The sequence below is a fragment of the Pseudomonas sp. M5A4_2d genome (genome assembly GCF_053345295.1).
In genome coordinates, this window is the sequence record NZ_JBKEZW010000010.1 from 1 (window position 1) to 111,435 (window position 111,435).

Here is a 111,435-nt window from a genome sequence, read left to right on the forward strand (position 1 = left end):
GCACGCGGTTTGTGCCCATCGGCAACACACCGGTGGTGCTGCAACGCGTCGATCCCAACGGCGGCCCACTGGGCGAGCCGATCCACAAGACCATCGGCCCCAGCGGCATTCTCGAAATCACCGAGTGTGATCGCAACCAGCCGTACCGAATCAGCTTCTATCCCAACGTTTCCACGGATCACGTCAAGGCGCTGTACGCGTCTTATCAGTCGGTGATCGGGGAGTTGGAAGCGCGCCTGCGCGGCGAGTGGAACAGCACGTTCCAAGCGCAATGGAAAGACTATACGGACGCTACTGCGCTGGACCAACGCCGGATGGTGGAAGCGGCGTTTCTCAGTGGCATGGGCAAAGCGCTTTACGGGCTGTGGGACAACATCACGCAGCTGATGGGGAAATTCGGCCCACGAAAAGGAGAACCGATCGGCATGCAAACAGTCGATGGCAAAACTGGCTATCGCGTTGAACATGACGAAAGAAATGGTGCTCACATAAACGTGTGGTCTGGTAAACAAAAAGGGCCGCATTATCTTTTCGATGGCAGCCCGAAACTCGTATTCAAACTAACCAGAAGATTTGGAAAGAAATGAACTACTTTGACGAAGAGCTAATTAAAAACCTCAAAAAATCAAATATAAACTTCAGCATTCTTTCTGAGGCCGAGCATAATACAATAGTCAACAGCATCAATGAGACGATGCCATTCTCCGGAAACCAAATTGCATGGAGCAAACTAAAAAACAGCATAAACTTTGGGCTTGAAACATCAAACCTAGCCATATCGTTACTAACCGAAGAAATCAACAAAAAACCAAGAATAAGCTTTACTTTGTAGGTGACGCATGCTCCAAGGGCTATTCAATAGATCATGAAAAACTGAGCGAGGCGATCAAGATTCTCTCCGAATTACCTCAGCACACTTACATTGTTCCGGAACCCATGACTTGGATCGCCTGCCTTTCATTTGAGGGTCACATTGACTTCGTAAATATTTGCGCATAGAAACTACTTTGTATATAAATTTACTTCACTTCGACCTTTACATACTGAGTTCCACATACTGAAGTCTCCCTTTGGCGACACCCCTTTCAAACCTACCATCTCGTATATTTCAACGGCACTTTCAATATTCGACCTTGAAGAAACTAAAGGTGAAGCGTTGTGGAACTACGACCCTAACAATGAAAAATACAGAGAACAAATCATCGTTCTTTTCGTTTTTAAAGACCTTATGTATCTTTCTTATCGGTATCGATTTGTGCTGATGTCTGTACTCAAGGGTGCGCTCGATTCGCCCGATTTTGATTTCGACAAAGAATTTGAAAGTGATTACCACGCGCACATAAGGATGGCATGGGACGAAACAGAAATAGTTGACCCTCAAAGCTTTTTTGCCGACATCTACCGATTAGCCAACGAGGTTTGGAAAGACGACCTCCAAAGAGCCAGTCTTGAAGACCCATCCACATGGTAAGAACACCACTTGCCTCACTGACAACCCCAACCCTGTGGCGAGCGAGCTTGCTCGCGTTGGGTTGCGCAGCGGTCACAATAAGCCAGCTGGCCAGAGAATCGGGCTCACCGGAATGAGTGAGCCCTGCAATCAAATCAGCGCTTGGAAAGCTCCATAATCATCCGACTAAGCAGATAAATCCGCGGCGCCACACTCTCCACTTCGGCATATTCCTCCGGCGTATGAATATTCCCGCCCACGATCCCAAACCCATCCAACGTCGGCGTCCCAACCCCGGCGGACAAGCTCGCATCCGCCGCCCCGCCGCTGCCTTCAACCGTCAACTTACGCCCCAGTTCCCCATAAATCCCCTGGGCAATGGCGACCAATTTGTCCGATTCCGGCGTTTGCGGCATGGGTGGCAGGCCTCGCAGCAAGCTGGTCTTCACTTCGGTTTCGGGGATCAACTTATTCGCTGAAACACGCGCCAGGTCTTTCTCGATTCGATCAAACTCCTCCGGCAACGCTGCGCGTACATCCGCTTTGGCGGTGGCTTGGTCGGGGATGACGTTGGTGCGGTCACCGGCCTTGATGACCGTGAAGTTGATGGTGGTTTTCTTTTCTTCATCGCCCAGTTTGCCCAGTTGCAGGATCTGGTGCGCCGCTTCCATGGCGGCGTTGCGGCCCAGTTCCGGGGCGACGCCGGCGTGGGCGGCTTTGCCTTTGACTTCGACCACGGCGGTGGCGCTGCCTTTGCGCCATACCACCAGGCCGTCGGCTGGGCGGCCGGGTTCGAGGTTCAGGGTAACGTCGTGGCCTTTGGCGGTGTTGCGGATCAGCTCGGAGGCGGCCTCGGAGCCGGTTTCTTCGCTGGCGTCGAGCAAGAAGGTGATTTGTGCGTAGTCCTTGAAGCCCTGGTTTTTCAGGACTTTCAGCGCGTAGATGCCGGCGACGATGCCGCCCTTGTCGTCCATCACGCCGGGGCCATAAGCGCGGCCGTCCTTGATGTGGAACGGGCGTTCGGCGGCCGAGCCTTCCTTGAACACGGTGTCCATGTGGGCCATCAGCAGGATCCTGGCTTTACCGGTGCCCTTGAGGGTGGCGATCACATGGCTGTTGTTGGCGGCCTTGTCCGGCACCCGTTCGATGCTGAAACCGAGCTGTTTCAATTCATCGACGGCGATGTCGCGCACTTGGGTCAGGCCGGGCTCGTAGCCGGAGCCCGAATCAATATTCACCAGGCGCTCCAACAGTTTCAGGGCCTCGGCCTTGTACTGCTCGGAATCCGCCTGGATCTGTTTGTGGGGTTCGGCGCTGTAGGCCGGCATTGCGAAGGACAAGGCCAGGGTCGCGGCCAGGAGGGTACGGGAGAAGGAAAAGAGCATGGACCGATCCTTGTTTTTTGTTGGGAGGGGCTGCGACACCCTACCCCACTAAACCGACCGCAACCAACTCCCCTGCGCTGAGCTGACCCGGTTACGCCCGCTGCTCTTGGCTTCATACAAGGCCTGGTCGGCGTCGTTGAGCCAACTGGTGGAATCGGCGTGGGCCGCTTGATACGGTGCCAGGCCGATGCTCAAGCTGGCGCGCAGGGTTGGGTCCTGCGCATACGCCAACGCACTGAAGCGATCGCGCAAGGCATCCATCACTTCCGTGGCGCGATTGAGTGGCATATCCGGCAGAATCACACAAAACTCATCGCCGCCATAACGCCCGGCCAGGTCGGAGGTCCGCAGGTTCTGGCGCAGGACTTTACTCAATTGGCGCAGCACGATGTCGCCAGTGACATGGCCGTAGGTATCGTTGATGGTCTTGAAATGGTCAATGTCGATCAGCGCAATGGCCGCGCCTACCTGCTCGCGGCGGCAGCGCTGAAACTCGATTTCCAGTTGGTCTTTCCAGGCACCGTGGTTGAGCAGGCCGGACAGGCTGTCCGTGCGGCTCAACGCCAGCAACTCGCGTTTGTGTCGGGCCAGGGTCACGGCCTGGCGATAGCAGATCCAACCCAGCGCCAGGGGATACAGCATGAGGATCGGCAGGCACGCATACAGCTGGATCTCGGTCGTTACGGCGATAAACGCCGGACCAAACATCAGCAACGACAGGCCAATACCCAACCCCTGCGCGACCCAACCGGCCAACATAAAGCGAAACCCGCCGATGGCGACGTTGTTCATGGTCATCATCGACACGGTGGTGACGCTGGGCAGCGGGTTGAAGTGCATGGCGCCTACCCAGAACCCGCCGCAAAAGGAGTCGAACAGCAGGTTGCGGCGTTCGCTGCGCAGTGAATTGCTCACGCGGCGCGACCATTGATAGGCGAGGTGCGGCCAGACAAAGGCGTTGATCACCATCCACACCCACACCCACGCCGGTGGGTGTAGGGGATACATACCAAACACCACGCACACGAAGCCGAGCGTCAGCCCCAGTGCACGTGATTTATACAACCGTGAAGCGAGCGGAAGTCCTTTTCCTCCGGCAGCTGACATGGTCGGGTGTAATCCTGGATGAATGCCTGGAGTCTATCAGGGCAACGGCAAATCGCCACTACCGCTCATAAGGCTATAGATCAGGCCATTCAGTGCGAAAAACCGCGCGCCAGCATCAACGCCACACCCAGTAGCAACACCGCCGTGACTCGCTGCAACAACACCCGGCGCTTGGGGTTTTCCAGTACGTGCTTGATGCGTTGGCCGAAATAGCAGTACAGGCAACCGCTGGCAAATTGCAGCGTCAGAAAGGTTAACCCCAGGATCGCGATATCCGCCGATGAGCTGTGCTCACCTGACCCGGCAAACTGCGGGAACACCGCGCTGAACATGATGATGGTCTTGGGGTTGGAAAACCCGGTCAGCAAGCCTTTGCCGAACAGGCTGCGCGAGCCCTCCACGGCACCGTCCTTGTTGATCGCGACGCCGCTGCTGGTCCACTGCTTGTAGGCCAGGTAGAGAATGTAGGCCACGCCGACAAACTGGATGGTCTGGGTAATGGCGAGGTTGCCCTTGATCAACTCCGAAAAGCCTACGGCAAAGATCAGGATCGAAATCAGGTAGGACACCGTGGCGCCGATCTGCGCCGGGATCGAGCTGCGCAGGCCGTCTTTCAAGCCCAGGCTCAAGAGCAGCAAAGTCATGGGGCCGGGGCTGAAGGTCATGGTGGCGCAAAACAGCAGAAAGTAGAGAAACGAAGACAGTGTTAACGCAGTTGTCATGGTCCGGGACCTTGGATTGAAAAAAACAACGGGGCGGGCCACGCAAGCGCCCGCCCCTGGGCCCATCAGGCGACCGCGATTTCGGTCGTCAGGGATTCGCGGTACATCAGCGCCAGGTCAGCCAGGGCAGCTTTGGCGGTCTGGTTGCGGGTTTCAAAGGCCACCAGGCCTTTCCAATTGGTTTCGACGATGGCTTGCATCACGTCGGCGTAGTCACAGTTGCCGTCATGAATGCCGAAGTGCTGGTCTTGCATGCCGTTGTTGTTGCTGAAGGAAATGCCCTTGATGAGGTGGTGATACTTGCGCACCACTTCCGCCGGCAGGCCGTTTTCGATGTTGGCGTGGCCGGCATCCAGGAAGAAGTACACGTTGCTGTGCGCTTGCAGGCGCTCGAATACAAAGGCGTATTCGGCTTCATGGGTAAAGATGTAGTGGAACGGCCGGTAATTGACGTAGTTGGACAGGTTCTCCAGGTAGATATCCGTGCCCTTGGCCTCGGCGTAACTTGCCAGTTCCTGTACCGACTTGAGGTAGTGCTCCAGGGCAACCTTCTTGGCCATCAGCACCATTTTCGGCTCGACGATGCAGCCACCGTGAATGATCAACGGCGCGCCCAAACGGCTGGCGATGTCGATCTCTTTTTTCACGTACTCCACGGCCGCCACACGGAACGCCTCGACGTCACTGCCCAGTGGCGCCTTGAAGTTGCCGTGGAATATTGGCTTAACACCGGTCGCCTCGATATGCGCCTGCAGGCTGACGATGCGTGCCTCGGTCCAGTCGTCGACCATTTCACCAAACAGGCTGCCGTCGATGTACCAGTGGGTGCAGTCGCCTTCGACAGCGGTTTGCAGGCCTTTTTCGGCGCCGAGGTATTTCTGGTGAGCCACACCGGTACAGAACGGCACGGTGGGGTTGATCAGTTTGCTGTCCATGGAGCGATTCCTTTCGTTGATGGAGGGTTAAAGTTCGATGGCCATGAAGTCGGCCTTGGTCACGCCGCAATCGGGGCATGTCCAGTCTTCAGGCACCTCTTCCCAAGGGGTGCCTGCCGGGATTCCGTCCTCCGGAATGCCCAATTCTTCTACGTACATAAAGCCGCAGGGTGCGCACATATAAGTCTTCATAAGGATGCGAAATCCATTGCTCGCCTGTAGGGAATGTCGCCAACTCCTGGCGAGATGGCGCGCAGTCTAGGGGAGCGGCATTGCACAAGGCAGGTAAAGTGATGCCTAATCCGGCCTAACTTCACCGGTAAAAGCACCGGCAAAGACAAGGAAGGTTTATGTTTGTATCCGCCATCGCCTTTGTGGAAGGCACACCCAAGGTCCAGCAGATCGTCGCGGCGTTCAGCCAGCCCATCGAGAGCGGTGAATGGGCGCCCGGCAGCAAGTTGCCATCGGTGCGTGAGTTGACCCAGACCCTGGGTGTGAGCAAGTTCACCCTCAATGAGGCGCTGGACCGTCTGCGCGGGCGCAACCTGCTGACCTCAAGCCAGGGGCGCGGCTACTTTGTGGCGATGGAGACGGCCCATCCGACTTCGGCGACCTGGGTCGACCTGCTGCCCCAGGACCTGCTCAGCGTGTTGCGGCGCCCGCTGGTCACCGTCAGCGGCGAACTGCGCCCCGGTGGCGGCCACTTGCCGGAGGAATGGCTGAACGGCGAAGCCATCCGCCAAACCCTGCGCAGCGTGGTGCGCGCGCCGTCGTTGCGCATCGCCGGGCTGGGCACGCCGGCCGGGCTGTTACCGTTGCGCCAGGCCCTGCAACAGAAACTGCACGCCGAAGGCCTGTCGGTGCCGGTCGAGCAAATCATCACCACCCCCAACACCGTGCAGGGCCTGGACATGCTGATGCGCCTGCTCGCACGCCCCGGCGACACCGTGCTGCTGGACGCGCCGTGTTACTTCAACTTCCACGCCAACCTGGCCCTGCACGGCGTCAAAGTGGTGACTATCCAGCGCCGCCCCGACGGTTTTGACTTCACTGCCCTCGAACAGCTGCTGGCCGAGCACCGCCCCAGCCTGTATCTCACCACCAGCGTGCTGCATAACCCCACTGGCCACTCGTTCAGCCCCAGCCAGGCGTTTCGCCTGCTGCAACTGACCCAGCAGTACCACTGCCATATTGTCGAAGATGACCTCTACGGCGACTTGCACCCCAACCCGCCGCCCCGACTGGCCACCCTGGCGGGTCTGAACCAGGTCACCTACCTGTCGGGGTTCTCCAAGATCCTCAGCGCCAACACGCGCGTCAGCTATGTGGTGGCCGCGCCGCAACTGGCCGCCAACCTGACCAACATGAAGTTGATGAGCGGCGGCGTGACCTCGGAGCTGTTCGAACAGATCGTCTATCGCATGCTCAGCGAAGGCAGCTACGCCAAACACCGCAAGCGCATGGTGCAACGGTTGATGGAATCGGGTGGGCGCGTCGAGCAATGGCTCAAGCGCTGCGGCTGCGAATTGCCGATGGCCTATGAAGGCGGCATGTTTATCTGGGCGCGCCTGCCAGCGGGCGTAAACGGCGAGTTGCTGGCCCAGGAGGCATTGAAACGCAGCATGGTTTTGGCGCCGGGTGCGCTGTTCGGCTATGACCCCGCTCACCTCAACTCGATGCGTTTCAATGTGGCCCACAGTGATGAGCCACGCGCGCAGCGGGTGTTCGAGGCGCTGCTGCTCAAGGCCGTGCGCGCCCCTTGACCCGCTGCAAACCGATCACGTTTAGCGACGATGCGCCAACGACCTTACACAACGATCCCCCAGGCTTTGCACGCCCTGCACCAGCACCACCAACACGATGACCGTCACCACCATGATCTGATTGTTGAAACGCTGGTAGCCATACCGTATCGCCAAGTCGCCGAGGCCACCGCCGCCGATCACGCCGGCCATGGAGGAAAAGCCGATCAGCATCACCAACGTCAACGTCACCCCGGCCACCAGCGCCGGCAAGGCTTCGGGCAGCAGGACTTTTAGAATCACGTGGCGGATATCACCGCCCATGGCCACGATGGCCTCGATGCGGCCCTTGTCCACTTCATCCAGGGCATTCTCGACGATGCGCGCAAAAAATGGAAAGGCGCCGATGGTAATCGGCACTACCGCCGCCGTGCTGCCCAGCGTCGTGCCGACGATCAAGCGTGTCAGCGGAATCAACGCAATCAACATCACCACAAAGGGCAATGAACGCCCCAGGTTAATCACCCCGCCCAACACACGGTTGAGCCGTGGCAGGGGGAACAGGCCACCGCGTCGGCTGATAAACAGCACCACGCCCAGCGGCAGGCCGATCAACAGTGTGAACCACCCCGCCAGCAGCACCATGTAGAGGGTTTCGCCTGTTGCATTGAGCAGCAATTGAAGCACGTCGTTCCAGTCGGTTTTCATACGGCCCGCACCACTTGCAGGCTGGGCGCCAGCGAGCGGCCCAGTCGCGATGCCGGGTCAGCCTGCAATTGCAGCAAGGTGCCGCTCTCTACTACGCGGCCCTGCGCCAGGGACACCGCGCTGTCGCAGATGGCCTTGACCACCTCCAGTTCGTGGGTGATCAACACGATGGTCACCCCCAGCTGTCGGTTGATGTCGCGCAACAGCTCAAGGATCGACGCGGTGGTTTCCGGGTCAAGGGCGCTGGTGGCCTCATCCGACAGCAAATACGCCGGGCGCGCCGCCAACGCGCGGGCAATACCCACCCGTTGTTTTTGCCCGCCCGACAATTGCGAAGGAAATGCCTGGGCCTTGTCGCCGAGCCCTACCAGCGCCAGCAACTCGGCCACCCGCGCCGCTCGCTCAGCCTTGGGCAACTTGGCGATTTCCAGCGGCACGGCCACGTTATCCGCCACGTTGCGCGAATGCAGCAGGTTGAAGCCCTGGAAGATCATGCCGATGCGCTGGCGTTGCTCGCGCAGTTGCTTGTCGCTCAGTTGGGTCAGGTCCTGACCATCCAGCAGGATGCGCCCGCTGGTTGGCAGCTCCAGCAAATTGAGGCAGCGCAGCAAGGTGCTTTTGCCCGCCCCGCTGCGGCCGACGATGCCGAAGATCGACCCGTCGGCAATCTGCAAAGACACGTTGTCCAGCGCCGCCGGTTGGCCATCGGCGTAGGTTTTGCTGACCCCTTCGACGACAATCATTCGGCCGCCACCGGGATCACCGAGCCGGCATATTTTTCGCTGATGAACTGGGCGACTTGCGGCGAACGCAGGTCCTTGGCGAGCTGCTTGATACGCGGGTCGTCCGCCAACCTGGGCGTGGTCACGAGGATATTCGCGTAGGGGTTGCCCTCGGCTTTTTCCAACCCCAAGGCATCTTTGGCCGGCACCAACCCGGCCTCCAGCGCGAAGTTGCCATTGATCACCGCCAGGTCCACATCATCCAATGCACGAGGGATTTGCGGCGATTCGATTTCCAGGATCTTCAGATGCCTGGGGTTCTCGGCAATATCCTTGGGCGTGGCCTGGTCCTTGGACGCATCATTGAAACCCGGCTTGAGTGTTATCAGGCCATTGGCTTGCAGCAGGTAGAGCGCGCGGCTGAGGTTGGTGACGTTGTTCGGCACGGCCACGGTGCCTTTATCCGGCACCTGGGCGAGGCTGGCATGGCGATGGGAGTAGATGCCCAACGGTTCGATATGCACGGTGGCCGCCACGGCGAATTTCTGCCCGAGGGCCTGCTCCTGTGAGTTGAGATACGGCAGGTGCTGGAAGTAATTGGCGTCCACATCACCGTGGGCCAGCAACTCGTTGGAGTTCACGCCGCTGGGGATCTCGATGATTTTCAGGTTCAGGCTCGGGTCAAGCTTCTGCACGTATTCGAGGATCTGTGCATGGGGAATCGGGTCGGCGGCGACGCGCAACGCATCGGCGGCCGACACACTGAATGAGGCCAGCAACGCCGCCAGGGTAAGTGCGGTGGTTTTCAATATCGTGATCTCCTGATCAGGCGGACAGTGCTTGGGGAAGTGTGGCGTCGACGTAAAAGCGTTGAGCGACATCAGGGTGCGAACGCAGGCGGCCCTTGAGGTAATTCCAGCCGACATCGCGCAGCAGCGGGTTACGCGGGTCGCTGGCCGGGCCATGTGCATCACGCAGCAGTTCCGGCGCCAGTGGGTACACCGGCACCACCGCGTCCAGCTGTGCGCCGAGGAAAAACGCCAGGGACAAGCGCTCGCTGCCCACCGGCGGCGAGACCACTCGGTGCACGGTGGCGCGCAGGTAGCCGTTGCTGGCCAACTCAAGCAATTCGCCGATATTGACCACCAGCGTGCCGGGGCGCGGCGCGGCGTCGATCCAACGGCCCTCCTCCACTTCCACCTGCAAACCGGCTTGCTGGTCTTGCAGCAGGAAGCTCAGGAAGCCGGAGTCCTTGTGCGCACCTACGCCCTGGCGACTTTGTTGTGCATGGCGACCGGGGTAGCGGATCAGCTTGATGTGTTCGTTGGGTGTGCTGCCGTACAGCGCGTCAAACGCATTCTCGGGCAGCGACAGCGCCTGGGCGAAGGCGCGCAGCAGGCGCAACGACATCTGCGTCATCGCTTGCTGCCAGGCCAGCACCCGAGGCTTGAGCTCGGGCAAAGCGGCCGGCCATTGGTTCGGACCTTGCAGGCGCGCCCAGGCGGCCGGGTATTGTTCTGCATCCAGGGGCTCGCGCTCGGCGCCGACGTCGAACTGTTCGCGCAGGTCCGGCTGGCCCCGGGTGATCTCCGAAGCGGCGCGGTTGTAACCGCGAAAGTGCGGGGAGTTGAGCATGCCGACCGCGCGTTTATCGGCGTCGGGCAAGGCGAAAAATGCGCGTGCCTGCTGCTGCACCTGGCTCAACAGCGCCGGATCGATCCCGTGCCCGGTGAGGTAGAAAAACCCGATATGCCGCGCGGCAGATCGCAGCTCATCAAGGAATTTTCCGCGCTGCTGCGGGCTGCCGTCGAGCTGTGACAGGTCCAGCAACGGCAACGTGGTAATTGATTGCAGCATCAAAGGCTCACTCCATGAACGTCTTGGGTTGGAGAGACCAAGCTAAACGATCTTAAAAACGCGTAATAAATACCTTTTTAGAATTAGCTTAGGCGCTGGGGTGAACGATCCCCGCACGCGTGCCTGTCGATTTTTTTGCGTCCCCGTGTATCTCGTTATCGCCAGATACACTGCAATACAAAGGGCACAAGGCAAAGTCGGCGCCGATGGCTAGACTGCGGCTCATGAGCATTTAACGAGGAAGGCAGCATGGATCATGTCGATCACATCCTGATCGTCGATGACGACCGGGAGATCCGCGAACTTTTGGGTAATTACCTGAAGAAAAACGGCATGCGCACCACCGTGGTTGCTGACGGCCGCCAGATGCGCAGCTTCCTCGACACCACCCCGGTAGACCTGATCGTGCTCGACATCATGATGCCCGGCGACGACGGCTTGCAGCTGTGCCGCGAGCTGCGGGTGGGCAAGCACAAGGCAACACCGGTGCTGATGCTCACCGCGCGTAACGATGAAACCGATCGCATCATCGGCCTGGAAATGGGCGCCGATGATTACCTGGTCAAACCCTTCGCCGCCCGTGAATTGCTGGCGCGGATCAACGCAGTGTTACGCCGCACGCGGATGCTGCCGCCCAACCTGGTGGTCAGTGAGAGCGGGCGACTGATTCGTTTTGGGCGCTGGCGCCTGGACACGACCGCCCGCCACCTGCTCGACGAAGACGACACCCTGGTGGCCCTGAGCGGCGCGGAATACCGCCTGTTGCGGGTGTTTCTCGACCATCCGCAGCGCGTGCTCAACCGCGACCAATTGCTCAACCTGACCCAGGGCCGCGACGCCGATTTGTTCGACCGCTCCATTGACCTGTTGGTCAGCCGTCTGCGCCAACGCCTGCTGGATGATGCCCGCGAACCGGCCTATATCAAGACCGTGCGCAGCGAAGGGTATGTGTTCTCCCTGGCCGTGGAAATCCTCGGGGCCACGCAATGAAATGGCGGTTCGGCTGGCCGCGCACCCTGGCATCGCAGTTGTCGCTGATCTTCCTGATCAGCCTGGTGTGTGCCAACGGTTTGTCCTTCAGCGCGCAGTTCTACGAGCGCTATATCAGCGCGCGCACGGCCATGCTGGGCAACCTGGAGAACGATGTCTCCACCTCGGTGGCCATCCTCGACCGACTGCCCGCCAACGAGCGCGCCAGTTGGTTGCCGCGTATCGACCGGCAGAACTACCGCTACCTGCTCAATGCCGGCGAGGCCGGTGAGCCGATGAACAGCGATGACGTGCCGATGGCCGCCACCTCGATTTCAAGGGCGCTGGGTGAGCAGTACGCGTTGACCTTGCGCGACATTCCCGGCATGCAGAAACACTTCCAGGTGCACCTGACCCTGGCCGATGGCAACCCGATTACCCTCGATGTGCGCCCAGCCGCCTTGCCCGTCGCCTATTGGTTGCCCGTGGTGCTGGTGCTGCAACTGGTGCTGTTGCTCGGCTGTACCTGGTTTGCCGTGCGCCTGGCCATCCGCCCGCTGACTCGCCTGGCACGCGCCGTCGAAACCCTTGACCCCAACGCACACCCCACGCCTCTGGACGAGAAAGGCCCGGCCGAGGTTGCCCATGCGGCGATAGCGTTCAATGCCATGCAAAAGCGCATCGCCGAATACCTCAAGGAACGCATGCAGATCCTTGCGGCGATTTCCCACGACCTGCAAACACCGATTACCCGCATGAAACTGCGCGCCGAGTTTATGCAAGACTCCGCCGATCGCGACAAGTTGTGGAGCGACCTGGGCGAAATGGAGCACCTGGTGCGTGAAGGGGTGGCCTACGCCCGCAGCGTCCACGGTGCCACCGAGGCCAGTCACCGCATTGATCTGGACGCCTTTCTCGACAGCCTGGTGTTTGATTACCAGGACATGAACAAGCCTGTCAGCCTCACCGGCAAAAGCGCCCTCGTCCTCGACACCCGCCCCCATGCACTGCGCCGCGTGCTGGTGAACCTGCTGGACAATGCCCTGAAATTCGCCGGCAGCGCGGAATTGGAAGTCGGCTCGACCGCGTCCGGGCAGTTGTCCATCACCGTGTCAGACCGTGGGCCTGGCATTGCCGAAGATGAATTGGTGCAGGTGATGCAGCCCTTTTACCGGGTGGAGAGCTCACGCAATCGCGGCACAGGCGGCACCGGGTTGGGGCTGGCGATCGCGCAGCAGTTGGCGGTGGCGATGGGCGGCTCGCTGACTTTGAGTAACCGAGTAGGCGGCGGGTTGTGTGCTGAGGTTAGGTTGCGCCTTTAGTGCGGCCTTTAATGCACATTACTGATAACTAAAATATAAAATGATTCAGTATTTTAATAATTAGGTTAGAACCAACAGGCATTTTACAGACCCGCCCGCTGCCCTTACTTTTGACCCGAGTGACCGACCCCACGCCCGGAGGAGGTGTCAATCCCGTCATTAGCAAGGACAGACCATGAGCATTGAATTCATCGGCTATATCGGCGGTCACCACGCCTCCGAGATCCACCCGCGCAGCGGCCCTACCCTGCAACCGGACTACGTCGAAAGCGTGGCCCGCGCCCACGAAGCCGCAGGGTTCGACCGCGCCCTGGTGGCCTTCCACTCCAACAGCCCGGACAGCACGCTGATCGCCGCACATGCCGCCAGCGTGACCCAAAAACTGCAATTCCTGATCGCCCATCGCCCAGGCTTTACCCAACCCACGCTGGCTGCACGCCAATTCGCCACGCTGGACGTATTCAACGGTGGGCGAACCGCCGTGCACATCATTACCGGTGGCGACGACCGTGAACTGCGCGCCGATGGCAGCCATATCGGCAAGGACGAACGCTACGCGCGCACCGACGAATACCTCAGTGTGGTGCGCCAGGAATGGACCAGCGAACAGCCCTTCGATTTCGACGGCACCTACTATCAGGTAGAGGGCGCGCACTCGACGGTGAAATCGCCGCAGCAGCCGCATATTCCAGTGTATTTCGGTGGTTCCTCCAAGGCCGCCATTGAGGTCGCGGGCAAGCATGCCGACGTGTATGCGCTGTGGGGTGAAACCTACGAGCAGGTGCGCGAAACCGTGACCCAGGTGCGTGCGGAAGCGGCCAGGCACGGGCGTACGATTCGCTTCAGCTTGTCGTTGCGACCAATCCTCGCCGAAACCGAGGAGCTGGCATGGGCGCGGGCCGAGACGATCTTGCAACAGGCGACCGCACTGGCCGAAAAGAATGGCTTTGTGCGCCGTGAACCGCCGAATGAAGGCTCACGTCGGTTGCTGGCAGCAGCGGCGCAGGGGTCGCGGCTGGATAAGCGTTTGTGGACCGGGATTGCCGGGTTGCTCGGCGCGCAGGGCAATTCCACTTCGCTGGTAGGCACCGCCGAACAAGTCGCTGAAGCGTTGTTGGATTACTACGACTTGGGCATCACCACCTTCCTGATACGTGGATTCGACCCGCTCAATGATGCGATCGACTATGGCAAACAGCTGATCCCGCTGACACGCCAGTGGGTCGCAGAGCGCGAGCAGGCCAAACAGGTCGCTTAAGCCCCGAAAAACCCAGTGTGGGAGCGGGCTTGCTCGCGAAAGCGGTGGATCAGCCGATATTTCCGTTGACTGACACTCCGCATTCGCGAGCAAGCCCGCTCCCACATTTTGCCCTGCGTTTTACCCAAGCAAGCGTGCCAGTTCGTCTGCGCAATAGTCACCAAACAATTGCCCCGCCTTGGTCAACGACGCACTGCCAGGGTGGATGGCGCTGTTGGCAGGCGGTGATGTCATATCGCTGCGCATGCCCGATTCGATTCGCGCCTGAGCCGTGCACAACCCTGATTGGCAACACAGATCTACTGTGGGAGCTGGCTTGCCTGCGATGGCGGTGTATCCGCCAACACTTCTGGCAACGAACACCCCGCCGCCTGAGCCGCCTCTTTGCCAGGCACCCAAAAATGTCATGTGTGCGGGCTTGCTCGCGAGTGCGGCAGGCCAGTCAGCATGTGTATGACTGATCCACCGCCATCGCAGGCAAGCCAGCTCCCACATTTGCCCTGCGTTTTACCCAAGCAAGCGTGCCAGTTCTTCTGCGCAAGTCGCCAAACAATTGCCTGGCCTTGGTCAACGACGCACTGCCAGGGTGAATGGCGCTGCGCATGCCCGATTCGCGCCTGAGCCGAGCACAACTCTCATTGGCAACACAGACCTACTGTGGGAGCGGGCTTGCTCGCGAAAGCGGTGGATCAGTCGATATTTCTGTTGACTGACACTCCGCATTCGCGAGCAAGCCCGCTCCCACATTTTGCCCTGCGTTTTACCCAAGCAAGCGTGCCAGTTCTTCTGCGCAATAGTCACTAAACAATTGCCCCGCCTTGATCAACGGCGCACTGCCAGGGTGGGTGGCGCTGCGCATGCCCGATTCGCGCCTGAACCGCGCACAACTCTGATTGGCAACACAGACCTACTGTGGGAGCGGGCTTGCTCGCGAAAGCGGTGGATCAGTCGATATTTCTGTTGACTGACACTGCGCATTCGCGAGCAAGCCCGCTCCCACATTTTTTACTTGTTCAGTGATTTCAAACTCAGTTTTTGTAATCGGTATCGGTGCGTTCCAATTGCCGAATCAACGCATTCCAATGCCGTGCCACGCCCGGCCCTTCGCCATTGCTGAATACCTTGGCCTGCTCTTCCACCTTGGCCACCACCTCTGCCGGCGGGAAGATCAACTCAGCATTGCCGCCCGCCTGCGCCGCAATCTGGATAGTGCACGCGCGCTCCAACCCTTGCAGCTGCTGGAACGCATGCTCCACGCTGACGCCAGCCGTCAACAGCCCATGGTTGCGCAAGATCATCACACTCTTGTCACCCAAATCCGCCACCAGCCGCTCACGCTCATCCAGGTCCAGGGCCACGCCCTCATAGCCGTGATAGGCCACCCGGCCGGAGAACGCGATGGAATGTTGGGAGATCGGCAACAGGCCGTCTTTTTGCGCCGACACCGCAATACCGTCACGGGTGTGGGTGTGCAGCACTGCTTGCAGGTCGTGGCGGGCACCGTGAATGGCGCTATGGATCACATAACCGGCGTAATTGATGCCCAGGCCGGTCGGGTCATCGACCAGGGTGCCGTCGAGGTCGACCTTGACCAGGTTGGAGGCGCTGATTTCATCGAACAAAAGCCCGAAGGCGTTGATCAGAAAGTGCTCCTGCGGCCCCGGCACACGGGCGGAAAAGTGCGTGTAGATGTGGTCGGTCCACTTGTACAACGCCGCCAGTCGATAGGCCGCGGCCAGTTTGACGCGCACCTCCCACTCTTCTGGCGTGACGCGCTGGCGAACGTTGCTGGAAACGCTGGAGATCGGGGTGACGCTGCTCATGGCAAAACTTCCTGGATAGCCTTAAGGACTTCCAGTCAGCCTATGGGATGGCAAAAAATAATAAAAAGCACATTTTAATCTAAGCTAATTATTATTTTTTTTCATAACCATAATGCTCAGGCCGCGTCCCGCAGCTTGTGCAACGACGCCGCCACCCACTGGCCAAACGCATCCACCGGGCCTTGCAGGTTGCCCAGGAAGTGCGGGTAGATCAGCCACAAATCCAGCACCGGTTTGAAGTCCTTGAGCGGCATCACCGCCAGTTGCTCGCGATGGGCGCTGCGCTCCAACAGCGGGCGTGGCACCAGGCCCAATCCCAGGCCGTCAGCCACAAGCCCCAATTGCAGCTCGGTGCCGAAGGTTTCCAGGTTCACCCGCAATGCCAAACCTTGATCGGACAGCGTGCGCTGCAAACCGGCACGGAAACCGCAGCCATCCGGGTTGAGAATCCAGCCATTCTGGTACACGTCCGCCAACTTGCACGGCTTCTTCGGCAACTGTGCCTTGGCGCACACCACCACCAGCTCCATCTTGCCGATGGACTCACCGACAATGTTGTCCGGGAATATCTTGCCGGCCGGGAATAAGGCCGCCGCCGCATCCAGCTCGCCGCGCTCGATCTTGCCCACCAACTGGCTGCCCCAGCCGGTGGCGACTTGGGCGCGCAGGTCCGGGTAGTCGGTACGCAGCTGCTTGAGCGCATCCAGCAGCACCACATCGCCGATGGTCTGTGGCACGCCCAGGCGCAGCACGCCGGTGGGCGGCGCGTCCGTGGCCACCAGCTCACGCAGTGCGTCCATTTCACGCAGGATCAGGCGGCATTGCTCATAGACCCGGGTGCCAATCAGCGTAGGCTTCAAAGGCTTGGTATTGCGGTCGAACAGCTCCACACCCAGCGCCTGCTCGAAGTTCTGCACGCGGCGGGTGATGGCCGGCTGGGTCAGCTGCAACGACTCGGCTGCGTGGCTGATGGACTGGCAACGAATCACTTCGACAAAGGCATCGATATCGTCAATTTTCATTTGGGCCGCACATAGAGAACAGTCATTAAGATGTGTGCGAAGCATAGTTGCCGCAACGCTGCCTGGATAGTCCATGCTGGGATCGATAACGTCTAACGCTATTCAGACCGGTTCTAAATTACCTAAAGCTATAAGCTAATCATTAAAAAATAGCATATTAAATATAAACATTATGCTTATATAAAACCATCAACAGCACGATGGAATTGCCATGACCCAGGCCCCGCACCCCGAGAGACTCAGAGCCTTTATAGGCGCCCTGGCGGAATTGATCGACGGCAATCCACGCGAAGGCGACCTGCTGCACCGTGGCGGCAAGTTACTGGCGCAACTGGTCAGCCACGATGACTGGCTGCCCGACGAATACGCCCAACCCGATCCGCAGCGCTACCAGCAATTTTTGCTGCATGCCGATTCCCGCCAGCGTTTCAGCATCGTCAGCTTTGTGTGGGGGCCGGGGCAAAGCACACCGATTCATGACCATCGGGTGTGGGGGCTGATTGGCATGTTGCGTGGCGCGGAGTTTTCCCAGGGTTTCGAACGCGCGCCTGACGGCAGCCTGGTGGCCGAAGGCAAGCCTGTTCACTTGGTGCCGGGCCAGGTCGAGGCTGTGTCGCCCAAGGTGGGGGATATTCATCAGGTCAGCAATGCACACAGCGACCAGGTGTCTATCAGCATCCATGTGTACGGCGCCAACATCGGTGCCGTGCGCCGCGCGGTGTACCAGCCCGACGGCAGCGAAAAACTGTTTATCTCCGGTTATTCCAACGCCTACCTCCCGAACATCTGGGATGTGTCCAAAGAAAAGAGTCCTGCCCTATGACCACCGTATCGACCCGCAGCTTTGCCCAGATTCGCCAGGCCTTGTTGGACCGTGAGGAAGTCGCTCTGGTCGACGTGCGCGAAGAAGCGCCGTTTGCCGAGTCTCACCCGCTGTTCGCTGCGAACATCCCGCTGTCCAAGCTGGAACTGGAGGTGTATTCGCGCATTCCACGCCGTGATACGCAGGTCACCGTCTACGACAACGGCGAGGGGCTGGCGCAGCGTGCCGTTGAGCGCCTGGTTGCGCTGGGCTACACCCAGGTCAGCCAGTTGGAAGGTGGGCTAGACGGTTGGCGCCGAGCCGGTGGTGAGCTGTTTATCGACGTCAACGTGCCAAGCAAGGCCTTTGGCGAACTGGTCGAAAGCGAACGGCATACACCGTCCCTGGCCGCTGAACAGGTGCAGGCCTTGCTCGACAGCCAGGCCGACGTGGTGGTGCTCGACGCGCGCCGTTTCGACGAATACCAGACCATGAGCATCCCCACCGGCATCAGCGTGCCGGGTGCTGAACTGGTGTTGCGCGCCCGTGAACTGGCGCCGGACCCGGCCACCCGTATCATCGTCAACTGCGCCGGGCGTACCCGCAGCATTATTGGCACCCAGTCACTGATCAATGCCGGCATCGCCAACCCGGTGTCGGCCTTGCGCAACGGCACCATCGGCTGGACCTTGGCCGGGCAGAAACTCGCCCATGGCCAGTCGCGCCGCTTTGCGCCAACCTCCGAAGAACACCGCCGGATCGCCGCCCAGGACGCGCGTCGCGTTGCCGACAAGGCCCGCGTCGGCCGCGCCACGCTGGCGGATCTGCAACGCTGGCAGCAGGAACCGACCCGCACCACCTACCTGTTCGATGTGCGCACCCCGGAAGAATTCGAAGCCGGCCACTTGCCCGGCGCGCGCTCCACGCCGGGTGGCCAACTGGTCCAGGAAACCGACCACGTCGCCAGCGTACGCGGTGCGCGGCTGGTGCTGGCGGATGACGATGGCGTGCGGGCCAATATGTCGGCGTCCTGGCTGGCCCAGCTTGGCTGGGAAGTGCATGTGCTGGACGCTCTGCAACCAGCGCATTTCAGTGAACACGGCGCCTGGGTTGCCCCGGTTCCCGCGCCGCCACAAGCCGAACTCATCAGCCCACACACCCTCGCAGACTGGCTGGGCCATGGCGACACGGTCGTGTTGGACTTCACCGCCAGCGCCAACTACGTGAAACGCCATATCCCGGGGGCCTGGTGGGCGCTGCGCGCGCAATTGCCCGAGGCCCTGGCCAAAGTGCCGGCTGCCCAGCGTTACGTGCTGACCTGCGGCAGCAGCCAACTGGCGCGCCTGGCGGTGCCCGAGGTCGAAGCCATTACCGGCAAGCAGGTGTTCCTGCTGCAAGACGGCACGGCCGGCTGGATCAAGGCGCAACTGCCACTGCAAGAAGGTGAAACCCACCTGGCCTCGCCGCGCATCGACCGTTACCGCCGCCCCTACGAAGGCACCGACAACCCCAAGGAAGCCATGCAGGCTTACCTGGATTGGGAGTTCGGCCTGGTCGACCAACTGGCCCGCGACGCCACCCACGGTTTCCATGTGATCTGACCCTTCACCTGACCCTACAGCTGCACCGCGAGCGGTGCAGCGCCCCAGGACATCCGACCCCTTCTCCAGGCGGAGGTATCCGTACCCCTTTAACAAACGCCTGGAGTTTGTCCCATGCTGTTCACCACACCGTTCAAGCGCCTTCTGTTGGGCGCCGCCCTCGCCTTGGGCCTGGTCACCACCGCCCACGCCGCTGACCTGCAACCCCTGCGAGTGGCCAATCAGAAATCCACGATCAAGGCGCTGCTGGAAGCTTCCGGCGAAACCAAAAACGTCCCGTATGAAATCAAGTGGTCGGAGTTCCCGTCCGCCTCGCCGTTGGGCGAAGCCTTGAATGCCGGCGCCGTCGATATCGGTGCCTTGGGCGATGCACCGTATGTGTTCGCCCTGGGTGCAGGGGCATCGCTCAAGGTGGTCAGCATCATCCACGCCGAAGGGCGCAACACCACTGCCCTGTTGGTGCCCAAGGATTCACCGATCAAGACCGTGGCCGACCTCAAGGGTAAAAAAATCGTCACCGGGCGCGGCTCCATCGGCCATTACCTGGCGATCAAGGCCCTGGCCAGCGCTGGCCTGACGACCCAGGATGTGCAGTTCATTTTCCTGCTGCCCAGCGAATCGCGCCTGGTGCTGGATAACGGTACGGTCGACGCCTGGGCCACATGGGACCCCTACACCACCGTGGTCACCTCACAGAGCCAGGCCCGCGTGTTGATCAGTGGCAACCAGTTGCTGAGCAATCACCTGTACTTCGCCGCCACCCGCCAGGCCATCGCCGAAAAACGCACGCAACTGGATGACTTTGTCGCCCGCGTCGATCGCGCCTACGCATGGGCCAACGTGCACCCCGATGAGTACGCCGCCGCCCAGGCCAGGATCACCGGCCTGCCGTTAGCCGTGCACGTGGAGGTGGCCAAAGACACCCATCTGTCCCCCGTGCTGATCGACGACGCCGTCATCAGCGGCCTTCAAGCCACAGCCGACACCTATCAAAAAGAAGGCCTGCTGCCCAAGCACATCGACGTGTCGCAGGGCTTCGACAAGAGCTTTAACGCCGAGCGTGTCCCCAATTCCCAAGCATCGCGCTAAAAGGAGCAGCACATGAGCAAGCCAGGTCAATTGAAGCCACGCCATTTGAAACTGGGCGCCATGGTCCACGGTGTCGGTCACGGCTGGGGCGAATGGCGCCATCCGCAGGCGCAAGCCAATGCCAGTACTAACTTTGGCTTCTACAAACAGCAGACTGAATTGGCCGAAAGCGCCAAATTCGACTTCGTGTTTATCGCCGACAGCCTGCACATTCACGCCAAATCCAGCCCGCACTACCTCAACCGTTTCGAGCCGCTGACGATCCTCTCGGCCCTCGCCGCATTGACCACTCATATCGGCCTGGTGGCGACGGTGACGGTGAGCTACACCGAGCCTTACCAGGTGGCGCGCCAGTTTGCCTCCCTGGACCATATCAGCGGTGGCCGCGCCGGGTGGAACGTGGTGACCTCCTGGCTGAGCGGCACCGCCGATAACTTCGGCAAGGCCGAGCACCCGCCACACGCCGTGCGCTACCGTATCGCCAAGGAACACTTGAATGTGGTCCAGGGCCTGTGGGACTCCTGGGAAGACGACGCCTTTGCCTACGACAAACAGAGCGGCGAGTTTTTCACCCCGCACAAGCTGCATGCCCTGAATCACAAAGGCGAGTTTTTTTCGGTGAAAGGCCCGCTGAACATCGGCCGCTCGCGCCAGGGCCAGCCGGTGATTTTCCAGGCGGGCACCTCGGAAGATGGGCGTAACTTTGCCGCCGAAAATTCCGATGCGATTTTCGTGCACGTCGAGAACATTGAAGAGGCCAAGGCCTACAGCGCCGACTTGAAGCGCCGCGCCAAGGGCTTTGGCCGTGACGCCGACAGCCTGTCGATCTTGCCCGGCATCCGCCCGATTGTCGGGCGCGATGCAGCGGAGGTGGAACGCCGCTATCAGCAGGCCGTGGACCTGGTGACCGTAGAGGACGCCATTGTGGCGCTGGGCCGTCCCTTCAACGACCACGACTTCAGCCAATACCCGCTGGATGAACCGTTCCCGGAACTCGGCGACCTGGGCGCCAACAGTCAAAAAGGCGGCTCCGACCGCATCAAGCAATTGGCCAGGGACGAAGGCCTGACATTGCGCGAAGTGGCCCTGCGTTTTTCGCGGCCCAAACGCGATTTTGTCGGCACCCCGGAGCAAGTCGCCGATGCGATCCAGACCTGGTTTGAAGCCGGCGCCAGTGACGGCTTCATCATCAACTCGGTGCTGCCGGATGGCTTGCAGTTCTTCACCGAGCTGGTGGTGCCGGTGCTGCAACAGCGCGGGCTGTTTCGCACCGAGTACACCGGCCATACGTTGCGCGACAACCTCGGGCTGCACGTGCCGGCCAACCGTTACAGCGTGGCTGAAACGCCCCTCAAGGCCCTGGCTTGAACGATGCGGCTGGCGCCCGATCACCGCGTGTCGGGCAGCCCATGCATGGGCTCAACCACCGCCCTCGCGAACCAGCCCGCACCCACATTTGACTGAGTACAGACTCATGACTCAACCGTCTTTACGCTCCGTGGAAGTCGCCAACTTCGAAGCCCTGCTCGAACGCCTCAGCGCTGAATTGGCCAGTAACGCGCATTTGTATGATGAGAGCGGCGCCTTCCCCCATGACAATTTCAAGCGCCTGCATGAGCATGGATTGGTCGCCTTCACCGTGCCCAAAGCCCTGGGTGGAGGCGGCGCCAACCTGCCCCAGGCGCGCAAAGCCATCAGCGCGATTGCCAAGGGCGAACCCTCTACCGCACTGATCCTGGTGATGCAGTACCTGCAACACACACGCCTGCAAGACAGCAAAACCTGGCCCCGGCACCTGCGCGTGCACGTCGCCGAAGACGCGGTGCGCAACGGTGCGCTGATCAACGCCCTGCGCGTCGAACCCGACCTCGGCACCCCGGCCCGTGGCGGCCTGCCGGCGACCACGGCGGTGCGCACCGCCGAGGGTTGGCGCATCAGCGGGCGCAAAATCTACTCCACCGGCAGCCATGGGCTGAGCTGGTTCAGCGTGTGGGCGCGCAGTGACGACGCCGACCCGTTGGTCGGTGCCTGGCTGGTGCCCAAAAACAGCCCGGGTGTGAGCATCATCGACACCTGGGACCACCTGGGCATGCGGGCTACCTGCAGCCATGAAGTGGTGCTCGATAACGTGTTGGTGCCGCTGGACCACGCCGTCAGTGTGAGCCCCTGGAGCGCGCCGCAGCCGGAACTCGATGGCGATGCGTTCCTGTGGATGTCGGTGTTGCTGTCGTCGGTGTATGACGCCGTGGCCCAGGCTGCGCGGGACTGGCTGGTGAATTGGCTGGAGCAACGCAAGCCGTCCAATCTCGGCGCCGCGCTGTCGAGCTTGCCGCGTTTTCAGGAAACTGTCGGCCATATCGACACCCTGCTGTTTGCCAACCGCAGCCTACTCGATGCAGCCGCCGAAGGTCACACGCCTGCCGCCAATGCCGCGCAGCTTAAATACCTGGTGACCGGCAATGCGATTCGCGCCGTGGAGCTGGCCATCGAAGCCTCGGGCAACCCTGGCCTGTCGCGCCACAGTCCGCTGCAACGGCACTACCGCGACGTGCTGTGCAGTCGCGTGCATACGCCACAGAACGACGCCGTGCTGCAAGGCGTCGGCAAAGCTGTCTTCGCCCAACGTGCCCCAATCTGAAGAAGGAACGCTCATGAGTCAGGTGATTATCGCCAGCCAACTGGACGAAGACTATAACGATGTGATTCGCGAACGCCTCGCATCGATCCACCCGCAGGCGCAAGTGATCGGCGTGCCGGCCGGCGTACCGAGTGACCTGCCGCCCCAGGCCAATATCCTGCTGCTGCGCCCGATCAACGTGCGTGGTTACACCGCGCCGGACACCCCGCCGCCCGGCTGGCCCTATGGCGCGCAGTGGGTGCACCTGGTGTCATCGGGCATCGACTTTTACCCGCAATGGCTGTTCAACGGCCCGCCGGTCAGCACCTCCCGGGGCAGCGCCGCCGATAACCTCGCCGAGTTCGCCCTGGCGACGATCTTTGCCGCGTCCAAGCATTTGCCGGACATCTGGGTGAAGGACGCCCAGTGGCATTTCACCGCACTGCGCCCGCTCAAGGGCACCACCCTGGGCCTGCTCGGCTTCGGTGCCATCGGCGAAGCCCTCGCGCACAAGGCCCTGGCGCTTGGGATCAACGTGGTCGCACTGCGCCAACGCGCGGCGCCCATTGCGGTGGAAGGCGTCGAAACCGCACGGGATATCCACGACCTGTTCGCCCGCGCAGACCACCTGGTGCTGGCCGCGCCACTCACCGAGGCCACGCGGCATATCGTTAACCGTGATGTGCTGGGCAGCGCCAAGCCGGGGTTGCACCTGATCAACATTGCGCGTGGTGGTCTGCTGGATCAGGCGGCGTTGCTGGAAGCGTTGGACAACGGCCAGATCGGCTTGGCCTCGCTGGACGTGACCGAACCGGAACCGTTGCCGGACGGGCACCCGCTGTATACCCATCCGCGTGTGCGCTTGTCGCCCCATACCTCAGCCATTTCGACTAACAGCAAGCAGGAAATTGCCGATACGTTCCTGGCCAATCTGGAGCGTTATGTAGGCGGTTCGACGCTGGCCAACCGGGTCAATCGCTAAGCCGAACGCCTACAAAAATGTGGGAGCGGGCTTGCTCGCGAAAGCGGCGTATCAGCCAAACCCTATGTTGACTGAGCCGATGCTTTCGCGGGCAAGCCCGCTCCCACAGTGGTCATGTGTTGTGTCAGTGACTCAGCAGCCGCCAGCCAGGCGTTCGCGTAGAAACTCCACCAGTGCCTGCACCGGCCTTGAGCTTTGCCGGTGCTGCGGGTAAACCGCAGACAAGGTCAGCGCTTCGGGGGCGAAGTCTTCCAAGACCGTGACCAGGCGCCCATCCTGCAAGGCATCGGCGACGATAAACGTCGGCAGGTACGTGACGCCCAACCCGGCAATGGCCGTGTCGCGCAGCAGCTCGCCGTTATTGACGCGCATGCGCCCGCTGACATTCACCGACTGCACTTTGCCCTTGGTCAGGAATCGCCATTGCACCTGGCGGCCATGGCCGTAAGGCAGGCAGTCGTGGTCGCCCAAGTCTTCGGGTTTGAGCGGCGTGCCGCGCTGGGCCAGGTACTCGGGACTGGCGCAATACACCCGTTCGACACTGCCGATGCGCCGCGCGATCAAGGTGGAGTCTTCCAGCGTGCCAATTCGCAGCACCAAGTCATAGCCCTCGCCGATCAGGTCCACAGGGCGGTCGCTCAGGTCGACTTCCACCGACACGTGCGGGTGGCGTTGCAGGAACATCGGTAACAGACAGCCAAGATGAGCCATGGCAAACGACAACGGCGCGCTGAGGCGAAGGGTGCCGCGCGGCTCGCTGTTCTGGCCGGCAATGCCCTGCTCCACCTGCTCGACTTCACCGAGCAGGCGCAAGGCGGATTCGTAATAACTCTGGCCCAGCGGCGTCACGTCCAGACGACGCGTGGAACGGTTGAGCAGCCGCACACCGAGGCGGTCTTCCAGCTGGATCAGACGGCGGCTGACAAACTGCTTGGACAGGCCCAGTTGCTCGGCGGCGGCGGTAAAACTGCCGGACTCCATGACCTGGCAAAACAGGCGCATGTCTTCGAAGGGGTTCATTGTCGCTTCTCGGTGGACATTTTGCGGTTTTATAGCCTGTCAGTAGCCACACCACAAACCCAATGTGGGAACACAATCAAATGTGGGAGGGGGCTTGCTCCCGAAAGCAGTGTGTCAGCCACAGACGAGGTGACTGAAATACCGCTTTCGGGAGCAAGCCCCCTCCCACAGGGTTTCACCTGAATGCCTGAGGGCGGGTTACTTGGCGGTAAACGCCGAGTAGCTGTTCATCAGGTTGCGGTAGTTGGGAATACGCGGCGACAGCAGGTTGGCCAGGCCTTCCATGTCGTTGCGCCAGTCGATCTGCAACTCGCAGGCCACCGAGAACCAGTTCACCAGGTGCGCACCCGCCGCGCTCATGCGTGCCCACGACGCGCGTTGCACGGCTTCGTTGAACGTGCCGGAGGCGTCAGTCACCACGAACACTTCGAAGCCTTCAGCCAGCGCGGCCAGGGTCGGGAACGTCACGCAGACGTCGGTTACCACACCGGCAATGATCAGTTGCTTGCGGCCGGTGGCTTTGACGGCCTTGACGAAGTCTTCGTTGTCCCAGGCGTTGATCTGGCCAGGGCGCGGGATGTACGGGGCGTCCGGGAACAGCTCTTTCAGCTCAGGCACCAGCGGGCCGTTGGGGCCGGTTTCAAAGCTGGTGGTGAGGATGGTCGGCAACTTGAAGAACTTGGCCACATCGGCCAGGGCCAGCACGTTGTTCTTGAATTCATTGGGCGAGAAATCCTGCACCAGCGAGATCAGGCCGGTCTGGTGGTCCACCAACAGCACCACGGCGTCGTCTTTGTTCAAGCGTTTGTAAGTCATGGGGTAGCTCCTTTGGGGGTTGAGAGTCAGAAGGCAAAACACGAGCAGCCAAACGCGCCCCAGAAACCCTGGAAGTCGCTGACCGGCACGCTGGAAAGGCGCGCTTTTTCATGGCCATGGGCATGCACGCCACAAGGGCCGCTGCATTGATGGGCTTGGGCTTGCAGCGGTGAGCCGGGGCGCCAATGCCCCGGCACCTTGACCACCGGCGACCAGTCCGGCAGCACCGGCACCCGCGGCGGTGCGAAATCTTCGAAGTCGCCGGCGCCGTACACCACCTTGCCGCCGACCACGGTCAACACCGACTCGATCCATTTGATGGCTTCTTCATCGACGCTGAAAAAGTCCGCCGACAGCGCGGCGACGTCGGCCAATTGGCCGACCTTTATCTGGCCTTTCTTGCCCTGCTCCGACGAGAACCAGGCACTGCCGTGGGTGAACAGCTCCAACGCGGTGAGGCGCGGCAGGCCTTCGGCATGCAGCTCCAGGCCACCGACGGTGCGACCGCTGACCATCCAGTACAACGAGGTCCAGGGGTTGTAGCTCGACACGCGCGTGGCATCGGTGCCCGCCCCCACCGGCACGCCTTCGGCCAGCATGCGCTTGATCGGAGGTGTGGCCTCGGCGGCCTTGGCGCCGTAACGCTCGACGAAGTATTCGCCCTGGAATGCCATGCGGTCCTGGATCGCAATACCACCGCCCAGGGCGCGCACGCGCTCGATATTCTGCGGGGTGATGGTTTCGGCGTGATCGAAGAACCACGGCAGGCCGTTGAACGGGATGTCGCGGTTGACCTTCTCGAACACGTCAAGCATGCGCGAAATGGACTCGTTGTAAGTGGCGTGCAGACGGAATGGCCAGCGCTGCTCGACCAAGTGGCGCACCACCGGCTCCAGCTCTTGTTCCATGGTCAGCGGCAGATCGGGGCGCGGCTCAAGGAAGTCTTCGAAGTCCGCCGCCGAAAACACCAGCATCTCGCCGGCGCCGTTGTGGCGCAGGTAGTCATCGCCCTGGTGCAGGGTGATGCTGCCGGTCCAGTGTTTGAAGTCGCTGAGTTCTTCCTTGGGTTTCTGGGTGAACAGGTTGTACGCGATACGCACCGTCAACTGCTCATCCTTGGCCAGTTGTTCGATCACCGCATAGTCATCGGGGTAGTTCTGGAAACCGCCGCCAGCATCGATCGCACTGGTGAGCCCCAGCCGGTTGAGTTCACGCATAAACTGGCGGGTGGAATTGACCTGATATTCCAGGGGCAATTTCGGCCCCTTGGCCAGGGTTGCATACAGGATCATCGCGTTAGGCCGCGCCACCAGCATGCCGGTGGGGTTGCCGTTGCTGTCGCGCACGATCTCACCGCCCGGCGGGTTCGGCGTGTCCTTGGTGTAGCCGGCCACGCGCAACGCCGCGCGGTTGAGCAAGGCGCGGTCGTACAAGTGCAACACGAACACCGGCGTATCCGGCGCGGCCTGGTTCAACTCTTCCAGGGTCGGCATGCGCTTTTCGGCGAACTGGAATTCGTTCCAGCCGCCGACCACACGTACCCATTGCGGCGTCGGTGTGCGATCAGCCTGATCCTTGAGCATGCGCAACGCATCGGCCAGGGACGGCACGCCTTCCCAGCGCAGCTCGAGGTTGTAGTTCAGCCCGCCACGGATCAGGTGCAGGTGCGAGTCATTGAGGCCGGGAATCACGGTGCGGCCCTTGAGGTCGATCACCTGCGTACCGCTGCCACGCAAGGCCATGGCCTCGCCGTCGGTGCCGACCGCCACAAAGCGGCCCTGGCGGATGGCGACGGCCGTTGCGCGTGGGTTTTCACGGTCCACGGTGTGGAACTGGCCATTGAACAGAATCAGATCGGCGTTCATAGGGTTTCCTTTACAGAGGCTTCAAGCCAGGGAGCGAACAGACGGGTAGCCGCCGGCATCAGCAGGTAGACCACCAGCAGCACGATGGTCAGGGTGACGAGGAAGGTGGCAACCACGTAGTTGGAGAGGAACGGATGCAGGCGCAACACCGGGCCCCAGATGATCGGCACCAGCAGCGTCAGCGGCAGGATCACAAACAGGGTCACCACTGCTTGCTTCCAGCGCGGCGGTTTGGCGGCGCTGTCGGCAAGCGGTGCGAACCAGAACTCGTTGACGGCACCGATTTCGGTGTTGTCGCCGTCGGCGAGCATGGGCGTGGCCTCGTCGATCAGGGCCTTGCGTTCGGGGGAGTCGAGCCACCGCTCAAGAGCGTCGGTGGAGCGGTAGCGCAGTACGCAGGTGAACAGCGCCAGGCGGTTTTGTTTGCTGCGTACCACGTCGACGCCGAGGTGGTCGGGGCGCTCGCCGGCAATGCGCACGATGCGGCGTAGCCAGGCTTCATAGTCGGCTTCACGGCCGGGTTTGATGAGGTGTTTGACGACCAGGGTGACGACTTCGTCGGGGCTGGTTTTGGGTGTTGGGTCCATGGTGTGGATTCCCCCCTGGAGAGTTGAACGATGGGGGGAGTTTGGGGGGCTTCGGGGGTTTGGAATTGGATGTATGTGCTGTTTGGCGTGGCGGCCTGAAAGCCGACCTGAGTGCTTAGATCAAAAGCAAAAGCGAGGCGGTGTGTCAGTTGATGCACTTGGTGACTGACCCACCGCATTCGCGAGCAAGTCGAATCGTCGCACCGCCGCTCCCACATTTTGAACTTGGTACATCAGCCAGCTCCCACAGAAAAGCAGTTCTGCTTCTGCCGTGCTTTTGCCCTGCTTTTGCTTCAACCACTCAGGTCGGCTACCAGGCCGCCGTGCTCTGCTTTTGATCTGCTGTTGATCTTGATCTGACAGGCCCCGTTAACCACGATGGCCGAACGCAGGCGAGGCACCGAGTGGTGGGGCAAAGCGTTTTTTGGTTACTTTTTTAGGCGCTCTTGTAAAAAAGTGACCCGCCGTAAGGGCGGAACCCTAAGCCGCCGTTACCGCAGCAACGGATATGTACCCAATCAAAAAACCCGAGCCATGTGCTCACTTATGCGCCCCCGCAACCACCGCTCCGCCGGATCATTATCATGCACCCCACTCCAAACCATCGATAACTCCGCCGCCTCGATCTCAAACGGCGGATCCTCCGCCCGCAACACAGTCCCCTCAGTCAACGCACACGCCGCATAATCCGGCACCGTCGCAATAATCTGCGTCCCCGCCAACAGCGCCCGTAACCCACTGAACTGCGGCACCGCGAGCACCACCCTTCGCGCCCGGCCAATCCGTGCCAGGTCCAGGTCGATATTGCCGCTCAAATCCCCCGAAAACGACACCATCGCATGCGGCCGTTCGCAGTACTCATCCAGCGTCAACGGCGCCCCTCCGTCATCCCCACGCAATACCTTGCACGGAATATCCCGCAGCTTCTTGCGCTTGGCATTCGCCGGCAGCTCAGTGGTGTAACTGACCCCCACCGAAATCTCGCCACTGGCCAACAACGCCGACATCAACAGGTAATTGGCCCGGCGCACCACCACGATAATCCCCGGTGCCTCCTCACGCAGTTGACTGAGCAACGGCGGAAACAACCCAAATTCCGCATCATCAGACAGCCCTATACGAAACACCGCACAGCTGGTAGACGGGTCGAAATCCTTGGCGCGGCTGACCGCGCCGGAAATAGTGTCCATGGCCGGTTGCAGCTCCTTGAGTATCGCCAGCGCCCGTGGTGTGGGCTCCATGCCTCGCCCGTTACGCAACAGCAACGGGTCGTCGAACAAATCCCGCAATCGCCCCAATGCGGCGCTCACCGCGGGCTGGCCCATAAAGAGTTTTTCGGCGACCCGGGTCAGGTTCTTCTCGAACATCAGTGCCTCAAAAATCACCAGCAGGTTCATGTCGACGCGGCGCAGGTCGTTGCGATTCATGGCGATATCCAGACGGTTTCCAGGCCGCCAGCTAAGCACGTCAACCACTGCTGCGATTGCACACCTGTGCTGTCCTTTCCACGCCCTCACCTGGCGAAATTAACAACGATTAACTCGTCAGCCGGACGGTCCGGCGCCAAAAATGAAGCGGTCTACACTGGACCCATTCACCGGGAACGCTCCCATCGACTACGGATATTTGTCATGGCCCGACTTGAGTACTGCGCTCCGCGTTTTTCCGTTGCCGGTGGCCTCTGTCCTCGGCGTGAACGTATTGCCAAACAACTCATCCTCGCCAACCTCGGTGACAGCCTGGCGATTGCTGACCTGGCGCAGGCTTGCGCGCTGTCGCGCAGTCACTTTTCCCGTGCATTTAAGTGCACCACCGGGCTGTCTCCGCAAGAGTGGATTCGCCAACAGCGCATCCAGCGAGCCAAGGAACTGATCACCCACTCATCCTTGAGCCTGACGCAAATCAGCCTGGAGTGCGGGTTCTGCGACCAGGCGCACTTCTGTCATATGTTTACGCGCAGTGAAGGGGTCAACCCGATGACCTGGCGAAACCACCAATTGCGTCACAAACCGCAAGTGATTGCGGCCTAGTGGTTGGCACACGCCTGGAATATGCTGGCCAGACCCTTATTCCAGAGCTCCGGCATCCATGAGTGACCTCAGCGACCAGGCCGTGCAGTTCGGCCCCTATCGCGTCCACCCGCACCAGCGGCTGGTGCTGGAGGCAGGTCGGCCGTTGCGTCTGGGGCGGCGTGCGGTGGAGATTCTGCTGATCCTGCTGGAACACGCCGGCAACGTGGTGAGCAAGCAGGAACTGATCACACGGGTCTGGCCGAAAAGTGTGGTGGAAGACACCAACCTGCGGGTGCATATGGCGGCGTTGCGCAAGGCATTGGGCGATGGCCAGGCGGGGCAGCGCTATATCGTCACCGTGGCCCAGCGTGGCTACAGTTTTGTGGCGCCACTGAGCATCGAACCGATGACACTTCCCACCGACGGTATGCCCCACAGCCAGGGCCATAACCTGCCGCTGCGCCGCACGCGGATGATCGGCCGCCAGGCGCTGATCGATGCGCTGGTGCAGCAACTGCCGCAGCAACGCTTTATCACCCTGACCGGCGCAGGTGGCATCGGCAAGACCACCGTGGCGCTGCGCGTGGCGGAATTGCTGATCGGGCATTATCGCGACGGCATTCGCCTGTTGGACCTGGCGCCGCTCAGCGCGCCGTCGATGATCTTGCCCAACCTCGCCGCCCTGCTCGACCTCACGCCTGCCGAAAATGAGCCGCTGCTGACGTTCGCCCGCGACCTGCGGGAGCGCCAGTTGCTGCTGGTCATCGACAATTGCGAACACCTGCTGGACGACATCGCACTGATCAGCGAAACCCTGCTGCGCCACGCGCCCCGCTTGCACATCCTCGCCACCAGCCGCGAAGCGCTGCGGGCCGAGGGGGAATACGTGCAGCGCCTCGAACCGCTGGCCTGCCCGCCCGCCACCGGCAACCGGGCCCAGGCCCTGGGCTACCCGGCGCTGCAACTGCTGATCGAACGCGCCATGTCCCATCAGGACAGTTTTGAACTCAGCGAAGCCGAACTGCCCCTGGCGATTGATATCTGCCAGCGCCTGGACGGTATTCCGCTGGCAATCGAACTGGTGGCCGCACAAATTGAGCGCTTCGGTCTGCCGGGGTTGCTGGTGCAAATGGAGGACAACGTGCGCCTGCTCACCCGTGGCCGGCGCAGCGCCCTGCCCCGCCATCAAACCCTGCGCGCCACGCTGGATTGGAGTTTTGATTTGCTCACGTCGTGCGAGCAGATTTGCTTGCGCCGCCTGGCCGTATTTCGTGGCGGGTTCAGCCTGGCCAGCGCAGCGGCAGTGATCGCCGGCGAGCAGATCGCGCCGAACGAGGTGTTGGGTTCGATCACCCAGTTGGTGGCCAAGTCGCTGCTCAACGTGGAGGCTGGCGATGATGAAATGGTCTACCGCCTGCTGGACATCACCCGCACGTACGCCCTGGAAAAACTCAGCGTGGCCGCTGAACTCGACGCCACCCGTGAACGCCACGCAGCGCGCTGCCTGGCGCTGATGGAGCAGGCACAGGACGACTGGGAGCTGATCAAGACCCAAGCCTGGATCGACCGCTATGCACCGCTGCGCGAAGACATTCGTGCCGCCCTCGATGGCTGCCTGAGCGATTCGGGCACGCACCTGCTGGGTATTCGCCTCACGGTCAGTGCCATGCCGTTGTGGCAGGAATTATCGCTGCTGCGCGAACACGGGCTGTACGTGGGCAAAGCGCTGGCGCGGCTGGTTCAGTCAGACGCGCCGAGCCAACGCCTGCACATGGCGCTGCAACTGGCGCTGGGCAGTTTTTCCTATCACGCCCATGGCGCAACGCCACAGACCCGCGAAGCCTTTGCCTGTGCGCAACGCCTGGCGCAAGCCGGCAAGGATTTGACCGGCCAGCTACGTGCGGTATCCGGGCTGATGGCCGTCAACCTGTGCAGCGGCAACTACCGTGAGGCGTTGCTGCAAAGCCAGCACTTTGATCGACTGGGCCTGCATTCCGAGCCCTTGCTGGACCTCAGCGCCCAGCGCCTGCGGGTGTTGGCGCAGCACTTCGCCGGCAACCAGGCGCTGGCATTGCACAACGCAGAGCAAGTGATCCAGCGCATGGCGCACAGCGGTCACCTCAATCGCTTTACCCACGGTTTTGGCGTGCAATACGACCAGAGCGTGGCCGCCTTGACGATCCTCGCGCGCATCCTGTGGCTGCGCGGTTTTGCAGAGCGTGCCTGGCGTACCGCCAACCAGGCACTGGAGTTGGCATTGCAGATCAACCACGGCACCTCGATCTGCTACACCCTGGCCCTCGCCGGTGTGGTCATCGCCCGCTACAACGGGGACACCGCCGCGGCGCGTTCACGGCTGGAGCTGTTGCTGCAACAGGCACAAAAACACTCGGTGCAGTTGTTCCACACCTGGGCACGCCACTATGAGGGCAGCGCACCGCATGAGGATCTGTCAGGGCTGGGCCTGGTTCAGGACACCCTCGTGACCTTCGGTACCGCCACGGGGGATGACGCTGTATTTGACCGCGCCAGAAGCGGCGCGGCCGGTTGGTGCACCGCCGAGATTCTGCGGGTGCGCGCCGAGGCACAGACCGATACCCGCACACGCGAAACACTGCTGCTCGAAGCCCTCGGCGTGGCGCATCAACAAGGCGCGCTGGCCTGGGAACTGCGCAGCGCAACCTCACTGGCGCGACTGTGGCAAAGCCAAGGGCGCACGCAGGCGGCCCGCGATCTGTTGAACTCGGTCTACGAGCAATTCACCGAAGGCTTTGCGACTCTGGACCTAGTTCGCGTGCGCAGCCTGCTCGACGAGTTGCAGGACAAACGGCCGGCCTGAAAATGGCCCCAGGTAATGCCCATAACCCTGTTGCAAATGCGCCACCTGCACCGGGTCGCGCAGTTGCGCCAGCGCATAGCTGCGCACGCTATTAAGCAGGCGGTAGCGCTCCGGGCCGGGACCGGGCTCCACCGTGAGCAACGAAGTCGACGCCAGGCGCGCCAGCAGATAGGACAGGTCGGCGTGCTCCAGCTCGGTGCCGGCGACCCACCCGGTCAGGGTGGGCAAGGTCACTGCCGTTTTGAACAGCGCCAACTGCAGGAATAGCCAGCGCTCCGGCAGGCTCAGGCGCTGATAGGTCCAATCCAAGGCAGCGGCCAGGGATTGATGGCGCTCCACTGCCGTGCGTCGGCCTCGGGTCAGCACCTGCAAACCCCGTTGCAACTGGGCCTGCACGCCGTGTACGCCCAGGGCCTCGACGTGGGCCGCCGCCAGTTCCAGGGCCAGGGGAATGCCATCCAGACGTCGGCAGATAGCCCGCAGCGGCACCAGGTCCTGGGGCCGCAACACAAAATCCTGCTGAGCGGCGTGCACCCGTGCGACAAACAATTGCACCGCCGGGTACGCCATCGCCTGCTCGACATTACCCCAGGCCGACGGGGTCGGCTGCGCCAGCGTGGGCACGCGTTGTACCCATTCGCCGGGCACCTGCAAGGCTTCGCGGCTGCTTAACAACACGCTCACCTGGGGCGCGTTGTCGCGCAGTGCGCGCACCAGATGGCGACAGGCGCCGAGCAGCAAATCTGCGCCGTCGAGCACCAGCAACAGTTGGCGCGTTGCCAACTGGCGGCTCAGTTCAACGGCGTTTGCACAGGGTGCCAGGTGCAGCGTATTGGCCAGGTGCCGCAGCATTTGGGTCGGCGCCTGCACGGTTGCCAAATCCACCCACCACACGCCGTCGCGATAGCGCGGTAATACCCGTTCGGCGAGGGCCAGGGCCACGCTGCTTTTGCCCACACCGGCGCAGCCCGTGAGCATCATCAGGCGTTGGCCGGACAGGCGCCGCACCAGCGCGCCCAATAACTCATCACGGCCCACCACCGGGCTGAGCCGGGTGGCCAGGTTGTGCCGAGGTGTCGTCGCCGCAGGCAGACTCTGCAGCGGCGCCGCAAAGCAGTAGCCGCGCTGGGGGTCGTTAAGGATGTACGGTTGCCCGACAAGCGCACGGCGCAGTGCGGCGATGTGCACGCGCAAGTTGTTCTCTTCCACCACACTGCACGGCCAGACCCGGGCAATCAGCGCGTCCTTGCTGACAAACTGCCCAGGTACTTCCAGCAAAACCGCCAGAATATCCAGCGCTCGCCCACCCAACGGCACCGGCAGGCCTGCCTTGGTGACCAGGCGTTGTTGCCGATGAAAGGTGTAGGGGCCAAAGCTCACTGGGTGTGGGTTGTTCATGTGGTTAAAAGCGCTGGAACACCCGGCCTTGGGCGTCTGCGCATCCTTTTCCATGGGCCTGTCGTTATCTTGCCAGCTACCCGTGACAGGACAATGCTGGCATGGGGAGCGACACGGACAATCAGGTGCGCGAGACGGACATCCTGGCGTTAACTGAACTGTTGTCGGTATTGGGTAGGGTTAAGCCCGAGCTTTTCACTGAACAAAAAGCGCATATGCCGCACGCTGCCAAAGCCTGCGCGAAACGCCACGGTCTTGAGCGGCAGGTCGGTGGTTTCCAACAAGTGGCGGGCGCGATCGATGCGCGCGCCTTGCAGGAAGGCCATGGGCGTCATGTGCACCTCCTTGGCAAACAGCCGCGCGAAGTGGCGTGCGCTCATGCCTGCCAACGCAGCCATGGAATCGATAGTGAACGGCTGATCCAGTTGCGCCAGCACCTGGTCCTGCACCCGGGTGATCGCGGTTTCCAGCGGCGCGACGGCAGCGGTCATCGGGCTGAACTGGGCCTGGCCGCCCTGGCGCTTCATCACCACCAGCAACACTTTGGCCACGTCCACCGCCACCTGCTTGCCATGGTCCTGGGCCACGATCGACAACGCCAGGTCGATACCGGCGGTCACCCCGCCGGAGGTGATCAAACGGCCATCCTGCAAATAGATGCGATCGGTCTCGACGATCGCCTTGGGAAAGCCTTTGATCAGGCGTTCGGTGTAATGCCAGTGGGTGGTCACGCGGTGGCCATCGAGCAGTCCGGCATGCCCGAGCACAAAGGCGCCGGTGCAGATCGAACCGAAACGCCGCGCACGTGGCGCTGCGGCGTTGAGCCAGGGCAGCAACGCGGGATGGCATTCGTTATAGGCACCGGGGCCGCCAGGTACCAACAGCAGGTCATAGGCGTCGTGGGCCTGGTCCAGCAGCAGGTCGGGTTGTATCAACACGCCATTGGAGGCGCGTAACAGGCCGGGCTCGGTGCCAATCGTGAGGATTTGGTAGTGAGCGGCCGTAGGCAGATAGCGATTGGCAATGGAAAACACTTCGAGTGGCCCGGCCATGTCGAGCAGCAGGAAGTCCGGGAACAGCGCCATGGCCACGGTTTTCATGAAGAGAAAAGTCCATCGAGAAGGAAGTCGAGGCGGCATTATGGCACGCCTTTTACTGTCAACTTGAAGGAGACAGTCATTCAGATTTCAGCTTCTTAATGAATTTATCAGTAACCATTAACCTTCTTCTCAACGCCAGCGCCCTGCATCACGCAGCCCGCGCTCACTTGAGGACAAGACCATGCTGACCCTTCGCAAAGCTTCGGAACGCGGCGCCGCCAATCACGGTTGGTTGAAGTCGTTTCACACCTTCTCGTTCGCCAACTACTGGAACCCCAATGAGCAGGGTTTTTCCGACCTGCTGGTGATCAACGATGACCGCGTTGCGGCCGGCAAAGGCTTCGGCCAGCACCCGCACCGCGACATGGAGATTTTCTCCTATGTGCTCGAAGGCGCCCTGGAACACAAGGACACCCTGGGCACCGGCTCGGTGATTCGCCCTGGCGATGTGCAACTGATGAGCGCCGGCAGCGGCGTGGCCCACAGCGAGTTCAACCACAGCCAGAGCCTGGGCGTGCACTTTCTGCAAATCTGGATCGTGCCGAATGTGGCCGGCGCCGAACCGCGCTATCAACAGGAACACTTCAGCGCGACGCAGAAACGTGGACGCTTGCAGTTGATCATCTCGCCGGATGGCGCCGAGGGCTCGCTCACTGTTCGCCAGGATGCGCGGGTGTATGCCGGGCTGTTCAAGGGCGACGAAGCCGCGACCCTGGACCTGCCGCCGGATCGCCATGTGTACGTGCATGTGGCCCGGGGCAGCGTAGAAATCAACGGCCAGCGCTTGCAGGAAGGCGACGGCGCCCGCGTGCGGGACGAACGCCAGATCCGCCTGAGCCAGGGCGACGATGCCGAGGTGCTGGTGTTTGACCTGCGCCCTCAGGAACTGCCGCAGATGCCATGACCGTGTCCACGATGGCCCGCAAAACGGGCCATCGCTGGCGTCGATAGTCACCATCAGCGCAATGAAGTTCTCTTAAAAAATCCAACGCGTAACATCAAACCCATGCCAAACGGCACCCCACTAAAACACTCGGAGCACACCACCATGAAACGCCAACTCTTGCTTAGCCTCGCTTTCTCGGTACTCGCTGCAAACGCTTTTGCTCACCCGGTTGTCGCTGAAGGCGGCGCGGATCGCCTGCAAGGTAACCACGTAGCAGAAGGCGGTTCTGATCGTCTGCTGGAGCGTCGTGTCGCCGAAGGTGGCGCTGATCGCTTGCAGGAACGCGGTCTGGCCGAGGGTGGTGCTGACCGTCTGCAAGAACGCGGCCTGGCCGAAGGCGGTGCTGATCGTCTGCAGGAACGTGGTCTGGCTGAAGGCGGTGCTGACCGTCTGCAGGAACGCGGCCTGGCCGAAGGCGGCGCGGATCGTCTGCAAGAACGCGGCCTGGCCGAAGGCGGTGCGGATCGTCTGCAAGAACGTGGCCTGGCTGAAGGCGGTGCGGATCGCCTGCGCGGCAACAACGCATAACCCCGCACTGTTTGCGGGGCACCCCAAACCGGCCTGATCAGCCGGTTTTTTTTCGTCCCCGATTAATGCAGGTTGTGGTCCACCCACAATACTGCCTTGCCGATCTGTTGCCGTGCCTCGATGCGTTCATGCACCTGCTGCACCGTCTCCAGGGTGTAATGCCCCTCGATCGCCACTGTCAGCGACCCCTCCAGCATGGCCGCAAATACCGCATTGGCGCGCCGTTGCACGGTCGCCCCATCGGCCATATGGTCGGCCAGCCGCGGTCGCGTCAAAAACAACGAGCCCGCCTCCCCCAGCTCAATCGGGTCAAGGTCCGTCAGCGAGCCCGAGACGTTGCCGTAGTTGACGATCAAACCGCGCGTGCGACAGGCCCGAAAGCTTTCACGCAAGGTGTTTTTGCCCAGCGAATCGAAGACCACGTCCACCCCTCGCCCGCCTGTGGCGTGCAGGACCTGGTCGGCAAATCCATCATACGTCCAGGCCTGATGGGCGCCGCGCTGCCGAGCAATCGCGCATTTCTCCGCGGTGCTGCCGGTGGTGAACACCGTCGCCCCCAACCGACGCGCCATTTGCACCAGCAATTGCCCGATGCTGCCGGACGCCGCGTGAATCAGGCAGGTACTGCCTGCTTGCAAACGCGCCACCTCGTCAATCAGGTAGTGCGCCGTGCAGCCCTGAAACATCGCCGCAGCGGCTTGATCAAAGGGGATTGCGCCGGGAATCTGCGCGACTTTGTCGGCCGGCACATTGGCGTACTCGGCATACGCGCCCCAGGCAATGCACCAGGCCACGCGATCGCCCACAGCCAAGTGACTCACGCCGGGGCCGACTTCCACCACGACACCGGCGCCCTCCATGCCCAAGGTGCACGGCAGGCGCACCGGGTAAGTGGCGGAGCTTGCGTATTTGCCTTGGCGCGTATGAATGTCCATGAAATTGATCCCGGCGCAGGCCACTTTGACCAGCACATGCCCGGCTGTGACCTGGGGTTTTGCAACGTCGTGGCGAAGGTGGGCGACTTCGGGACCGCCGTAAGCTTGCAGGGTGATGGCTTTCATGGGGAACAACTCCGTTTGCACTGGGAAGCGGCCATGGTAAAAGGACATGATCGGCTGGAATATTCCCCAATCTCTCCCAGCCTCTGTGCGGAAATAACCCGATGTTCGATTGGCAAGACCTCTATTACTTCACCGTATTGGCCCGCACCCAGTCGCTGTCGGCAGCCGCCCGCGAGTTGCAGGTGGAACACGCCACCGTCGGGCGCCGCGTCGATGCGCTGGAAAAAGCCCTGGGCGTGAAACTGGTGGACCGCCTGCCCCGCAGTCGCCCACTCACGGCCCAAGGCCTGGCACTGGCCGAATTGGCGGCAGGCATGGGCGACATGGCCACCGAAGTGCTGCGCCTGTCGCGCGTCGCCTCCATCGAACTGGCCGGCACCGTACGGGTGAGTTGCCCGCCGTCCATCGCCAACCATTGCATCGCGCCTCACGTGGCGCGGTTGCGCGCCCAGTACCCGCAGTTGAACCTGGTGCTGATGCCCTCCACGCAACTGGCCGCGCTGGACAAGGGCGAAGCCGATATTGCCTTGCGCACAGTGCGCCCCGACGAAGACGCACTGGTGCGCCGCAAGGTCGGCGTGGTGCGTTTTGGGCTCTATAGCGCGCCTGAATTCAACCAGCTACCTGCCGCGCAGTGGACCTTCATCGCCTACGACAGCAGCCGTGACCACCTGCCCCAACAAGCGTGGCTGCACCAACTGCGCGGCCAACGCCCGATCGTGTTTGCCGCCAGCGACCTGATCACCCAGCAAATGGCCGCCCGCGCACACGTCGGCGCCGTGGTGCTGCCCACCCTGGTGGGCGATCACGACCCGCTGCTGACCCGACTGCCCACGGCCACCGACGGCCCGGTGCGCGATATCTGGCTCACGGTGTACCCCGATATCCGTCGTTCACCGTCGGTGAAAGTGGTGATGGAGTTTCTAGTGCACTGCGTTGAAAGCAAGGCACAGTTGCGTCGCTGAATCAGCCCGAAACCGCCAGGAATTTCTTGCGATACGCCGCCGGCAGCATCCCTACGCGCTGCTGGAACAGGCGGCGAAACGAGTTACTGTCTTCATACCCGACCGCGTAGGTGATGCTGTCGAGGGTCATGCGCGTCGATTCCAGCATCTGCTTGGCGCGCTCCAGACGCAGGGTTTGCACATAGGCGATAGGCGTATAGCCGGTCGCCTCCTTGAAACGCCGCTTGAAATTGCGCACGCCAAAGCCAAAACGCCGGGCCACGTCGTCAATCACCAGCGCCTGGGCAAAGTGCTGTTCCAGCCAGCGCTGCACCCGCAGGATCGCCCCGTCGCCGTGGCTCTTGGGCAACGACCACACCGCATACACCGACTGCTCGGTGCGCACGTTGTCGATCAGCAGGTATTTGCCACAAGTCTGCGCCAGCTCCGGTGAGCCGAAACGGCGGATCAGGTGCAGCATCAAATCCATCGCTGCACTGGCACCACCGCAGGTGATCACGCGATTTTCTTCGCAGAGGATCTGCGCGTCATCCAGGACCACATCCGTGTAACGCCGTCGGAAAAACTCGGCAAACGCCCAGTGGGTAGTGGCGCGCAAACCTTGCAGCAGACCGGTCTCCGCGAGCAAGAAAGCCGCCGTGCACATCGACGCCAACACAGCCCCTTGGGCATGCTGTTCACGCAACCAGGGGCCGTAGGCAGAAAAAGTCGGCAAGGCATCTTTGAGGGTAAAGAGGAAGCCGGGGATCAGAATCAGATCGGTCTGGCGCACCTGCGCAGTCGCGCACGCCACCTGCAAACGCTGCCCGCCCCAGGCGTCCACGGCCTGGCCGTCGAGGGAGGCGACCACAATCTCGAACGGCGGGCTGTCGGCAAACAGGTTGGCGGCACTGAGCATTTCCAGAGCCAGGGTCGCACTGGCGGCGGAGCATTGATCGGCCAGGAGCAAGGTAATGTGCATAAAAGAGTCCGCGTGCGTTTTTCGCATGAAATAAGTCATTTGCGCACCTACCTTAGCCGATCTCGCGCCCGTAAAGTGCCGCCACTGATCAACTGCCTGGCGCTTTTATGAATCTCTGGTTTCGCTTGCTGTTCATGTTGTCCCGCCGCCCCTGGCGCAAGCCCGCCCATGGCTTGGCAACCACCGTGGTGCGCATGCGAGTGTGGCCGCTGGACCTGGATATCAACCGGCATGTCACCAATGGCCGGTACTTCTCCCTGGCGGACGTCGCGCGGATGGATTTTGTACTGCGCACCGGCGCGTTTCGCGTGGCCCTGCGCAACAAGGCGTTGCCGATCGTAGGCGATACCTGGGGCAAGTTTCGCCGCGAGTTGAAGCTGTTCGAAGTGTTCGAGGTGCACACCCGCATGCTCGGCTGGGACCACAAATGGAGCCTGATGGAGCACCGTTTTGTCAGCAAGGGTCGGGTGGTGGGCGTGGTGGTGATGCGCGGGCTGTTTAAATCAGCCAAGGGCACCCTGCCCCCGGCAGATTTTCTGCGGGAGCTGGGCTTGGCCGAGGCGTCGCCGCCTATGCCACAGTGGCTGAGCGACTGGGCGCAGAGTTGTGATGATATGAGTGTGCAGTTGCGCGAAGAGGAGCAGGTTTGAGGTCACGGCGCTGACGCGTACTGCCCTTCACTGACCGGCTCCAACCAGTCCACCACCTTGCCGTCCAGCACCTCGGCAATCGCGATATGGGTCATGGCGGTGCTCGGCGTAGCGCCGTGCCAATGCTTGACGCCGGGGGCAATCCACACCGTGTCGCCGGGGCGGATGGCACGTACCGGCTGGCCCCATTCCTGCACCAGCCCGGCGCCGGCGGTGACGATCAATGTCTGCCCCAAGGGGTGGGTATGCCAGGCGGTGCGTGCGCCCGGTTCGAAGGTGACGGTGGCGCCACTGACGCGTGCGGCATCGGTGCCTTTGAAGGGCGCATCCACGCGCGCGGTGCCGGTGAACCAGTCGGCAGGGCCTTGGGCTGAGGGTTGCGAGCCATTGGGGGTGATGGTGAGCATGGGGGTCTCCTGTGCGCTGGATTCTTGAGCGAGCAATGACAGCGAGAGCGCTGCGGCGGCGAATGTTTTCAACGGTCGTTCTCCGATTGAAGGGCTGGATTCAATCTAACAGCACCCTATTGAGATAATTAGCCGCTAGAATCTGAAAATACTTATGAGAGCTGCTCATCAATGCTCAAAGAAAATGCCAATGACCTGCTCGCCTTCCTGGCCGTTGCGCGCGAGCGCAGCTTTACCAAGGCGGCAGCGAAACTTGGCGTGTCGCAGTCGGCACTGAGCCATACGATCCGCGCGCTGGAAGCGCGTTTGGGGCTGCGCTTGCTCACACGCACCACACGCAGCGTGTCGCCCACCGAGGCCGGGCAACACCTGATCGACACCGTCGGGCCGCACTTCGATGAAATCCAGATTGGCCTGGAAGGCCTGAGCAATTTGCGCGACACGCCCTCGGGCACGATCCGCATCAACGCCATGGACCATGCGCTGGAGCACATCCTCTGGCCGGTGCTCAAACCTTTCCTGGCCCAATACCCTGACATCGCTATCGAAGTCTGCTGCGACTACGGTTTCGTCGATATTGCCGCCCAGGGTTTCGACGCCGGCGTGCGCCTGGGGGAGGACGTGGCCGAAGGCATGATCGCCACTCGTATCGGCCCGGACATGCGCATGCTCGTCGTCGGTTCACCCCGCTATTTTGCCGACCATCCCCTTCCGACGACGCCACGCGACCTCACGGCCCACGCGTGCAACAACCTGCGCCTGCCCACCAACGGTGGCCTGTACGCCTGGGAATTCAAAAAGGCCGGGGAAAGCCTGAACGTGCGGGTGTCAGGCCAAGTGACCTTCAATGGTGTGTACCAACTGCTCAAGGCCGCCGTGGACGGGTTTGGCCTGAGCTACATTCCTCAGGACATCGTGGCGCCGTACTTGGCGGATGGCCGCTTGATCGCCGTGCTGGACGACTGGTGCGCCCCCTTTGCCGGTTTTCACCTGTACTACCCAAGCCGGCGACAGGCTTCGCCGGCGTTTGCGTTGCTGGTGGAAGCGCTGCGTTATCGCGGCTGAAGAAAACGCGCTCATGACTACCAGCTCTCTCCCAAACCCAGCAGGCCCAGTATCTGCCGGCGCAGGCCCACCAGATAAAGGTCATCGCGGTGCCGAGGGTAAGGTCGATCAATGCTCAACTGCGCCTGAACCTGCGCCGGGCGGTCACTGAACACAATCACGCGGTTGGCCAGCAGCAAGGCCTCCTCCACATCGTGGGTCACCAACAACGCGGTATAGCCTTGGCGCTGCCACAGGTCGATGAGTTCCTTTTGCATGGTGATGCGAGTCAATGAATCGAGTTTGCCCAAGGGCTCGTCGAGGATCAGCAATCGCGGCTGATTGACCAACGCCCGCGCCAACGCCACCCGCTGCGCCATGCCGCCAGAAAGCTGCCGAGGGTACGCGCGGGCAAACGCGCTAAGGCCGACCTTTTCCAACGCCTCATCCACCTTGAAAGCATGCGTCTTGAGCAAACCCTGGGCCTCCAGGCCAAGCGCCACGTTGTCCCACACGCGGCGCCACGGGTACAGGGTCGGGTCCTGGAAGACCACCACGCGGCTAGGGTCCGGGCCGAGAATGGGTTCGCCATCGGCCAACAGCCTGCCGGAGTCAGCCGGTTCCAAACCGGCCACCAGGCGCAGCAAGGTGGATTTACCACAGCCCGAAGGCCCGAGCAGCGCCACACACTCGCCGGGGGCGACGTCCAGCGAAACCCGCTCCAGCACCGGTAGAGGGTGCCCGTCCAGGGCAAAGCCGTGACTCAGATTTTCTATCCGCAACGCCAACCCCGTCGATGCCGATGCCGCGTGTGCCAGGGCTACCATTTCATTGCTCCTTTCTGCCAGGCCAGCAAGCGGTCGCGCACCAGGAACAACCCGGTGATCAACCCCGAACACGCCAGCGCCATGATCAACAATGCCGCGTACATATTCGCGTACGCCGCCCACCCCTGTGCCCATTGCAGGTACCAGCCGATGCCGGATTTCACCCCCATCATTTCCGCCACTACCAAGGTCGAGAATGAGGCGCCCAGGCCCATGAACAGGCCGACAAACACATGGGGCAACGCGGCGGGAATCGCCACCTTGAAAACCAGGAAAGCTTGCTTGGCACCCAGGGTACGCGCCACGTCGTAGTAGGTTTTATCCACACTCGCCACGCCGGACCAGGTCAGCACCGTGACCGGAAACCAGGTCGCCAGGGCGATCAGGAATACGCTGGCGCTCCAACTGCTGGGGAACAGGAAAAAACACAGCGGCAACAAAGCCGTCGACGGCACCGGCCCAAGGATGCGCAACACCGGGTGCAGCCAGTAGCCGATCCGTGTGGACCAGCCGATGGCCACGCCCGCGACGAAGCCGGTGGCCGCCCCCAACGCTACGCCCGAGCCCAGCAGCAACGCCGAATGCAACAGACTGTCGGCCAGGCGTGCGTAGTCTTCGATATACACCGCGAGCAACGCCTGCGGCGGCGCGAAAAATGGCACCGGCAGCAATGCCAGTTTGGCGGTGAGCAGTTCCCAGATGCCCAGCAACACCGGCAACGCAATCAGCCAGGGCCCGGCATTGCGCAACCGTCGGCCCAGTTTGGAAAAGTGCCGCCCCAACAGGCTCAACCCAATAAACAGTGCAGCCATACCGATGCACAGGTTGGCCAGCCCCTGAGTCATCGGCCAATGGCGCGTCGCGTTGGGCCAGTAGCTGATCAGCAGCGCCACTGCGCCCCAGGCACCCACCACGCCTGCGCCCTGCCACCAGACTTTGAATGCCAGAGGCGGGTTCAGGGCCGTCGTATCAACTGAAGACATCAGCGGTGATCTCCTTGGCGAACTCCACCGGGTCGGTGCTTTTGCTGATCACTTCCACGGTTTTCAGGTCGGTGACGTAAGTGGTGATTTCCTGGGTCAGCGCCGCGCCAACCGCATGGTGGCCGTGGGTATGGTCATGCAGAATCGCCTGCACTTCTTCGGTGGAGGTGTTCAGCGCATAGGCCTGGAAGCCCTTGGCGACTTCTTCCGGGTGCTGCACGGAATAGTCATGGGCTTCCAGAATGGCCTGGGTCAGCGCCGCGACCACGCGCTTGTCTTCGCGCACCAACTTGCCGGTGACGCCCACCACGCAGCAGCTGAGGTTGGCGTATTCCTCCACCAGGTTGGTGGACAATTCACGCGCCACACCGGACTTGATCAGGCGGTACATGAATGGGTCACTGCCGCTGACCGCCTGCACTTCCCCGCGCTCCAGGGCCGTGCCCAACAGGTCAGCCGGGTACAGGCGCCACTCGACATCGCGCACCGGGTCGACACCGTGTTTTTTCAGCAGGATCGAGAAGAAATTACGATCCGGGCTGGCCATGTCGGTCACGCCGATGGCCTTGCCCTTGAGGTCCTCCAGCTTGGTCACGCCGCCGTTCACCGCACTGAGCAACCGCAGGCAACCGCCGTGGGTGCCGGCGGTGAGTTTCACATCAAAGCCCTGCTCCAGGGCCTTGAGCCAACGCAGTGCCATGCCCACGCCCGCATCGGCCTTGCCGGTGGCGATGGCTTCGAGCAGCACTTCGGTGGAGTTGCCGAAGTTGACGAGTTCAACGTCGAGGTTGTGCTTCTTGAAAAACCCCTGGCCGTGGGCAATCACCACCGGGGCCAGGCATACGGCATTGAGGTTGACCGCCAGCTTGAGTGAGCGCGGCGCATCAAGACGGATAAAGTCGCCAGTACCGGCGGGTTCCTGAGGCGTGTTGTGGCCCGCATGTTCATCGGCTGCCAAGCCCAGGCGTGGCAGCGACAGCAGCAAGGGACTGGCCAGGGTGATGCCGGCCAGGCCCAGGAGCCGGCGGCGGGTTAAGTGATCAAAAGCAGCCATGCGAAATATCCCTTTAAAAATTCAGTTGTTGAGATCGGCCAGCCCCAGATGCTCGCGCAGCGTCGAGCCTTCGTACGCCGTGCGGAACACCCCCTTGCGCTGCAAATGCGGAATCACACTCTCGACAAACTCGCTGAACGAGCCCGGCAAGTAACCCGGTGAAATCACAAACCCGTCGCAGCCTCCCTGCTCGAACAGCTCGGCCAATTGGTCGGCGATCTGCGCCCCGGTGCCCACCAGTTGCGGCACGCGCACACTGCTGGCAAAGATGCGGCCAAGTTGTTCCAGGGTGATTTCGGGCCCCTGCATCAGCAGCTTTTCGGCGGTCGCGGCAGGGATCAATGGCGACCGGGCCACCTCGGCCAGCGTGGCGTTCAGCGGGAATGGCGACAGGTCGACATTCAGCTGCGAAGCCAGTGTCACCAGGCCCAACTCGGGCCGCGCCAGGGCGTTGTGCTTGTCGCGTTTGGCCCGGGCTTCGGCTTCGCTGCCGCCAATAAACGGCATCACCGCCGTCAGCACTTTGCAACTGTCGGCGTCGCGGCCTTGTTGCACCACGTGGGCGCGCACGTCATCGCGGAAGGCGCGCATGGCCGCCAGGTGCGGGTGAATGGTGAAAATCGCCTCGGCCCAGCGCGCGCCAAACCGCCGACCGCGCCCGGAAGAACCCGCCTGGATCAGCACCGGTCGACCCTGGGGCGTGCGTGGAATATTCAGCGGGCCTTCCACCTTGAACCAGTCGCCTTGATGCTGCACCGACTGGATCAGCGCAGGGTCGGCGAGCACGCCACTTTCGCGGTCCAGCTTGAGCGCGCCCTTGCCCCAGCTGTTCCAGAGTTTCAGCGCGACCTCGACAAATTCATCGGCGCGGTCATAGCGCAGGTCGTGTTCCAGGTGCTTGTCCTTGCCGAAGAGGCGCCCTTCACTGTCGTTCATCGAGGTCACGATATTCCACGCCGCGCGCCCCTTGGACAGGTGGTCGAGCGTGGCGAATTCGCGGGCGATATGCGCCGGCTCGTAATAGGTCGTGGAGCGGGTCGCGCCCAGGCCCAGTTTGGTGGTCTGGCCTACCAGGTAGGAGAGGATCGGCAATGGGTCGAGGCGCGTGGCGTCCTGGGCGCCGTAGCGCAAGGCGAATTCGCGCGAGCCGCCCATCTGGTCGCCCACGGCCAGGCGATCAGCGAAAAACAGGAAGTCGAACAGGCCTTCTTCTACCACTTTGGCGATGCGTGAATAGTATTGCGGGTCGAGGTAATTGCCGACGGTTTCGGGGTGGCGCCACACGGCGTGGCTGTGCACCACGGGACCGCTCAACAGGAAGGCCGATAAGTGGATTTGGCGGCGTTTTGTCATGGGGAGCCTTAGCAGCGAGACGTAAAATATTCAGGCCTAAAACTTATATTAATAATCACCTATTATGAAAGAACGATATAATTCTATGGTTATGCCCGATTCATCGAAACCTTGAAAAAGCCCCCTAAGCTCAGATCGAAAGAGTATTTATCGAATGCTTTTTAGAACTTTAAGCTTGAAGATATTTCGCTGAAAATCGAGCGCGCCATGTCTATCCGTCGTCTCCTCGCCATTGTTATCGGGCTGCTGGCCTTTTCCGTCGCCGTGAGCGCCGAGGCTCAGGAAACCGTGCGCATCGGTTACCAGAAGTCTTCGACCCTGATCACCCTGCTGAAAACCCAGGGCACCCTGGAAAAAGCCCTCAAGGCCGACAATATCGACGTGAGCTGGCACGAGTTTCCCAGCGGCCTGCCGTTGCTCGAAGCACTGAATGTGGGCAACGTCGACATCAGCGCTGACGTGGCTGACACCGTGCCGATCTTCGCGCAGGCGGCCCAGGCCAAGCTCACCTACTTCGCCCAGGAAGCGCCCTCGCCGTCAGCCCAGGCCATCGTGGTGCGCAAGGACTCGCCGATCCAGCAGTTGGCGGATCTGAAAGGCAAGAAAATCGCGGTAACCAAAGCGGCCGGCACCCACTACTTATTGATCGCCGCGTTGGCCAAGGCGGGCCTGGCCTTCTCGGATATCGAGCCGGCCTATCTGTCACCGGCCGATGGTCGCGCAGCGTTCGAGAACAACAAGGTCGACGCCTGGGTCACGTGGGAACCCTTCCTCACAAGCGTGCAACGCCAGCTACCGACGCGCACCCTGGCCGATGGCGCCGGGCTGGCCAGTTACAAGCGCTATTACCTGACCGGCACGCCTTACGCCAAGGCGCACCCCGAGGTGTTGAAGTTGGTGTATGAGCAGTTGGAAAACGCGGGTAAATGGGTAAAAACCAACCCGCAGGACGCGGCGAAAGTGCTGGGCCCGCTGTGGGGCAATCTGGATGTGGCCACGGTCGAAGCCGCCAATGCGCACCGCAGCTATGAGGTGCAGCCAGTAACTCTGGACTCGCTGGGTGAACAACAGAAGATTGCCGATGCGTTCTTCAAGGCGGGGTTGTTACCCAAGGCGGTGGATGCGCAGGCTGTGCAGACCTGGAAGCCGTGAGGCCTGTCATCACGCTTCATGCTTCGAGCGCGCCTTGATATAAAACCTATCGCCGTTTGTTCTGAGAACCTGTCAATTATCACAGTAGACGCTCCCTGCGATGCTTTTTAGTCTGACGTGGTCAACCCACCCTGCAAGGAGCGTGACCATGGGATTCGTCGAAGAGTACAAGGGTTATCGAATTGAAATGGGGCCAACGGGCGGTCATTACGACAGCTATAACAACCTGGTCGGTCAGGCCAACGCCTACAGCGTTGTAAAATCGGATGGAAGCGGGAGCAGAAGCTTGGCCAAACCGACGTTAGCCGACGCGAGGCGTCACATTGATACCGAAACCTCGCCTCGTACCGACATGCCTCGCTACTAAGCAAGTGTATTAAACGGGTAGGCTGCCTGTGGGCGTGAACGGCCAAAGAAGGGGAAGGTTTCATTTGGCCAATGCGTTTGCCGGGCCGTTACTGGGCGCCGAGGGCGAACCGGTGGGTTCGCTGATGGTGGTGGACGTTGATGATCAAGCCCACGTGCAGAAGTGGCTCGCGACAGCGCCGTTTACTCGCAACGGCTTGTTCCATCAGGTAGACGTGCAGCTGTTCCAGAACCGTTGGCCGCAGAAATCCGGCTGTTCTGAGGCCTGACGGATGGGCGAGCGGGTAAACAAGCGGCTCGGGAAATGGTACAACGGGTGTCCCCTGCCGCCTCTGGAGACCGCCGCCCATGACGTCCAAACTCGAACAACTCAAGCAATTCACCACCGTGGTCTGTGACACCGGCGACCTGGAAGCCATCAGCCGCCTGCGTCCGGTCGACGCGACCACCAACCCGTCGCTGCTGCTCAAGGCCGCCGCCATCCCGGAATACGCCGAGCTGCTGCGCAACGCGGTGAACCTGTCCAAAGGGGATGTGGGCCTGGCGTGTGACCACTTTGCGGTGTCGGTGGGCGCGGGCATTCTCAAAGTGATCCCGGGACGCATCTCCACCGAAGTCGACGCGCGTTTGTCCTTTGACGAAGACGCGCTATGGGCCAAGGCCAACCAATTGATCGCGCTGTACGACCAGGCCGGCATCGGCCGCGACCGCGTGCTGATCAAACTGGCCTCCACCTGGGAAGGCATCCGCACCGCCGAACGCCTGGAAAAAGCCGGCATCCAGACCAACCTCACGCTGCTGTTCTCGTTCGCCCAGGCCGTGGCCTGCGCCGATGCGGGCGTGTTTCTGATCTCGCCCTTCGTGGGCCGCATCTACGACTGGTACCGCAAAAATACCGGCCTGGACTACACCGGCGCCGAAGACCCGGGCGTGCAGTCCGTGACGCGCATTTATAACTACTACAAGGCCAACCAGATCAACACTGTGGTCATGGGCGCCAGCTTCCGAACCCTCAGCCAGATCGAACAGCTGGCCGGTTGCGATCGTCTGACCATCAGCCCGGACTTGCTGCAAAAACTCGCTGAAGATACCGACCCCCTGGCGCGCAAATTGGTGCCGGGCGCCGAGGGCGAAGCGCGTCAGCAGTTGACCGAAGCGCAGTTCCGCTGGGCGTCGAATGAAGATGCGATGGCGACTGAGAAGCTGGCGGAAGGGATTCGGCAGTTTGCGCGGGATCAGGAAAAACTCGAGGCCGTGCTGGCTGCCTTGTGATAATCCTGCCTATGGATCACAGGCTGTTTATCAAAAGCCGGAAGTAGAATGACGAAAAGGGTCTTAGAACGGTCCTTTCGTCATCACCTGCTCATCAATAAACCGGCGCAACATCCCGATCCGCTGCGTATAGGCATCACTCAAGCAACTCACCTGCGCGCCGCACGCACGACGCTGCTTGAGCCACGCGCCTTGCCCGTCCATTAACGAGCCCCGCGCGCCCATGGCCATGAAGTGTTTGTTCAAGTCGTAGAGCAACGCCATCGTCACGTCCTGGTCATTCAGACCGACGTTCTTGCAGACAGCGATTTCGTCTGGCGCCCTGGCCTTGGCACAGTCGAAACTGGCGGCCGAGGCTACGGGGCTGAGCAGCAGCCCGCAAACACCCGTAAGAACTGCAAAAACAACAGGCTTGATCATCAGACGTTTGCTCCTCAGTGACGCACCACACCCTGCCCGAACCGATGAATCGCCAGGCAATACCCAATTAACGCCAGCGCCGCCAACAACCCGCCTGCCGCGCCGATCCAGGCGAAGCCGAAGTGGCTGCCAACCCAGCTGCCCATCAGCGCGCCGCCGCCGATGCCGATGTTGTAGATGCCGGAAAACATGGCCATGGCCACGTCGGTGGCGTCCGGTGCCAGCACCAGCACCTTGGACTGCATGGCCAGGCCGAAACCCATGATCGCCATGCCCCAGACTATGCTCAGGCCGACGAGGTACGACTCGGCGCCGCTCAATGGCAGCATCAGCGCCAGGCACGCGGCGAGCAGGAACACTGCGCTGACCACGAACAGGTGCGGGTTGAAGCGGTGCACCAGGCTGAACAGCAGCGAGCCGATGATGCCCGCACCGCCGAACACCAGCAGGATCAGGGTCACCGCGTTGCCGCTCATGCCGGCGACGCCTTCGACGAAGGGTTCGATGTAGCTGTAGGCGGTGAATTGCGCGGTGACGGTCATGGCGGTGAGCACATAGAGCGCCACCAGTGCAGGGCGTTTGAACAACAACGGCAGGCTGCGCAGCGAGCCGGAGTTCTGGCTTGGCAGCGGCGGCAAGGTGCGCGCCAGCCAGAACACCAGGGCGGCGGCGAATGCGGCAATCACCAGGAACGTGGTGCGCCAGCCCATGGCTTCGCCGAGCAGGCGGCCCAGCGGAATGCCCAGGACCATCGCCAACGACGTGCCGGTGGCCAGCAGGCCAAGGGCTTGCACCTGTTTGCCTTGTGGCGCCAGCCGCACCGCCAGCGACGCGGTGATCGACCAGAACAACGCATGGGACAGGGCGATGCCGACGCGGCTGACCATCAGTAAGCCAAAACTGGTGGCGACGCTGGAGAGAATGTGGCTGGCGATAAACAGGCCGAACAGCACGATCAGCAGCTTGCGCCGCTCAACGTTGCGCGTCAGCAGCATCACCGGCAGCGAGGTCAGCGACACGATCCAGGCATAGATGGTGAGCATCAGGCCGACGCTGGCGATGGGCATGTCGAAGCTGGCGCCGATGGCGCTGAGCAAGCCAACGGGCACGAATTCGGTGGTATTGAACACAAAGGCGGCCAACGCGAGGGCGATGACCGGTTGCCAATTGGCTTGGGGCGTTGCGGCTGAAAGGCTCATTGACGGGCGAGGTACTCTGGCGGTGATCAAACGGCCACGCAGAACAAGCGCCGCCGCCGAGCATTCTATAGGTTTCTCGGCCCTTTGTTGGCGCGGATCGTCGCCGTGGAGCTTATGGCGACGTCATGGTAATCACGTAGTTGCCCGACTGAATCGGTTTGCCGGCGTCGTCCACCAGTTGATAGCGCTGGTCGTAATAACGCCCGTTGCCGCTGTCCGACACCAGCTTCACATGGGCCGTATTGACGCTGGCCACCGGCGTCACATTGCGCACATCGAGGTGGCTGCCGCGATTGGACTGGGCACAGCCGGTCAGTTCCATCACTGCACCGCTGCGCGCATTTGTCGCACACCCCGGCTCGACGATGGCGCCTCTGAACTGAATGGTGCCTTGCCCCACTGTCTGCGCGGCACCACAGGCACCCGCCCATAGGCAAAACAGGCCGGTAAACACCGAAATACCTTTAACGTTCATGCCGACTCTCCTTATTGGGCTCTCAATAAGTAAGTCGTCTGGCCGGCCTTTAACTTGAGGTGATTCGGTCAAGGGTGTGATCTAGATCACGGATCCACCTGCCCCATCAGCTCAGGAATGCTTTCCGGCCGCCGGGCATAGCGCTGGGCCAGCGCCGCACACACCATCAACTGGATCTGGTGAAATAACATCAGCGGCAGAATCAACACGCCCATGGTTGCCCCGGCAAACAGCACCTGGGCCATCGGCACACCCGTCGCCAGGCTTTTCTTCGAGCCGCAGAACAGGATGGTGATGCGGTCTTCCTGGTTAAAGCCGAAGGCCTTGCCCAGCACGGTGGACGCGACCAGCACCAACGCCAGCAACACACAGCACGCCACCACCAGGCCGCCGAGTTCCCACAGTGGGATCTGGTGCCAAATGCCTTCGTTGACCGCTTCGCTGAACGCTCCGTACACCACCAGCAGGATCGAGCCTTGGTCGACGAACTTCAGCCAGGATTTATTGCGGCCGACCCACTCGCCAATCCAGCGCCGGGCGATCTGCCCGGCGACGAAGGGCAGCAACAGCTGCACGCTGATTTTCAGGATCGCGTCGACGGTGGAGCCCGCGTCACCGTGCACATTGAGCAACAGCGTCACCAACAACGGCGTAAGAAAAATGCCGAACAGGCTGGAGGCTGCCGCACTGCAAATCGCCGCCGGGATATTGCCGCGCGCCAAGGAGGTGAAGGCAATCGCCGATTGCACGGTGGCCGGCAGCGCACACAGGTAAAGCATGCCCATGTACAGGTCTTTGCCGATCAGCGGCGACAGTACCGGCTTGAGCGCCAGACCCAGCAACGGGAACAGCACGAAGGTCAGGCTGAACACCAGCAGGTGCAGGCGCCAGTGGCCGGCACCGGCGACGATGGCCTGGCGCGACAGCTTGGCGCCGTGCAGGAAAAACAGCAGCGCGATGGCCAGGTTGGTCACCCAGCCGAAGGCCACGGCGGTTTGGCCACTGGCGGGCAGCAGTGACGCGAGGATCACCGTGCCGATCAGGGTCAGGGTGAAGTTGTCAGGTAGAAAACGTGGGCGGGTCATAAGCAATTCTTCCAGGGGTTGCCAAGAGCATCGTCGCGACTCTAACGTAACGGCTTGTTACCGACTAACGCCAATGAGCCAGTAAATGCCGCCTAAAGGACATGACAAGACGGTTCGACGCAGTGTGCCCGGCCTTTCCAGCCTGCCACGGCCGGTGTATGGGCGTACTGAATCACTGCCCAACCGGGCCCTGACGCGCCGGCACAGTCACCCGTGGGTGCAATTGTCCTACGCGATTTCCGGGGTGCTGGAGATCCAGACCAGCGTCGGCCGTTTCGTCGCACCGCCCCAGCGCGCGGTGTGGATTCCGGCGGGCATGCCGCACCGGGTGTTCAGTTCGCCGCACACGGAAATGCGCAGCCTGTACCTCGATTGCAGCGTCACCACTTGGGCGGCTGAGCGTTGCCAGGTGCTGGAGGTGAGCAGTTTGTTGCGCGAGTTGATTCGCAGCTTCAGCGAACTGCCGGTGGAATATGCCGAGAATGGGCCGGACGGGCGCCTGGCCCAAGTGGTGTTGGACCAACTTGCCGCCGCGCCGCAGGTGGACTTGATGCTGCCGTTGCCCCATGACTCGCGGCTGCGGCAGATTTATCGCAGCCTGAACCTGCACCCGGAGCAGCAGACGACGCTGGGGGCGTGGAGCCAGAAGCTGGGGGTCAGCGAAAAGACCCTCAGCCGGTTGTTCCTGAGTGACACCGGGTTGACCTTTCGCGCCTGGCGCCAGCGCTTGCGCCTGCTGAGCGCCCTGCCCGCCCTGGAACAAGGCGAGCGGGTCACGGATGTGGCGTTGGCGTGTGGGTATGAGTCGACGTCGGCGTTTATCAATGCGTTTCGCCAGCAGTTTGATGCGACACCGGGTGAGTTCTTTCGCTGACGAACGGGTGGATGAGATCTAAATGTGGGAGCGGGCTTGCTCGCGAAGGCGCTGTGCCTGCCACAGATTCATTAGCGGATCCACTGCATTCGCGAGCAAGCCCGCTCCCACATTTTTTACCGTATTTCAAATAATGAGCGGGGCTTAGCTGCCATTCCCGCCATGGGCCTCTTCAAAGAAGTAATCCTTCCAGCTCGCCGCCTTGTTCTTCAATACGCCCAGCGCCTGCAATTTCTCGGCATAGATATAGGTGCGCTGCGGCACGATGGTGAAGTCGATTTCCGGGTCCTGGACGATTTTCTCCACCAGGTCCAACGGCAACTTGGATTCTTCTACACGGATATACGTTTTGGCGGCGGCAGGCTTGTCGGCCTTGATGATCTGCTCGGCCTCGGCCAGGGCATCGTAGAACGCCTTATAGGTCTTGGGGTTTTCGTCGTGGAATTTCTCGGTGGTGTAGAGCACGTTGAACGACGCCTGCCCGCCCAGAATGTCGTAGGAACTGAGCACTTTGTGCACGTTGGGGTTCAACAATTCCTGGTACTGGAACGGCGGGCTGGAAAAATGCGAATTGATCTCCGAACCACCGGCAATCAACGCGGCCGTGGCGTCCGGGTGAGCCAGGCTGATGGAGATGTCGTCAAACTTCTTGTAGTTGGCATCGCCAAACTGCTTGGCGGTTTCAATCTGCAACGTGCGTGACTGGAAGCCCACGCCCGCCGCCGGCACGGCAATGCGGTCTTTCTCGGTGAAGTCCTGGAGGCTCTTCACGTTCGGGTTGTTGGTCAACAGGTAATTGGGCATCGAGCCCAAGGAGGCGATGGCCTTGACGTTCTGCTTGCCCCTGGTGCGGTCCCACAAGGTGAGCATCGGCGGTACACCGGCCGACACCACGTCCAGAGCGCCGGCCAGCAGCGATTCATTCATCGCGGTGGCGCCGGAAATACTGTTCCACTCCACCTGGATATCCAGGCCCTGCGCCTTGCCGTGTTTTTCGATCAGGTGCTGGTCGCGCACCACATCAAGGATCAGGTAACCGATACCGAATTGTTGGGCGATGCTGATTTTGCCCTCGGCCTGGGCGCCAGGACTGAGCAAGGTACTCGCGGCCGCCAGGGACGCGGCCAGCAGGGTCAAGGAGGAACGCTTGAAGGTCATGGGGAATTTGCCGCGCTTTCGAGAAGGTGATGAAGCCTAGCGGCGTTTTTTAAGACTGGAAAAGAATATCGGGATCTATTCTTATGCAATAAATCCACAGCATCGAGCTGCTATATTGCGCCACTGCTTTCGCCGCCGTGAGTCGCCCCATGCTGCGCACCAACCTCAATGAAATGCTGATCTTCATGGCCGTGGTCGATGGCGCCAGCTTTGTCGCAGGCGGCCAGGCCATGGGGCTCACGCGCTCGGCGGCGGGCAAGGCGGTGATGCGCCTGGAAGACAGCCTGGGGGTGCGTCTGTTGAACCGCACCACCCGCACCTTGAGCCTGACCGATGAGGGCCGCGCGCTTTACGACCAGGGTTTACAGATTCTTGCCGCTGTCGACACCGCGCAAAACAGCATCGGCCAGCCCAGTGGCACGCCACGCGGGTTATTGCGACTGACACTGCCCGACGCCTTTGGGCGGCGCGTCATCCTGCCGCTGCTCACTACCTACTTGAAAGCCTGGCCCGAGGTGCAAGTAGAAGCCAGCTTCACCGACCGCATGGCCGATATCGTCGAGGACGGCTTCGACCTGGCGATCCGCATTGGTGGCGAACATGCCGACCGCCAGTTGATATCTCGCGTAGTCGCACGCTATCGAGCGTTGCTTTGCGCATCGCCCACCTACCTCGCCGAACACGGCACACCCCGCGACACGGACGCCCTCGCCCACCACGACTGTTTATATTTCAGCAGCCGCACACGCAAACAAAGCTGGCGCTTTCGCGACGAACACGGCGAATGGCTCAAGGCCCCCGGCCGCAGCCGCCTGCGCCTGGACAGCGGCGAAGCATTGCGCGACGCCGCCGTGGCAGGCATGGGCATTGCCCTGCTGCCGGACTTCCTGATCGCCGACGACCTGGCCAACGGCCTTCTACTGCCGGTGCTGCCCGACCTCGACGCCGGCAACGTCGAAATCATGGCCATGTACCCGAGCAAGCGTTACCTGGAGCCTCGGGTTCGGCGCTTTATCGACTTACTGGCCGAGCAACTGCCGGGCTGATCAATCGGCGTGGGCCACGGCCTTGATCTCGACGATCTGCGCATCCGACGCCAGGTAGTTCACTCCCACCAGCGTTGCCGCCGGGCGATGCGTGCCGATGTAGTCCTTCCACACGGCCACCACCGCCTCGAAATCGCGCTTGGCGTGCACCAGGAAAATATCCACGGCGGCGATGTTCGAACGACCGACACCGAACCCGGCCAACACGTGATCGAGGTTCTCCAAGGTCTTGCGGGTTTGCGCAGCGGCGTCGCCATCGACGAATTCGCCTTCCAGCGTGTGGGAAAACTGCCCGGCGATAAAAATCGTGCCGTTGACGCTATAGCCCTGGCTGACGCTGTGACCCTCTTCCCACGCAACGCCGTGGTTATAGATCGAAGTCTGAGTGCTCATGTCGGTTTCCTGTGGGGTTGATTGGGGAAACTCTAACAAGGCCATTGGCGAATGGACGTCAACACTGAAGCGAGCACCGTTCGCGCAAAAAATCCCCATGAATGCTGCTCGGCTGGTATTGTGCCGCGCTTTGAAAGACTGCCGAACCTGCGAGGAAATGGACGTTGAACACTGACGATAAAATGACCGGGGACCTGTTCGAGGTGGATAAGCGCCTGTCACTCAAGCCCGTGGTGGACTTCAACACCTACCTGCGCAGCGCCTTCGGCGACGGCCCCTGCACTTGTGTGCGTTGCGCTGCGGCCAACGGCGATGAGACCGGCTATGCGTTCCAGCACACCTTCCACTTTGACGGCAAACCTACCCACCGCCGCTTCGCCTCAACGGCGGGCAGCGATGTGTTGATGGCACTGAAAAAAGCCTGGTTGTCGTACACCAAGACCGAGCTGCCGCTCAGTGGCGTATTGGTGCTGGACACGGTCAAGGAATTCGTCGAGCCGCAGTTGCACAAGCGCCTGGCGCCGCTGTTTCTGGCCAGTGAGCTGGTCAAGGATGTGGACGGGGAATTACGCATCCAACCGCAGGCAAGCGCGTAACTTAACGTTTCCCCGCCCCTGGTAAAGCGGGCACTCGTTGTGGCGAGCGGGCTTGCCCTAATGCTGTTCAGTTAAGCGAACGCAATGCTAAAAGCAGCGAAGATCAAATGTGGGAGCGGCGGTGCGACGATTCGACTTGCCCGCGAAGACGTCGGCCCAGCAAACATTGATGTTGACTGCCCCACCGCTTTCGCGGGCAAGTCGAATCGTCGAACCGCCACTCCCACAGGGGATCTGCGCTTAACTGAACGGAATTGGGGCTTGCCCCGCGTTGGGCAGCGCAGCGGCCCCCAATAATGGGTCAACTGCGCAGTCAACGGGAGCAAGCGCCCTCGCCACAGGACAGCGTTGTCGCCTATCAGTTACTGACGCGCCGCCTCCCACTGTTTGAGCAAGTCGTTGTAACTCACGGTTTCCCCTTTCGGTTTCTCGTTGGCCAGTTTCGGCTTCGGCGCTCCCGGCTGGTCGAACCAGTATTGGGCATCACGCTCGGGGTTCATTTTCGGGCCACACACCGGCTGCACCTTGGAGCGTTCCAGGCGCGTCATGATCGCGTCCTGCTCCTTGGCCAGGTTGTCCAGCGCCTGTTGCGGGGTTTTCTCGCCGCTGGCGGCGGCCGCGATGTTGCTCCACCACAGTTGCGCCAGGCGTGGGTAGTCCGGCACGTTGGTGCCGGTCGGGGTCCACTCCACCCGGGCCGGGCTGCGGTAGAACTCCACCAAACCACCGAGTTTCGGCGCCAGGTCGGTCATCGCCTGGGAGTTGATGTCGGACTCACGAATCGGCGTCAGGCCGACGATGGTTTTCTTCAGCGAGACGGTTTTTGAGGTGACGAACTGCGCGTAGAGCCAGGCCGCGAGTTTTTGTTTCTCAGGTGTCGACTTGAGGAAGGTCCAGGAACCCACGTCCTGATAGCCCTTCTTCATGCCCTTTTCCCAATAAGGCCCGACTGGCGAAGGGGCCATGCGCCATTTCGGCGTACCGTCGGCGTTCACCACCGGCAAGCCCGGCTTGGTCATGTCGGCGGTGAAGGCGGTGTACCAGAAAATTTGCTGGGCGATGTTGCCTTGGGACGGCACCGGGCCGGATTCGGAGAAGGTCATGCCCGCCGCTTCCGGTGGTGCGTAGGCCTTCATCCAGTCCACGTATTTTTGCGTGGCGAACACCGCCGCCGGGCCGTTGGTGTCGCCGCCGCGCGTTACGCTGGAGCCCACCGGGTGGCAGTCCTCCACGCGAATGCCCCACTCGTCCACCGGCAAACCGTTGGGCAGGCCTTTGTCGCCGCCACCGGCCATGGAGAACCAGGCATCGGTGAAGCGCCAGCCCAGGGACGGGTCTTTCTTGCCGTAGTCCATGTGCCCGTAGATACGCTTGCCGTCGATTTCCTTGACGTCCTCGCTGAAGAATTTGGCGATGTCTTCATAGGCCGACCAGTTCACCGGCACGCCGAGGTCGTAACCGTATTTTTCCTTGAACTTGGCTTTCAGCTCCGGGCGCTCGAACCAGTCAGCGCGGAACCAATAGAGGTTGGCAAATTGCTGGTCGGGCAATTGATAGATCTTGCCGTCAGGCGCCGTGGTGAAGGAGAGGCCGATAAAGTCCTTGATATCCAGGGTCGGTGAGGTGAAGTCCTTGCCTTCATTGGCCATCAGGTCGGTGATGGATTCAGTTTTGCCATAGCGAAAGTGCGTACCGATCAAGTCGGAATCGTTGACCCAGCCGTCATAGATATTCTTGTCGGACTGCATCTGGGTTTGCAGCTTCTCCACCACGTCGCCTTCCTGCAGCAGGTCGTGGGTCAGCTTGATGCCGGTGATTTCGCTGAAGGCCTTGGCCAGCACCTTGGATTCGTACTCGTGGGTGGTGAGGGTTTCCGACACCACGTTGATCTTCATCCCACGGAACGGTTCCGACGCCTTGATAAACCACTTCAACTCTTCGAGCTGCTGATCGGCCGTCAGCGTGGACGGTTTGAATTCGCTGCCGATCCATTTTTTCGCGGCATCTTCATACGCATCGGCCCAGGCCGTAGCGCTCAAACCGCTGAGGGCCAGTACGGCGGCCAATGAAATGCTATGTCGCAGCTTATTGTTTTTATTCAACATAGAGACCTCCTGGTTGTTTATTCACGGAGCACTAGCCCCAACGCATCACACACAACAGCCACACCAGGGACAGCGCGGTCGCCACCCAGATGCTCCAGCCGGTTACGCCGATCACCAGCAGATGCAGGTAGGCGCTGCCGAGAAGACCGATAAACAAGCGATCACCACGGGTGGTGCTGATCGGCAACAAACCGCGCCGCGGGATACTCGGCGAGCGCAGTTCCCAGGTGGTCATGCCCACCAGCAATAGGCCAATCGCCGCAAAGAACAACGCGGTGGGGGTGGTCCAGGCCATCCATTCCATCATCGACTCCTTTAGACCCGGCCCAGGGCAAAGCCCTTGGCCACGTGGTTGCGAACAAACCAGATCACCAGCATGCCGGGCAGGATGGTCAACACCCCCGCCGCCGCCAGTACGCCCCAATCGATACCCGATGCCGACACCGTACGGGTCATCACCGCGGCGATAGGCTTGGCGTTGACCGAGGTCAGCGTGCGCGCCAGCAGTAGTTCGACCCAGGAAAACATGAAGCAGAAAAACGCGGTGACGCCGATGCCGGAACCGATCAGCGGGATAAAAATCTTCACGAAAAACTTGGGAAAGCTGTAGCCGTCGATGTAGGCGGTTTCGTCGATTTCCTTAGGCACGCCGGACATAAAGCCTTCAAGAATCCACACCGCCAACGGCACGTTGAACAAGCAATGCGCCAACGCCACCGCGATATGCGTATCGAACAGGCCGATAGACGAATACAGCTGGAAAAACGGCAGCAAGAACACCGCCGGAGGCGCCATACGGTTGGTCAGCAGCCAGAAAAACAAGTGTTTGTCGCCCAGAAAGCGATAGCGCGAAAACGCATAGGCCGCCGGCAGCGCCACACTCAGGGAAATCACCGTGTTCAAGCTCACGTAATACAGTGAGTTGAGGTAGCCGGTGTACCAGCTCGGGTCAGTGAAGATCACCTTGTAGTTGGCCAGGGTGAAGTCCTGCGGAAACAGCGTCAGCCCGCCGAGGATTTCGGTGTTGCTCTTGAAAGACATGTTCAACAGCCAGTAGATCGGCACCAGCAGGAACAGGATGTAGATCAGCAACGGTATGACCTTGCGCTTGCTCATGTTGGCGGCCTCAGCGGTTGGCGTCGGAATGGGTCATGGCGGTGTAGAACAGCCAGGACACCAACAGGATGATCAGGAAGTACACCAGGGAAAACGCCGCCGCCGGGCCCAGGTCGAATTGGCCTACGGCCATCTGGGTGAGGGTCTGACTTAAGAACGTGGTGGCATTACCCGGCCCGCCGCCGGTGAGCACAAAAGGCTCGGTGTAGATCATGAAGCTGTCCATGAAGCGCAACATCACCGCGATCAGCAGCACGCTTTTCATCTTGGGCAACTGAATATGTCGGAACACCGCCCAGGCGGATGCACGATCAATCCGCGCGGCCTGGTAGTACACGTCCGGAATCGCCCGTAGCCCCGAGTAACACAGCAGCGCCACCAGGGAAGTCCAGTGCCACACATCCATCACCAGCACAGTGACCCAGGCGTCCATCGTGTTGGCGGCATAGTTGTAGCTGATGCCCATGGCGTTGAGGGTTGAACCGAGCAAACCGATATCCGCGCGGCCGAAGATCTGCCAGATGGTGCCCACCACGTTCCACGGAATCAGCAGCGGAATTGCCAGAATGATCAGCACCAGCGATGACCAGCGGCCCTTGGTGGGCATGGTCAGGGCGATGGCGATACCCAGCGGAATTTCGATCAGCAGCACGCAGGCCGAATAGATGAACTGGCGCAGCAACGAGTCGTGCAGGCGCGGGTCGAGCAGCACCTGTTTGTACCAGTCGGCACCGACAAAGTAGCGGCTGGACTGGTCAAAAATGTCCTGCACCGAGTAGTTGACCACCGTCATCATCGGGATCACCGCACTGAACGCCACCAGCAGGAACACCGGCAACACCAGCCACCAGGCCTTGTTGTTCTGCACCTTGTTCATGGCAGCACCTCCAGCAGGTAATCGTCGGCATACACCATCAACCACTGCGCGGGGAAGCTGATCGAGGCTTTGCCTTCCGGTACCGGTTTGTCTTCGGCCAGGCGCACTTTCAACGGCGCGCCGTCGAGGTTGAGGGTGATGATTTTGTAGGTGCCCAGGTCTTCCACATGGATGACGTCGGCCTGCAGGGCGTCGGGGTTGTACTCGTCCCACACGTGAATAAATTCCGGGCGGATGCCGACCTGCAGTTTTTTGCAGTCGGTCTCACGGATACGTTGCTGCAATGCCGCGGATAAAGGCAGCAGCGTCCCGGCAAAACGCACCCCACCGGCCTCGGCCTGCACTTCGATCAGATTCATCCCAGGGCTGCCGATGAAATAGCCGACAAAGGTGTGGCTTGGCCGCTCGAACAACTCGCGGGGCGTGCCGAACTGCACGATCTGCCCGCCGTACATCACCGCGATCTTGTCGGCAAAGGTCGAGGCCTCGAGCTGGTCGTGGGTCACGTAGACCATGGTGATATTGAACTGCTCGTGGATCTGCTTGAGCTTGCGCCGCAGCTTCCATTTGAGGTGGGGGTCGATCACCGTCAGCGGTTCATCGAACAGGATCGCCGACACGTCGTCGCGCACCAGGCCACGGCCCATGGAGACTTTTTGTTTTTCATCGGCGGTGAGGTTGCGCGCCTTTTTGCTCAGCAGGTTTTGCAGGTCGAGGACTTCAGCAATTTCCTGCACCTTGCTGTGAACTTTCGCTTCGGCCATGCCTTGGTTACGCAGCGGAAAGGCCAGGTTGTCGAACACGGTCATGGTGTCGTACACCACCGGGAACTGGAACACTTGGGCGATGTTGCGTTTTTCCGGGGTCAGTTCGTTGACTACTTCGTGATCGAACAGCACCTGGCCTTCCGAGGGGCTGAGCAGGCCCGAGATGATATTGAGCAGGGTCGACTTGCCGCAGCCCGACGGCCCAAGCAAGGCGTAGGCACCGCCCTGCTCCCACACGTGGTTCATTTCCCGAATGGCGTAGTCCTCAGGACCGCTGGGTGTAGCGCTGTAGCTGTGGGCGAGGTTCTGCAAATGAATCTCGGCCATCAGGCAACCCTCGCGACACGGCGCCCGGGTGCCTGGACCAAACGGCCCTGACCATCGAACACAAACAGTTTATGGGTGGGGATATACACGCGGATCGGTGCGTCGACGTCGTACTCATGCACCCCCGGCAGGTGCAGCACCAGCAGGAAGTGTTCGCTGCGCACATGCAGGAAGGTTTCCGAGCCGCTGATCTCCGCGACCTCCACGGTCACCGCCAGCTCCAGGTCATCGTCGTTGCTCGGCACCAGGCTGATATGGCTGGGGCGCACGCCAAAGCGGAACTCGCCTTCGCCGATGGGGCGCAGGTCGACGTTCAGCGGGAAGTGCACGACATCGGCGAAGCTCACTTCATTGCCGCTGATACGCCCGCGCATCAGGTTGATCGGCGGTTCGGAAAACAGCTCGGCCGCCAGCACGGTCTGCGGCTGGTGATACACCTCGGCGGCCTTGCCGCTTTGGATCACCCGGCCTTCGTGGAGGATGGTGGTGGTGCCGCCCAGGGCCAGCGCCTCGTTGGGCTCGGTGGTGGCATAGATCGCGATGGTGTGGCGGGCCTTGAACAGTTCGCGCATTTCCTGACGCAGTTCTTCACGCAGCTTGTAGTCCAGGTTCACCAGCGGCTCATCGAACAGGATCAACTCGGCATCTTTCACCAACGCGCGGGCCATGGCCGTGCGCTGCTGCTGGCCACCGGACAGTTCGAGTGGGTGGCGCTGGAGGAATTTCTCGATGCGCAGCATCTTCGCGGTTTCCAGCACTTTGCTCTGGATCAACTCGTTGGACACACCGGCCTGGCGCAACGGCGAGGCGATGTTTTCGAACACAGTCATGGTCGGGTAATTGATGAACTGCTGGTAGACCATCGACACGTTGCGCAGGCGCACCGGCTTTTGCGTGACATCCACGCCATTCATCAGGATGCGCCCGCTGTCGGGCTTGTCCAGGCCAGCCATCAGGCGCATCAGGCTGGTCTTGCCGGACAGGGTACGGCCGAGCAATACGTTGAAGGAACCGGCTTCAAAACGCAGGTTGGCGTCGTCGATCCAGGTTTGGCCTTCGACGACGCGGGAGACATGTTCCAGGGTCAATGACATGACACGCCCTTTTTATTATTGGAATGAATCTGGCAACGATGCAGAGCGAGTTTCGTGCCAGAAGCGGCAGGTGGTTGATCTGTAAGGAAATGGGCTCAATACGCTGTTCAGGCGTGAACACAACTGAACAACCGAGGCTGAACAACTGAACAGGCGCGAGGTTGACAATGAACAGTTCTGAACAACAATTGATCGGCGACACAGATCTAAATTTTTGAACCTGTTCCTCCAGGTAGCGTTTGCAAGACTCCATAACAATAAAAAGAAGGTCGCCCTCATGGCCGAACCCCTGGTTCACGACACCCTTATCCAGGATTCCTGGCGCCGTTGCCGCGCATTTGGCCTGGACCACCAGAGCACACCGAGCTTCGACCAACTGCCTGCCGAAGGCATCAGCCAATTGCTGGAAAGCCAGCATTCCCTGGTGCAAACCACCCATCAGGAAGTGCTGCCCTACTACGAAAACATCCTGAGCAATTCCAACTGCCTGATCATGCTGGCCGACAACCAGGGCCAGGTCCTGACGTCGTGGGGCACCCAGCGGTTTATCGAGCCGAAACTGGCGCGGGGGTTCAATGCCGGCGCCAGTTGGCGGGAGCGCTCCAGCGGCACCAATGCCATCGGCACTGCGCTGGCGTGTGCCCAGGCGGTGCATATCGAGCACGACGAACACTTCCTTAAAGCCAACCGTTTCATGACCGGCTCGGCGGCGCCGATCTTCGATGCCCAGCGCGAAATCATTGCGGTGCTGGATGTGTCCAGCGACAGCTACCTGCCGCCCTCCCACACCCTGGGCATGGTCAAGATGATGAGCCAGACCGTGGAAAACCGGCTGATCCTCAACCTGTTTCGCGGCGAGCATTTTCAACTGACCTTCAACACCGGCCTGAACAACCTCGACAGCCAATGGGCGGGCCTGCTGATCTTTGATGAAAGCGGCCAGGTGCTGTCGGCCAACCGCCGCGCCGATAACTTGCTGGGCATCAGTTTGTCGCGGGTGCTGATCGACAGTTTGTTCAAGGTGTCGTTGCTGGAATTGCTCAATCAGCCGGAGGGGCTGCCCTTCTCCCTGCAGGCGGCCGGGCGCAATCGGTTCCAGTGTTTATTGAAGCGGCCAAGGAAAATGCCGGTGCAGGCGCGCGTCTTCAGTGAACCCAAGCCCAGCGCTCCGCCCCCGGCGACGCCGGCCCCGATCAGTCTCAAGACCCTGCACTTTGGCGACACCCGTGTTGAAAAAGCCGTGCGCCAGGCCGAGCGGTTACTGGAAAAGGACATTCCACTGCTGATCCACGGCGAGACCGGCGTGGGCAAAGAGGTCTTCGTCAAAGCCCTGCACCAGGCCAGTTCGCGCAGCCGGCAGGCGTTTATCGCCGTGAACTGTGCGGCGATTCCGGCCGAGCTGGTGGAATCGGAGCTGTTCGGCTACGAAAAAGGCGCCTTCACCGGCGCCAACCAGAAAGGCAGCATCGGCCTGATCCGCAAAGCCGATAAAGGCACCCTGTTTCTCGACGAAATTGGCGATATGCCGCTGCCGACCCAGGCCCGCTTGCTGCGCGTATTGCAGGAACGCTGCGTACAACCGGTGGGCAGCAGCGAGCTGTTCCCGGTGGACTTACGGATCATTTCCGCCACTAACCGTGCGCTGCGCGAATGGGTGCAGGCCGGGCGCTTTCGTGAGGATCTGTTTTACCGCATCGGCGGCCTGACCCTGGAATTACCGCCATTGCGCGAGCGCACCGACAAACAGGCGCTGTTCCAGCAATTGTGGCAACAACACCGCGAACCGACCCAGTGGGCCGGGCTGAGTGCGGAGGTGCTGGCACTGTTTGAGCAGCACCCGTGGCCGGGGAATTTGCGACAGGTCAGCAGTGTGTTGCAGGTGGCGCTGGCGATGGCCGAGGAACAGCCGGTGCGCCCGGAGCATCTGCCGGATGATTTTTTTGTCGATCTGAAGGGGCCGACGCCGTTGCCCACCCATGAATTTCTGGATGACAACACTGACCTGACACAACGCCTGAAGGCGGCGGGCGGGAATATTTCCCACCTCGCGCGGGAACTGGGGGTCAGCCGCAATACGCTGTACAAGCGCCTGCGGCAGAACGAAGCCTGATCGACAGCGGTTTGACCACCACCCGCCGGGCGGTGAAAGACTCCGGCTCGATCGGCAGGTTATCCGCCAATGCCACAAGCGCCGCCAGCCGTGCAGTGCTCGTCACAAAGGTGCTTAACGCCAGCTCCATGACACGCCGGTGTAAATGCCTCGACCGTCGGCCGGCGTGGATCGCGCAACATCCATCCCCTTGTCGTCGTAACCCGGTGTGACGGTGTTGGCGTAGCGCCGGTTAGTGAGGTTGCGCAGGTCGACCCAGGCTTGCCAGTCCTGCTTCGGGGCGTCGTAACCAAACGTGGCGCCGAGTGTGGTGTAGGCCGCAGCAAAGTAGGAGTTGGCGTAGTCCACCGCCACCCGCGATGCATGCTCGGTGTTGAGGCTGGTGTAGAAACCGGTCGGATGGCTGTAGCGCAGTTGCGCCTGGTAGTAATGTTTGGGGATGCCCGGCAAGGTGTTGTCGCCGAAACGGTCATCGTTGCGGTAGTGGAAGTCGCTGAAAGTGTAGGCCTGGCGCAGGGCAAGCTGGCCGTTGCGACCACCGTCCCACAGTGGGCTGAGCAGGCCCAGTTCCACGCCTTGATGCACGGTCGGGCTGGCGTTGGACTCGGCAACGATCGCGCTGCTGTTGGCGGTTTGGGCCTGGGTTTCGACCGTGAGCAATTCGTGGCGCACTTCGGAGCGGTACAGCGCCAGGTCCCACTGGCCGAACCACTGCTCGCCGCGCCCGCCGACCTCCAGGGTGGTAGCGGTCTGATTGCGCAAACTCACGCCTTCGCGTTGCAAACCGGTGGCCGGGCCGCTGCCGTTGGGAAAGTATTTGTTGGAACCCCAGATCATCGACCACGCATGCGGCGGCTCGACCGAGCGGCTCAGGTTGCCGTACACCTGCAACTGCGGGGTGAAGTCATACCGCAGGCCAATGCGTGGTGCGTAGTCCCAATCATGTTGACTGAGCGGCGCCTGGCCTTCGGGATAGGTGACCTGGGTTTCGCGGCGCGTGTAGATCGCGGCCAGGCCAGTGGTCAGCCACAGGTCCGGGACCAATTCCAGTTCGTTGCCGACATGCAACACGCTGTCGGAGCCCAAATAGCTGTAGTCGCGAGTCTTGGTGCCGGGGGCATACGGCGCGGTGTTACCGGCTGGGGTACGCACGTATTCAGAGGCGCCGTTGTTCGGCATCGCCTGGGTGGTGCGCAGGCCAATCGTGGTGTTGCTGTCGTGGCCGAACAGACTGTCCTGGCGGATGTAGTTGAGGGTGCCGCTGACGTCGGTGTAGGCGACTTTCAGGCGGTTTGTGCCTTCGCGCAGGTCCATCGGGTAGTCGTGATAGGCCAGCCCGACTTCGACGCGCGAATGATCGTCCAGCTGCAAGGTGGTCTTGTTGGCGATCCAGGTCGAGCCGGGCTGCAGGCGTTTGGAGTCGCGGGCGGCATTCAGGCTGTTGGCGGCGCTCGGGTCGTGACGGATCTGGTAGCGCGTCAGTTTGCCGGGTGAGTCGTTGGTGGTTTCGCGGTAGCGAAAATAGAAACGCGTCTCCAGGTCCGGGTTGAAACGGTAACCGAAGTTGGCCGCGACGCCCTTGCCGGTGCCGGCGCTCTGGTGCTGGTAGCCGTCGGATTCGGAGTCGGTGAGGCTGATGTAGTAGTCGGCGTCCCCCAGCACCTGGCCGGAACTGATCTCGCGCTGGGCATAGCCGCGGCTGCCCGCTTCGTAGCGCACTTGCAGCTTGGGCGCGTCATAGCCGGTATGGGTGATGTAGTTGACCGAGCCACCCAGGGCCAGCGCGCCCTGATCAAAGCCGTTGGCGCCACGCTGCACCTCGACGCGGCTTTGCCACAGTGGGTCCTTGAGCTCGTAGGGTGTGCCGCCCGGGCCGGTCAGCGGCAAACCGTCGAACATTTCATACAGCCCGGAGGCATGGGCGCCGGGGCTGCGGTTCAATCCGGAACCGCGGATAGAGAGCTTGACCCCTTCATTGTTCGCCGCCTTGGCGTACACCCCGGGCTGGTACTTGAACACATCTTCGTTAGTGCTCACCCGGCCCTGTTGCACGCTGCTCATGTCGATGTAGTTGGTGCCACCGGGCACGCTTTTCAGCTGCGCCTGGGCCACTTCGCCCGCGCTGGCTTCGCTGCTGGTGACTTCGACGGGCGCCAGTTGCAGTGTCTCGGCGTGCGCCAGTGAACTGAGGGTCAAGGCGGCGAAAAGGAGCGGAGGTTGGCGCAACAGCATGGTCAGGTCCTTGGAATTCAGGGGCGTGACAGGCAGGGGGCATATTGCTGCCCATCACGCGAACAGTGATGGGAAGCCAGGCACGCTCACCAGGTCACGCCTTATTGGCGGACCAGACCCTTCCCACAACCGCGTCAGACCGGGTTTTCTTTTTAAGTCCAAAATCGAATTAACACATGCGAACTCAGTATTTAACGAAATAACAGCCACGCATTACTGTTGAACCCCTGAGTCACCCACGACCCACGAGATCGCCCCCATGCCAACATCCGCCACCGTCATCGACTTCACCCTCCACCGTAAACGCCGCCAGGCGCGCGCAGCGGCCGAGTTGATGTGGGCGATCTACGCAGCGCGTGCAGGGCTTGCGGTGGTTGCCGCACAGGCGGCGACGCCCAGCGATACTCGCCGGGCGTAAAACCGATGAATTTTCTGCAGGTGCTGGCCGAACCCTCCGAACCGCTTCCAAAGCCTGGCCTGGATGACGACGACACCAGCCTGTGTGTGGCGCAGAACCTGCAACGGCTGCGCAGCAAACGCTACCTTTCCCTGGACGGCCTGGCACGCGCCTGCGGCGTCAGCCGGGCGATGCTGGCGCAGATCGAGTCCGGCCGCAGCGTGCCGTCGATCAAGGTGCTGTGCAAAATCGCCAAGGGTTTGAAGGTGTCGGTGGCGGCGTTCCTGGAAGATCGCGCCTTTGAAGGCGTCGAGGTGTTGCCGGCGCAACACAGCAAACGCCTGGTGAGTGCCGACGGTGCCTTTGTCAGCCGCGCGTTGTTTCCCTACGACACGGCACGCCAGTCCGAATTCTACGAGATCCGCCTGCGCGCCCTCGGCGAGGAAGTCTCCGAAGGCCACGGCCCCGGCATCCAGGAAAACCTGGTGGTGGCCCAAGGCGTATTGGAAGTCAGCGTCAACGAAGAGCGCTACCTGCTCTCCACCGGCGACTCGATCCTGTTCTATGCCGACCAGCCCCACCGCTACCGCAACCCTGCGGACAGCGAGGCGGTGGCGTTCCTGGTGATCACCTACCCGGAACGGCTGGACTGAATGCAAAACGCCCCGATTAATCGGGGCGTTTTTTATTCTGCGGGATCTATCAGCAGGTGCAGCACATCATCGGCATGCCGTTGCAGCTCATCATCATCGGCATGGCGCAGTCGTTCATCAGCTTGTTCATCAGCATGCAGCAGTTTTCCATCATGGCCATGCTCATGCCCGGCATCGGCATCATTTTGCACTGCATGCTGTCGCCCATCAGGGTGCATTCCATCATGCACTTCATCATCGGCATCGACATGCCCATTGCCATCATCGGCATGTTCATGTCCGTCATCATCTTCATGGCCTCGGCCGACATGCACATCATCGACATATTGGCGCACTGCATCATCATCGGCATGCCGCAGTTCATCATCATCGCCATCATCTCGGCGTTGGTCTTGAACTGAGCCATGTCCATACCGGCCGCCGGCTTCAGGGTGCACATCATGGCGTCGCCAGCCATTTCGCACTGCAGGGTAGCCATCATCATCGGCATGCCCATCATCGGCATCATTGGCATGGAGGTGTTCATCGGCATCTGCATTGCGTTCATCATGTTCGAAACTCCGTAATCGACAGGAAAGGGCTAAGTTCTGGCGCCGATTCTAGAGACGCCCGGCGCAGGCGCAAGACGACGGCAGAGCAGCAGGAATGGCTGTTCGGCAGCACGCTTGGTTGATCAACACAGCTGTGCGCACCGCGATAACAGACAAACGGATGCATCAACGTAGGCAGCCACCGCTACAACCGCATAAACGCCGCAGTGGATATTCGATTCAGGCCTTGAGACCAATCTTAAGGAAATAAACGATCTAACCCGCTCAAGAAATCAGGCCCTTGGCCTCGTGTGTGAGAGGTTCCAGCGCCTGCATGAAGTCATCCGCCTCCGTCCCCGGCGGGAACCTGAACCCATACATCTCATCGCAAGCCAAAATGCGCGCGAGGGTGTCGCGCAGCTGCAACTCGCTCGGCGCGTTACGCAGCAGTTTCTGTGTAGGCAATAACAACTCAGCGCGAACACCTTGGGCGCTCGCGACGTCGATGACCGCAAAGAGGATAAATCGCAGGCGAACTTCGCGATCAGTAGACCAAACCGTTTTTCGCTTACCCAAGGTAGGCACTCATCGTCAAGAAAAGTCCGAGGCTATTGCCGACCCAGGGTGTGTTTCAAGCGCAGGGGCCTAACATAGGCCGTTTCCTACATGGGAAAGGGAAACACCGCACTGCCTGATCCAGCCACGCGTCACTGCACCGGCAGGAAGTTCATCAGCAGCAGGCTCTGCGCGTAATTGAGCGCGACACGTCGGTAACGCTCATCGAGCATCTGGGCGAGCAGGTCCAGACGCGCCACCACCTTGCCAAACTCAACGGCAAAACTGAGGTTGCTGCCCTCCTCTGATAGTTCATTGGAAAACAGCAGCAAGACGCCGTTGGCATCCTGACGCTGGCTGAGCAGCCAGGTGGCTTTCTCGATATTGCGCGCGGCGTTGCTGACAAATTGCGGGTTGATCGAGTCGGTCATATAAAACTGGGTGCGACCGCCGTGGGCCGTCACCAGCATGCTGCCGATCGCATAGATGAACGCCCCGACCCGATCGCCGCGAAATTCCGGGCTCAATGAATAGCTCAAAGCGGCCAGGTCATGGCGGTCCCCCATGGCAGGCAGTGACTGACGGCTCTCGATGGCCTGGCGGATTGCCCGCGCAGCAGTCACCGCGTCCGGGTAGCCCGATTGACGCCACTGGTTGGGGTTGCGCAGGTAGAGCTTGTTCATCAGCAGATACAGGCTTTGCAGGTTGTCACGCATGCTCAGGGTTGCCATGCGATCGACACTGGTTTGAAAGAATTCATCGGGTTTGCCATCGCTGAACTGCCTGGCGATATCGCGCCCCTGTTGCTGGCTGCAACCGGTCGAACTGAATATAAACACCGCTGCAAACAGCAGCGGCCATCGGCTGATAAAAGCTATAAACGTTGGATCCATCGGCACCGGGTCTGGCTGCTGTCCACGCGCTGAATGAGCGTGGTCGTGACAGGAATAGATCAGGAGAATGAAAAAAAGTGCGGCACGCAGGCTTGGATCAGCAAAGGCCTACAGGCTGGGGGACCGTCATTAAGCGTGCAATCCTCTTGAATACTTGCCTGATCCTGCGAGTTATCGATGACGGGATAGATAGGCCTTGCACCGTGGTCTAGAGTGCAACGATGGGCAACTTATAAGAAAAGCCACATCAACCGATGATCAGCAGGTGAACCATGCAATTACGTATCAACCAAAAAGCCTATGAGGTCGATGCCGACGCCGACACGCCGTTGCTATGGGTGATCCGCGATGACCTGGGGATGACCGGCACCAAGTACGGCTGCGGCCTGGCCCAGTGTGGCGCCTGCTCGGTACTGGTGGACGGTAATGTCGTGCGTTCCTGCGTCACGCCGGTGGCCGCAGTGGTCGGCCGCGAGATCACCACCATCGAGTCGATTGAAACCGATGACGTGGGCAAGCGCGTGGTCGCGGCCTGGGTCGAGCACCAGGTGGCGCAATGCGGTTACTGCCAATCCGGTCAGGTGATGGCCGCTACCGCGCTGCTCAAGCACACCCCTGCGCCCACTGATGCACAGATTGAAGCCGCCATGATCAACCTGTGCCGCTGTGGCACCTACAACGCCATCCGCACGGCCGTGCACGACCTGGCCGCCCAACCTGCCAGGACGGAGAGCGCCTGATGAATACGCGCAACGAAATACTCGATGCGCCATTGGGCGAACCGGTCAATCTGTCGCGCCGGCGTTTTCTGGCCAGCACCGCCGTCGGTGCGCTGGTCATAGGTTTCGGCCTGCCACTGGGCGCGTCCAGGGCTTACGCCGCCACGGCCGGCCCGGCAGAACGCGGGACCCAGGTGCCGGCATTTCTCGAGATTCGCCCGGACGGCAGCGTGCGCCTGCTCAGCCCCTTCATGGAAGGTGGCCAAGGCACCCACACCGCCATGGCGCAGATCGTCGGCGAAGAACTGGATGCTGACCCCGCCACCTTCGTGGTCGAGGCCGCACCGCCCGGCGAAGCCTATGTGGTGATGGAAAACGGTATGCGCATCACCGGTGGCAGCATGTCCATCCGCATGAGCTACCCGACCATGCGCCGCCTCGGCGCCCTGGCCCGCGCCATGTTGCTGCAGGCCGGTGCCGAGCAATTGGGCGTGCCCGTGGCCCAACTGACCACACAGCCCGGCCGCGTCGTACACGCTGCTTCCGGCCGCTCGCTGGGTTACGGTGAGTTGGCCGGTCGTGCCCTGGACATGCCGGTGCCCGACCCGGCCACGATTACACTGCGCGACCCGAGCCAGTTCCGCTGGATCGGCAAGCCGGTGAAACGTCTGGATGCCTACGACAAATCCACCGGCAAGGCGCAATACAGCATCGACCTCAAGGTAGACGGCATGCTCCACGCCGCCGTCCAGCACGCGCCACGCCTGGGCATGACCGTCGGCAGCCTGCGCAACCAGGCACAGGTCGAGGCCATGAAAGGCGTGCACTCGGTTCACCAACTGCCAGGTGCAGTGGCGGTCGTTGCCGAACGCTGGTGGCATGCCAAGCGGGCGGTGGAGGCGATCCAGGTGGAATGGCTGGAAGCGGCTGCCGGTTCGACCGTGCGCGCGATGCCCGCGGACTTTTCCAGCGACAAGTACCGCGACTTCCTCGCCGCCCAACAGGGCCCGGCCCGTGACGACGAGAACGAAGGCGATGTGGCCGGCGCGCTGGCCAACGCCAAGACCAAAATTGAAGCGACCTACCACAACCAATACCTCAACCACGCTCAGCTGGAGCCCCCTTCAGCCCTGGCGCGTTTCAACCCCGACGGCTCGCTGGAGGTGTGGCTGCCCAACCAGGCACCGGATATGTTCCGCGCCGACATGGCCAAGCGCACCGGGCTATCCATTGAACAAATCACCCTGCACTCGCCGCTGCTGGGCGGTTTTTTTGGCCGGCATTTCCTGTATGACTCGGCCAACCCCTACCCGCAGGCCATCGCCTTGGCCAAAGCGGTAGGCCGCCCGATCAAACTGATCTGGAGCCGCGAAGAAGAGTTCCTGCGCGACGTGTTGCGCCCGGTCGCTGTGGTCAAGTTCCGCGCTGCGCTGGACGACAAAGGCTTGCCAGTGGCCATTGAGGCGGTCAGCGCCACCGAAGGCCCCTCCGAAGCCATCGCCGGCAAACAGGGCGAAAAACTCGACCCCACGGCGCTCGAAGGGTTGTCGGGCAAGTCCTACGCCATCCCCAACAAACGCATCGCGCAGATCTACGTCAAGGGCCCGGCCATGCTCGGCTACTGGCGTTCGGTGGGCAACTCGCTGAATGACTTTTTCTACGAAGCGTTCCTCGACGAACTGGCCGACAAAGGCGGCCACGACCCCTATGAGCTGCGCCTGCACCTGCTGCGCGACAACAAGCGGCTGACCACCCTGCTGCAAGCGGCGGGCGATTTGTCCGGTGGCTGGAAACGTGGCCCCTACACGGCCGAGGACGGCACGCGTCGGGCACGGGGCGTGGCCATGGCCTCGCCGTTCGGCTCGCACGCGGCGGTGATCGCCGAAGTGTCGATCGAAAGCGGCCAGGTCAAGGTGCACCATATCTGGGAAGCCATTGACCCGGGCAGCATCGTCAACCCGGCAATCGTCGAGGCGCAGGTCAATGGCGCCGTGGCTTTGGGCTTATCTCAAACGTTGCTGGAGGAAGCGGTGTACGTGGATGGCAAACCACGGGCGCGCAACTACGACCTGTACCCGATCCTGCCGGCTTCGCGTATGGCGCAGGTGCACGTACGGATCGTCGAAAGTGGCGAAAAGATGGGCGGCATCGGTGAACCGCCGTTACCCGCAGTGGCGCCAGCCGTGGCCAATGCGGTGGCGCACCTGACCGGCCAGCGTATCCGCAGCTTGCCATTGAGCCGATACACCTTCAGCTAACCGACAGGGAACGCCCATGAACAACCGACGATTGGCTGCAACCGCAGGCTGGCTGGCGCTGGCCTGCGCGGTCGTAGCCGCACTGCTGGCGTGGTACGTCACCCGCCAGCCCGCCTCACCGCTCGAACACGAACCAACCACCGGCTTCGACCCGGCCCTGGTCAGCCGTGGCGAGTACGTTGCCCGCCTCAGCGACTGCGTGGCCTGCCACAGCCTGCCGGGCAAGGCACCGTTCGCCGGCGGCCTGGAGATGGCCACCCCGCTGGGCGCCATTCACGCCACCAACATCACCCCGGACCGCGAAACCGGTATCGGCGCCTACACCGCAGCCGACTTCGACCGGGCGGTGCGCCACGGTGTTGCGCCGGGCGGCAGACGGCTCTACCCGGCCATGCCGTACCCGTCTTATGCCAAGCTCAGCGATGATGACATGCGCGCGCTGTACGCGTTTTTCATGAAAGGCATAGAACCGGCCAAGCAGCCCAACATCCCCAGCGACATTCCCTGGCCGCTCAACCTGCGCTGGCCCATCGCGCTGTGGAACGGGGTGTTCGCGCCGAACGCCACCTACGCCGCCAAACCCGGCGAGGATGCGCTGTGGAACCGTGGCGCGTATATCGTCCAGGGCCCGGGCCACTGCGGTAGTTGCCACACGCCACGCGGCCTGGCCTTCAACGAGAAGGCGCTGGACGAGTCCGGCGCGCCGTACCTCGCCGGCGCGTTGCTCGACGGCTGGTACGCACCAAGCCTGCGGCAGGACCCCAACACCGGATTGGGCCGTTGGAGCGAGCCTGAAATCGTGCAGTTCCTCAAGGTCGGGCGCAACAAACATGCGGTGGTCTACGGCTCGATGACCGAAGCGTTCAACAACTCCACGCAGTTCATGGCCGATGAGGACCTGGCCGCGATCGCGCGTTACCTCAAGTCACTGCCCGGCGACCCGCAGCGTGACGGCACGGCCTGGCAATACCAGGCCGTGGCCGCCGACGCGCGCCCGGACATCCCCGGTGCCCACGCCTACGCGACCCGCTGCGCGTCCTGCCATGGCCTCGACGGCAAGGGCCAACCCGAGTGGATGCCTCCCTTGGCCGGCGCCACCTCGGCACTGGCAAAGGAAAGCGCCTCGGCGATCAATATCACCCTCAACGGCTCGCAACGCGTGGTCGCCGCCGGTGTACCGGACGCCTACCGCATGCCGGCGTTTCGTGAACAACTGTCCGACTCGGAAATCGCCCAGGTGTTGACCTACGTGCGCAGCACGTGGGGCAACCACGGTGGCGCGGTCGACGCACAGGCGGTCGGCAAGCTGCGCGGGCATACCGACCCGGCCAGCAGCAGTCCGATTATTCTGCACATGCGCTGAAAAAGGCGTTCAGCTCGCCGTCAGGTCAACCGAAAAACAACACCCATTCGGTTGCCTGGCGGTGAGTTCAACCCGCCACTGCTGGGTGCTGCAAATACGCTGCACCAACGACAGGCCAAGCCCCAGCCCTTCTCCCCGGCTGTGTTCACCTCTGACAAACGGCTGGAACATCGCCTCGCGCTTGTGATCGGGAATGCCAATGCCGCTGTCCTCCACACGAAAACCGTGCTCGCTCAAGGTCAGCCGAATAAAGCCGCTGTCGGTGTAGTGCCAGGCATTGCGCAGCAGGTTGCCCATGACCGATTGCAACAGCGTCAGGTTGTACTCCACGGGTGAGGTGTGTTCGCTTTCATAAATGAACTCGAGGCCTTTTTCGCGAATCATTCGCCCCCAGATTTCCACCAGGCCATCCGCCACGTCCTTCAACGTTGCTTGAGCGCCATGGCCCTGGGCGCCCGAGGCCCGCGCCAGCATCAGGAAGGTGTCCACCAGTTGCCGCATCTCATCGGTGGCACGCGCAATCCGGCCCACCTGGGCCACCGAACGTTGATCCAGCGAAGGGTCACCGAGCAACAATTCGCAGGAGCTGGCCAAGACCATCAGCGGTGTGCGCAGCTCGTGGCTGACGTCACTGGTGAACAGTTTTTCCCGGCTCAACGCATCGCGCAGGCGCCCCAGGGTCTTGTCGAAGGACAGGGCCAACTCCCCCACTTCATCCACGGCGTAATCCGGATGCAACGGCGGGGCTACATCCAGCAACTGGTCGCGATGACGCACTTGCCGCGCCAGGCGTACCACCGGCGCCATCACGCGGCGCGCCAACAAGCGGCCCAGCAGGACCGCCAATAGAATGCTCAGGATAAAACCCACCGCCACCGCGCCGAACAGCACACGCTCACGTTGCTTAAAGCTTTCCTGGTTGCGCATCAGCACGTATTGGCGCCCATCGACCACCTGAGACACCGCGTAGTAGGCCCGCCCCTGATAATCGACCTCCTGGAAACCCGGCGCCAGCTCGGTCAGCAACGGGTCGAGCGCCAGGTCACCCTGCTCGCCCTGGGCGAAAAACAATTCGCCTTTGCCCGGGCGGTGGCTCCAGCTGGCTGTGTCATCCTGGCGCAACAGGCGGTTCAACCCGCTGCCGAGGTCGGCGCTGGTGAGTTTGTATTCGACCACATGCACGGTGGCGACAATGCCCGCTGCAAACACGCCCGCCACGAAGGCGCTCATCAGCGCAAACACAATCACGATCCGTTTCGTCAGGCTGTGCCTGAAGTCCATTGCCATACGGGGTCCCACGGCTGTGTTCAACCTGAAATACCTGCTGAGTCGGGTAATGCCTTTCGACGCCGACGTTCGAACCAAAGATAGACCACGGACGTCGTGTAGCGCGTAAGTACCTGCGAAACCGCAAGCCCGCCACTCTCGCCATACCCCGCCGTGGGTACAATTCAGAACCGGCGTTATACCCGAACGCCTACGGCAGCGCACTCAGCAACGACGCCCGCGAGGTTATAAGTGTTTTTGGGGTGGGGTGAGTGGCATTTGGTCATGGTTTGTAAAGGGCCAGCAAGGCGTGTCTCTTTAAATTGCAGGACGTTTCCTAGACAATCCCTGCCGCCTTGTGCCTGTTGGAATCGATGACTAGTCTGCGATCCGTCACTGCTCATCAGTGATCGGGTTTAGTCGCTCGGGTCTTACATGGCGCATGGTCCTCCATGAAGTTTTATGGTGGCTGTGCGTAGGGCACCTTCGGGTGCGCCGGTTTTCCATGTGACCGGTCGACTAACCTGCGTACAGCCGCCACCCTCGTTTAGTCGCGGTGGGTGTCAGCTCCAATCATGTGGAGTTACACAATGAAAAAAACCGTCCCCGATCCACCCCGCCATTCCACCAAAGACCGCGCCGCCTTCAATCGCGCCATCGACCATTACCTGCCCACCCAAGGTGTTCAAATCGAAGACCTGAGCTTCGAAGATGCCCTGCTCTACACCGCCAGCGTGCTCGACTGCGCGTCTGCCACGGCGCTCAATTGCAGTGAACTGCTGACGAGTCCCGAGCGGGCGAAGATTCTGGCGGTGTGGCATTTGCTGGAGCTTGCCAAGACCACCGTGGATCGCTCTATCGAGTGCCTGAACCCCGCGCATCTTCCCGCCTAAACTCAGTTAAACCCTGTGGGAGCTGGCTTGCCTGCGATAGCGATACATCAGTGAAAAATCCGCCAACTGACCCGCCGCCATCGCAGGCAAGCCAGCGCCCACAGTTGATTTGCGTCATTTGATAACGCTCATCACGTTTATTTACCGTTTATTTGACGTATTTTTCTCATTTCTGGCTCTACATTCGCCGCGCGCAAACATGCAAATGATTCCTATTGGTCCAGTCTCAATCGACCTCTCACGGGCTTCCCGTGCATTCATAAAAACCGGAGCGTTCAGCGTATGGCTTCCCGTCTACCTTCTTTCTTCACTAAAGCCCTGCTCGCCACCGCACTGCTCGGCGCCGGGTCTGTGTATGCCGCCGACTCCGTGGGCATTGTGGTGTACAACGCCCAGCACGAAAGCCTCACCAAGGCCTGGGTTGAAGGGTTCACCCAGGAAACCGGGATTCCGGTGACCATACGCAACGGCGACGACACCGAGATGGGCAACCAGATCGTGCAGGAAGGCGCGGCCTCCCCGGCTGACGTGTTCCTCACCGAGAACTCCCCGGCCATGGTGCTGGTGGACAACGCCGGGCTGTTCGCGCCGGTGGCGCCAGCCACCCTGGAACAAGTGGACGCCGCCTACCGCCCGGCCCACGGCAAGTGGCTGGGCATTGCTGCACGCTCGACGGTGTTTGTGTACAACCCAAGCAAATTGAAAGAAGCCGACCTGCCGAAATCCCTGCTGGACCTCGCCTCGCCAAGCTGGAAAGGCCGCTGGGCCGCCTCCCCGGCCGGTGCCGACTTCCAGGCCATCGTTGCCGCTGTGCTGGAATTGAAGGGCGAAGCCGCCACCCTCGACTGGCTCAAGGCGATGAAAACCAATGCGAGCATTTACCGGGGTAACAGCGCGGTGCTCAAGGCCGTCAACGCAGGCCAGGTCGACAGCGGCGTGATTTACCACTACTACAGTTTCGTCGACCAATCCAAGACCGGCGAAAACAGCAAGGACACCCAATTGCACTACTTCAAGCACCAGGACCCGGGCGCTTTTGTGAGCATTTCCGGTGGCGGTGTTTTGGCCTCCAGCAAACATAAAGACGAGGCCCAAGCCTTCTTGAAATGGATTACCGGCAAAGACGGCCAAGCGATCTTGAAAGACGGCAACGCCTTCGAGTACGCCGTGGGCCAGAACGCCCAATCGAACCCCAAGCTGGTGCCGTTGGCGCAACTGGACGCACCGAAGGTTGACGCGTCCAAGCTCAACAGCAAAAAGGCTGTCGAGCTGATGACCCAGGCCGGACTGCTCTGATTGTTGCCTCAAGCCCCAGTGCCAGGTATCGCCCACGCGATACCTGCGCCACCACAACGACGCACCCAAGGTCTGTTCAGAGGCCGTGGGGGCACGTGGGTCACCAGTTTGTCAGTACTGGTTTCGCTGTTGGCGCTGTTGCCGATTGCGTTTGTGATCGGCGTGTCGTGGCAAATCGGCTGGGCGCAAATTGAGGCGCTGGTGTGGCGCCCGCGCGTCGGCGAATTGTTGTTCAACACCGTGCTGTTGGTGGTGTTCACCCTGCCGTTATGCGTGGTGCTGGGCATTGCGCTGGCATGGCTGACCGAACGCACCAACCTGCCGGGGCGACGCGTCTGGTCACTGTTGGCGGTGGCGCCGCTGGCGGTGCCGGCATTCGTGCACAGTTACGCCTGGGTCAGCCTGGTGCCGTCGATTCATGGCTTGCCGGCCGGTGTGCTGGTGTCGGTGATTGCCTACTTCCCGTTTCTATACTTGCCGGTGGCGGCGACCTTGCGCCGGCTTGACCCGGCCATTGAAGACGTGGCCGAGTCCCTGGGCCTCAAGCCCTGGGCCGTGTTTGTGCGGGTGGTATTGCCGCAGTTACGCCTGGCAATCTGCGGCGGTGCCCTGTTGGTAGGCCTGCATCTGCTGGCCGAATACGGCCTGTACGCGATGATTCGCTTTGACACGTTCACCACTGCGATCTTCGATCAGTTCAAATCCACCTTTAATGGCCCGGCAGCCAATATGCTGGCGGCCGTGTTGGCGCTGTGCTGCCTGGCGATGCTCAGCGCGGAATCCGCTGCACGCGGCCATGCCCGCTATGCGCGGGTCGGCTCGGGCAGCGCCCGGGACCAGCGCATCGTGACCCTGAGCACCCGCACCACCCTGTTCGCCCTCGGCTTGCAAGGCATGACCTGTGCACTGGCCCTGGGTATCCCGCTGATCACGCTGGGCAAGTGGTTGATCGCCGGTGGCCGTGAGGTCTGGCAGTTCAGCGAACTGCTGCCGGCGCTGGAGCAAACCGTGCTGCTGGGGATAGCCGGTGCGGTATTGACCACCTGCGCGGCGGTGCCGATTGCCTGGCTGTCGATTCGGGCGCCGGGACGCCTGCAGCGTATCCTGGAAAGCTGCAACTACATCACCAGCTCGTTGCCCGGGATCGTAGTCGCGCTGGCACTGGTCACAGTGACCATCCACTTCGCCCGGCCGATTTACCAGACCACGATTACCGTGCTGCTCGCCTACCTGCTGATGTTCTTGCCACGCGCGCTGGTGAGTTTGCGCGCGGGTATCGCCCAGGCCCCGGTGGAGCTGGAAAACATGGCCCGCAGCCTCGGTCGCTCGCCGGGCCGCGCGTTATGGCTGATCACCCTGCGCCTGGCCGCACCGGCCGCCGCTGCGGGGGCGGCGCTGGTGTTCCTGGCGATCACCAATGAACTGACCGCCACCCTGTTGCTGGCGCCCAACGGCACCCGCACCCTGGCGACCGGCTTCTGGGCGATGACCAGCGAGATCGACTACGCCGCCGCCGCGCCTTACGCGCTGATCATGATCCTGTTGTCACTGCCGTTGACCGGCCTTCTCTACCATCAATCCAAACGCACGGCAGGCCGATGAACGCCCTCGAACTCCACGCCATCTGCAAATCTTTCGGCACCCAGCGCGCCCTGGCGGACGTGACCTTGTCGGTGCCCACCGGGAGCCGCACGGTGATCGTCGGGCCTTCGGGCTCCGGCAAGACCACTTTGCTGCGCATGATTGCAGGCTTTGAATTCCCCGACACCGGCAGCCTCACGCTGAACGGCCAGACATTGGTCGACGCCACTCACGCCGTGCCCGCCCACCAGCGCCAGATCGGGTATGTGCCGCAGGACGGCGCGCTGTTCCCGCACATGACCGTGGCCGACAATATCGGCTTCGGCCTGACCACCAAGGGCGAGGCTCGCCACACGCGTATCGCCGAACTGATGGACAGCGTAGCCCTCGACGCCAGCATGGCCGGGCGTTGGCCCCATGAACTCTCCGGCGGCCAGCAGCAACGGGTGGCGCTGGCCCGGGCCTTGGCGCAACAACCACGGCTGATGTTGCTCGATGAACCGTTTTCCGCGCTGGACACCGGCTTGCGCTCGGCCATGCGCAAGATGGTCGCGCGGCTGCTGAGCGACGCGGGCATTACCACGATTCTGGTGACTCACGATCAAAGCGAGGCGCTGTCGTTCGCCGATCAGTTGGCGGTGATGCGCCAGGGTCGCCTGGTGCAGTCCGGTCACCCGATGGACCTGTACCAGTACCCCGTCGATGAGCAGACCGCATTGTTTCTCGGCGAGGCCGTGGTCATGCCCGCCCGGATCGAAGCGGGCTGGGCGCATTGCGGCCTGGGGCGCGTGCAGGTCGACAGCAAGACCCACTCCACCACGGCGCGAATCATGCTGCGACCGGAGCAATTGCAGTTGAGTACCACCGACGTTTCCGGCTGTCGAGGGGTGGTGACCGAACGCGAGTTCGGCGGCAATACGTGCACGCTGACTGTGGTGTTGCAACCCGATGACGCCGAGCCAGGCCCCGCCATTCTGGTGCGCAGTTCAGGCCTGCAAGCGCCTCCCATCGGCAGCGGGGTGCACCTCACCACGCTCGGTATGGCCCATGTGTTGAAAAAAGCGTCGCCCCTCAGTCTCAGCTAAGTTTCGGGGCCTACCTTCTCCCCTGCGCCCACCATCGCGCAGTCAAGGAGAGGTAACCCCCATGAATGCCACAGCAGCCCGCTGGCTGAACAAAGTACCCGAGGTGACGCTGTCATTCTGGGTGATCAAGATATTGTCCACGACCGTGGGCGAAACCGGCGCGGATTACCTCGCCGTCAATGCCGGCTTCGGCGCCGGCTGGACCAGCCTCGGCATGGCTGCGCTGTTGGCCGTCGCGCTGTTCGGGCAGATGCGCACCAAGGCCTACACGCCCTGGATTTACTGGCTCACCGTGGTGCTGGTGAGCATCGTCGGCACACAGATCACCGATATCCTCACCGATAAACTCGACGTCAGCCTGTACCTCAGCACAGCGATTTTTGCGGGCCTGCTCGCGCTTAACTTTGTGGTTTGGTATCGCACCGAGCGCAGCCTGTCGATCCGCGACATCGTCACGCCACGGCGTGAGTGGTTTTACTGGACGACGGTGCTCTGCACGTTTGCCCTGGGCACCGCTGCCGGTGACCTGGCCACCGAAGCGCTGGGCCTGGGCTTCACGCTCGGCGCGGTGATTTTCGCCGGTTTGATCGCCGTGGCCATGGTGGCCTGGCGCGTGGGCGTCAACAGCGTGCTGACCTTCTGGGTCGCCTACATCCTCACCCGACCTTTCGGCGCCTCCCTCGGCGACCTGCTGACCCAAGCCAAGACCTATGGCGGCCTGGGCATGGGCGCCAGTTGGACCAGCGCGCTGTTCCTCTGCGTCATTGTCCTGCTGGTGGCCGTCGCGCAAATCAGTGTCAGCAACCGCAAAGCCATTACCCAATAACGACTCACCTCAAGGAAACCCTCATGCGCGTTCAAAACATGATCCGCCACGCCGCCATTGTTTCAGCGATCTTTATGCTGGGCATTGCCACCGGCTGCTCCAAACCTGCCGACAAACCCCAAGACACCGCCGGCGGCGCCACCGTCACGAGCAGCCAAGCCCATGCGTCAAAACTGGGCGACCTGTCCGAATTCCGCGCCATCGCGGCGGACGTGTCGGCGCTTGTCGCCAAGCACGACCTGGCGGGTGCCAAAGCCCGCATCAAAGACCTGGAAACCAGCTGGGATGCCGCCGAGGCCGGGATCAAACCTCGGGCCGCGAACGACTGGCACGTGCTGGACAAAGCCATCGACCGTGCACTTTCGGCCCTGCGTGATGGCAACCCGAACCAGGCCGACTGCACCGCCTCGATGGAGGACTTGCTCAAGACCTTCGATGCGATGAAAGGCTGACATCAGACAATCATGCTTCAATACAGACGCGGTGATCCTTTCACCGCGTTTGCTTTTGCTGCGGAGGCGACATGCGGATACTGCTGGTCGAAGACGACCCGATGATTGGCGATGCCATCCAACGCGCGCTCAGCGATGCGAGCTATGCCGCCGACTGGGTCAAGAACGGCCTCACCGGCCTCGCCGCACTCGACACCCAACCTTACGACCTGGTGCTGCTGGACCTGGGCCTGCCCGGCAAGGACGGCCTCGATGTGCTGGACAGCATCCGTGGGCGCAACAACCCCGTGCCGCTGCTGATCATTACCGCCCGTGACAGTCTCGATGACCGCCTGCGCGGCCTCGACAGTGGCGCCGATGACTATCTGCTCAAACCATTCGACATCTCGGAATTGCTCGCGCGTATCCGTGCGGTGTTGCGCCGCAAAGGCGGGAACGCTCTGCCGTTGCTGGACAATGGCAGCGTGTCGCTGGACCTGCTCACCAAGCAAGCCAGCACCGACGCGCATCGCAACGTCGCCCTTTCCAGTCGCGAATTTGCGCTACTGCAAGCCCTGCTGATTCGCCCAGGAGCAATCCTCTCGCGCAGTGAGTTGGAAGACCGCCTGTATGGCTGGGGCAATGAGGTCGAAAGCAACGCCATCGAGTTCCTGATTCACGCCTTGCGGCGCAAGTTGGGCAGTCATGTGATCAAGAATGTCAGGGGCATGGGATGGATGGTTTCAAAAAGCGTTTGAGTGAATCGGTCCAACTGCGGCTGTCGGTCACCCTGTCCCTGGCCATTTTGCTGGTGGCGCTGGTGGCCAGCGTGTTTACCTTTGTCTCGGCCTTCGACGAAACCCACGAACAGCAGGACGACACCTTACGCCAGGTCGCGATGCTGTATGACCGCCAGCAGATGACCCTGCACTACCCACAAGGCCCGGCCATTGATGGCGATGACGAAGAATCCCGGGTAATCATTCAACACCTGGGCGACGGCCGGCGCGCTACGGGCATCAACGATGAAGCCTTGCCCTTGCCCTTCCCCACAGACCTCGCTGACGGGCTGTCCACCGTTGAGGTGAGCGGTGAAAACTTTCGCGTGCTGGTGCACACCACGGCACGTGGCGAACGCATTGCCGTGGCCCAGGAATCCGATGCCCGCGACAAGGACGCCCGCGAAAGCGCCTGGCGCAGTTTGTTGCCGTTCCTGATCTTGTTTCCGGTGCTGCTGTTGGTGGTTGGCGATCTGGTGCGCAAGTTGTTTCGCCCGATTGGTGTGCTCGCCGCCGAGATCGACCAGCGCGCCGAGCAGGAACTGCACCCCATTGAAGAACAACACCTGCCCAGCGAAGTGCGCCCGTTTGTGGTGGCGATCAATCGTTTGCTGGCCCGCGTTGAGCAGTCGATGGACAGCCAGCGGCGCTTTGTCGCCGATGCCGCTCACGAACTGCGCTCGCCGATGACCGCCCTGGCCCTGCAAGCCGACCGGCTGGCCGCCACTGACCTGTCGCCCATGAGCCGGGAGCGTTTTGAGCCGCTGTCACGCGGCATCCAACGCGGCCGCACATTGATCGATCAACTGCTGAGCCTGGCGGCGGCGCAGTCGGCGTCGGAGCGCGTGCAAACATCGCTGTCGGTGCATGCCGTGTATCGCCAGGTGCTGGAAGACCTATTGCCGTTGGCCGAGCGCAAACAAATCGATATCGGTGTTGAAAGCACTCAGGACGTGCAGGTGATGTTCAACGCGATGGACCTGTTCACGCTGGTGAAAAACCTGGTGGATAACGCCATTCGCTATACCCCGCCGGGTGGGCGTATCGACCTGTCGGTGGCGGTGATGGCTGACACCATTCAACTGCAAATCAAAGACTCGGGGCCCGGTATTTCAGTCGAGGAACAGGCGCGGGTGTTTGACCCGTTCTATCGCAGCCTGGGCACCGACGAGGCCGGTTCCGGCTTGGGTTTGTCGATCGTCAAGGCGATCACCGATCGCACCGGGGCGCAGGTGCAACTGTCATTTACCGACGCCGAGGAGCAGCGCGGGTTGTGTGTCAGCGTGTGGCTTGCGAAATAACCCTCAGCCGCCAGCTTTTTTTCGCCTGGATATTGCCCGCCAGAACTAAAAGTCCATAATGGACAAATTAGTTTATCTGCGGAGATAGCCATGTCCAGCACGCCTCAAGTGATCAACCAAGCCCAAGCGCGCGAACTACTCGCCAAGGTTGACGTGCCCCGGGTGCTGCGCAAGCTGTTCCGCGACCTGGCCGCCGGGCTGGCGGTGCAGCCGGCGCAGCAATGCGTGGAGTTCCCGCGTGGGGCCGGCGACTTCATCAACTATTTGGGTGTGCTGGCCGAAGACGGGGTGTACGGGGTCAAGACGTCGCCCTACATCGTGCGCGACCAAGGGCCGCTGGTGACGGCATGGACATTGTTGATGTCGATGCACACCGGCCAGCCGCTGTTGCTGTGTGATGCGGCCGAGCTGACCACCGAACGCACGGCCGCCACGACCGCATTGGCGGTGGACGCCCTGGCGCCCGCGGCAGCCCGACGCCTGGCGATTATCGGCAGTGGCAAGGTCGCCCAGGCGCACCTGCGCTATGTGCAGAACCTGCGCGACTGGCAGCACATCAGCCTGTATTCACCGCGCTTGCGCCGCGCCAGCGCCGATACCCTGGCCCATCTCACCGGCCTGGACCCACGCCTGACCCTTGCCAGCACCTGCGAGGCCGCGCTGGAAGACGCTGACGTGATTCTGCTCTGCACCTCGTCGGCAGGCCCGGTGATGGACCCGTCGCGCCTGAGCAAACCGGCGCTGATTACCTCCATCAGCACCAACGCCCCACGCGCCCATGAAGTACCGCCGCACTGCCTCAACGACATGCAGGTGTTCTGCGACTACCGCCAGACCACTCCGGGCGCGGCCGGCGAAATGCTGATCGCCGGCGAACAACATGGGTGGGACAAGCGTGCCATCGTCGGTGACCTGCCCGAATTGCTCAGCGACATGGCGCAGCGCCCGAACTACGACCGCAGTGTGTTTTTCCGCTCGATCGGGTTGGGCCTGGAAGACGTCGCAGTGGCCAATGCCTTGTATCAAATCCAGCGCTAACCCCTTTTTCAGGAGATGTTCATGAGCCATGCAGACTTCATCATCATCGGCGGCGGCATTGCGGGCGCTTCCACGGGTTTCTGGCTGTCGCAGCACGGAAAAGTGCTGGTGCTGGAGCGTGAAAATCACCCGGCCTACCACTCCACCGGGCGTTCGGCGGCGCTCTACACCGCCGCTTATGGCACGCCGCAAGTGCGCGCGTTGACCCTGGCCAGCCGCGCGTTTTTTGATAACCCGCCGGCAGGCTTCTGTGAGCATCCATTGCTCACGCCGCGCGGTGAAATGACTGTGGATTTCAGCGGCGACCCGGCGGAACTGGAAAGCCAATACCAAAGTGCCAAAGCCACGGTGTCGCAGGTGCAGCGCCTGACTGCCGACGAAGCGTGCGCTCGGTTGCCGATCCTGCGTCGCGAAAAAGTCCACGGTGCAATCTTCGACCCAACGGCCAGCGACATCGACACCGACGCCCTGCACCAGGGTTATTTGCGCGGCATCCGCCGTAACAACAGCGAAGTACGCACCGACAGCCACGTGCTGGGGCTGAGTCGTGACGCCGAGGGCCTTTGGCAGGTGCGCACCCAGGATGCGACGTACACCACGCCCATCATCATCAACGCCGCCGGGGCCTGGGCCGACCATATCGGAGGGCTGGCCGGCGCGGCCTCCATCGGCTTGCAGCCCAAGCGCCGCTCGGCGTTTATCTTCGCCGGGCCCGAAGGCGTGGACACCCATCAGTGGCCGATGCTGGTGGCCCTCGACGAAGCCTTCTACATGAAACCCGACGCCGGCATGTTCCTGGGCTCACCGGCCAACGCCGACCCCGTCGAGCCGCAGGATGTGCAGCCCGAAGAGCTGGACATCGCCATGGGCATTTACCAGATCGAAGAAGCCACCACCCTGACCATCCGCCGCCCGACGCGGACCTGGGCCGGGCTGCGCAGTTTTGTGCACGACGGTGATTTGCTCTCGGGCTTCGACCCGCACGTGCCGGGGCTGTTCTGGGTCGCGGCGCAAGGCGGCTATGGCATCCAGACTTCACCCGCCATGGGCCAGGCCAGTGCGGCTCTGGTGCGCGGCGCGCCGCTGCCGGAGCAACTGACGCGGTTCGGCCTGGACGCTGGTATGCTCTCGCCCGTCCGCCTGGAGCCGCATTGATGAACACCGCTGAACACGAAAAGGTTGTCCAGAACTTCCGGGCGATTGCCGATGCGATCGCCACGTTGTTCTTCCCCCACGCCGAAGTGGTGCTGCATGATTTGCGCACGCAAAAAGTCGACTACATCGCCAATAACCTGTCGAAACGGGCCATCGGCGACGACTCGGCGCTGGAGGACATGCTCAGCGATGACATCCGCGAAGTGAATATCGGCCCGTACGAAAAGCTCAATTGGGACGGCCAGAAAATTCGCAGCCTGAGCACCGTGCTCCACGACCACAAAGGTCGCCGGTTGGCGGTGCTGTGCATCAACCTGAATATCTCGCTGTTCGAAAATGCCAAGGCGGCACTGGACCTGTTCCTGTCGCCGAGCAAGCTGATCCCGCAACCGGACTCATTGTTTCGCGATGACTGGCAGGAACGGATCAACACCTTCTTGCATGCGTGGATGCGCGAGCGCCAGTTGAGCCTGAATCTGCTGACCCGTGACCATAAACGTGAGCTGGTGCTGGCGTTGCATGCCGAAGGCGCGTTCAAGGGCAAGAGTGCGTCGAACTATGTGGCGAATGTGCTGGGAATGGGACGGGCGACCGTCTACAAACACCTCAAGGAATTGAAGGGCTGAGCAGGTCATCTTCGCAACACCACCGATCAACGGTGGTGTTCAGAGCCGTATTCGCATTCAGTCGCCGTAGATATCCGACTTGAAGTACTGCTGTGAAATCTTCTGGTACTCGCCATTGGCACGGATGCCGTCGATGGCCGTGTTCAACTCACTGACCAATGCCGTATTGCCCTTGCGCACCGCGATCCCGGCGCCCTCGCCCACGTATTTCGGGTCCTTGAGTTCCGGGCCGACAAAGGCGTAGCCCTTGCCGCGTGGCATCGCCAGGAAGTCACTCAGGGGGATGGTGTCGGCAAAGATCGCATCCAGGCGACCTGACGCCAGGTCCATGTAGATTTCTTCGTTATTACTGTAGCGCTTGACGTTGATGCCCTTGGGCTCGAACACCTCGGTGGCGTAGCGGTCGGTGGTCGTGGCGCGTTGCACGCCGATGGTCTTGCCCTTGAGGCTGGCGTACTGATCGTCCACGGCTGCACCTTCCTTCATCACCAGGCGCGAGGACGTGAAGTAATACTTGTGGGTGAAATCCACCGACTTCTTGCGGTCTTCGTTGATGGTCATGGACGACAGGGCCATGTCGATTTTCTTCACTTTGAGGGAAGGAATCAGACCGTCGAACTCACCCTCTACCCACACGCACTTGACCTTCATTTGCGCACACAACGCGTTGCCGATGTCGTAGTCGAACCCGACGATTTTGCCGTCCTGGGTCTTGGAGGCGAACGGTGGGTACGCCGCCTCGATGCCGATGCGCAGGGTTTTCTCGGCGGCCAGCAAGTGGCTTGAGGCAATCAGGCTCAGGGCCAGGCCGGTAATCAGCGTGCGTTTCTTCATGATCGTTGTCTCGCAAGTTGTTGTTGGTTTGGCAAGCGCGAAGAAAGGGAGAAGTGAATCCTGTATGTGTACTTATAATTCCATACTGGACTTTTACGTATTGATCGTCAATCCACCGCTATCGCTGCCACTTCCATAAATCCTGATCCAAATCACTACAGGTCCTGGACTCACTCGCAGGCACTGGATGGCAAAAACGGCGGTGATGAGCCCCGCGGGCAAAATTATTGCCCGTCTCCATCGTTTCTCCACAAAACCTCCCATGAAAGTGCATGTTGATTACGCACAATTGCGACCGCCGTAGCGCCCTGTCGCGCGGGCTTACCAGGAGAAACAGCTGCTGGGCACCCTCACCCAGACGCTATGATCACTACTTGGCAACGTGGCCATGGACCGGCAGCCACGACAAGGCAGATAAGCGCGAGCACACGGACGCAAAGGCTCGCAGCGTATTCACCGAGCAGACCATGACTGATTTTCCCGTAGCAACGATGCCCCGTCCGGAGAGCGCCAGAGAAACCCAGGCACTCGTGCTGATTGCCGAAGATGAACCTGAAATTGCCGACATCCTGATTGCCTATCTCAAACGCAGTGGCTTTCGTACCGCACACGCACGTGACGGCCGACAGGCGCTGGAAATGCACCTGGCGCTCAAGCCGGACCTGGTGCTGCTGGATGTACTGATGCCTCACGTGGATGGCTGGCAGGTGCTTGCCGAAGTGCGCCATCGCGGCCATACGCCGGTGATCATGCTGACGGCGCAGGACCAGGATATGGACAAGCTGATGGGTCTGCGCATCGGGGCCGACGACTACATCGTCAAACCGTTCAACCCGGCCGAAGTCGTCGCGCGCACCCAGGCTGTACTCAGACGCTCCATCGATTACCACTACCGCGCCAGCCCCACAGTGCTGCGGGTGGACGCGTTTGAAATTGATCTTGAAAGCTATGAAGTCACGGTGACCCTCGCCGGCCGTAGAGTGCCGCTGGCATTGACGGTGACTGAGTTCAGGTTGCTGGCCCAACTGGCCAAGGCGCCGAAAAGAGTGTTCAGCCGCGCCGAACTGCTGGCCCAGTGTTCACCGGAAAGTGACAGCCTGGAGCGGACGGTCGACAGCCATATCAGCAAATTGCGCCGCAAGCTCGAAGACCTCGGGTTACAAGGCGTCCCCACCTGTATCCGAGGGGTTGGCTACCGGTTTGGGAGTGTCGCGTGAAGGGGCTCAATGGCCTGAGCCGCCAGATCATCCTGTCCATGTCCGCCGTGGTGTTGTGCGTGATCGCCCTGGCGGTGATCGGCTCCTATATTTTCTATGCGTTGCTATGGACGTACTGGCCACTCACGGACGAAGAAGTGGATGAGTGGCTGCCCGCCAACGTTGAATGGGTGTGGATGGGTTTGACCACGTGCGTGAGCCTGGCAGTGGGCTCGATTGTGGCCTTGAAGCTGTCTCGACGAATTCTGATGCCGTTGAACTCCGTGGCCGAGAACCTGCGCAAACTGGCCGACGGCGACCTGGATGTACAAGCGGTTGCCGGTGACCAGTCAATCGGCGAAGCGGCCATCCTGGTGGACGATTTCAACAGCATGGCTAAACGTTTGCAGCGTATGGCGCAGGAACAGGCGTTCTGGAATGCCGCAATTGCCCATGAACTGCGCACACCGCTGACCATCTTGCGTGGGCGCCTGCAAGGCTTGGCCGAAGGCGTGTTCGAACCGGACACCGCGCAGTTCTACAGCTTGCTGGGCCAGGTAGAGGGCCTGACACGCTTGATCGAGGACTTGCGGGTGGTCGGCTTGGCCGACAGTGGCTACTTGGAGCTCAACCTGCAGGAAGCCGACCTGGCCACGGGCATTGAGGACGATGTGCGGCTGTTCGAACCCAGCCTCACCGCTGTCGGTTTTGTCCTGCAACTGGACCTGCAACGCCGCACGATGCGCTGCGACCCCGCGAGAATCCGTCAGGCGCTGCTGGCTCTTTTGGACAATATCCGGCGGCATGCGACACCCGGAAACGTGATCGTGCACCTGAGTACCCGCGACGGCTTCAATTACCTGCGTGTGCGCGATGACGGCCCCGGCATCGACGAACGCTTCGCGACGCATTTGTTCGAAGCCTTCCAACGCGGCGAAAACTCCCGTTCACGCGCCCAAGGCGGCAGCGGCCTGGGCCTTGCAGTGGTACGCGCCATCGCCCTCGCCCATGGCGGCGCCGTGACCTGCCGGCGCATGGAAAACGGCGGCACGCTGTTCGAACTCAGTTGGCATGTTTGATTGAACGAGGTACCGCGATGCGTATCTTTTCCTGGGCATTCAGGAAAACCACCGGCTACAGGCATTTTGCTTTGTTGGATGCCCGGCACGTGTGTATTGCGTTCAAGAGCTGTCGCGCAAAACCCGCCGGCGAGCAGTGGGTAGAAGTTGAACGCGTCAACCTGTCCTGGCTCGGAAGAACACTCCCAGGCTGCACCCGTGCCGTTGAGCGAGTGTCAACATGAGCAATGACGTGGTCCGACTTGAGGCATCGCTAAGACTGCACACGCTGCGCTTGAAAAAACTGCAGCGCGTCTGGGTTCCACTGCAGCAATGCGCGCCCAAGTGGGTAATGGTGTTGTGGATTGTGGGCCTCTGCGTGACCCTGGGCACCCAGTGCTACTGCCACTGGCTGGTGACCGCACCGATGATCTGCGTATTGATCGTGGTGGAAATCATCGTCGAGGAACGGCAAATGACGCTGATATTACGTGCGGACCATGCACGTGATTTGCTCAGGCAGGCGCAGCTTGACGGCGTGTATTGATCGTAGAGCGTTTCAGCACAATCAACGCGCGCACGTCGCAAAACCTTGGCCGCCAAGGAACGGCAGCCCCGGTTCAGCGTTTTACACGGCTATTTACAGCCGATTCGGCTCGGCAATTGGCCTTGCTTCGCCTTCAGCGCGGCCTGCACCGGCTGCGGCAATTGACTCCAGAACGTGAGCCCCGAGCGCTCTTCGATGTGATCAACCGTCACCTGATAATCACAGAAGTTCGCACCTTTGGGCGTTTCCTGATTCATCACAAACGAAGCATACAGGCCGTTTTCAGGTGAACTGCCAACGAAGATGATTTTCCAGTACCCACTGGGAATGGTATGGACCTTGTTCGTCCCCGGCAGCGTGCCGACAAAATGCTCATACAAAGGCCCGGTGGCGACATACACCTGGTCGATGCCTGGCGCTTTGCTGAGGTTGCGCTCCTGGTCTTCAAGATGCGCCCAGGGCCCCTGGTTAAGCTCGGCCTTTTGCGGCGTGATATTGGACAGGTAATTGAGGGTCTGCCAGTCAGGGACGCCGGCCATCGAAGCGAGATTGGCCTGATGGCCACGGTCGACTTTGAGCGCGACATTGGCGCCGTTGTAGTCCACCGGGTCGAGGGTTTCCCCTGCGGGGATATCCGGGTCTGTCTTCCAGTCGCGCGGGCGACCGCTGGCCGGGGTATCCTTGGTGATTTTGTACGAGACCCAGTTCGCAAACTTGGTCGAGCCATTGTTGTTCAACGTGTACGCCTGACGGTTCAACGTCAGGGGACTGCCGCCAGCGGGGCACCCCACCGAACAGTTATCGAACGGCAATGCCTGCTGCGGCTGGGGAGTGATTGCGGATTCGCGTGTTCTATCGGGCGTCGTACAGGCCGCAACGAGCGGGATCAACAGAAACGCCAGGTGCTTGAACTTCATACTTCCTTGCATGGTGTAGCTCCTTGAGGGTGAATCAATGACAACGGTAAATGGCACGTCGACTGCTGCGGTTCCTTCGCGAGACGACCTGCACACTAAACCACTCCAAACATTTCAATATGAGGAGAGGCTATGGTTTTTGTTTGTGATTCCGGCTGACCGAATGCTGAATGCCGAGAGAGGCGCGGTGAGCGCCTGCTAGAGCGTCAGCACCTGATGCCCACCTGGAGACTCGAGCGGAGCCCGTCACCAGACGGATTCGAACTGGCCCGCCCTGCGCTTAATCCTGTACAGGTTCGTACCGGGTTGCTCTGGATTCCAGTGGCTTTGCGCAGAAACGAAAAAAGACGCCTAAGCGTCTTTTGTCGTTGACCCCAGGCCCAGTGGGCATCTGTGGATCTATATTTGGAGCGGGAAACGAGACTCGAACTCGCGACCCCGACCTTGGCAAGGTCGTGCTCTACCAACTGAGCTATTCCCGCGTCTTGGTGGTGTGCATTCTATAGAATCCAGAACCCCCGTCAACCCCTTGATTCAAAAAAGTTTTATTTCTTTTCAACGGTGGTGCGCAGGTGAGGCCAGGCAGCGCGCAAATACTGGAGCATGGACCACAACGTCAGGCCAGCGGCGACAAGCAGCAAGGCATAGCCCATCAGAACCCAGAAGGAGAAGTCCGAGGGGTTGGCCAGCAGAATCACCAACGCGAGCATCTGCGCGGCGGTTTTCCATTTGCCCATGTTGGAAACGGCCACGTGGGCGCGGGCGCCGATTTCGGCCATCCATTCGCGCAGGGCCGAGACGACAATCTCGCGGCCGATAATCACCGCGGCCGGCAGGGTCAGCCACAGGTTGCCGTGTTCCTGCACCAGCAGGACCAGGGCGACGGCCACCATCAGTTTGTCGGCCACCGGGTCCAGGAACGCGCCGAAGGGCGTGCTCTGTTCGAGGCGGCGCGCCAGGTAGCCATCGAGCCAGTCGGTCGCCGCCGCAAAAGCAAACACCGAACTGGACGCGGCATAGCTCCATTCGTAAGGCAAATAGAACAACAAAATGAAAATCGGAATGAGCAGGACGCGTAGAACGGTAATCAGATTAGGGATATTCATCGGCACAACTGGCTACGAGGTGAGAAGGCATTCTACTCGCTGTGCAGACTTGCATAAATCAACTCAGCGAGCTTTTTACTGATACCGGGTGCTTTGGCAATTTCGTCAATGCTGGCACGGGATAGCTCCTGCAAGCCACCAAAATGTTTAAGCAGGTCACGCCGACGGGTCGGACCAACGCCTGCGACCCCTTCCAGGGTTGAGGTTCGGCGGGTTTTGCCACGGCGGGCACGGTGGCCGGTGATGGCAAAACGGTGGGCTTCGTCGCGGATCTGTTGAATCAAGTGCAACGCAGGTGAGTCACCTTTCAAGGTGAACTCATGCGCGGCATCATTCAAGTACAACGTTTCGAAACCGGCCTTGCGCGTGGCACCTTTGGCAACACCCAGCAGAATCAGGTCGGGAACGGCCAGCTCGTTGAGCACGTCACGGGCCATGGACAACTGGCCCTTGCCACCGTCCACCAGCAGGATATCGGGGAGCTTGCCCTCCCCGTCCTTCAATTTGCTGAAGCGCCGCGTGAGGGCCTGGTGCATGGCGGCGTAGTCATCGCCAGCGGTGACGCCTTCGATGTTGTAGCGCCGGTAATCGGATTTGATCGGCCCTTCCGGCCCGAACACCACGCAGGACGCCACGGTGGCTTCGCCGCTGGAGTGGCTGATGTCGTAGCACTCCAGGCGCTGGGGCGGCTCGTCCAGGTTAAGGACTTCGGCCAAGGCGTCAAAACGCGCAGCCACGTGCTGTCGATTCGCCAGGCGTGCGCTCAAGGCCTGCTCGGCGTTGGTCACCGCCAGTTGCTGCCAGCGCGCGCGCGTGCCGCGTACGCGGTGGCTGATGTCCAGCTCGCGGTCCCGCAGCCCGTGGATCGCTTCGATCAGCGTGGGGAAGTCTTCGTGCACCACGTTGACGATCAGTTCGGACGGCAAGTCGCGCTCGGGGCTGCTGACGTAGTATTGGCCAAGGAACGCGGCCATGACTTCGGCCACGTCCTCGTCGATACCGGTCTGCGGGAAGAAATTCTTGCTGCCCAGCACTCGCCCGCCACGCACGCTGATCAGGTGCACACAGGCGCCGCCCGGGTTGACGAACGCGGCGATCACATCGACGTCACCCGTGCCGCCCTCCATGCTTTGCTGGTCCTGCACACGGCGCAGCAAGGAGATCTGGTCGCGCAGTTCAGCGGCGCGCTCGAAATCCAGGGTGCTGGCGGCCTGCTCCATGGCGCCGGAAAGCTCATCGGTAAGCGCATTGCTGCGCCCTTCCAGGAACATCACCGAATGGCGCACATCCTCGGCGTACTCCGCCGGGTCAACCAGGCCGACACAGGGCGCCTTGCAGCGTTTGATCTGGTATTGCAGGCAAGGCCGCGTGCGGTTTTTGTAGAAGCTGTCTTCGCACTGACGCACGAAAAAGGTCTTTTGCAGCAGGCTCAGGCTTTCGCGGATTGCGCCGGCGCTGGGGTATGGACCGAAATACTTGCCCTTCTGCTTCTTCGCGCCACGGTGAATACTCAGGCGCGGGAAGTTACCGTCAGATAAATACACGTAGGGATAGGATTTATCGTCACGCAGCAGAATATTGTAGGGCGGCCGCCACTCCTTGATCAGCGTCTGCTCAAGCAGCAGCGCTTCGGTTTCATTGGCGGTGATGGTGGTTTCGACCTGGGCGATACGCGCCACCAGGGCGGCGGTTTTCGGCGCAAGACCGGTCTTGCGAAAGTAGCTCGCCAGACGGCTTTTCAGGTTCTTGGCTTTGCCCACATAAAGCAGGCGTGCCTCGCTGTCGAACATGCGGTACACGCCGGGGCGGCCACTGCAGGTTGAAAGAAAGGCACTCGGATCAAACGGTGTGGTCATGTCAGGCGCTGGCGTCCACCATGCCGTGACGCACCGCGAGCAGGGTCAATTCAACATCACTGCTGATGGCGAGCTTCTCGAAAATGCGATAGCGGTAGGTGTTGACGGTTTTTGGCGACAGGCACAGCTTATCGGAGATCGACTGCACTTTCTGGCAACCGACGATCATCAAGGCGATCTGGATCTCACGCTCCGACAGCGCATCAAACGGCGAGTCACTGGTAGGCTGGAAGGATTTGATCGCCAACTGCTGGGCAATCTGCGGGCTGATATACCGCTGACCGGCAAATACCAGGCGAATGGCTTGCACCATCTCTGCCAGGCCTGCGCCCTTGGTCAAGTAACCGGCCGCTCCGGCCTGCAGAAGGCGCGTGGGAAACGGGTCTTCCTCGCACACGGTGACCACCACGACTTTAATGTCCGGGTGGCTGCGTAATAATTTGGTAGTGGCACCAAGACCGCCGATCCCAGGCATCTTGACGTCCATCAAAACCACATCGGGTTTCAACTCCCGGGCCTTGATCAGGGACTCCTCCCCCGACTCGGCCTGACCGACTACTTGCAGGCCATCGATGTCAGCCAGCATTCGTGTAATGCCTGTACGAACGAGATCATGGTCATCGACTACTAGCACCCTAATCAAGCAGACACCTCGCGATATGGTCTTATAGGTTGCTGAACACCTTAGCAAAAAACCAGGGCGCAGACCTAGCTGCAAGCGTCATATATATTGAGTTTGCGCCGGATACAGGCTTCTACCGAGCGACATACTGCAGATTATGCTGAGCAAAAGGTCAGGTTTGCTCGAACATCGGCTTGGGTTTTTTGTTATGCGCCGCTGAATGTTCCGCCAACGTGGTGGTCAATCGACGGATAGCATCCTGATCCTCCTTGAACATGGCTCGGTAGTTTTCAAGGATCTTTTCTTCAAGCTGACTCAGGTTTTCAAATTGAATGGGAGTGGGGCTCCCCGTCAGCACATATAAAAGGTCCACTCCACGCTCCGCCACGCGTGACAAATAGTCTGCCTTGGGCGCGCGGCCACCGCTCTCGTACTTACCTTGGGCGTTAGCTTCAACGCCGCCTATTTCACCAAAATTCTTCTGTGACAGGCCAAGACGTTCTCTTTCCTGCCTTAAGCGCGAACCGATTCCACTCATTTGGATGTATGATCCTTTATGGCACACCCCTAGAGGTGACACACTCATCTCTTTTTACACAAACTTGAACGGTTTTGAACTATGCCCGGTATTCGCACTGCTGCACAAGCCAAGGCTTGGTTGGAACATCAAGGTAAGTCAGTTCAAGCGTTTGCTCGTGAGCACGGCGTCGATCCAGCCACGACGTATCAAGTGCTCGCTGGGCGTAAAAAGGGACGGCGTGGGGAAGCCCATAAGGTGGCGGTCCTGCTGGGCATGAAAGAAGGGATTATCGTGGATGAACCTGTCGCTCAACTCTGCGAGACACAAGCTCTGTCCTGACAGCAGTATGCGCTTATTCGTACAGCGTGCCTGTTTTAGTCAAATGGGGTTGTGTGACACTCGCGCTCCATGCACCAGAAGCACTCCTCTTCCCCGACGATACTCAACCCCTGGCGCTGATACAGCCTTCTCGCCGGATTGGTCTTGAACACGGTCAACCGTAAAAGACCCAACCCCTGCGCACGCGCCTTGAGCACCATTTGCTCCAACACCCAACTGCCTGCGCCTTGCTTGCGACAGCGCTCGAGCATGTGCAATTCACGTATATAAAGCGCCCTGTGATCGCGATTGACGCTGATAAACCCCATCACACTGTCATCGTTGCAGATCAGCCAGTTTTCACGCCCTGCCCAGGCGACGTCAAAGCCGCTGTCAGACCACAGCAAACCGTACTGCTGGTAATAGCGGTTCATGGCGTCATGTGTCAGCGTTCGCGCAAACGGCAGGTCCTGGCTTGTGGCAGCGCGCAGGTGAAAGGCCATTTAGAGTGCTTCCACATGCCCAGCCCAGTGTTCGCCATCGCGGCGGGCAATCACCAGCGCGTCGCCAATACCCGGCGCGGCAGCAAGCAGACTGCCATCGGCTGACCAGATGGCACTGCGACCCGCACAGGCCCAGCCACCGGATGGGCCACCGTGGTTGGCCATCAGCACCAGCATCCGATGCTCGGCGGCATAACCCTGCAGGAGCGCACTGTCCGTCGCGTAGCCGCCTTCACTGATCAGCACGCCGGCGGCGTACACATTGGCACCGGCTTCAGCCGCCTGACGCGGATGGCTGGCGTGGGAAAAGTCTGCGCAGACCGCCAGCGCAATGCGGTCATCCCCCCACTCGAGGGCTGCACCACCCTGCCCCGCGACAAACGCCACCTCTTCGCCCGGGTGCAAATGCTGCTTGGTGTAGACCGCCAGCGAACCGTCCGCGCCCAACACCAGTGCGCCGATCAGCACGCCTTCCCCGGGCGCCAGACGTATCGGCATGCCCACCACCGCCGTCAACCGCAACGCCTGCGCCCTGTCACGCAGCGGCTCAAGCAGCGCATCGTCGGGTGCAATCGCCAGGCCGGCCGCCAGCGCCGGCTCATACCCGGTCAACGACAGCTCTGGAAACACCAACAACTGCACGCCCTGCGCCGCCGCCGTCTGCATAAACGCCAGGTGCCGCTGGATATTGGCCGGCACATCACCCGCGATGGAGGTGGTTTGCGCAGCAGCAAGGGTCAAGGCAGTCATGGTCGCGTCCTAGCAATAGATACCAAAGTGTAACCAGCATATCGGCACTCACCCCATAGCCGTAAGACCCTCACGCGATAGAAATTACTGATTGAATCCTGCCATGCGCCTCTAGTAAGCTCCGCCCATCATTTGGAGAAACACCATGTTGCAACTCACCCACCCTCAGGTTTGCCCTGCTGCCAGCGCCTCGCGCTCGGTGTCGGCTGCCCGTGTGAACGGTTTGAGCGCACTGGTCAGCTTTTATTTTGGGTATTGGTTTAGCCACTGGCGCGCCTGATACCTGAAATCGGCGCCCACTACTCAAGGGGTCGCCTACCAGAGAAATCTAACCCCCGGTCGGCTCCCCGACCGGGGGTTTTGTTTTTTCAAGCCTTAATTATTTTGCATCACACCGAACACTAAAAGGACTCACGACATGAACTACGCCACCTATTACCGCTACGACACTTCCACTGCATGGCGATTTAGCAAGCTCCGTTCGGGACAGCCTGCCGCCTCCGATCGGTCACCTATTGGTGGCAAGCCAACACACGCAGCCAATACGGCCAATTGTCGAACACCCCAGTAGGGCAGAGCGTGCGGGAACAGCCCGCCGCTTGCCCAGGAAGCCTTGAATATGAACTCCTCCATCGCCGCTCTGCCCGTCTCTGCCCTGTCCAGCGCCAATGAGGCCCTGACCCAGCGCCTGCCCAGCTCCCTTGAGCTCAAGCACCGGTTGCCTCTCAGCCCGTTCCTCAATGAACAGATCCACGCCCATCGCCAAGCCGTGCGCGCCATTCTCAATGGCGAAGATTCACGCTTGCTGGTGATTGTCGGCCCGTGTTCGATCCACGACCCCGAATCCGCCATGGAATACGCGCGCAACCTGAAGAAGCTGGCACTTGAAGTCAGCGACCAGATGCTGCTGGTGATCCGTGCCTACGTCGAAAAACCGCGCACCACCATCGGTTGGAAAGGCCTGGCCTACGACCCGCACCTGGACGGTAGCGACGACATGGCCGCCGGCCTCACGCTGTCCCGCGAGCTGATGCGCGAAATGCTGCGCCTGGGCTTGCCGGTCGCCACCGAGCTGCTGCAACCGATGGCCGCCGGCTACTTCGATGACCTGCTGAGTTGGGTCGCCATCGGTGCACGCACGACTGAATCACAGATCCACCGCGAAATGGCCAGCGGCCTGGGCATGCCGGTCGGCTTCAAGAACGGCACCGACGGCGGGGTTGCGATTGCCTGCGATGCAATGCGCTCGGCGTCGCACCCGCACCGCCACTTCGGCGTCGACAGCCAGGGCCACCCGGCGATCATCCAGACCCCGGGCAACCTCGACACCCATCTGGTGCTGCGCGGCGGTCACCGTGGGCCGAACTACGACGCGCAAAGCGTGGCGCAGGTGAAGCACGACCTGGCCAAGTCCAAGGTCGCGGCGCGGATTATGGTCGATTGCAGCCACGCCAACAGTGGCAAGGACCCGTTGCGTCAACCGGCGGTGTTCAACGACGTGCTGGAGCAGCGCCTGCAGGGTGACACCTCGCTGATCGGCATGATGCTCGAAAGTCATCTGTTCGAAGGTTGCCAACCGTTGAGTGCGTCGATGAAGTACGGCGTGTCGGTGACAGATGGTTGCCTGGGCTGGAACAGTACCGAGCAATTGTTGCGCAGTGCGGCCGAGCGCCTTCGCGCACACAGCAAAGCCGACTGACCGATGAGGATCAAACTGTGAGAGCTGGCTTGCCAGCTCCCACAGTTGAACGTCGCCGGGCTCAGGAAAGTGGGTACAGCGCCTCATCAAACTGCGCCAGTTGCGCAAACACCAAGGGCTGTTCATCCACCAGCCCTTGTAGCCGCTGCTCATACGCCAGCAGAAAATCCCGCCGCGCCTCGTCGCTGATATACGGCACATGCCACGCCACAAACGGCGCCAGCACCTCATACCCGACATACGCCAACGTACCGCGCAGGATCGGCCGCAACATATCCTCCAGCGGCCCGTGAATCGCGCCTTCACCGAACATGTGTTCGCGCCCGCCCAAGGTCACCGTGACCAGCGCACGCTTGCCCGCCAAACCGCCCTGATCATAGAACCGCTTGCCGCCATAACACACACCGGACACCAGCACGCGGTCGACCCAGCCCTTGAGCATTGCAGGCATAGAGAACCAGAAGATCGGAAAATTGAGGATCAGCAGGTCGGCCCATAGCACCTTGTCCAACTCGCCCTGGATATCCGCCGCGATCGACTGTTTTTTTACACCCAGGCGTTGCTCCAGGGCATACACCAGATACTCGGGATTCTCCCGCGTGGAAAAATCAGCCGCCGACGCCACCGGGTTCCACTGCATGGCATACAAGTCACTCACCTGCACCTGATGCCCCAGGCCTTGCAGCGTGGTCACGCCCTGGTCGCGCAACGCAGCGGTAAAGGACTGCGGCTCAGGGTGGGCGTGAACAATCAAAACCTTCATGTGAACTCCTCAAACGGTGTGCGCCGCCCGTTGGGCGAGCAAATGATCAAGCCATTGCGAGGCCATTTTCACTTCGGATAAAAACAGCAGGACGGTGCGCCTTTGGTTGTTTTCGCCCAGGGTCCCGCGCCTGTATGGGTCAACAGGCACAGGCATGTTTGAGCTCGATCAACGTCACGCCATTGCGTTTGAAGCCGTTGCGCAAGTCCGTCTGCAATTCATCCAGGCTCTTGGGTTGGTACACGGCGCAACCGAACGCCTGGGCAAACAGCGCAAAATCCGGGTTGCGCGGCAGCACACCGATGGGTTCGATATCCAGGCTCAGCATGTCGTCGCGGATCTGGCCAAGGGCGTCGTTATTCCACAACAGCACCACCAACGGGCTGTCCAGTTCCTCCACGGCGGTCGCCAGTTCCTGGGCGGTGTAGAGAAAACCGCCGTCCCCCACCAACACCAGGCCGGGGCGCAGCGGCGCACCGAACTTGGCGCCGATGCCGGCGGGCAAGCCATAGCCCAAGGTGCCGTAGCCGGTGGGGTGCAACCAGCTGCGCGGGGCGCGGCTTGGGTAAGCGTAGTTGCCGGTGTAGGCCAGTTGGGTCATGTCACTGCTGATGAACGCGTTGGCAGGCAGTTCGGCCTCGATGCGGTCAAGAATGGCTTGATGAATGGCCTGAAGCGGGCCGTGCCCAAGCGCTACCGCCTGGCGCAATGTCGCGACCTTTTTGATCGACACGTCTGCGTGGCGCGGTGCAGGCGGTAAACCCTCGAGCAAGGCCAACACTGTCTGGTTGGCATCGCCGTGCAACGCGAGCGCGCAGGCGTAGAAATCATTGAATTTGCGCGGGTCGATATCCACCCGTAACAGCTCACCCTTGATTGGCAAACGCTCGCGCCAATAATCGGTGTCAGCCATTTCCGTACCGACCGCCAGCACCACATCGGCCTCGCTGATCAGTTGCCAGCCCGGTTCGACACACAGGGTGGAACCGGCATTCAGCGGATCGTTGATCGGCAGCAGTCCCTTACCCGCAACGCTGGTAAAAAACGGCGCCGCCAGGCGCGTACTCAAACGCTGTAACGCCTCGCTTGCTGCCAATGCGCCCCCGCCGGCAATGATCATCGGCCTTTTGGCCTCCGCGAGCGCGGCCACTGCCTGCTCCAGCACGTCGGCCGATGGCAGACCACGCCCTGGACGGCGGACCACGTCATTGCTCCAATCCCTTTTGACCGGTGCCGCCAACACATCCAGCGGCACCGAAATATGCACCGGCCGTGGCCGCTCGCTGTCGAACACCGCGTAGGCACGGGCGATCAGCTCGGGCAGATCCTCGGCACTCAATGCCACCGCCGAAAACGCGGTGATCGGAGCGGTGATCGCCCGCTGATCCTGGGTCTCGTGCAGGCTGCCCCAGCCCTTGCCAAGGCTGGCGGTAGAGTTGACGCTGGAGATCACCAGCATCGCAATGGAATCGGCATAGGCCTGGCCGATGGCGGTTGCGGCATTGGTGACGCCAGGGCCGGTGATGACAAAGCACACGCCCGGTTTACCACTGACTCGTGCATAGCCGTCGGCCATAAAACCGGCGCCCTGTTCGTGGCGCGTGAGCACGTGGCGAATGCCGCTGCCGGGCAGGCCGCGATACAGTTCCAAGGTGTGCACACCGGGAATGCCGAACACCGTGTCGACGCCATAGTTGGCCAACAACCGCACCAGCGCCTGGCCGCCGGTCACCGTTTTATCTTGCATAGCCATCTCCTAGTCGAATCAATGCATCGACCGCCGTGGCGCCCTGGGCATTGACCAGCAATGGGTTCACATCGAGTTCCAGCAACCGTTCGGCATTGGCACAGGCGTAGTCAGCCACCGCGCGAATCGCCGAGACCAACGCGTCCATATCCGCCACCTCACGCCCGCGAAAACCTTGCAGCAAAGCGGCGCTGCGCAGGCTGAGCAACGCGTTGCGAATCGCATCGTCAGTGGTGGGCAGCAACAGGCTGCGGCTGTCCTTGAGCAGTTCCACCAGGATGCCACCGGCGCCAATCACCAGGGCCAGGCCGAAGTCGTTTTCACGCTTGATGCCCACGATCAACTCGGCCAAGGGCTGGGCTGCCATGGACTCCAATAGCAGTCGATCGAAGGCAACGCCGGGTGCATACGCGGCGATTTGCCCGCGCATCTGCTCAATCGCAGCGCTTAAAGCGGCGGCGTCTGACAGGTTAAGCGCCACCGCCCCGGCTTCGGTTTTATGCGGTAAATCGGTGCTGACTGCCTTGAGCACCAACGGGTAGCCCAACACCTGTGCATCGGTAATCGCGCGTTCCGGCGTACTCAACACACTCGGTGGAGTGGGCAAGCCAAACGCGCGCAATGCCTGTTTGGACGCCCATTCATCCAGCGCCACGCCATGGCCGTCGAGGGCTTGTGGGCACAGCGGTTCGAGGATCGATTCGCCCCGTTCAAGCAAGACGCGACGATGGTTTTGGTAGCCGGCAATCCGGCCCCACGCCGCGAGCGCGTCTTCCACCCCCTGCAAGGCGGGAATGCCATGGGCATGCAGGCGTTCGCGGGCATGGACCGGCAACAGCTCGGGAAACGCCGAGGTGACGAAACCGCTCTTGCCATGTCGGCCGAGCGCTGCGCAAAACAGCGCCAACAGCAGGTCGCATTCCTGGCGCTCGCCGGTAAATTCGGCCGGGTAATCCAGCACCAGCATGGCGGCATCGGCGTCGGTGCGCAGGGCCGTGTCGAGCATGCTATGGAGTGCTTCACGGTCGCCCCAGATGGCGGTGGTGAAATCCAATGGGTTGACCAGATTGGCGTAGCTGGGCAGCACCTGCGCCAGTTCAGCACGCTGGTCTGCGTTGAGTTTCGGCAGGGCCAGATGGTTGCGCTCGGCGTAATCGGCAATCAGCCCAGCGTCACCACCGGAACAGGCCAGCGCGATCAGGCGATTTCCTGCCGGCAGGTTGCCGCACGCCGCCGCCTTTAAGGTTTCGACAAAACTCACCGGCCCGCTCACCCGGATCACGCCCAGACGTGCAAACAAGCTGTCGTACAGCGCATCGGAGCCGGACAGTGAACTGGTGTGACTTAACGCCAGCTCGGCGCCGAGCTGCGAGACGCCGGTTTTCAGTGTGATGATCGGAATGCCTTTTTCCAGGGCTTTGTGCGCCGCGCGGGCAAAACCCGGCACATTTTTCAGGCCTTCCAGGTGCAGGCCGATGGCGGTAACGCGCGGTTCGTCGAGCAACACGTCCATCAATTCGGCCACGCCCAGTTGTGCCTGGTTACCCACTGAAGCCATGTAGGCGACCGGCAACGAGCGGTCGCTCATCGACAGGTTGTAGGCAAAGTTGCCGCTCTGGGTCAGTACCGCGACGCCCTTCTCGACCGTCTTGCCGCCATGGGCCACCGGCCACAATGCCGAGCTGTGCAGGTAGTCCAACAGGCCGTAGCAGTTGGGGCCGAGCAAGGCCATGTCGCCTGCCACTTCTAGCAACTGCTGTTGCAAGGCTGCCCCGTCGGCGCCGGTTTCGGCGAACCCTGAGGCGTAGCAAATAGCTCCGCCCGTGCCGATGGCGGCGAGTTCAGCGATGCAGGTCAATGTCAGTTCACGGTTGGTGGCAACAAACACCGCATCCGGTCCGCACGGCAGATCAGCCACGCGGCGCACACAAGGGATGCCGTCGAGGCAGTCATGCTGCGGGTTGACCAGCCACATTTGCCCGGTAAACCCGCCGTCGGCGCAGCGCTTTAGGGCGCGAGCCATGCTGCGCCCGCCGACAAATGCCAGATGCCGGGGCGCCAGCAGGCGCTTGAGGTTATCGCGAATAGCCTGGGACATAAGCGTTCTCCGCGCCGATCAGCGCAACAGCGGCCGCAACAGTTCGCGCGCAATGATATGGCGCTGGATTTCCGAAGTGCCTTCCCAGATCCGTTCGATCCGTGCGTTGCGCCAGATGCGCTCCACCGGTCCTTCATCCATCAAGCCCATGCCACCGAAAATCTGCACGGCGTCGTCGGCGACCTTGCCCAGGGTTTCGCTGGCAAACAATTTGGCCATGCCGGCCTCGCCGTCGGTCATGCTGCCCTGGTCCATCTTCCAGGCAGTGTGCAGGGTCAACAACTCGGCAGCGCGAATCTGCGTGGCCATGTCCGCCAGCTTGAAACTCACGCCTTGATAGGTGCCGATGGGCTGGCCGAACTGCTTGCGATCCGCCGCCCATTGCAGCGATACGGCCAGCGCCCGCTGAGCCTGGCCGACGCAATTGGCGGCGACCATCACGCGGCCTGCGGTGAGCCAGGCATTGGCGACATCCCAGCCTTTGCCCACTTCACCGAGCACCTTGGACGCCGGGACGCGGCAGTCGTCGAAGAACATCTCATAGGTGTGATAGCCGCGGTTGCTAACGCACTTGGGACCTCGGCGGATGGTCATGCCCGGGGTACCCCGATCCACCAGAAACGAGGTCACCTCATTGCGTGGGCGCCCGTTGTATTCATAGGTGTCGGTCACGGCAAACACGATGGCGAAATCGGCGTGCCCGGCATGGCTGATAAAGTGCTTGCTGCCGTTGATCACAAAGTCATCGCCGCTGCGCACGGCGCGGGTCTTGATGGCGTTGGCGTCCGAGCCGGCACCCGGCTCGGTCAGCGCGAAGCAGTCGATTTTCTTGCCCTGCACGCAGGGCAACAAGTAGTCCTCAATCTGTGCGCCAGTGCAGGCCATGAGGATTTTCGAGGGGCGTGCGACAAACACATGCAGCGCCCACGACACCTTGGACAACTCCCGTTCGATCAGCGCCTGGGACAGGTAATCGAGGCCGCCACCACCGACCTCTTCGGGCATGTTGAAGGCATAGAAACCAGCAGCGATGGCCTTGTCACGAATCTGCGCGGCAAGCGCCGGCGAGACCTCATCGGCGCGGTCCACCGCCGCCTCATGGGGCAGCAACTCCTTGATCACAAAACTGCGTACCGCGTCCACCAACATGTCTTGTTCTTGGCTGAGTTGGAAATTCATGGCGCTACCTGCTCGGGGGGTGTTGTTGTTATTTGCCGCAGAAGTTCGGGAGGCGTTTTTCCATGGCTGCGCGCAGGGCTTCAGCACCATCGGCACTGCGTCCACATAACAACCCAGCGGCCAGTTCGGCCTGCAGTTGCTCGGGCAGGCTGCGATCGGCGCCTTCGCGGATCAGGGCCTTGGTCTGGGCGAAGGCGAAGGTCGGGCCGTTGGCCAGGCGCGTCGCCAACTCGGTGGCGTGGGCGTGGAGCTGATCATCGGCGACCACCTCGCCCACCAACCCGGCAGCCAGCGCGCGGTCGGCGCTCCACAGTTCATCGAGGAACAGCAGGCGCTTGGCCTGTTCGCTGCCGATCAGGCGCGGTAAGTGCCAACTGGCACCGGCATCCGGCGAGTAAGCCAGGCTGGTGTAGCCGGCCTTGAAGCGTGCCGACTGCGCGGCGATGCGCAGGTCGCAACACAAGGTGAGGTCCATGCCGGCGCCGACGGCGGTGCCGTTGATCGCAGCAAGGGTGGGTTTGTCGAGGGTGTGCAGGCGGGTCATCAGGGCGTGGGCGGTTTCGGTCCAGCCGTAGGTTTCCAGGGCGCCACGGGCTTCGGCTTCGGCCCACTCCGCCAGGTCGGCACCGGCGCAGAAGCTACGCCCGTTGCCGGTCAAGACCACCGCACGCACGGCGCTGTCGGTGTTGAGCGTATCGAGCAAGGCATGCAGGTGCTTGAGGGTCGGGATGTCCAGTGCATTGCGCTGGGCAACCCGGTTGAGGGTGATCCAGGCAATGCCTGCTTGCACATGGGTAAGCACGGGCGAATCGGTAGTCATGGCTTCCTCGAATTATTTTAATTGGCTTGAGGGGTGCGACATGGCGAGATACTAAACGAGTGTTCAGCAAGGAGGCAATCGGCAAACTGCAAATATTTTCAGGGGGGAAATATCGACCTGGACATTGCGTCCAGGCGCTGAGAAAGGTTCAGGCTTTGAGCTGGTAACGTTGGCGACCGCCACTCTGCAAGCCGTCGACCCAGGCTTCGCAAATCTGGATGCCCTGCGCCGGCGTAAAGGTGCCAGGGTTGAGCCCCGACTCCAACCACAACCCATCGAGCAAGGCGCTCAAGCCGATGGCGGCCAGGTCGGCGTCGAACTGTTTCCACCCCTCCTCCCTGGCCATGTCCGTCAGGGCCGAGCGCATGATGGTGCGGTACTCGCCATAGGAATGTTCGTGGGCCTGGTTGATCGCCGGGGCCGTCTTGACCGCGCCCCAGAATACCAGCCAGGCGTCCAGCAGTTGCGGGTCGAGCAGTTCCGCGGAAAAGGAGCCACGAAACAACGCCGACAAGCGTTCCCGCGGTTGCGGTGGCGCCTTGGCCATGGTCTCGCGCAACAGGCTCATGACTTGGGCGGTGATCGTGCGATAGGCCTCGGCCACCAGCTCATCCTTGCCCGAATAGTGATGACTGATCAGCCCCACCGACACACCGGCCTCGGCGCTTATCTTGCGAATCGACGCGCCCTGGAAGCCATCGCGCTTGAGGCAAGTGAGCGTCGCCTGGACCAGATTGGCCTTGCGCAATTCCGGCTCCATGCGGGAGAAACGGGATTCCTGGGTCATACGGCGATTTCCTGCGGTTGAGTCGGCTGCACGACTCTACCTCAGTCGCGGTAACCGGGCGACACCCGATCCAGCATCCGCAGCAACGCCACTCGTGACTTTTGGTAAAGAGTCCTTTTCGGGTTCGGCGGTTTTCCCGAAGGAACGACGCGGGGATACTCGACTCCATTGTTCACCCCCCTTCTGGAGTTACTGATGTCTATCCCGACCCAAAACGTTCCCGCCTTCGGCCTCGGCACCTTCCGTCTGCAAGGCCAGGTGGTCATCGACTCCGTGAGCAACGGCCTGGAACTGGGCTACCGCGCCATCGACACCGCGCAGATCTATGAGAACGAAGCCGATGTCGGCCACGCCATCGCCGCCAGTGGCGTGCCGCGTGATGAATTGTTCATCACCAGCAAGATCTGGGTGTCCAATTTTGCCGATGGCCTGTTGATTCCCAGCCTGCGTGAAAGCCTGAGCAAACTGAAGACCGACTACCTGGACCTGACCCTGATCCACTGGCCGTCACCGGAGGACCAAGTCCCCGTGGCCGAATTCATGGGCCAGTTGCTTGAAGCCAAGCGCCTGGGCCTGACGCGCCAGATCGGTATTTCCAACTTCACCATTGACCTGATGAAGCAGGCCATTGCTGCGGTGGGCGCCGAGAACATCGCCACCAACCAGGTCGAACTGCACCCGTATCTGCAAAACCAGAAGGTCGTGGATTTCGCCACCGCCCAGGGCATTCAAATCACGTCGTACATGACCCTGGCCTACGGTGAAGTGCTGAAAGACCCGGTGCTCCAGCAAATCGCCGAACGCCATCAGGCCACGCCTGCGCAAGTGACGTTGGCCTGGGCCATGCAGTTGGGCTATGCGGTGATCCCGTCGTCGACCAAACGCGCCAACCTGGAGAGTAACCTCAAGGCCCTGCAACTGACCTTGAGCGCTGCCGACATGGCGCAGATTGCCGGCCTGGAACGTGGCCACCGCTTGACCAGCCCCAAGGGCATTGCGCCGAAGTGGGATTAAACCCCCGCTATCGGCCTGCAGGATAACTCCCGCAGCCACGGCAACACCCGCAGGCCCGTGGCGGCCTCGGGTGGGTCGATGATGTCCATGAAATGTTCAAGGTTGACGTTGTCCGGCACTCCGGGCAGGCGTACCAGCACAGACGGCATTGCGCCAGCGGGTTGGCCGGGGTCCAGGTGATCGTAGAGCAACACATGGCGTACCTGGGGCTGCGGCCCGCAGACATGAGCGGCAAGCCCCGCATTGATAATCAAGACGTCGAAGGGTTCGGCCGGGACTGCGGTGAGAATCTGGACTTCTTCGTAGGTTTGCACCGGCACAATCCGGTGGTACCCCAACTGATTGAGCATTTTTTCGATGTACAGCCGTTGCAGGTGCTGTTCATCGGCAATCAGGATGGTCAGTGCTTTGTTCGGCATGGCAAACCCCTGGGCTGGCAGTACTCGTCAATGAGAGCGGCTCATTTTCCAGACATATCCAGAAGACAAAATCAGCCATGTTCCCCCTTCACGTAGGAGTTCTCCCAAATTCACCGAATGACCGGAAACCGCAGTCATGAAGGATTGCAGTAGTCACTCAGTCGTTTATGCAAATCGTCAATCGCCTCGTCTACCGCTTCAATCGCAGCCCCCAGTGCGGTGCGCTCCTGTCGTTCACAAACCCTCTCCAACGTTTCGCAACAGGTGGTCAGCGCTTGGGCCTTGACCATTCGCGCCCCGCCCTTGACTCGATGAGCGAGGTCGTGCAGCCCGCGAAAACTGACTTGGCGCTGCAGCAACGGGAGCCTCACGCGGTCAGTTTCCAGGCTGTCGAGCAACGCGTTCAAGAGTTCCTTGAGCGCTACTTGATCGTCCCCCGTGACCACCCTTAGCGAACCCAAATCCAATACCCCATCAACGTCGGGTACGCCTGGGCTGAACGCAAGCGAGGCCAGCGCCGAGCGTAAGTCCTCAAGCCCGGCCGGTTTGAACAGGCAACCATCCATGCCCGCCTGCCGACAGCGCTCGGCTTCTTCCGGTTGTGCATTGGCGGTAAAACCCAGCAGCAGGCAGGGTTCCAGCCCTTGCTCACACTCTTGCGCACGAATATCACGTGCCAAGGCATAGCCATCCTTGAGGGGCATGTTGCAATCGGTAATCACCACGTCGGGATGCTGGGTTTGCCAACGCTCAAACCCCTGAACCCCCTCTTCTGCAGTGATAATGCGATGCCCCAGAAAGCTCAGTTGCCGGGTCAGCAGCAAGCGGTTGGCCGGGTAGTCATCCACGACCAGAATGTCCAGTACACGGGTCGGCCGGACGGCTGGGGCCGGGGCCGAAACCTCGGGCGGCAATGCAGCCGCCCTGGCAAGTGTCAACGTCACATCCAACCGCGTACCCTGCCCGAGCACACTGCTCAACTGCAGCTTCCCGGCCATCATTTCGCACAGATTACGGCTGATCACCAAGCCCAAACCCGACCCGCTGCGCGCCGACTGCTCGGTATTGCTGCCCTGGATAAACGGGTTGAACAGACGCTGCTGGTCCTCGGCGCTGATGCCAATGCCGGTGTCTTCTACCCATAACCTGAGGCTCAGATGGTCTGCATCAGGCGCCGCAGAACTGTGTGCGCCCAACCGCACCTGGCCATCGGCGGTGAACTTGATGGCATTGCTCAGCAGGTTGGAGACCACCTGCTTGAACCGCAACGGGTCGATCAACACCGGGCAGTCAATCAGTGGCTCAAGCTCTACCTGCAGCGACAGGCCCTTGGCCCGCGCCAGCCCTTCGAATACCCGTGCCACCGACATCAACAGTTCATGCGGGTTGGCTGACTCCAGGGCAAGAGACAGGTGGCCAGACTCGATCCGGGCAATATCCAGAATATCGCCAATCAATTCCAGCATGCTGTGGGACGCAACCGAAGCGACGGCCAAGGCACCGCGGTCGGCGTGCCCCTGCTCGGCGTTGGCAAGCGCCAACTCGATCATGCCGATCACGGCGTTCATGGGCGTGCGGATTTCGTGGCTCATGGTCGCCAGGAACGTGGTCTTGGCACGGTTGGCGGCATCGGCTTCCTCCTTGGCTTCCTGCAACTGGCCCAGGAGCCGCTGGCGCTCGCTCACATCCACCCAACCGGCAATCATGCCCACGACGTTCTCGTCGCCATCACGGTACGGCAGCATCCAGTGGTAAATGGTCAACACCTTGCCACCGGGCAACCTGAGTACCCGATCATGAATCTGCGGCTCGCCACGCTCCATCAGCCGCAGGTAATCCTCATGGAAAGACTGAGCCTGCGGCGGGTTGCCGGTGTCGGTTTCTGTCACCGTCTTGCCGATCATCGCTTCGAGCTTGAAGCCGAAGACGTCCAGGAACGCACTGTTGCAAGCCATCAGCCGACCCTGGCGGTCGCGCACGTAAATCGGATGAGGCGTACCGTCGATCAGTACCCCCATAAAGCGCATCTGGTCGCTCAATGCCCGCTCGGCCTGGGCACGTTTGCGTATCAGACTGCGCAGGTAAATCGCCCACCCCAGGGTTACCAGCAGCAATACCGCCGCCAGGCCAAACCCTTGGATAATCGCACTGCGATGGCGCAACCAATGGTCTTCGATGATCACATCGGCACGCCATGGGTTGGCCAACTCATCCATTTCCTGAGGGCTGATGCTCAGCAACGCCTTGTCCAATATCGAGTACAACTCCAACTCGCCACGGTTGACCCCGAACGTCATGCGTACCGGATCAGAGCCCACCGTGCTGGTCACGCGCAAGCGGTCACGGTACTGAAAGGCAATAAGGTAACGCGCATAGATCAACGAATTGACGGCCCCATCGGCACTGCCGTTGGCCACCAGGGCCATGGCCTGCGTAGGGCTCCCGGCCTCCACAAAGTGGATACCGGGGTAGTCCCGATTGATGACCTCACGCAGCGCGTTGCCGCTGGTCACCGCGAGACGTTTTCCGATCATGTCCTCCAGGGTCATCGTGCCGGGGTAGTCGCTGCGGCTGACCAGCACCAGCGGGTTGGTCAGGTAGGGCCGGGTAAAACGCACCTGATCAGAGTCTTCGATGCTCGGCGCCACCACCGCCATCATGTCTGCCCGGCCCTTACTGACCGCGTCAATTTGCTCGGGCATCGAACCGCCGGAGACCACATCGAACTTCAAACCGGTACGCAGGCTGATCCTCGATAAAACGTCCGCACTCAGCCCCTCTAATTGCCCCTGTGCCGTGAAGGATGCCAATGGCAGCATCAGGTCGGACGCAACCACTCGGACCCGCGGGTGCTTCTCGAGCCAGCGCTGTTCACTGCGGCTCAAGTGCAGCCGTTCGGCCCCCAGAAAGCCAAGGTTACCTGCACTCCAACGGCGCAAGATTTCCATCTGTTCGTTAACCGAGATCGACCTCAGCGCAGTGTTGATGATGCGCAGCAGGCGAGTGTTGTCGCGGGTAACGGCGAACGCGAAGGCGTTGGATTCCAGGATGGAAAAATCCGCCATTTGCACATTGTTGAGGTGGTTACGGTTGATCTGGTAGTTGGCGGTAATGGCGTCCCCGAGATAAACATCGGCGCGGCCGAATGCCACGGCGCCGATGGCTTCGAAGATAGAGGGAAACAGTTCCACGTGGGCCTTGGGGTAAAAAGCCTCTACGACATCGGGCGGCATGTAGTGATAGAGCATCGCCACGCGCTTGCCTGCCAGGTCGACGCTCAGGGATTGGGTGTCTCCGGTACGGGTAACCAGGATCGGTTGATCATTGGCATAGGAGCGCGACAGCACCAACTGTGGGTCACCCGCTTCAAATCCATTGGCCGATCCAAGGAAATCAATGGCGCCCTGCTTGAGCGCCTCGATCACTTCATCGCGCGTATCGTAGCGCCGGACCTCAACGGTGATATTCAGCGACTGTGCGAACAACTTCGCATAGTCAGCCGTGACGCCTTCAAGCTCGTCGTTGTTATTGGTCAGTTCGAAAGGCCCGTAATCGGGAGCGGAAACACCCATCAACAATGTTCGCCGCTCGCGCAGCCAATGCCAGTCCGCTTCCCCCAACACCACGGATGGGCCCGTACCGTCAACGTTGGAGTGCCCCAGCAACCGCAGGGTATGGGGCTCATCAAGGGCCGCAGCCATCATCGGAAGCAGGCTCATCAACAGCGTAGTGATGAACCCTCGAACCTGGGCATGGGTCATTTCAAATCAGATCAGATGATTACGCTGGGCAAACTTGGCCATGTGTACCACGGACGACATGCGCAGCTTCTCCTTGAGCCTCG

At 61.2% G+C, this 111,435-nt stretch carries 109 protein-coding genes, 1 tRNA gene and 1 pseudogene (1 of these 111 only partly in view); 50 read left to right on the top strand and 61 right to left on the bottom strand.

Annotation, left to right across the window (positions count from 1 at the left end; translation table 11 throughout):
• The 3 genes and pseudogenes from ACLBW8_RS22045 to ACLBW8_RS22055 all read left to right on the top strand — a co-directional run.
• Positions 1 to 386: pseudogene (locus ACLBW8_RS22045) on the top strand (hypothetical protein); the annotation flags it as partial.
• 197 nt (positions 387 to 583) lie between these two features.
• On the top strand, positions 584 to 832 hold the full coding sequence (locus tag ACLBW8_RS22050; protein WP_447806292.1) for a hypothetical protein: 249 nt from the start codon (positions 584 to 586) through the stop codon (positions 830 to 832).
• 429 nt (positions 833 to 1,261) lie between these two features.
• Positions 1,262 to 1,471, top strand: coding sequence for a hypothetical protein (locus ACLBW8_RS22055; protein WP_447806293.1), 210 nt, complete (start codon positions 1,262 to 1,264; stop codon positions 1,469 to 1,471).
• A gap of 134 nt (positions 1,472 to 1,605) precedes the next feature.
• Here ACLBW8_RS22055 and ACLBW8_RS22060 read toward each other — a convergent pair whose 3' ends face one another.
• The 5 genes from ACLBW8_RS22060 to ACLBW8_RS22080 all read right to left on the bottom strand — a co-directional run bounded on the left by ACLBW8_RS22060 (position 1,606) and on the right by ACLBW8_RS22080 (position 5,791).
• Complete coding sequence (locus ACLBW8_RS22060; RefSeq protein WP_447806294.1) at positions 1,606 to 2,835, bottom strand: M20/M25/M40 family metallo-hydrolase; 1,230 nt, start codon at positions 2,833 to 2,835, stop codon at positions 1,606 to 1,608.
• 48 nt (positions 2,836 to 2,883) lie between these two features.
• On the bottom strand, positions 2,884 to 3,942 hold the full coding sequence (locus ACLBW8_RS22065) for a diguanylate cyclase (RefSeq protein WP_447806295.1): 1,059 nt from the start codon (positions 3,940 to 3,942) through the stop codon (positions 2,884 to 2,886).
• A gap of 89 nt (positions 3,943 to 4,031) precedes the next feature.
• A complete protein-coding gene (locus tag ACLBW8_RS22070) occupies positions 4,032 to 4,664 on the bottom strand; it encodes a LysE family translocator (protein WP_064451887.1) in 633 nt (210 codons plus the stop codon).
• Positions 4,665 to 4,729: 65 nt separating this feature from the next.
• Positions 4,730 to 5,599, bottom strand: coding sequence for a sugar phosphate isomerase/epimerase family protein (locus ACLBW8_RS22075; RefSeq protein ID WP_447806296.1), 870 nt, complete (start codon positions 5,597 to 5,599; stop codon positions 4,730 to 4,732).
• Positions 5,600 to 5,626: 27 nt separating this feature from the next.
• On the bottom strand, positions 5,627 to 5,791 hold the full coding sequence (locus tag ACLBW8_RS22080) for a rubredoxin (RefSeq protein WP_016968943.1): 165 nt from the start codon (positions 5,789 to 5,791) through the stop codon (positions 5,627 to 5,629).
• A 158-nt stretch (positions 5,792 to 5,949) separates the two neighbouring features.
• Between ACLBW8_RS22080 and ACLBW8_RS22085 the strand changes: the two genes are divergently transcribed.
• A complete protein-coding gene (locus tag ACLBW8_RS22085) occupies positions 5,950 to 7,362 on the top strand; it encodes an aminotransferase-like domain-containing protein (RefSeq protein ID WP_447806297.1) in 1,413 nt (470 codons plus the stop codon).
• Between the two features lie 21 nt (positions 7,363 to 7,383).
• Here ACLBW8_RS22085 and ACLBW8_RS22090 read toward each other — a convergent pair whose 3' ends face one another.
• Genes ACLBW8_RS22090 through ACLBW8_RS22105 form a run of 4 tightly spaced genes read right to left on the bottom strand, consistent with a single transcriptional unit; the run spans position 7,384 to position 10,628 of the window.
• Complete coding sequence (locus ACLBW8_RS22090; protein ID WP_064451884.1) at positions 7,384 to 8,049, bottom strand: methionine ABC transporter permease; 666 nt, start codon at positions 8,047 to 8,049, stop codon at positions 7,384 to 7,386.
• Complete coding sequence (locus ACLBW8_RS22095) at positions 8,046 to 8,792, bottom strand: methionine ABC transporter ATP-binding protein (RefSeq protein WP_447806298.1); 747 nt, start codon at positions 8,790 to 8,792, stop codon at positions 8,046 to 8,048. The genes ACLBW8_RS22090 and ACLBW8_RS22095 overlap by 4 nt, the downstream gene beginning before the upstream one ends.
• Positions 8,789 to 9,583, bottom strand: coding sequence for a MetQ/NlpA family ABC transporter substrate-binding protein (locus ACLBW8_RS22100; protein WP_447806414.1), 795 nt, complete (start codon positions 9,581 to 9,583; stop codon positions 8,789 to 8,791). Before ACLBW8_RS22100 ends, ACLBW8_RS22095 begins: the two co-directional genes overlap by 4 nt.
• Before the next feature lie 13 nt (positions 9,584 to 9,596).
• Positions 9,597 to 10,628, bottom strand: coding sequence for an isopenicillin N synthase family dioxygenase (locus tag ACLBW8_RS22105; protein WP_447806299.1), 1,032 nt, complete (start codon positions 10,626 to 10,628; stop codon positions 9,597 to 9,599).
• Between the two features lie 249 nt (positions 10,629 to 10,877).
• Here ACLBW8_RS22105 and ACLBW8_RS22110 point away from each other — a divergent pair, with 249 nt between their 5' ends.
• The 3 genes from ACLBW8_RS22110 to ACLBW8_RS22120 all read left to right on the top strand — a co-directional run bounded on the left by ACLBW8_RS22110 (position 10,878) and on the right by ACLBW8_RS22120 (position 14,177).
• Entirely contained in the window at positions 10,878 to 11,618 is a 741-nt protein-coding gene (locus ACLBW8_RS22110; protein WP_064451882.1) for a response regulator, read from the top strand.
• Positions 11,615 to 12,919 (top strand): ATP-binding protein, encoded by a 1,305-nt coding sequence (locus ACLBW8_RS22115; RefSeq protein WP_447806300.1) that lies wholly within the window; start codon positions 11,615 to 11,617, stop codon positions 12,917 to 12,919. The genes ACLBW8_RS22110 and ACLBW8_RS22115 overlap by 4 nt, the downstream gene beginning before the upstream one ends.
• A 175-nt stretch (positions 12,920 to 13,094) precedes the next feature.
• Positions 13,095 to 14,177 (top strand): LLM class flavin-dependent oxidoreductase, encoded by a 1,083-nt coding sequence (locus ACLBW8_RS22120; RefSeq protein WP_064451880.1) that lies wholly within the window; start codon positions 13,095 to 13,097, stop codon positions 14,175 to 14,177.
• 120 nt (positions 14,178 to 14,297) lie between these two features.
• On the opposite strand, the gene ACLBW8_RS22125 is transcribed toward ACLBW8_RS22120, so the two are convergent.
• From ACLBW8_RS22125 to ACLBW8_RS22135, 3 genes are all read right to left on the bottom strand, one after another.
• The gene (locus tag ACLBW8_RS22125) at positions 14,298 to 14,423 is read right to left on the bottom strand and encodes a hypothetical protein (RefSeq protein ID WP_447806301.1); all 126 of its coding nucleotides are present in this window, start codon (positions 14,421 to 14,423) and stop codon (positions 14,298 to 14,300) included.
• A gap of 782 nt (positions 14,424 to 15,205) precedes the next feature.
• A complete protein-coding gene (locus tag ACLBW8_RS22130; protein WP_221294451.1) occupies positions 15,206 to 16,000 on the bottom strand; it encodes a class II aldolase/adducin family protein in 795 nt (264 codons plus the stop codon).
• A 116-nt stretch (positions 16,001 to 16,116) separates the two neighbouring features.
• Positions 16,117 to 17,022 (bottom strand): LysR family transcriptional regulator, encoded by a 906-nt coding sequence (locus ACLBW8_RS22135; protein ID WP_447806302.1) that lies wholly within the window; start codon positions 17,020 to 17,022, stop codon positions 16,117 to 16,119.
• Positions 17,023 to 17,233: 211 nt separating this feature from the next.
• Here ACLBW8_RS22135 and ACLBW8_RS22140 point away from each other — a divergent pair, with 211 nt between their 5' ends.
• The 6 genes from ACLBW8_RS22140 (at position 17,234) to ACLBW8_RS22165 (ending at position 24,113) form a co-directional block, all read left to right on the top strand.
• A complete protein-coding gene (locus ACLBW8_RS22140) occupies positions 17,234 to 17,845 on the top strand; it encodes a cysteine dioxygenase family protein (RefSeq protein ID WP_064451877.1) in 612 nt (203 codons plus the stop codon).
• Positions 17,842 to 19,425: a rhodanese homology domain-containing protein gene (locus ACLBW8_RS22145; protein ID WP_128590373.1), complete on the top strand. Its 1,584-nt coding sequence runs from the start codon at positions 17,842 to 17,844 to the stop codon at positions 19,423 to 19,425. Before ACLBW8_RS22140 ends, ACLBW8_RS22145 begins: the two co-directional genes overlap by 4 nt.
• Before the next feature lie 114 nt (positions 19,426 to 19,539).
• Positions 19,540 to 20,514: an ABC transporter substrate-binding protein gene (locus ACLBW8_RS22150; RefSeq protein WP_064451875.1), complete on the top strand. Its 975-nt coding sequence runs from the start codon at positions 19,540 to 19,542 to the stop codon at positions 20,512 to 20,514.
• Between the two features lie 12 nt (positions 20,515 to 20,526).
• Positions 20,527 to 21,882, top strand: coding sequence for an LLM class flavin-dependent oxidoreductase (locus ACLBW8_RS22155; RefSeq protein ID WP_447806303.1), 1,356 nt, complete (start codon positions 20,527 to 20,529; stop codon positions 21,880 to 21,882).
• Between the two features lie 106 nt (positions 21,883 to 21,988).
• On the top strand, positions 21,989 to 23,152 hold the full coding sequence (locus ACLBW8_RS22160) for an acyl-CoA dehydrogenase family protein (protein WP_221294448.1): 1,164 nt from the start codon (positions 21,989 to 21,991) through the stop codon (positions 23,150 to 23,152).
• 13 nt (positions 23,153 to 23,165) lie between these two features.
• Positions 23,166 to 24,113, top strand: coding sequence for a D-isomer specific 2-hydroxyacid dehydrogenase family protein (locus ACLBW8_RS22165; protein ID WP_447806304.1), 948 nt, complete (start codon positions 23,166 to 23,168; stop codon positions 24,111 to 24,113).
• 132 nt (positions 24,114 to 24,245) lie between these two features.
• On the opposite strand, the gene ACLBW8_RS22170 is transcribed toward ACLBW8_RS22165, so the two are convergent.
• From ACLBW8_RS22170 to ACLBW8_RS22190, 5 genes are all read right to left on the bottom strand, one after another.
• Positions 24,246 to 25,133, bottom strand: a complete 888-nt coding sequence (locus ACLBW8_RS22170; RefSeq protein WP_447806305.1) for a LysR family transcriptional regulator — start codon at positions 25,131 to 25,133, stop codon at positions 24,246 to 24,248.
• A 198-nt stretch (positions 25,134 to 25,331) separates the two neighbouring features.
• A complete protein-coding gene (gene ycaC / locus ACLBW8_RS22175; protein WP_128590381.1) occupies positions 25,332 to 25,949 on the bottom strand; it encodes an isochorismate family cysteine hydrolase YcaC in 618 nt (205 codons plus the stop codon).
• A gap of 26 nt (positions 25,950 to 25,975) precedes the next feature.
• Positions 25,976 to 27,814, bottom strand: a complete 1,839-nt coding sequence (locus ACLBW8_RS22180; RefSeq protein ID WP_447806306.1) for an amidohydrolase — start codon at positions 27,812 to 27,814, stop codon at positions 25,976 to 25,978.
• The gene (locus ACLBW8_RS22185; RefSeq protein ID WP_447806307.1) at positions 27,811 to 28,401 is read right to left on the bottom strand and encodes an antibiotic biosynthesis monooxygenase; all 591 of its coding nucleotides are present in this window, start codon (positions 28,399 to 28,401) and stop codon (positions 27,811 to 27,813) included. Before ACLBW8_RS22185 ends, ACLBW8_RS22180 begins: the two co-directional genes overlap by 4 nt.
• Positions 28,402 to 28,919: 518 nt before the next feature.
• Positions 28,920 to 29,828 (bottom strand): LysR substrate-binding domain-containing protein, encoded by a 909-nt coding sequence (locus ACLBW8_RS22190; RefSeq protein WP_447806308.1) that lies wholly within the window; start codon positions 29,826 to 29,828, stop codon positions 28,920 to 28,922.
• Between the two features lie 204 nt (positions 29,829 to 30,032).
• Between ACLBW8_RS22190 and ACLBW8_RS22195 the strand changes: the two genes are divergently transcribed.
• Together ACLBW8_RS22195 and ACLBW8_RS22200 are read left to right on the top strand one after the other, a co-directional pair.
• Positions 30,033 to 30,431, top strand: coding sequence for a helix-turn-helix domain-containing protein (locus ACLBW8_RS22195; RefSeq protein WP_447806309.1), 399 nt, complete (start codon positions 30,033 to 30,035; stop codon positions 30,429 to 30,431).
• A gap of 58 nt (positions 30,432 to 30,489) precedes the next feature.
• Positions 30,490 to 33,252 carry an ATP-binding protein gene (locus tag ACLBW8_RS22200; RefSeq protein ID WP_447806310.1) on the top strand — a complete coding sequence of 921 codons (2,763 nt, stop codon included), beginning with the start codon at positions 30,490 to 30,492 and terminating at the stop codon, positions 33,250 to 33,252.
• Here the strand turns inward: ACLBW8_RS22200 and ACLBW8_RS22205 are convergent.
• Both ACLBW8_RS22205 and ACLBW8_RS22210 read right to left on the bottom strand, forming a co-directional pair.
• A complete protein-coding gene (locus ACLBW8_RS22205) occupies positions 33,199 to 34,704 on the bottom strand; it encodes a winged helix-turn-helix domain-containing protein (protein ID WP_447806311.1) in 1,506 nt (501 codons plus the stop codon). The genes ACLBW8_RS22200 and ACLBW8_RS22205 overlap by 54 nt on opposite strands.
• Positions 34,705 to 34,799: 95 nt before the next feature.
• Complete coding sequence (locus ACLBW8_RS22210; RefSeq protein WP_447806312.1) at positions 34,800 to 35,750, bottom strand: GlxA family transcriptional regulator; 951 nt, start codon at positions 35,748 to 35,750, stop codon at positions 34,800 to 34,802.
• Positions 35,751 to 35,931: 181 nt separating this feature from the next.
• On the opposite strand from ACLBW8_RS22210, the gene ACLBW8_RS22215 reads away from it, so the two are divergent.
• Positions 35,932 to 36,654: a pirin family protein gene (locus tag ACLBW8_RS22215; RefSeq protein ID WP_447806313.1), complete on the top strand. Its 723-nt coding sequence runs from the start codon at positions 35,932 to 35,934 to the stop codon at positions 36,652 to 36,654.
• 144 nt (positions 36,655 to 36,798) lie between these two features.
• Positions 36,799 to 37,224, top strand: coding sequence for a hypothetical protein (locus ACLBW8_RS22220; protein WP_221294444.1), 426 nt, complete (start codon positions 36,799 to 36,801; stop codon positions 37,222 to 37,224).
• Positions 37,225 to 37,286: 62 nt separating this feature from the next.
• On the opposite strand, the gene ACLBW8_RS22225 is transcribed toward ACLBW8_RS22220, so the two are convergent.
• Positions 37,287 to 38,285, bottom strand: a complete 999-nt coding sequence (locus ACLBW8_RS22225) for a quinone oxidoreductase family protein (protein WP_262667559.1) — start codon at positions 38,283 to 38,285, stop codon at positions 37,287 to 37,289.
• Positions 38,286 to 38,386: 101 nt separating this feature from the next.
• On the opposite strand from ACLBW8_RS22225, the gene ACLBW8_RS22230 reads away from it, so the two are divergent.
• Positions 38,387 to 39,250 (top strand): LysR family transcriptional regulator, encoded by an 864-nt coding sequence (locus ACLBW8_RS22230; RefSeq protein ID WP_447806314.1) that lies wholly within the window; start codon positions 38,387 to 38,389, stop codon positions 39,248 to 39,250.
• A 1-nt stretch (position 39,251) separates the two neighbouring features.
• Here ACLBW8_RS22230 and ACLBW8_RS22235 read toward each other — a convergent pair whose 3' ends face one another.
• The gene (locus tag ACLBW8_RS22235) at positions 39,252 to 40,211 is read right to left on the bottom strand and encodes a GlxA family transcriptional regulator (protein WP_447806315.1); all 960 of its coding nucleotides are present in this window, start codon (positions 40,209 to 40,211) and stop codon (positions 39,252 to 39,254) included.
• Between the two features lie 107 nt (positions 40,212 to 40,318).
• Here ACLBW8_RS22235 and ACLBW8_RS22240 point away from each other — a divergent pair, with 107 nt between their 5' ends.
• Positions 40,319 to 40,861: an acyl-CoA thioesterase gene (locus ACLBW8_RS22240; RefSeq protein ID WP_064451866.1), complete on the top strand. Its 543-nt coding sequence runs from the start codon at positions 40,319 to 40,321 to the stop codon at positions 40,859 to 40,861.
• A gap of 2 nt (positions 40,862 to 40,863) precedes the next feature.
• Here ACLBW8_RS22240 and ACLBW8_RS22245 read toward each other — a convergent pair whose 3' ends face one another.
• Positions 40,864 to 41,268 carry a (R)-mandelonitrile lyase gene (locus ACLBW8_RS22245; RefSeq protein ID WP_447806316.1) on the bottom strand — a complete coding sequence of 135 codons (405 nt, stop codon included), beginning with the start codon at positions 41,266 to 41,268 and terminating at the stop codon, positions 40,864 to 40,866.
• 171 nt (positions 41,269 to 41,439) lie between these two features.
• Here ACLBW8_RS22245 and ACLBW8_RS22250 point away from each other — a divergent pair, with 171 nt between their 5' ends.
• The gene (locus tag ACLBW8_RS22250; protein ID WP_432751911.1) at positions 41,440 to 42,333 is read left to right on the top strand and encodes a LysR family transcriptional regulator; all 894 of its coding nucleotides are present in this window, start codon (positions 41,440 to 41,442) and stop codon (positions 42,331 to 42,333) included.
• Between the two features lie 17 nt (positions 42,334 to 42,350).
• Here the strand turns inward: ACLBW8_RS22250 and ACLBW8_RS22255 are convergent, their stop codons facing one another.
• The 4 genes from ACLBW8_RS22255 to ACLBW8_RS22270 are packed head-to-tail and all read right to left on the bottom strand — an operon-like array spanning position 42,351 to position 46,529.
• A complete protein-coding gene (locus tag ACLBW8_RS22255) occupies positions 42,351 to 43,139 on the bottom strand; it encodes an ABC transporter ATP-binding protein (protein ID WP_447806317.1) in 789 nt (262 codons plus the stop codon).
• Complete coding sequence (locus ACLBW8_RS22260; RefSeq protein WP_447806318.1) at positions 43,133 to 44,122, bottom strand: ABC transporter permease; 990 nt, start codon at positions 44,120 to 44,122, stop codon at positions 43,133 to 43,135. The genes ACLBW8_RS22255 and ACLBW8_RS22260 overlap by 7 nt, the downstream gene beginning before the upstream one ends.
• A complete protein-coding gene (locus tag ACLBW8_RS22265; protein WP_064451862.1) occupies positions 44,109 to 45,176 on the bottom strand; it encodes an ABC transporter substrate-binding protein in 1,068 nt (355 codons plus the stop codon). Before ACLBW8_RS22265 ends, ACLBW8_RS22260 begins: the two co-directional genes overlap by 14 nt.
• A gap of 21 nt (positions 45,177 to 45,197) precedes the next feature.
• Entirely contained in the window at positions 45,198 to 46,529 is a 1,332-nt protein-coding gene (locus ACLBW8_RS22270) for an LLM class flavin-dependent oxidoreductase (RefSeq protein WP_447806319.1), read from the bottom strand.
• Positions 46,530 to 46,736: 207 nt separating this feature from the next.
• On the opposite strand from ACLBW8_RS22270, the gene ACLBW8_RS22275 reads away from it, so the two are divergent.
• The 4 genes from ACLBW8_RS22275 to tal all read left to right on the top strand — a co-directional run bounded on the left by ACLBW8_RS22275 (position 46,737) and on the right by tal (position 49,319).
• Positions 46,737 to 47,681, top strand: coding sequence for an aliphatic sulfonate ABC transporter substrate-binding protein (locus tag ACLBW8_RS22275; protein WP_447806320.1), 945 nt, complete (start codon positions 46,737 to 46,739; stop codon positions 47,679 to 47,681).
• Between the two features lie 148 nt (positions 47,682 to 47,829).
• Positions 47,830 to 48,048, top strand: a complete 219-nt coding sequence (locus tag ACLBW8_RS22280; protein WP_262667553.1) for a hypothetical protein — start codon at positions 47,830 to 47,832, stop codon at positions 48,046 to 48,048.
• A 64-nt stretch (positions 48,049 to 48,112) separates the two neighbouring features.
• Positions 48,113 to 48,316: a YciI family protein gene (locus ACLBW8_RS22285; protein WP_447806321.1), complete on the top strand. Its 204-nt coding sequence runs from the start codon at positions 48,113 to 48,115 to the stop codon at positions 48,314 to 48,316.
• A 79-nt stretch (positions 48,317 to 48,395) separates the two neighbouring features.
• Positions 48,396 to 49,319, top strand: a complete 924-nt coding sequence (tal, locus tag ACLBW8_RS22290) for a transaldolase (protein WP_221294436.1) — start codon at positions 48,396 to 48,398, stop codon at positions 49,317 to 49,319.
• Between the two features lie 63 nt (positions 49,320 to 49,382).
• Here tal and ACLBW8_RS22295 read toward each other — a convergent pair whose 3' ends face one another.
• The 4 genes from ACLBW8_RS22295 to ACLBW8_RS22310 all read right to left on the bottom strand — a co-directional run bounded on the left by ACLBW8_RS22295 (position 49,383) and on the right by ACLBW8_RS22310 (position 52,498).
• Positions 49,383 to 49,739 (bottom strand): lysozyme inhibitor LprI family protein, encoded by a 357-nt coding sequence (locus ACLBW8_RS22295; RefSeq protein ID WP_447806322.1) that lies wholly within the window; start codon positions 49,737 to 49,739, stop codon positions 49,383 to 49,385.
• Positions 49,740 to 49,753: 14 nt separating this feature from the next.
• Positions 49,754 to 50,938 (bottom strand): sugar transporter, encoded by a 1,185-nt coding sequence (locus tag ACLBW8_RS22300; protein WP_262667551.1) that lies wholly within the window; start codon positions 50,936 to 50,938, stop codon positions 49,754 to 49,756.
• A gap of 112 nt (positions 50,939 to 51,050) precedes the next feature.
• Positions 51,051 to 51,413, bottom strand: coding sequence for a hypothetical protein (locus tag ACLBW8_RS22305; protein ID WP_064451855.1), 363 nt, complete (start codon positions 51,411 to 51,413; stop codon positions 51,051 to 51,053).
• Between the two features lie 86 nt (positions 51,414 to 51,499).
• Positions 51,500 to 52,498, bottom strand: coding sequence for a bile acid:sodium symporter family protein (locus tag ACLBW8_RS22310; protein WP_064451854.1), 999 nt, complete (start codon positions 52,496 to 52,498; stop codon positions 51,500 to 51,502).
• Positions 52,499 to 52,583: 85 nt separating this feature from the next.
• Between ACLBW8_RS22310 and ACLBW8_RS22315 the strand changes: the two genes are divergently transcribed.
• A complete protein-coding gene (locus ACLBW8_RS22315; protein ID WP_221294434.1) occupies positions 52,584 to 53,372 on the top strand; it encodes an AraC family transcriptional regulator in 789 nt (262 codons plus the stop codon).
• A gap of 144 nt (positions 53,373 to 53,516) precedes the next feature.
• On the opposite strand, the gene ACLBW8_RS22320 is transcribed toward ACLBW8_RS22315, so the two are convergent.
• Positions 53,517 to 54,530 (bottom strand): ABC transporter substrate-binding protein, encoded by a 1,014-nt coding sequence (locus ACLBW8_RS22320; protein ID WP_262667550.1) that lies wholly within the window; start codon positions 54,528 to 54,530, stop codon positions 53,517 to 53,519.
• A 149-nt stretch (positions 54,531 to 54,679) separates the two neighbouring features.
• Here ACLBW8_RS22320 and ACLBW8_RS22325 point away from each other — a divergent pair, with 149 nt between their 5' ends.
• On the top strand, positions 54,680 to 55,576 hold the full coding sequence (locus tag ACLBW8_RS22325; protein ID WP_447806323.1) for a LysR family transcriptional regulator: 897 nt from the start codon (positions 54,680 to 54,682) through the stop codon (positions 55,574 to 55,576).
• Here ACLBW8_RS22325 and ACLBW8_RS22330 read toward each other — a convergent pair whose 3' ends face one another.
• On the bottom strand, positions 55,577 to 55,969 hold the full coding sequence (locus ACLBW8_RS22330; protein ID WP_064451850.1) for a RidA family protein: 393 nt from the start codon (positions 55,967 to 55,969) through the stop codon (positions 55,577 to 55,579).
• A 164-nt stretch (positions 55,970 to 56,133) separates the two neighbouring features.
• Between ACLBW8_RS22330 and ACLBW8_RS22335 the strand changes: the two genes are divergently transcribed.
• Positions 56,134 to 56,565 carry a hypothetical protein gene (locus ACLBW8_RS22335; protein ID WP_064451849.1) on the top strand — a complete coding sequence of 144 codons (432 nt, stop codon included), beginning with the start codon at positions 56,134 to 56,136 and terminating at the stop codon, positions 56,563 to 56,565.
• A gap of 362 nt (positions 56,566 to 56,927) precedes the next feature.
• Here ACLBW8_RS22335 and ACLBW8_RS22340 read toward each other — a convergent pair whose 3' ends face one another.
• The 6 genes from ACLBW8_RS22340 to ACLBW8_RS22365 are packed head-to-tail and all read right to left on the bottom strand — an operon-like array spanning position 56,928 to position 62,851.
• On the bottom strand, positions 56,928 to 58,670 hold the full coding sequence (locus ACLBW8_RS22340; protein ID WP_064451848.1) for an ABC transporter substrate-binding protein: 1,743 nt from the start codon (positions 58,668 to 58,670) through the stop codon (positions 56,928 to 56,930).
• 31 nt (positions 58,671 to 58,701) lie between these two features.
• Positions 58,702 to 58,974 (bottom strand): DUF2160 domain-containing protein, encoded by a 273-nt coding sequence (locus ACLBW8_RS22345; protein WP_064451847.1) that lies wholly within the window; start codon positions 58,972 to 58,974, stop codon positions 58,702 to 58,704.
• A gap of 11 nt (positions 58,975 to 58,985) precedes the next feature.
• A complete protein-coding gene (locus ACLBW8_RS22350) occupies positions 58,986 to 59,786 on the bottom strand; it encodes a carbohydrate ABC transporter permease (RefSeq protein ID WP_003174634.1) in 801 nt (266 codons plus the stop codon).
• 10 nt (positions 59,787 to 59,796) lie between these two features.
• Positions 59,797 to 60,663, bottom strand: a complete 867-nt coding sequence (locus ACLBW8_RS22355; RefSeq protein WP_005789024.1) for a carbohydrate ABC transporter permease — start codon at positions 60,661 to 60,663, stop codon at positions 59,797 to 59,799.
• Positions 60,660 to 61,757, bottom strand: a complete 1,098-nt coding sequence (locus tag ACLBW8_RS22360; RefSeq protein WP_447806324.1) for an ABC transporter ATP-binding protein — start codon at positions 61,755 to 61,757, stop codon at positions 60,660 to 60,662. The genes ACLBW8_RS22355 and ACLBW8_RS22360 overlap by 4 nt, the downstream gene beginning before the upstream one ends.
• On the bottom strand, positions 61,757 to 62,851 hold the full coding sequence (locus ACLBW8_RS22365; protein ID WP_447806325.1) for an ABC transporter ATP-binding protein: 1,095 nt from the start codon (positions 62,849 to 62,851) through the stop codon (positions 61,757 to 61,759). Before ACLBW8_RS22365 ends, ACLBW8_RS22360 begins: the two co-directional genes overlap by 1 nt.
• Before the next feature lie 277 nt (positions 62,852 to 63,128).
• Between ACLBW8_RS22365 and ACLBW8_RS22370 the strand changes: the two genes are divergently transcribed.
• Positions 63,129 to 64,961, top strand: a complete 1,833-nt coding sequence (locus ACLBW8_RS22370; protein WP_447806326.1) for a sigma-54-dependent Fis family transcriptional regulator — start codon at positions 63,129 to 63,131, stop codon at positions 64,959 to 64,961.
• Between the two features lie 114 nt (positions 64,962 to 65,075).
• On the opposite strand, the gene ACLBW8_RS22375 is transcribed toward ACLBW8_RS22370, so the two are convergent.
• Positions 65,076 to 67,193: a TonB-dependent receptor family protein gene (locus ACLBW8_RS22375; RefSeq protein WP_447806327.1), complete on the bottom strand. Its 2,118-nt coding sequence runs from the start codon at positions 67,191 to 67,193 to the stop codon at positions 65,076 to 65,078.
• Positions 67,194 to 67,452: 259 nt separating this feature from the next.
• On the opposite strand from ACLBW8_RS22375, the gene ACLBW8_RS22380 reads away from it, so the two are divergent.
• Both ACLBW8_RS22380 and ACLBW8_RS22385 read left to right on the top strand, forming a co-directional pair.
• Positions 67,453 to 67,611, top strand: a complete 159-nt coding sequence (locus ACLBW8_RS22380) for a hypothetical protein (RefSeq protein ID WP_167353689.1) — start codon at positions 67,453 to 67,455, stop codon at positions 67,609 to 67,611.
• A 5-nt stretch (positions 67,612 to 67,616) separates the two neighbouring features.
• Positions 67,617 to 68,243, top strand: coding sequence for a helix-turn-helix domain-containing protein (locus tag ACLBW8_RS22385; protein WP_064451841.1), 627 nt, complete (start codon positions 67,617 to 67,619; stop codon positions 68,241 to 68,243).
• A 49-nt stretch (positions 68,244 to 68,292) separates the two neighbouring features.
• Here ACLBW8_RS22385 and ACLBW8_RS22390 read toward each other — a convergent pair whose 3' ends face one another.
• The 3 genes from ACLBW8_RS22390 to ACLBW8_RS22400 form a co-directional block, all read right to left on the bottom strand.
• Complete coding sequence (locus tag ACLBW8_RS22390; RefSeq protein WP_082895861.1) at positions 68,293 to 68,793, bottom strand: hypothetical protein; 501 nt, start codon at positions 68,791 to 68,793, stop codon at positions 68,293 to 68,295.
• Positions 68,794 to 69,058: 265 nt separating this feature from the next.
• Positions 69,059 to 69,349: a hypothetical protein gene (locus ACLBW8_RS22395; protein ID WP_447806328.1), complete on the bottom strand. Its 291-nt coding sequence runs from the start codon at positions 69,347 to 69,349 to the stop codon at positions 69,059 to 69,061.
• 131 nt (positions 69,350 to 69,480) lie between these two features.
• Entirely contained in the window at positions 69,481 to 70,221 is a 741-nt protein-coding gene (locus tag ACLBW8_RS22400) for a hypothetical protein (protein WP_447806329.1), read from the bottom strand.
• A gap of 272 nt (positions 70,222 to 70,493) precedes the next feature.
• On the opposite strand from ACLBW8_RS22400, the gene ACLBW8_RS22405 reads away from it, so the two are divergent.
• From ACLBW8_RS22405 to ACLBW8_RS22415, 3 genes are read left to right on the top strand one after another with little or no spacing between them, the layout of a single operon-like run.
• A complete protein-coding gene (locus ACLBW8_RS22405; RefSeq protein WP_447806330.1) occupies positions 70,494 to 70,961 on the top strand; it encodes a (2Fe-2S)-binding protein in 468 nt (155 codons plus the stop codon).
• Positions 70,961 to 73,198 carry a xanthine dehydrogenase family protein molybdopterin-binding subunit gene (locus ACLBW8_RS22410; protein WP_064451837.1) on the top strand — a complete coding sequence of 746 codons (2,238 nt, stop codon included), beginning with the start codon at positions 70,961 to 70,963 and terminating at the stop codon, positions 73,196 to 73,198. The genes ACLBW8_RS22405 and ACLBW8_RS22410 overlap by 1 nt, the downstream gene beginning before the upstream one ends.
• 16 nt (positions 73,199 to 73,214) lie before the next feature.
• The gene (locus ACLBW8_RS22415; RefSeq protein WP_447806331.1) at positions 73,215 to 74,561 is read left to right on the top strand and encodes a c-type cytochrome; all 1,347 of its coding nucleotides are present in this window, start codon (positions 73,215 to 73,217) and stop codon (positions 74,559 to 74,561) included.
• Between the two features lie 9 nt (positions 74,562 to 74,570).
• Here the strand turns inward: ACLBW8_RS22415 and ACLBW8_RS22420 are convergent, their stop codons facing one another.
• Positions 74,571 to 75,842, bottom strand: a complete 1,272-nt coding sequence (locus ACLBW8_RS22420; RefSeq protein ID WP_447806332.1) for a sensor histidine kinase — start codon at positions 75,840 to 75,842, stop codon at positions 74,571 to 74,573.
• A 575-nt stretch (positions 75,843 to 76,417) separates the two neighbouring features.
• On the opposite strand from ACLBW8_RS22420, the gene ACLBW8_RS22425 reads away from it, so the two are divergent.
• The 11 genes from ACLBW8_RS22425 (at position 76,418) to ACLBW8_RS22475 (ending at position 86,838) form a co-directional block, all read left to right on the top strand.
• Complete coding sequence (locus tag ACLBW8_RS22425) at positions 76,418 to 76,720, top strand: DUF6124 family protein (RefSeq protein ID WP_447806333.1); 303 nt, start codon at positions 76,418 to 76,420, stop codon at positions 76,718 to 76,720.
• Positions 76,721 to 77,002: 282 nt separating this feature from the next.
• Positions 77,003 to 78,016: an iron ABC transporter substrate-binding protein gene (locus tag ACLBW8_RS22430; RefSeq protein WP_064451831.1), complete on the top strand. Its 1,014-nt coding sequence runs from the start codon at positions 77,003 to 77,005 to the stop codon at positions 78,014 to 78,016.
• Between the two features lie 27 nt (positions 78,017 to 78,043).
• On the top strand, positions 78,044 to 79,618 hold the full coding sequence (locus tag ACLBW8_RS22435; protein WP_447806415.1) for an ABC transporter permease: 1,575 nt from the start codon (positions 78,044 to 78,046) through the stop codon (positions 79,616 to 79,618).
• Entirely contained in the window at positions 79,615 to 80,682 is a 1,068-nt protein-coding gene (locus ACLBW8_RS22440; protein WP_447806334.1) for an ABC transporter ATP-binding protein, read from the top strand. The genes ACLBW8_RS22435 and ACLBW8_RS22440 overlap by 4 nt, the downstream gene beginning before the upstream one ends.
• A gap of 61 nt (positions 80,683 to 80,743) precedes the next feature.
• A complete protein-coding gene (locus tag ACLBW8_RS22445) occupies positions 80,744 to 81,508 on the top strand; it encodes a COG4705 family protein (protein ID WP_053255528.1) in 765 nt (254 codons plus the stop codon).
• A 23-nt stretch (positions 81,509 to 81,531) separates the two neighbouring features.
• The gene (locus tag ACLBW8_RS22450) at positions 81,532 to 81,960 is read left to right on the top strand and encodes a hypothetical protein (protein ID WP_053255527.1); all 429 of its coding nucleotides are present in this window, start codon (positions 81,532 to 81,534) and stop codon (positions 81,958 to 81,960) included.
• Between the two features lie 71 nt (positions 81,961 to 82,031).
• Entirely contained in the window at positions 82,032 to 82,697 is a 666-nt protein-coding gene (locus ACLBW8_RS22455; RefSeq protein ID WP_053255526.1) for a response regulator transcription factor, read from the top strand.
• Entirely contained in the window at positions 82,673 to 84,019 is a 1,347-nt protein-coding gene (locus ACLBW8_RS22460) for an ATP-binding protein (RefSeq protein WP_447806335.1), read from the top strand. Before ACLBW8_RS22455 ends, ACLBW8_RS22460 begins: the two co-directional genes overlap by 25 nt.
• A gap of 90 nt (positions 84,020 to 84,109) precedes the next feature.
• A complete protein-coding gene (locus tag ACLBW8_RS22465) occupies positions 84,110 to 85,057 on the top strand; it encodes an ornithine cyclodeaminase family protein (protein ID WP_447806336.1) in 948 nt (315 codons plus the stop codon).
• Between the two features lie 21 nt (positions 85,058 to 85,078).
• Positions 85,079 to 86,212, top strand: coding sequence for an NAD(P)/FAD-dependent oxidoreductase (locus tag ACLBW8_RS22470; protein ID WP_262667537.1), 1,134 nt, complete (start codon positions 85,079 to 85,081; stop codon positions 86,210 to 86,212).
• Positions 86,212 to 86,838: a helix-turn-helix transcriptional regulator gene (locus ACLBW8_RS22475; protein ID WP_064451822.1), complete on the top strand. Its 627-nt coding sequence runs from the start codon at positions 86,212 to 86,214 to the stop codon at positions 86,836 to 86,838. The genes ACLBW8_RS22470 and ACLBW8_RS22475 overlap by 1 nt, the downstream gene beginning before the upstream one ends.
• A 57-nt stretch (positions 86,839 to 86,895) precedes the next feature.
• On the opposite strand, the gene ACLBW8_RS22480 is transcribed toward ACLBW8_RS22475, so the two are convergent.
• Positions 86,896 to 87,672, bottom strand: a complete 777-nt coding sequence (locus ACLBW8_RS22480; RefSeq protein WP_447806337.1) for an ABC transporter substrate-binding protein — start codon at positions 87,670 to 87,672, stop codon at positions 86,896 to 86,898.
• A 467-nt stretch (positions 87,673 to 88,139) separates the two neighbouring features.
• On the opposite strand from ACLBW8_RS22480, the gene ACLBW8_RS22485 reads away from it, so the two are divergent.
• The 3 genes from ACLBW8_RS22485 to ACLBW8_RS22495 all read left to right on the top strand — a co-directional run bounded on the left by ACLBW8_RS22485 (position 88,140) and on the right by ACLBW8_RS22495 (position 90,473).
• The gene (locus ACLBW8_RS22485; RefSeq protein WP_447806338.1) at positions 88,140 to 88,889 is read left to right on the top strand and encodes a response regulator; all 750 of its coding nucleotides are present in this window, start codon (positions 88,140 to 88,142) and stop codon (positions 88,887 to 88,889) included.
• On the top strand, positions 88,886 to 89,947 hold the full coding sequence (locus ACLBW8_RS22490) for an ATP-binding protein (RefSeq protein WP_221294417.1): 1,062 nt from the start codon (positions 88,886 to 88,888) through the stop codon (positions 89,945 to 89,947). Before ACLBW8_RS22485 ends, ACLBW8_RS22490 begins: the two co-directional genes overlap by 4 nt.
• A 220-nt stretch (positions 89,948 to 90,167) precedes the next feature.
• On the top strand, positions 90,168 to 90,473 hold the full coding sequence (locus ACLBW8_RS22495; RefSeq protein WP_447806339.1) for a hypothetical protein: 306 nt from the start codon (positions 90,168 to 90,170) through the stop codon (positions 90,471 to 90,473).
• An 89-nt stretch (positions 90,474 to 90,562) separates the two neighbouring features.
• Here ACLBW8_RS22495 and ACLBW8_RS22500 read toward each other — a convergent pair whose 3' ends face one another.
• The 6 genes from ACLBW8_RS22500 to ACLBW8_RS22525 all read right to left on the bottom strand — a co-directional run bounded on the left by ACLBW8_RS22500 (position 90,563) and on the right by ACLBW8_RS22525 (position 95,512).
• Positions 90,563 to 91,402: a DNA/RNA non-specific endonuclease gene (locus ACLBW8_RS22500; protein ID WP_407017219.1), complete on the bottom strand. Its 840-nt coding sequence runs from the start codon at positions 91,400 to 91,402 to the stop codon at positions 90,563 to 90,565.
• A 394-nt stretch (positions 91,403 to 91,796) separates the two neighbouring features.
• Positions 91,797 to 91,872: transfer RNA gene (locus ACLBW8_RS22505), tRNA-Gly, on the bottom strand.
• 63 nt (positions 91,873 to 91,935) lie between these two features.
• Positions 91,936 to 92,496 carry a CDP-diacylglycerol--glycerol-3-phosphate 3-phosphatidyltransferase gene (pgsA, locus tag ACLBW8_RS22510; RefSeq protein WP_053255497.1) on the bottom strand — a complete coding sequence of 187 codons (561 nt, stop codon included), beginning with the start codon at positions 92,494 to 92,496 and terminating at the stop codon, positions 91,936 to 91,938.
• Between the two features lie 32 nt (positions 92,497 to 92,528).
• The gene (uvrC, locus tag ACLBW8_RS22515) at positions 92,529 to 94,352 is read right to left on the bottom strand and encodes an excinuclease ABC subunit UvrC (RefSeq protein WP_447806340.1); all 1,824 of its coding nucleotides are present in this window, start codon (positions 94,350 to 94,352) and stop codon (positions 92,529 to 92,531) included.
• Between the two features lies 1 nt (position 94,353).
• Complete coding sequence (gacA, locus tag ACLBW8_RS22520) at positions 94,354 to 94,995, bottom strand: response regulator transcription factor GacA (RefSeq protein WP_017530522.1); 642 nt, start codon at positions 94,993 to 94,995, stop codon at positions 94,354 to 94,356.
• A 151-nt stretch (positions 94,996 to 95,146) separates the two neighbouring features.
• On the bottom strand, positions 95,147 to 95,512 hold the full coding sequence (locus ACLBW8_RS22525) for a helix-turn-helix domain-containing protein (RefSeq protein WP_064451816.1): 366 nt from the start codon (positions 95,510 to 95,512) through the stop codon (positions 95,147 to 95,149).
• Positions 95,513 to 95,593: 81 nt separating this feature from the next.
• Between ACLBW8_RS22525 and ACLBW8_RS22530 the strand changes: the two genes are divergently transcribed.
• Entirely contained in the window at positions 95,594 to 95,833 is a 240-nt protein-coding gene (locus tag ACLBW8_RS22530; protein ID WP_064451815.1) for a DNA-binding protein, read from the top strand.
• A gap of 35 nt (positions 95,834 to 95,868) precedes the next feature.
• Here the strand turns inward: ACLBW8_RS22530 and ACLBW8_RS22535 are convergent, their stop codons facing one another.
• The gene (locus tag ACLBW8_RS22535; protein ID WP_064451814.1) at positions 95,869 to 96,315 is read right to left on the bottom strand and encodes a GNAT family N-acetyltransferase; all 447 of its coding nucleotides are present in this window, start codon (positions 96,313 to 96,315) and stop codon (positions 95,869 to 95,871) included.
• The gene (locus tag ACLBW8_RS22540) at positions 96,316 to 97,065 is read right to left on the bottom strand and encodes a carbon-nitrogen hydrolase family protein (protein WP_447806341.1); all 750 of its coding nucleotides are present in this window, start codon (positions 97,063 to 97,065) and stop codon (positions 96,316 to 96,318) included.
• 619 nt (positions 97,066 to 97,684) lie between these two features.
• Here ACLBW8_RS22540 and ACLBW8_RS22545 point away from each other — a divergent pair.
• Positions 97,685 to 98,764 carry a 3-deoxy-7-phosphoheptulonate synthase gene (locus ACLBW8_RS22545; RefSeq protein WP_262667534.1) on the top strand — a complete coding sequence of 360 codons (1,080 nt, stop codon included), beginning with the start codon at positions 97,685 to 97,687 and terminating at the stop codon, positions 98,762 to 98,764.
• A 61-nt stretch (positions 98,765 to 98,825) separates the two neighbouring features.
• Here the strand turns inward: ACLBW8_RS22545 and ACLBW8_RS22550 are convergent, their stop codons facing one another.
• The 6 genes from ACLBW8_RS22550 to ACLBW8_RS22575 all read right to left on the bottom strand — a co-directional run bounded on the left by ACLBW8_RS22550 (position 98,826) and on the right by ACLBW8_RS22575 (position 106,158).
• On the bottom strand, positions 98,826 to 99,527 hold the full coding sequence (locus ACLBW8_RS22550; protein ID WP_447806342.1) for an NAD(P)H-dependent oxidoreductase: 702 nt from the start codon (positions 99,525 to 99,527) through the stop codon (positions 98,826 to 98,828).
• A 139-nt stretch (positions 99,528 to 99,666) separates the two neighbouring features.
• Positions 99,667 to 101,274 carry a 5-guanidino-2-oxopentanoate decarboxylase gene (locus tag ACLBW8_RS22555; RefSeq protein WP_447806343.1) on the bottom strand — a complete coding sequence of 536 codons (1,608 nt, stop codon included), beginning with the start codon at positions 101,272 to 101,274 and terminating at the stop codon, positions 99,667 to 99,669.
• The gene (locus ACLBW8_RS22560; protein ID WP_447806344.1) at positions 101,264 to 103,372 is read right to left on the bottom strand and encodes an acetate--CoA ligase family protein; all 2,109 of its coding nucleotides are present in this window, start codon (positions 103,370 to 103,372) and stop codon (positions 101,264 to 101,266) included. Before ACLBW8_RS22560 ends, ACLBW8_RS22555 begins: the two co-directional genes overlap by 11 nt.
• A gap of 18 nt (positions 103,373 to 103,390) precedes the next feature.
• The gene (locus ACLBW8_RS22565) at positions 103,391 to 104,551 is read right to left on the bottom strand and encodes an acyl-CoA dehydrogenase family protein (protein WP_447806345.1); all 1,161 of its coding nucleotides are present in this window, start codon (positions 104,549 to 104,551) and stop codon (positions 103,391 to 103,393) included.
• Between the two features lie 28 nt (positions 104,552 to 104,579).
• Positions 104,580 to 105,371, bottom strand: coding sequence for an enoyl-CoA hydratase/isomerase family protein (locus ACLBW8_RS22570; RefSeq protein WP_447806346.1), 792 nt, complete (start codon positions 105,369 to 105,371; stop codon positions 104,580 to 104,582).
• Between the two features lie 148 nt (positions 105,372 to 105,519).
• Positions 105,520 to 106,158, bottom strand: a complete 639-nt coding sequence (locus ACLBW8_RS22575; protein ID WP_432751877.1) for a TetR family transcriptional regulator C-terminal domain-containing protein — start codon at positions 106,156 to 106,158, stop codon at positions 105,520 to 105,522.
• Positions 106,159 to 106,353: 195 nt separating this feature from the next.
• Here ACLBW8_RS22575 and dkgB point away from each other — a divergent pair, with 195 nt between their 5' ends.
• A complete protein-coding gene (dkgB, locus tag ACLBW8_RS22580) occupies positions 106,354 to 107,172 on the top strand; it encodes a 2,5-didehydrogluconate reductase DkgB (RefSeq protein ID WP_064451805.1) in 819 nt (272 codons plus the stop codon).
• On the opposite strand, the gene ACLBW8_RS22585 is transcribed toward dkgB, so the two are convergent.
• From ACLBW8_RS22585 to ACLBW8_RS22595, 3 genes are all read right to left on the bottom strand, one after another.
• Complete coding sequence (locus tag ACLBW8_RS22585; protein WP_064451804.1) at positions 107,169 to 107,591, bottom strand: hypothetical protein; 423 nt, start codon at positions 107,589 to 107,591, stop codon at positions 107,169 to 107,171. The genes dkgB and ACLBW8_RS22585 overlap by 4 nt on opposite strands.
• Before the next feature lie 134 nt (positions 107,592 to 107,725).
• The gene (locus ACLBW8_RS22590; protein WP_447806347.1) at positions 107,726 to 111,352 is read right to left on the bottom strand and encodes a transporter substrate-binding domain-containing protein; all 3,627 of its coding nucleotides are present in this window, start codon (positions 111,350 to 111,352) and stop codon (positions 107,726 to 107,728) included.
• A 6-nt stretch (positions 111,353 to 111,358) separates the two neighbouring features.
• Positions 111,359 to 111,435, bottom strand: the 3' end of a protein-coding gene (locus tag ACLBW8_RS22595) for a response regulator transcription factor (protein ID WP_064451802.1). Its footprint extends 550 nt past the window's final position; 77 of the gene's 627 nt are visible here — the last part of the coding sequence; its start codon lies beyond the right edge, outside the window — the gene reads right to left on this strand; it ends in the stop codon at positions 111,359 to 111,361.

Bases quoted from the DNA above. Each gene is read 5' to 3' on its own strand.
- uvrC (WP_447806340.1), bottom strand. From the start codon at position 94,352: ATGACCACACCGTTTGATCCGAGTGCCTTTCTTTCAACCTGCAGTGGC.
- ACLBW8_RS22440 (WP_447806334.1), top strand. From the start codon at position 79,615: ATGAACGCCCTCGAACTCCACGCCATCTGCAAATCTTTCGGCACCCAG.
- ACLBW8_RS22080 (WP_016968943.1), bottom strand. From the start codon at position 5,791: ATGAAGACTTATATGTGCGCACCCTGCGGCTTTATGTACGTAGAAGAA.
- ACLBW8_RS22255 (WP_447806317.1), bottom strand. From the start codon at position 43,139: ATGGTAGCCCTGGCACACGCGGCATCGGCATCGACGGGGTTGGCGTTG.
- ACLBW8_RS22545 (WP_262667534.1), top strand. From the start codon at position 97,685: ATGAACTCCTCCATCGCCGCTCTGCCCGTCTCTGCCCTGTCCAGCGCC.
- ACLBW8_RS22110 (WP_064451882.1), top strand. From the start codon at position 10,878: ATGGATCATGTCGATCACATCCTGATCGTCGATGACGACCGGGAGATC.
- ACLBW8_RS22550 (WP_447806342.1), bottom strand. From the start codon at position 99,527: ATGAAGGTTTTGATTGTTCACGCCCACCCTGAGCCGCAGTCCTTTACC.
- pgsA (WP_053255497.1), bottom strand. From the start codon at position 92,496: ATGAATATCCCTAATCTGATTACCGTTCTACGCGTCCTGCTCATTCCG.
- ACLBW8_RS22265 (WP_064451862.1), bottom strand. From the start codon at position 45,176: ATGGCTGCTTTTGATCACTTAACCCGCCGCCGGCTCCTGGGCCTGGCC.
- ACLBW8_RS22570 (WP_447806346.1), bottom strand. From the start codon at position 105,371: ATGACTACCGATTCGCCCGTGCTTACCCATGTGCAAGCAGGCATTGCC.
- ACLBW8_RS22125 (WP_447806301.1), bottom strand. From the start codon at position 14,423: ATGCGCAGCGATATGACATCACCGCCTGCCAACAGCGCCATCCACCCT.
- ACLBW8_RS22305 (WP_064451855.1), bottom strand. From the start codon at position 51,413: ATGAACGTTAAAGGTATTTCGGTGTTTACCGGCCTGTTTTGCCTATGG.
- ACLBW8_RS22130 (WP_221294451.1), bottom strand. From the start codon at position 16,000: ATGAGCAGCGTCACCCCGATCTCCAGCGTTTCCAGCAACGTTCGCCAG.
- ACLBW8_RS22415 (WP_447806331.1), top strand. From the start codon at position 73,215: ATGAACAACCGACGATTGGCTGCAACCGCAGGCTGGCTGGCGCTGGCC.
- ACLBW8_RS22365 (WP_447806325.1), bottom strand. From the start codon at position 62,851: ATGTCATTGACCCTGGAACATGTCTCCCGCGTCGTCGAAGGCCAAACC.
- ACLBW8_RS22460 (WP_447806335.1), top strand. From the start codon at position 82,673: ATGGATGGTTTCAAAAAGCGTTTGAGTGAATCGGTCCAACTGCGGCTG.
- ACLBW8_RS22240 (WP_064451866.1), top strand. From the start codon at position 40,319: ATGAATCTCTGGTTTCGCTTGCTGTTCATGTTGTCCCGCCGCCCCTGG.
- ACLBW8_RS22530 (WP_064451815.1), top strand. From the start codon at position 95,594: ATGCCCGGTATTCGCACTGCTGCACAAGCCAAGGCTTGGTTGGAACAT.
- ACLBW8_RS22375 (WP_447806327.1), bottom strand. From the start codon at position 67,193: ATGCTGTTGCGCCAACCTCCGCTCCTTTTCGCCGCCTTGACCCTCAGT.
- ACLBW8_RS22185 (WP_447806307.1), bottom strand. From the start codon at position 28,401: ATGGACCCAACACCCAAAACCAGCCCCGACGAAGTCGTCACCCTGGTC.
- ACLBW8_RS22195 (WP_447806309.1), top strand. From the start codon at position 30,033: ATGGCCCGACTTGAGTACTGCGCTCCGCGTTTTTCCGTTGCCGGTGGC.
- dkgB (WP_064451805.1), top strand. From the start codon at position 106,354: ATGTCTATCCCGACCCAAAACGTTCCCGCCTTCGGCCTCGGCACCTTC.
- ACLBW8_RS22260 (WP_447806318.1), bottom strand. From the start codon at position 44,122: ATGTCTTCAGTTGATACGACGGCCCTGAACCCGCCTCTGGCATTCAAA.
- ACLBW8_RS22220 (WP_221294444.1), top strand. From the start codon at position 36,799: ATGAAACGCCAACTCTTGCTTAGCCTCGCTTTCTCGGTACTCGCTGCA.
- ACLBW8_RS22205 (WP_447806311.1), bottom strand. From the start codon at position 34,704: ATGGAAAAGGATGCGCAGACGCCCAAGGCCGGGTGTTCCAGCGCTTTT.
- ACLBW8_RS22160 (WP_221294448.1), top strand. From the start codon at position 21,989: ATGACTCAACCGTCTTTACGCTCCGTGGAAGTCGCCAACTTCGAAGCC.
- ACLBW8_RS22540 (WP_447806341.1), bottom strand. From the start codon at position 97,065: ATGACTGCCTTGACCCTTGCTGCTGCGCAAACCACCTCCATCGCGGGT.
- ACLBW8_RS22210 (WP_447806312.1), bottom strand. From the start codon at position 35,750: ATGAAAACCGTGGCCATGGCGCTGTTCCCGGACTTCCTGCTGCTCGAC.
- ACLBW8_RS22315 (WP_221294434.1), top strand. From the start codon at position 52,584: ATGCCGCCTAAAGGACATGACAAGACGGTTCGACGCAGTGTGCCCGGC.
- ACLBW8_RS22555 (WP_447806343.1), bottom strand. From the start codon at position 101,274: ATGCAAGATAAAACGGTGACCGGCGGCCAGGCGCTGGTGCGGTTGTTG.
- ACLBW8_RS22190 (WP_447806308.1), bottom strand. From the start codon at position 29,828: ATGAATCGCAACGACCTGCGCCGCGTCGACATGAACCTGCTGGTGATT.
- ACLBW8_RS22200 (WP_447806310.1), top strand. From the start codon at position 30,490: ATGAGTGACCTCAGCGACCAGGCCGTGCAGTTCGGCCCCTATCGCGTC.
- ACLBW8_RS22470 (WP_262667537.1), top strand. From the start codon at position 85,079: ATGAGCCATGCAGACTTCATCATCATCGGCGGCGGCATTGCGGGCGCT.
- ACLBW8_RS22495 (WP_447806339.1), top strand. From the start codon at position 90,168: ATGAGCAATGACGTGGTCCGACTTGAGGCATCGCTAAGACTGCACACG.
- ACLBW8_RS22245 (WP_447806316.1), bottom strand. From the start codon at position 41,268: ATGCTCACCATCACCCCCAATGGCTCGCAACCCTCAGCCCAAGGCCCT.
- ACLBW8_RS22420 (WP_447806332.1), bottom strand. From the start codon at position 75,842: ATGGACTTCAGGCACAGCCTGACGAAACGGATCGTGATTGTGTTTGCG.
- ACLBW8_RS22525 (WP_064451816.1), bottom strand. From the start codon at position 95,512: ATGAGTGGAATCGGTTCGCGCTTAAGGCAGGAAAGAGAACGTCTTGGC.
- ACLBW8_RS22590 (WP_447806347.1), bottom strand. From the start codon at position 111,352: ATGACCCATGCCCAGGTTCGAGGGTTCATCACTACGCTGTTGATGAGC.
- ACLBW8_RS22400 (WP_447806329.1), bottom strand. From the start codon at position 70,221: ATGGATCCAACGTTTATAGCTTTTATCAGCCGATGGCCGCTGCTGTTT.
- ACLBW8_RS22370 (WP_447806326.1), top strand. From the start codon at position 63,129: ATGGCCGAACCCCTGGTTCACGACACCCTTATCCAGGATTCCTGGCGC.
- ACLBW8_RS22225 (WP_262667559.1), bottom strand. From the start codon at position 38,285: ATGAAAGCCATCACCCTGCAAGCTTACGGCGGTCCCGAAGTCGCCCAC.
- ACLBW8_RS22340 (WP_064451848.1), bottom strand. From the start codon at position 58,670: ATGTTGAATAAAAACAATAAGCTGCGACATAGCATTTCATTGGCCGCC.
- ACLBW8_RS22090 (WP_064451884.1), bottom strand. From the start codon at position 8,049: ATGAAAACCGACTGGAACGACGTGCTTCAATTGCTGCTCAATGCAACA.
- ACLBW8_RS22390 (WP_082895861.1), bottom strand. From the start codon at position 68,793: ATGATGAACGCAATGCAGATGCCGATGAACACCTCCATGCCAATGATG.
- ACLBW8_RS22300 (WP_262667551.1), bottom strand. From the start codon at position 50,938: ATGAGCCTTTCAGCCGCAACGCCCCAAGCCAATTGGCAACCGGTCATC.
- ACLBW8_RS22275 (WP_447806320.1), top strand. From the start codon at position 46,737: ATGTCTATCCGTCGTCTCCTCGCCATTGTTATCGGGCTGCTGGCCTTT.
- ACLBW8_RS22065 (WP_447806295.1), bottom strand. From the start codon at position 3,942: ATGTCAGCTGCCGGAGGAAAAGGACTTCCGCTCGCTTCACGGTTGTAT.
- ACLBW8_RS22105 (WP_447806299.1), bottom strand. From the start codon at position 10,628: ATGCTGCAATCAATTACCACGTTGCCGTTGCTGGACCTGTCACAGCTC.
- ACLBW8_RS22455 (WP_053255526.1), top strand. From the start codon at position 82,032: ATGCGGATACTGCTGGTCGAAGACGACCCGATGATTGGCGATGCCATC.
- ACLBW8_RS22060 (WP_447806294.1), bottom strand. From the start codon at position 2,835: ATGCTCTTTTCCTTCTCCCGTACCCTCCTGGCCGCGACCCTGGCCTTG.
- ACLBW8_RS22345 (WP_064451847.1), bottom strand. From the start codon at position 58,974: ATGGAATGGATGGCCTGGACCACCCCCACCGCGTTGTTCTTTGCGGCG.
- ACLBW8_RS22330 (WP_064451850.1), bottom strand. From the start codon at position 55,969: ATGAGCACTCAGACTTCGATCTATAACCACGGCGTTGCGTGGGAAGAG.
- ACLBW8_RS22180 (WP_447806306.1), bottom strand. From the start codon at position 27,814: ATGAACGCCGATCTGATTCTGTTCAATGGCCAGTTCCACACCGTGGAC.
- ACLBW8_RS22075 (WP_447806296.1), bottom strand. From the start codon at position 5,599: ATGGACAGCAAACTGATCAACCCCACCGTGCCGTTCTGTACCGGTGTG.
- ACLBW8_RS22170 (WP_447806305.1), bottom strand. From the start codon at position 25,133: ATGAACCCCTTCGAAGACATGCGCCTGTTTTGCCAGGTCATGGAGTCC.
- ACLBW8_RS22140 (WP_064451877.1), top strand. From the start codon at position 17,234: ATGACCCAGGCCCCGCACCCCGAGAGACTCAGAGCCTTTATAGGCGCC.
- ACLBW8_RS22250 (WP_432751911.1), top strand. From the start codon at position 41,440: ATGCTCAAAGAAAATGCCAATGACCTGCTCGCCTTCCTGGCCGTTGCG.
- ACLBW8_RS22325 (WP_447806323.1), top strand. From the start codon at position 54,680: ATGCTGCGCACCAACCTCAATGAAATGCTGATCTTCATGGCCGTGGTC.
- ACLBW8_RS22565 (WP_447806345.1), bottom strand. From the start codon at position 104,551: ATGAATTTCCAACTCAGCCAAGAACAAGACATGTTGGTGGACGCGGTA.
- ACLBW8_RS22360 (WP_447806324.1), bottom strand. From the start codon at position 61,757: ATGGCCGAGATTCATTTGCAGAACCTCGCCCACAGCTACAGCGCTACA.
- ACLBW8_RS22310 (WP_064451854.1), bottom strand. From the start codon at position 52,498: ATGACCCGCCCACGTTTTCTACCTGACAACTTCACCCTGACCCTGATC.
- ACLBW8_RS22095 (WP_447806298.1), bottom strand. From the start codon at position 8,792: ATGATTGTCGTCGAAGGGGTCAGCAAAACCTACGCCGATGGCCAACCG.
- ACLBW8_RS22295 (WP_447806322.1), bottom strand. From the start codon at position 49,739: ATGATCAAGCCTGTTGTTTTTGCAGTTCTTACGGGTGTTTGCGGGCTG.
- ACLBW8_RS22135 (WP_447806302.1), bottom strand. From the start codon at position 17,022: ATGAAAATTGACGATATCGATGCCTTTGTCGAAGTGATTCGTTGCCAG.
- ACLBW8_RS22445 (WP_053255528.1), top strand. From the start codon at position 80,744: ATGAATGCCACAGCAGCCCGCTGGCTGAACAAAGTACCCGAGGTGACG.
- ACLBW8_RS22480 (WP_447806337.1), bottom strand. From the start codon at position 87,672: ATGAAGAAACGCACGCTGATTACCGGCCTGGCCCTGAGCCTGATTGCC.
- ACLBW8_RS22280 (WP_262667553.1), top strand. From the start codon at position 47,830: ATGGGATTCGTCGAAGAGTACAAGGGTTATCGAATTGAAATGGGGCCA.
- ACLBW8_RS22145 (WP_128590373.1), top strand. From the start codon at position 17,842: ATGACCACCGTATCGACCCGCAGCTTTGCCCAGATTCGCCAGGCCTTG.
- ACLBW8_RS22270 (WP_447806319.1), bottom strand. From the start codon at position 46,529: ATGACAAAACGCCGCCAAATCCACTTATCGGCCTTCCTGTTGAGCGGT.
- ACLBW8_RS22320 (WP_262667550.1), bottom strand. From the start codon at position 54,530: ATGACCTTCAAGCGTTCCTCCTTGACCCTGCTGGCCGCGTCCCTGGCG.
- ACLBW8_RS22150 (WP_064451875.1), top strand. From the start codon at position 19,540: ATGCTGTTCACCACACCGTTCAAGCGCCTTCTGTTGGGCGCCGCCCTC.
- ACLBW8_RS22475 (WP_064451822.1), top strand. From the start codon at position 86,212: ATGAACACCGCTGAACACGAAAAGGTTGTCCAGAACTTCCGGGCGATT.
- ACLBW8_RS22560 (WP_447806344.1), bottom strand. From the start codon at position 103,372: ATGTCCCAGGCTATTCGCGATAACCTCAAGCGCCTGCTGGCGCCCCGG.
- tal (WP_221294436.1), top strand. From the start codon at position 48,396: ATGACGTCCAAACTCGAACAACTCAAGCAATTCACCACCGTGGTCTGT.
- ACLBW8_RS22165 (WP_447806304.1), top strand. From the start codon at position 23,166: ATGAGTCAGGTGATTATCGCCAGCCAACTGGACGAAGACTATAACGAT.
- ACLBW8_RS22115 (WP_447806300.1), top strand. From the start codon at position 11,615: ATGAAATGGCGGTTCGGCTGGCCGCGCACCCTGGCATCGCAGTTGTCG.
- ACLBW8_RS22355 (WP_005789024.1), bottom strand. From the start codon at position 60,663: ATGAACAAGGTGCAGAACAACAAGGCCTGGTGGCTGGTGTTGCCGGTG.
- ACLBW8_RS22385 (WP_064451841.1), top strand. From the start codon at position 67,617: ATGAATTTTCTGCAGGTGCTGGCCGAACCCTCCGAACCGCTTCCAAAG.
- ACLBW8_RS22485 (WP_447806338.1), top strand. From the start codon at position 88,140: ATGACTGATTTTCCCGTAGCAACGATGCCCCGTCCGGAGAGCGCCAGA.
- ACLBW8_RS22050 (WP_447806292.1), top strand. From the start codon at position 584: ATGAACTACTTTGACGAAGAGCTAATTAAAAACCTCAAAAAATCAAAT.
- ACLBW8_RS22430 (WP_064451831.1), top strand. From the start codon at position 77,003: ATGGCTTCCCGTCTACCTTCTTTCTTCACTAAAGCCCTGCTCGCCACC.
- ACLBW8_RS22235 (WP_447806315.1), bottom strand. From the start codon at position 40,211: ATGCACATTACCTTGCTCCTGGCCGATCAATGCTCCGCCGCCAGTGCG.
- ACLBW8_RS22425 (WP_447806333.1), top strand. From the start codon at position 76,418: ATGAAAAAAACCGTCCCCGATCCACCCCGCCATTCCACCAAAGACCGC.
- ACLBW8_RS22500 (WP_407017219.1), bottom strand. From the start codon at position 91,402: ATGCAAGGAAGTATGAAGTTCAAGCACCTGGCGTTTCTGTTGATCCCG.
- ACLBW8_RS22085 (WP_447806297.1), top strand. From the start codon at position 5,950: ATGTTTGTATCCGCCATCGCCTTTGTGGAAGGCACACCCAAGGTCCAG.
- ACLBW8_RS22535 (WP_064451814.1), bottom strand. From the start codon at position 96,315: ATGGCCTTTCACCTGCGCGCTGCCACAAGCCAGGACCTGCCGTTTGCG.
- ACLBW8_RS22405 (WP_447806330.1), top strand. From the start codon at position 70,494: ATGCAATTACGTATCAACCAAAAAGCCTATGAGGTCGATGCCGACGCC.
- ACLBW8_RS22055 (WP_447806293.1), top strand. From the start codon at position 1,262: ATGTCTGTACTCAAGGGTGCGCTCGATTCGCCCGATTTTGATTTCGAC.
- ACLBW8_RS22575 (WP_432751877.1), bottom strand. From the start codon at position 106,158: ATGACCCAGGAATCCCGTTTCTCCCGCATGGAGCCGGAATTGCGCAAG.
- ACLBW8_RS22070 (WP_064451887.1), bottom strand. From the start codon at position 4,664: ATGACAACTGCGTTAACACTGTCTTCGTTTCTCTACTTTCTGCTGTTT.
- ACLBW8_RS22230 (WP_447806314.1), top strand. From the start codon at position 38,387: ATGTTCGATTGGCAAGACCTCTATTACTTCACCGTATTGGCCCGCACC.
- ACLBW8_RS22450 (WP_053255527.1), top strand. From the start codon at position 81,532: ATGCGCGTTCAAAACATGATCCGCCACGCCGCCATTGTTTCAGCGATC.
- ACLBW8_RS22410 (WP_064451837.1), top strand. From the start codon at position 70,961: ATGAATACGCGCAACGAAATACTCGATGCGCCATTGGGCGAACCGGTC.
- ACLBW8_RS22585 (WP_064451804.1), bottom strand. From the start codon at position 107,591: ATGCCGAACAAAGCACTGACCATCCTGATTGCCGATGAACAGCACCTG.
- ACLBW8_RS22350 (WP_003174634.1), bottom strand. From the start codon at position 59,786: ATGAGCAAGCGCAAGGTCATACCGTTGCTGATCTACATCCTGTTCCTG.
- ACLBW8_RS22465 (WP_447806336.1), top strand. From the start codon at position 84,110: ATGTCCAGCACGCCTCAAGTGATCAACCAAGCCCAAGCGCGCGAACTA.
- ACLBW8_RS22215 (WP_447806313.1), top strand. From the start codon at position 35,932: ATGCTGACCCTTCGCAAAGCTTCGGAACGCGGCGCCGCCAATCACGGT.
- ACLBW8_RS22380 (WP_167353689.1), top strand. From the start codon at position 67,453: ATGCCAACATCCGCCACCGTCATCGACTTCACCCTCCACCGTAAACGC.
- ACLBW8_RS22120 (WP_064451880.1), top strand. From the start codon at position 13,095: ATGAGCATTGAATTCATCGGCTATATCGGCGGTCACCACGCCTCCGAG.
- ACLBW8_RS22155 (WP_447806303.1), top strand. From the start codon at position 20,527: ATGAGCAAGCCAGGTCAATTGAAGCCACGCCATTTGAAACTGGGCGCC.
- ycaC (WP_128590381.1), bottom strand. From the start codon at position 25,949: ATGACTTACAAACGCTTGAACAAAGACGACGCCGTGGTGCTGTTGGTG.